This window comes from Paenarthrobacter sp. YIM B13468, from assembly GCF_042788025.1.
Lineage (GTDB): Bacteria > Actinomycetota > Actinomycetes > Actinomycetales > Micrococcaceae > Arthrobacter > Arthrobacter aromaticivorans.
Genome location: NZ_JBHZPI010000024.1, coordinates 1 through 99,315, shown reverse-complemented (window position 1 = coordinate 99,315; position 99,315 = coordinate 1). Strand labels below are relative to the sequence as shown.

Sequence of the window (99,315 nt, the reverse complement as noted above, 5' to 3'; positions counted from 1 at the left end):
ATCCGCCAATTCATCCCCAACGACTTCGCCTCCCTCGGAGCAGACGGCTTCGGCTTCTCCGACACCCGCCAAGCCGCCCGCCGCTACTTCAAAAACGACACCCACTCCATCGTCGCCAAAACCCTGCAGATGCTGGCGGCGAGGGGCGAAGTCGAGGAGGGTGCGCCGTCGTACGCTATTGACCGCTACAAGCTGCTCGACGTGAACGCGGGCACCACCGGCGGAGCAGGCGGAGACGCCTAGCAACCCACGGATAACAGGGCAGAAATACAGTTGGCGGCAGTGTTCGTGAAGAACACTGCCGCCAACTGTATTTGCGTGTTACCGGGAAACTCAGGTACCCAGATTCCTGCGGTCTACAACGAATCCGGTTGCCGCGTTCTCGCGGACTGCATTGATACCGGCCACGACGGCCTTCAAATTGGGAAATTGTGGCGACACTGCCACAACTGTGCCGTCATCGGCTGTGAGTCGAAACCTGAACGTATTCGTCCCGGCGTTGAGTATTTCGAAACTGCCCGCCATCTTCCCCTTTTCCTCCACGCATCATTGCATCAGAGCTGATTTCAACAATTCCCTACCGACAATAATGGCCGTCGGAACCTACCAACAGACCTACTGAGGAGTAGTTTGCAACCGATTTTGGTAGATGTCACGGAAAGCTGGGAGGAGGCTACAGACCGCGTGCATGCCCGCGCGTATCGTGAGGATATGACTGGATCCGGCGTGGCGCCCACCACGGGTGTCCTGCTTGCTGCGGGGGCTGGCACTCGCTTGGGCCGCGGGCCCAAAGCGCTGCTCCCCTACCGCGGCCGCACGCTGGTTGAGGTGCTCGCCGATACGCTGTTCGACGGCGGCTGCCGGGAGGTCGTGGTAGTGGTTGGGGCCGAGGCGGACCGCGTTCGAAGCACCACAGATCTACGGACGTACAAGGTGGTCGAGAACGAAAATTGGGCCAAGGGCATGGCCGGCTCTTTCCGCGCAGGAATCGAGGCGGCCTCACCGGGACACAGCATCATGGTGGCTCTGGTGGATCAGCCCGGGTTAACCCCGACGGCGGTCAGCAGGTTGCTGGGCAGCCACCGTCCGGGTCGGGTCACGGCGGCCGCATACCCTGACGAGTCAGGCCGCCTTAAGCGTCGGCACCCGGTGATTATCGACGTCGGGCTCCGATCCCAAGCGGCGAAAGCCGCGAATGGTGACACGGGGGCGCGATCGTTCCTCAAGGCGCATCCAGGTTTGGTGGACCTGGTGGATTGCAGTGACCTTTGCTCCGGCGAAGACCTGGATACGAAGGACCAGCTGCACCTTCTGGAGGACTGACAACCCCACGCGCCCGGATGTCACCCAAGTAAGTCGCATTTGTGCGCGTTTAGACGGCTCAAAACGCGCACAAATGCGACTCAGTTGGGTATCAGCGTGCGGTCACGGAGGGCCAGGTAAATTTTGTCGCGGGCGATGGGCAGTTCGCCGAAACGGATTCCGGTGGCGTTGCGGATGGCGTTGGCCAACGCGGGTGCCACGGGGTTGAACGGGCTCTCGCTCATGGACTTGGCGCCGAGGGGCCCGGTGCTGTCATTCGTTGTTGCGAAATAGACCTCGCTCCGCGGCACGTCCGCGAATGACGGAATGTGATACTGCCGGAGGATATCGGTGGTGACGTGTCCGGCGTCGTCCACTTTGACTTCCTCATAAAGCACCGCACCAAGCGCCTGTGCGATGCCGCCTTCGATCTGCCCCCGGCACTGCCGCGGGTTCACCACAACGCCGGCATCTGCTGCCTGCACGCTCTGCAGGATCCGCAGCTCACCCGTTCCCGTATTAACGGCAACCCGGAAACCATGGACATTGAATGCCACTGACCGCGGCGTTCCTCCCCAGTTGCCATCGGTGGCGAGGCGAACGCCTTGGAGACGAGCGGCGTCGAAAATTCCCTTGAGCGGAACCACACGATCACCGCACTCAACAGCTCCGTCCAGCAAGCGGCAATCCGTTAATGCAACTCCCGTGAGCGAAGCTGCAACGGTCTGGATCCTGGTTGCGAGCTCAAGGGCCGCACCGAGCGTGGCCTTGCCGGCCACCACGGTACCGGCCGAGCCGAACGCGCCCGTATCGTGCTCCACGAGGTCCGTATCTGACTGACGGACGGTAATTTTTGAGGCGGCCGTTGCCAGCGCGGTCGCAGCCAGTTGCGCATGAACGGTTGTGGTGCCGTTCCCGAACTCCGCAGTGCCGACGTCGACGGCGAACCTTCCGTCCGCTTCCAGACTCACCCTGGTGTGGGCGAAGTGGCCTCGCGGCGGGACGGTATCGATCATGGACAGGGCAGAACCTTCTCCGACTACCCAATCGGGTCCGAGGTCGTCCAGGCCAGCGGCCCGGTAACGCTCCTTGCCCCGGTCCAGGGCATCCCGGACCAAGGCCACGCACTGGTCCAAGCCATAGCTGCCGTAGTGAACGTCTTCCTCAGGTTCGGGTGTGGTAGACAACATGTGATCACCCGGACGGACCATGTTCTTGAGCCGGAACTCCAAGGGATCCATGCCGATACCGATGGCAAGTTCATCGATGGCAGACTCGATCGCGAAGATCATCTGGCTCAGCCCATACCCGCGGAAGGCTCCGGCGGGAACGGTGTTGGTGTAGACGGCCTGGGCGTCCACTTTCTTGTTGCGGCACTTATAGACAGCCAACGATTCCCCACAACCATGGAACATAACGCCGGGCGCATGGTTTCCGTAAGCGCCGGTGTTGGTGATGACATCCAGTTGAAGGGCGGTCAGGTATCCGTCCCGGCTGGCACCCGCCTTGAGATTAATGGTGAAGGGGTGGCGCGTCGTGGCGGACGTGAACTGTTCGGTCCGGGTGAACTCCACCTGGACCGGCCGCTTGAGTGTGAGGGCCGCCAAGGCGACCAGATCCTCGGTGAGGACCTCCTGTTTTCCTCCGAAACCACCCCCAACGCGGCCAGCCACCACGCGGACCGTCTCCTCCGGCAGATTGAACAACCTCGCCAATGTGCGCTTTACCAGGAAGGGAACCTGCGTGGAGGAACGGACAACCAGTCTGCCTTCCTCATCCAGCCACGCGATGGACGCGTGCGTTTCCATTGCAACGTGCTGAACCCTCTGGGTCTTGTACGTGTGCTCATGGATGAAGTCGGCTGCCGCGAAGCCGTCGGCCACGCTGCCCAGCTCGGCGTGGACCTCGGCCACCACATTTTCCAATGGCCGGGAAATCCGGGAGTAGGCCCCGTCCTTGTCGCCATGGATCGCCGGGGCACCCGGAAGAATTGCCTCCTGAGGCGTGAATACTGGCTCCAGAAGCTCGTACTCCACAGCAAGCGCCCGGGTTCCGGCCTCGGCAGCGCCAACGGACTCCGCCACGACCGCGGCAACGCGCTGGCCGATGAAGCGCACCACGTTGTCCAGCACGCGCGTGTCGTCGGGATCGTCCGTGAAGTGTTCGTGCTGGGCAGTGGAGAACAACTGCGCTGGTGCATCTTCGTGCGCAAATACGGCGACGACGCCAGGAACTGCCAGAGCCGCGGTCTTGTCAATGGACACGATCCGGGCATGTGGATGCGGCGAACGCAGGAGCTTGAGGTGCAGTAGTCCGGGAAGCTGCCCGGCCGGGACATCCAGGGTGTACCGGGCAGTTCCTGTAACCACGGCTTGGCCTGCGGGTGCGGGCACATTGTCCCCAAGCTGGCCGGGCGTGGCTTCCACAGCGGCAGGCGACTTGGCACCGGAAACGTCGGCTCCGGCGTCGTGCGCGTGCCCGCCATCATGACCGCAAACAGCGTCAGCGATGGAGCGGTAGCCGGTGCAACGGCACAGATTGCCCTTGAGGTTGCGGGGCAGGTTGGCACGTTGCTCGTCGTCAAAAGTGGCTGCCGTCATGACCATTCCAGCGGTGCAGAAACCGCATTGGAACCCCTGAGCTTCAAGGAACTGCTCCTGCACAGGGTGAAGGTTTTCTCCGCTGGAGAGGCCTTCGATCGTGGTGACCGCTTTGCCATCGGCGCGAACCGCCGGATAGATGCAGCTGTGGACGGGGGTGCCGTCGACGTGCACAGTGCACGCGCCGCAGTCACCGCCGTCGCAGCCCTTCTTAACGCCGAAGTTTCCCTGTTCCCGTAGGAAAGTGCGCAGGCATTGGCCGGGGCGGGGTGTGGCCTGAGAGGCAGCGCCGTTGATCTCAATTGCCATGGGGGGCCTCCTTCTGCGGGTTGTTGTTTGCGGGTTGCGTGGATGGTTGCGGTGAGGTGGCGTGCGGCGGCCAGAAATCGCCTGACACGACCATCGATTCGCCCAGTAGCTCGGCCCGGATTTCCTCCGCCAGCTTGAACGTCATATCGCGGCGCCATGCGGGAAGCCCATGGATGTCATCGTGGTACAGCGGCCAGGGAATGGAATCCCCGACGGCGTCTGCCAGCATCCCGGCGTCGGGAACCTGCCCGGCGGGGAACCGTAGTTGGACGGGCCTTTTGGTGGAGGCGGTGACGGTGATGACCAAGCCGCCCTCGGCGTCGAGGCGTCCGATGAGCAGCACGCCGGAGCGTCCCAGATTGCTCAACGACAAGCGCCTGAAAGCCACCCGTGCCGAGAGCGCCTCTGCGGGGAGGTGAATGCTGCGGAGCAATTCCCCGGGGGCCAGGACATTCTGCATATCCCCGGTAACGAAGTCGGACACAGGCAGGCTGCGGCTGCTGCCATCCGGGCTCTGGATGGATGCCATGGCATCGAGTCCGGCACACAACGAAATCATGGGGCCAGCGGGCAAGGACGTGCAGAGGTTGCCGCCCACCGTGGACATGTTCCAGATCTTGAAGGATGCCACGAAGGAGTCGCAGCAAGGACGAATCAATGCCAAGGCGGGCCACTCGTGGTTGGCTATTTCCGCGGACGCCGGTAATGCGTAGAGCTCTGCAACGGTGCAGGTTGCGGCTAGCTCAATGCCTTGATCGGTGACAGTAATGGCTGGCCAACCGGCCTGGCCCAAATCCAGGAGGCGCTTGAGCACGGTGCTTCCGTAGGAGAAGAGGACGGTTCCTCCGGCGAGCCAGGCATCGCCATCGCGCCATTGAGAGGGATCCGTGGTGGGAACCACGGCCTCGATGGTGTTCATGTCCATGGGTCCTCCTGAGTGAGGTGTTGAGGTGCTGGGTGAATCGGGCCCGTGCTGTCCTTCAGCGAGGGGAAGCCTGTGGCTGCGCGACTGGTGGTTTTGTGACCGGTGGCTTTGCGGATGGTGACTTTGTGGTCGCGAGCTCCGCGCTCGGCGATAATCTCTGCCGTGATGGAGACTGCGACTTCGGCTGGTGTCACTGCACCAAGGTCCAATCCGATCGGGGAATGCAGACGTCCGAGCGCTTCGGCAGGCGTGCCCGCTTCGAGCAGGGCCTCAACCCGTTGCCGGTGGCTACGACGCGAGCCCATTGCGCCGACGTAAGCCAGGTTTAGGCGAAGAGCTGTTTCAAGCAGGGGAATGTCGAACTTTGGATCGTGGGTCAGGACGCACACTACGGTCCGGGCATCGATCCGTCCGGCCGCTGCTTCGGCTTCCAGGTAGCGGTGCGGCCAGTCGGTGACCACTTGGTCCGCACCGGCGAAGCGGGTCTGCTGGGCAAACGCAGGGCGGGCATCACACAGGGTGACGTTGTAGCCAAGCAACTGTCCGGCGGGGAGCAACGCGGCACCGAAGTCGTTGGCCCCGAAAATGAGCATCCGCGCGGCTGGCAAGCGGCTTTCCACGAACAAGGTGATGGGCTGCGGTTCTTCCTCTTCACGGGGAGGAGCCGCCAACCTCTCGGCGGTCACCCAGCCATCGATGCAGCCCTCGGGTGCTGCCAGCCGGACCAAACCCGTGCGTCCGCCTTGGAGCAGTGGCTCAACCTGGGCCGCGGCAGCCATCAGGGTGGCGGGATGATCGTCCACCAACCGGGCCAGTTGCGTTGATTCCATGGCGCGGAACCGAACAGGATCATCAACGACCACCACTCCCCCGCCGCCACCGAGCCTGCGGATGAGCGCCAGTGCCGTGGGTTCGTTTGATACAGCGATATCGAAGAGGGCCATTTCGCCGGACTCGCTACCCAGTGGCTGGATATGGACTTCCAGCTCTCCTCCACAGGTGAGTCCGACGGCGAACGCGTCCTCGGCACTGTAGCCAAAAGACTCAAGGCGTGGGCCGCCGTCGCGCATTGCTTGCAGAGCTGCCTCAACGACGGCCCCTTCCACGCAACCGCCGGACAAGCTGCCCAGGATTTCGCCGTCTTCGGAGACCATCATGGAAGTCCCCATGGGTCGCGGCACTGAGCCGCCGGTCCCTACAATCGTGGCCACAGCGCATCGTTGGCCAGAGACCGCAGGCCGCCAGCTGCCCAGTGAAGGCATCAGATCCAGCATGGCAACACGTCCTTTTTCCAGGTGTCCCGGCCAGGTGGCCCGGCCGGAGCAGTGCGCGATCTTGCCCTCATAATCTCATTTCCAGAAGGTCTTGAGGGGTAGTCGCGGCTATTGAATAAGAGTTCACAGGAGTGGGGCAGGGCTTCATCTCCCTGCCCCACTCCGTAGCGGAGCAACAGCACCCGTTCCTGAATCAACAGGACCGCCGCCCGCCGTCGTGCCTGTTCCCAAAGGACCACGACGGTGGACGCCTATTCGCGCGGTGGGTGCGGATGGACCGCCGTTCGAAGTGCCGGATATGGGCCCGCCGGCGCGGGGTGGGGCACCGGGCTAGACGCCCATCAAGGCGTTGATCGGGCCACGGGCGAAGTAGATAATGAAGCCCGCGGTGACCACCCACATGAGCGGATGGACCTTCTTGGCCTTGCCCGACGCCGCGCTGATCACCGCGAAGGAGATGAAGCCGACTCCGATGCCGTTGGCAATGGAGTAGGTCAGCGGCATCGTCACAATGGTGAGGAACGCTGGCAACGCGATGGCGAACTTGGTGAACTTGATCTCGCGGATTTGCGCCATCATCATCGCGCCCACCACCACCAGTGCTGATGCAGCCACTTCCAGCGGGACAACCGAGGTGAGCGGCGTGAAGAACATTGAACCCAGGAACAGCAAGCCAGTGACAACGGAGGCCAGCCCCGTCCGGGCGCCCTCGCCGATTCCTGCTGCGGAGTCGATGTACACGGTGTTGGAAGAACCGGACGTTGCGCCACCTACCACTGCGCCCATGCCTTCAACGATGAAGGCTGACTTCAGCTTGGGGAACGTACCGTCCTTGTGTGCAACGCCAGCGCTCTTGGCCAGGCCCGTCATGGTGCCCATGGCGTCGAAGAAGTTGGTGAACACCAGGGTGAAGACCAACATGGTCGCAGCCAATCCGCCGATCCTGGCGAACGAACCAAAGAGATCGAACTGGCCCACCAGGCTGAGATCCGGAACGGACATCAACTGGCTGGACAGGATTGGCACGTTGAGGTGCCAACCGCCGGGGTTGTCGGCGGTGCCTGGACCGATGTGGAACACGGCCTCGGCTACAGCTGCGAGGACTGTTGTGGCGACGATGCCAATCAACAGGCCGCCTTGGATCTTGCGTGCCACGAGGATACCCATGACGAGCAATCCGATGATGAAGACGAGGGTTGGGATGGAGGTGATGGAACCATCCGTGCCGAGCTGGACCGGCGGGCCGCCCTTGGTGGGGCGGACAAAGCCGGAGTCGACGAAGCCGATAAAGGCGATGAACAGGCCGATGCCAACGGTGATGGCGGCCTTGAGTTCCTTGGGGACTGCCTTGAAGATCGCCGTCCGGGCACCGGTGGCGCCGAAGAGGACGATCAGGATGCCGTTGATGACCACCAGGCCCATGGCTTCTGGCCATGTGACTTCCTGGATGACAGCGACGGCGAGGAAGGAATTGATGCCCAGGCCGGCCGCGAGGCCGAAGGGAAGGTTGGCGACGAGTCCGAAGACGATGGTCATGACGCCAGCGGTCAGGCCAGTCACTGCACCTACCTGTGCTGCGGAGAGCCAGCCGCCCGCCACATCCACCGGGGCGTTGTCCGCCGAGAAGCCGCCCAGGATGAGCGGGTTGAGGATGACGATGTACGCCATGGTGAAGAACGTGACCAGGCCGCCGCGGAATTCCCGGGCGAGCGTGGAACCACGCTTGGTGATCTGGAAGAACTTATCCAGGAAGGAGTTCGACACCGGCGGCTTGCCGTTGCCGGTTGCCGTGTGCTTTGCGTTTGCCGCTGTGGGCTCTGCGCTCTTGCCTCCGTTGGGGAGGAGCGCAGCCTGCTTTTCAGCTGCGGTCTGCATTTCTGCGGGATCCAGGATTGTCATGTCAGCCACCGGGCCCTAGTAGTCGATCCTGGAATCAAGCGTGTTCCATGTGGTGAACGGCTGGAGGGCCGCCGGAGCCTGGGGGTCGCCCAGTTCCAGCTTGGCTACGGGCATCAGCGCGTCCCGGTTGTCGTTCTCGAAGTACTCGTAGAAGACCGCATCATCGAAGCCGACGGATGCGGCGTCGTGACGGTCTGCGGCATAGAACACGCGGTCAATGCGTGCCCAGAGTGCGGAGGCCAGGCACATGGGGCATGGCTCGCAACTGGTGTAGAGGGTTGCTCCGCTCAGATCGAAGGTCCCCAGTTCGCGGCAGGCGTTACGGATGGCCGTGACTTCTGCGTGTGCGGTGGGATCGTTCGTGGCGGTGACGCGGTTGACGCCTTGGAAGGCTTGTCCGTCCGCGGTAACAATGACGGCGCCGAAGGGGCCTCCACTGTTGAGGACATTGGCTGTTGCCAGCTCAATGGATGTGGCCAGGAATTGCTCGGCCGTGACGGTTGTACTCATGTTGCGACTTCCTTAGTGCTGAGGAAGCCAGGTGACCTGTTGGGGGCGCTACGGAGCGGAGCTCAGTTAGCTTGGTTACCAGGCTTCAGCATGTGCGATGAAGGTTAAGTTGCGCCTGGTAGATAGCTTCCCGAGGTCCGGGTGCCCGCCTTTGGCAGTTAGAGCGTAGCACCGCGTTTGTGAGCCGCGCCATAGTTTTTTGAAAATTTAATTTCGTCATACGATATTTTTTATTGGCAGCCGTATGTGACCGAGGGTCGCCCGCGAACGTTGACGGCCGACGTCGGGCATTTTAGGCTTTTCGGACCGGACGCACTTTATTGGCCTCCGGCTCCTGGATCAGCAGACAGGGCCTAACTGAGCTGGAACGCGTGCACGCCGACCAGACAAGGAACCTGTCATGACCCCTCTTTGGATCAAGAACCCGCTGGGTATCTTCACCGCAAACGACCTCGACGCCGGTAACGGCCTGGTGGTCTCCGACGGGAAAATCGTGGAGCTCGTGCCTACGGGCGGGCAGCCTTCGTTGCCGTGTTCCGTCTTTGATGCCTCCGACCACGTGGTTCTGCCTGGACTCATCAACACCCACCACCACTTCTACCAAACGCTGACACGCGCCTGGGGTCCGGTGGCCAACGCTCCGCTTTTCCCATGGCTGCAGAACCTGTACCCCGTGTGGGCGCGGTTGACGCCTCGCAGCCTTGAACTTGCGGTGCAGGTTGCACTGGCCGAGCTGCTGCTTTCCGGCTGCACCACCGCCGCCGACCACCACTATCTCTTCCCGGACGGCATGGAAGACGCCATCGATATCGAAGTAGCCGCGGTGCGCTCCATGGGCATGCGGGCAACCTTGACCCGCGGATCAATGACGTTGGGAGAGGACGACGGCGGGCTGCCGCCCCGGACCACGGTCCAGTCACCCGAGGTGATCCTTGCGGACAGCGAACGGCTGATTCGTGAGTACCACGAGGCCGGCGATGGGGCATCAGTGCAGATCGCATTGGCGCCTTGCTCCCCCTTCTCAGTGACCAAGGAGATCATGGCCGAGAGCGCAGCCCTCGCTGAACGCTACGACGTCCGGCTGCACACACACCTCGCAGAGACCATCGACGAGGAAGACTTCTGCCGCTCCATGTTTGGGCTGCGGACCGTGGATTACCTGGAGTCAGTTGGCTGGTTGGGATCCCGCACATGGCTTGGACATGGCATCCACTTCAACGACGACGAGATCGCCAGGCTGGGAGCCGCTGGCACCGCCGTCGCGCATTGCCCAACCTCCAACATGCGCCTCGCATCCGGGACAGCGCGAGTGCTGGAACTTGAAGCCGCGGGCGTTCCTGTGGGCCTGGGAGTGGACGGCTCGGCGTCGAACGATGCTTCGAACATGATCCTTGAGGCCCGTCAGGCGCTATATCTGCAACGACTTCGATACGGTGCATCCGTCCCCGTGGAGAGAGCACTCGGCTGGGCGACGCGTGGATCCGCCGCTGTTCTTGGCCGCTCGGACATCGGGCAGTTGGCTCCGGGCCTTCAGGCAGACCTTGCCCTGTTCAAGCTTGACTCGTTGAGGTTTTCCGGAAGCCACGACCCCGTCGCCGCCCTGCTGCTATGCGGGGCGGACCGGGCAGACCGGGTCATGGTGGGCGGTTCCTGGCGCGTGGTTGACGGAGCTATTCCCGGCTTGGACGTTGCCGGCCTCATCGCTGAGCACTCGGCTGCGGCGAGGAAGCTGGTGGCGGGGTAGGTTCTGGCTTCGTTGGTGTGGCGCCCGTTTCGATGCCGCGCTGCGTACTGTGCCGCGCGTTCGGCACAGTACGCAGCGATTGCACGAAACGGGCTTTTCCACATAGGACTTGTGACTCCTGTCTATCCAGCCGCACTCATTCGACGCTGAATGAATGAGAAAAACGCAGAAGCTCGAACTCCCCGAAGGCATTAACCTGTGGCGAACAGAAGAACTCCACGATGCCGGATTCAACGACCGGAATATCGCAGCCCTTGTGCGGAACGGAAACCTTGTCCGGCTTCGCCGTGGCTGCTACATCCGCGGCAGCACTTGGAAGGCACAGAAACCCTGGGCCCGGAGCCGTCAACTGATTGCCGCGCACGCGCACGGAACCCTCACGACAGCCGCCCGCGGTTTCGTTTATAGCCACACGTCCGCTGCCCGTTTACACGGTTTGTTTCTCTGGGCCGTGGATGATCGCGTGCACATCACAGCGGCCACTACTGCCTCGCGGACATCCCACGGGGCTGACGTTGTTCCGCACACGCGGGCATTGGGTCCGGAAGAGACCCAACCTGTGCAGGGCATGCTCTGCACCTCTTTGGAACGAACCGTGGTGGACTGCTGTCTCATGCTGAATTACAAGCAATGCCTCATATTGGTGGACCATGCCCTCAGACTGGGAGCCGACGCCCTCGCGTTACAGCAGATGTGCCACCGTTTGGACGGCCGAAATGGTGTCCGCAACCTTCGAAGTGCATTGGCGAATGCAAACCTAAAATCGGAATCGCCAGGAGAAACACTGACGCGTGAACTGATCCAACGGCTCGGAATCCTCATGCCTGAACTGCAAGTTGAGGTAGCCACCATCGAGGGCCGCCATCGCTTGGATTTCGCGTGGCGCAAGAAGAAGTTGGCACTGGAGTTCGACGGGAAGATCAAGTACTTCGACTACGCCCCCACCGACGAGGTTCTCTACCGGGAACGTCAGCGCGAGAAGGCACTAACTGAGCTCGGCTGGAGATTCATCCGCATCAAATGGCAGGACCTGTTCCGCGAGCACGACTTCAAGGTTCGACTCCTGCGCGCCCTTCAAGACTAGATCCGCACCAATTCGGGGGTTCTCTGCGCACTCGATGTTGCGCACGGCATCCTACGCAGCGAGTCGTCGAAACGGGTGAGGAAGGCGGGCGACACCTCCCCAGGTATCGCCCGCCTTGTTGGCTCTGTTGCGCAGAGTCCGCGCCCCGTGGACGCAGGGGCCTAGGGACGCTGGCGGCCGAAGACCGGGAGCGCTCGGAGCCAACGGGAGAATCCGCCGGCATTGCGGTCGCAGTCGGCCGGAATGTAGAAGTCCGGATCTGTTGCACCGAAGGGCAGGTACAGCTCCTGACCCGGTGCCGGGAATTCCACGACGTTGTTCGTATCCTTCGAGTCCATCTGTTCCTCCTCTTTCCAGTGCAAGCAAGTTTCCGTATTTCGGAAAATGATTTTTGCTATGTGAAAAGGATAAGCAACCCCCGAAGCAGGCGTCAAGACCCGCCCAGAAGGGAAGAACGGTTGCTCCGGTCACATTTGGCTGCTTCATAACGATCTCCGGAAACCCATATACACAAGCCGAAATCATGCGCTACTCTCGAATGAGTTCGTGGCGTACGTCACGTAACCTGAGAGCAGCAGGCAGGGTCGTAATGAGCTGGCATCAATGGATGCCGGCTCTTTTTTGTTGGGTCGGCTCCACCAGAAACGCGGTGGAAACACGCGCTTAATTTCATTGATGGAACGTAGGTTCCACCTCACAGAAGTTGGGATATGACCATGAGCAACAACATCGTCCTCGGCGAAAACCAGTACGGCAAAGCGGAAGTCCGCGTCGTCAAGGTCACTCGGGATACTGACCGCCACCACATCGAAGATTTGAATGTCACCTCGCAACTCCGCGGCGATTTCCAGGCTGCGCACCTCGAAGGCGACAACGGCCACGTGGTCGCCACCGATACCCAGAAGAACACTGTCTACGCTTTTGCCCGTGACGGCATCGGCTCACCGGAGTCCTTCCTGCTGCGTCTCGCCGATCACTTCACCGGCGAGTTCGAATGGGTAACCGGTGGCCGTTGGGAAGCCGAGGCCTACAGCTGGGATCGCATCCAGGCACACGGCGAGGGACACGATCACAGCTTCGTCCGCAACGGACAAGAGGTTCGTACCGCCGTCGTCGTCCGTGATGGCGCAACCACGCACATCATCTCCGGCCTCAAGGACCTGACCGTTCTGAAGACCACCCAGTCGGGCTTCGTCGGCTACCCGCGCGACAAGTACACCACCCTGCCCGAAACCACGGACCGCATCCTCGCAACGGATGTCTCGGCCCGCTGGCGCTACAACACCAACCTCGACGCCGCAGCCACCGACTTCAACAAGAGCTACGAGGACATCAAGGCCCTCCTTCTGGAGGGCTTCACCGAGAACTACTCGCACGCTCTGCAGCAGACCCTCTTCGACATGGGCAAGAAGGTCCTCGAAGCACACAGCGAGGTTGACGAGATCAAGTTCTCCATGCCCAACAAGCACCACTTCCTGGTTGACCTGAGCCCGTTCGGACTGGACAACCCCAACGAGGTCTTCTTCGCCGCGGACCGCCCGTACGGCCTCATCGAAGCAACCGTCCAGCGCGACAACACAACAGCCGCGCCTGTTGCATGGAGCGGCATCGCCGGCTTCTGCTAAGCACCGCCCCTAACACTGCACCACCCCTAACAACGCACCACCAGGAGTTTGTGTGCAGGTCCCCCAACGGCGCCCCGTCAAGGCCGGACCTGCACACAAACCCCAACCCCAAAAACCCCGGATTTTGTTAGCCAGACACAGTTAGCCAGACGAAGACGTCTGCCATGAACCCAGAAAGTCTGCCATGAACACGAAGAAGAAATCCCGCTCTGCGGATACCACCCCCTCCCAGGCGCATAAGCCGGAACGGCCCGAAGACAAGCGCCTCTCCATCGGAAGCACGTTCGCGTATGGCTTCCAGCACGTCCTCACCATGTACGGCGGAATCATTGCCCCGCCACTGATCATCGGCGCCGCCGCAGGCATGTCCTCGCAGGATATCGGCCTCCTCATCGCAGCCTGCCTGTTCGTTGGCGGCCTGGCCACCATCCTCCAGACGGTGGGCATCCCGTTCTTCGGCTCACAGCTACCGCTTGTTCAGGGCGTCTCCTTCGCCGGCGTCTCAACCATGGTTGCGATCGTCCAAGGCGGCGGGGGTATCCAAGCCGTATTCGGTTCGGTCATCGTGGCCTCGCTGATAGGCCTGGCCATCACCCCCCTGTTCTCCAAGATCATCAAGTTCTTCCCGCCAGTGGTCACGGGCACTGTCATCACCACCATTGGCCTGACGCTCATGCCGGTTGCAGCCAACTGGGCCATGGGTGGAAACGCCAAGGCCGCTAACTACGGCAGCATGGCAAACATCGGCCTCGCCGCAGCAACCATGGGTGTCGTCCTGCTTCTGAGCAAGGTGGGCAACGCCGCCATCTCCCGGCTCTCCATCCTGTTGGCCATGGTCATCGGCACTATCATCGCGTTCGTTGCTGGAATGGCAGACTTCTCAAAGGTTGGCCAGGGCGACATCGTCGCTTTCCCCACGCCCTTCGCTTTCGGTGCTCCGACCTTCGAAATCGCAGCAATCATTTCCATGCTCATCGTCATCCTGGTGACACTGACCGAGACCTCCGCAGACATCATTGCAGTGGGCGAGATCGTCGATACCAAGGTTGACTCCCGCCGCATCGGCGATGGCCTCCGCGCGGACATGCTCTCCAGCGCCATCTCACCGCTGTTCAACTCCTTCACGCAGAGCGCCTTCGCCCAGAACGTTGGGCTCGTGGCCATCACGGGCATCAAGAGCCGTTTCGTGGTGAGCGCTGGTGGGCTCATCCTGGTTGTCCTCGGTCTCCTGCCAGTCCTGGGCCGAGTGGTCGCAGCGGTTCCGACGCCCGTCCTGGGCGGTGCCGGCGTCGTGCTTTTCGGCACGGTGGCAGCCAGCGGTATCCGCACACTGGCCAAGGTTGAGTACAAGAACAACATGAACCTGATCATCGTGGCCGCCTCGATCGGTTTCGGCATGATCCCCATTGCCGCTCCGAAGTTCTACGACCAGTTCCCGTCCTGGTTCTCCACGATCTTCCACTCCGGCATCAGCTCCGCCGCAGTCATGGCGATCTTGCTGAATGTCCTGTTCAACCACTTCAAGGCAGGCAACACGGACAACCAGTCAGTGTTCGTCGCCGGGACGGACCGCATCGTCAGCGAGGAAGACATCAAATGCCTGAGCGAAGGCGACCGCTTCGAGAACGGCAAGCTGATCGACGCCGACGGCAAGGAAGTCCCGCTCAAGACCTCCAGCGCCTCGGAGCACTAGCTCCCGATCCCATTCAAGTTGGCAGATGACGGCAGCGTTTCCTTGGGGGACGCTGCCGTCATTTGTCGCCTCACGCAGAAGCCCTCCCCGCGCAGAATGTACGACGGCGGCGCTCACCACCGGTCGACACTCACCGTAGGATCAGCCCATGACTGAACAGCTCCCCTGTTTCCGTTCCCTCGCAATCCGCAAGATACCGGAGCCGGACTACGCGGATGTCTGCCTGGCCACCCTGCCTGAAGGTGCCGGCACGGATCCCAGGGAATGGGCGGAGCGCGTGTTCTCCATCGAGTCGATTCCGCGATGGGTTGCTTGGGCCATGGGCTTGAGGCAGGCGCTGGTGCCCTTGATCGGCATACCCAGAGCACCTAAGAACACCTTCACGGTGAGCGAACAGTCGGGCGAGGAAGCCCTGATCTTTGTCCGTGACAGGCACTTGGACTTCGCGGTGGCCGTTGGAATCGATGCGGTGACCCGGCTGATCAGGGTGACAACCGCCGTCGAGCTTAAAGGGTGGCGTGGCAAACTGTACTTCAGCGTAGTGCGCCCGGTTCACCCAATCGTGGTGGACTCGATGCTGAAGAAGGCAACCCGCTCAAAACCTGCGCCGAGATGACAAAAGATGGCAGTGTTCGCAGGGAACACTGCCATCAAATGCCAACTCGGCGCGAGGCGTGGAGAAGAAAGCCTAGTTCTGGTTGAGCTCCGCGGAGATCGCCAGAGCGGCCTCGCGCAGCATCGGCACAGCGCGGTCGGCAAAGCTCTGGTCCACACGGGTGATGGGCCCGGAAACGGAGATCGCAGTGGGGGTGGGCGCGTTGGGCACAGCCATCGCGAAGCAACGGACGCCGAGCTCCTGCTCTTCCTCATCAATGGAGTAGCCGCGTTCGCGGATCAGCTTCAGGTCCGCGAGCAGGGAGTCGATATCGCCGATGCTTTTGGCCGTGGGCGTGGGCATGCCGGTTCGGGCAACAATGCCACGGACCTGTTCGTCGTCGAGCTGCGCCAGGATCGCTTTGCCAACGCCGGTGTCATGGGTGTGGGCGCGCCGGCCGACTTCGGTGAACATCCGCATGGAGTGCATGGACGGAACCTGGGCCACGTAGATGACCATGTCCGAATCCAGGACCGCCATGTTGGAAGTTTCGCCGAGGCGTTCCACGAGGGTCTTCAGCTGCGGACGCGCTACGGCGCCGAGCTGCTTGCTGGCACCCTCGCCAAGCCGGATGAGCCGGGGGCCCAGAGCGTAGCGGCGGTTGGGCAGCTGGCGGATGTAGCCCAATGCCACAAGCGTGCGCAGCAGGCGGTGGATGGTGGGCAAGGGCAGGTCCGTGGACGACGACAGCTCGCTCAGAGTGACGTCGCCACCGGCATCCGTGATCAGTTCCAGCAGTTCAAAGACGCGCTCAACGGACTGCACGCCTCCGGAGGCTTTTTCAGCCATTCCCTTGTCTCCAATGACTCAGATTCCGACAACTCTTATCCGCATCGTGAAAAGAATTGCTTAGAACACCCAAGATACAGCACGCCAGCCGAGAGCGCGACGAGACGCAAGATGACCGAGCAGGGGGTTGTATTTCCACTTGGCAGATAATAATATCCATAATACGAAAACATTCAGTTTGGAACGGCGGCCCGGGAACGGGCCTAACAGGAGGAATTTCAATGGCGAATCCGAGCCCCGGTAACTCGATCACCCTGCGCGTCGCCGCACCGTCCAGCTTCACCGCTACGAGCGAACTGGCAGCAGCCGTCGGCGCAGCCGGTGCCGCAATCACCGCGCTGGACGTCACGGAATCCCACCACGAGACGATCGTCGTGGACGTCACCTGCAACACCACTGATGACGCCCACGCAGCACGCGTCAAAGATGCCCTGAATGCCCTCGACGGCGTCACCGTCCAGCACGTCTCGGACCGCACCTTCCTCATGCACCTCGGCGGCAAGCTCGAGGTGGTCCCCAAAGTAGCCCTGCGCAACCGTGACGATCTGTCACGCGCCTACACTCCCGGCGTCGCACGTGTTTGCCTGGCCATTGCAGAAGACCCGGCCGCCGCCCGCAACCTGACGGTCAAGCGCAACACCATCGCCGTCCTCACGGATGGTTCTGCGGTTCTGGGCCTGGGCAATATTGGCCCCGCCGCCGCCCTCCCCGTCATGGAAGGCAAAGCCGCTCTGTTCAAGCAGTTCGCCAACGTGGACGCCTGGCCGGTCTGCCTGGACACGCAGGACACCGAAGAAATCATCATGATCGCCAAGGCCATGGCCCCGGTCTACGGCGGCATCAACCTGGAAGACATCGCCGCACCGCGCTGCTTCGAGATCGAGAACCGCCTTCGCGAAGAACTGGACATCCCGGTGTTCCACGACGACCAGCACGGCACGGCGATCGTGACCCTGGCCGCGCTGGTCAACGCCCTGCGCGTGGTGGACAAGAAGCTGTCCGAGGTCAAGATCGTCGTCTCAGGGGTTGGCGCTGCCGGTTCCGCCATCATCCAGCTCCTCAAGGCCCAGGGCGCGCAGCACATCATCGCTGCTGGCCGCTCAGGCGCCATCCACTCCGGCGAGAAGTACGACGACGAGCACCGCAGCTGGATTGCCGCGAACACGAATGAAGAAGGCTTCTCCGGAACCCTGCACGACGCCCTCAAGGGAGCAGACGTCTTCATCGGAGTCAGCGCCCCGCACGTGATCGGCGAGGAGCAGGTTGCTTCCATGGCCGAGAATGCAATCGTGTTCGCCATGGCCAACCCGACGCCGGAAATCGACCCCGTCATCGCTTCCAAGCACGCGGCCGTTGTCGCCACGGGACGCAGCGACTTCCCGAACCAGATCAACAACGTGCTGGCCTTCCCCGGCTTCTTCCGCGGACTGCTGGATGCTGGAGCATCCGACATCACGCCGAACATGCTGGTGGCCGCCGCCGAGGCAATTGCCAACCGGGTGGCTGACGATGAGCTGAACGCGAGTTACATTATCCCCAGCGTCTTCGATCCCCATGTTGCCGCCGATGTAGCGACTGCCGTAGCCAACGCTGCGCACGCCAACGCCGCCAGCGCACTCTAGAACAAAGGAATCCGCTCACATGGCTATCACAGTCACCGATCCCCGGCCGATTGATCGCGCCGAGGAAATCCTCACCCCCAAGGCACTTGGTTTCATCGAGGAACTGCACAAGCGTTTCGCCGGCACCCGCAACGAGCTCCTTGAAGCGCGGAAGGTAAAGCGCCAGAAGGTTGCGGACACCAGCCGCTTGGACTTCCTCCCGGAGACCCAGGAAATCCGCGACGGCGACTGGAAGGTTGCCGAGGCACCGGCAGCTTTGCAGGACCGCCGCGTTGAGATGACCGGCCCGGCAACCCCGGCCAAGATGGCCATCAACGCGCTCAATTCCGGCGCCAAGGTCTGGCTCGCGGACCTCGAAGATGCCAGCACGCCCACCTGGCCCAACGTCATTGACGCGATCCTGAACCTCCGCGACGCAGCACAGGGCACCCTGAGCTACACCTCGCCGGAAGGCAAGGAGTACCGTCTCCGCACGGACGCTCCTTTGGCCGTTGTTGTTGCCCGTCCGCGCGGCTGGCACATGGAAGAGAACCACCTGCTGATCGACGGCGAACCTGCTGTGGGCGCGCTGGTGGACTTTGGTTTGCACTTCTTCCACATCGCCAAGCAGCTGCTCCTGAATGGCCACGGCCCTTACTATTACCTACCCAAGATGGAGAGCCACCTGGAGGCCCGCCTCTGGAACGATATCTTCGTCTTCGCCCAGGACTTCCTCGGCATCCCGCAGGGCAGCATCCGCGCCACCGTGCTCATCGAGACCATCCCGGCCGCGTTTGAAATGGACGAGATCCTTTACGAACTGCGTGACCACGCTTCGGGGCTGAACGCCGGACGCTGGGATTACCTGTTCAGCATCATCAAGTACTTCCGTGATGCCGGCGAAGAGTTCGTCCTCCCGGACCGCGCAACCGTTGCCATGACGGCTCCGTTCATGCGCGCCTACACCGAACTCCTGGTCAAGACCTGCCACAAGCGTGGCGCCTTCGCCATGGGCGGCATGGCCGCCGTCATCCCGAACCGGAAGCAGCCCGACGTCACCGCTGCGGCCTTCGACAAGGTCCGTGCCGACAAGACGCGCGAGGCAAACGATGGCTTCGACGGCTCCTGGGTTGCGCACCCGGACCTCGTTTCCACCTGCCGCGAAGTGTTCGATTCGGTCCTCGGTGACCCCGCCAACGGCGGAAAGCCCAACCAACTGGACAAGCAGCGCCCCGAGGTGAACGTCACGGCTGAGCAGCTGATCGACGTCGCCTCTGCTGGCGGCACCGTCACGGAAGCCGGGCTTCGGCTGAACCTCTACGTCGCCGTCGCATATACAGGTGTCTGGATCTCCGGCAGCGGTGCAGTTGCCATCCACAACCTCATGGAAGATGCCGCGACCGCGGAAATCTCCCGCTCGCAGGTGTGGCAGCAGATTCGCAACAAGTCGGTGCTCGCAGACACGGGCAACACCGTCACCCGCGAACTCGTCACACGAATCCTCGGCGAAGAAACCGAGCGCCTGCGCATCGAGTTCGGCGACGAGAACTTCACCAAGTACTACGAACCGGCTTCCAAGCTGATCGAGGACATCTGTCTTTCCGACGATTACACGGACTTCCTGACAACACCCGCCTACGAACTGGTGGGCTGAGATGGGCTCATTCTCTTCCTCAGATCTGGCTCATATCGAGTCCCAGCTCGCCGCCACGGATACGTTGCTTGACCGCAATTACCCCGGCGACGACGGCTCACGCCAGCCCATCCACACCGTCTACATCCCGGCCGACCGCTTCACACCGTCATTTGCGGCCGATTGGGGTACCCAGGCGCTCGCGACGGCGGAAGCTCACGGTGGCCTGGAAAAGCTCGGCCAGCTGTTGGGCCAGGAGCCTCATTTGGCTGCTGCTGTTGCGTCACGGGTCGCTGCGAAACTTTCCGCTGAGCCGATCGAAGACCTTCGTTTGGACTTCGAAGACGGCTACGGCGACCGCGGCGACGAGGCAGAAGACGCCGACGCCGTTGCTGCCGCCAACGCTGTTGCTGCTGCGGTTGCAGCGGGAACTGCCCCGCCGTTCATCGGCATACGCTTCAAGTGCTTCGAAGCAGCCACACGTGCCCGTGGCCTTCGCACCTTGGATCTGTTCGTGTCCACATTGGCTGCTGCAGGGGAACTCCCCGCCGGGCTGATCCTCACCCTGCCGAAAGTCACCACGGTGGCCCAGGTGCAGGCCATGGACTTCGCGGTCTCGCGCCTCGAGGAAGTCCACGGACTCCCCGCCGGCAGGCTCCGTTTCGAGGTGCAGGTGGAAACCCCGCAGCTCATTCTGGGCGCCGACGGAACCTCCCCTGTGGCGCAGCTCCCCCACGTTGTCCCGGGCCGCATCAGTGCCCTGCACTACGGGACGTACGACTACAGCGCTTCATTGGGAATCTCGGCCGAGTACCAGTCCATGGAGCACCCGGTTGCCGATTTCGCCAAGGAAGTCATGCAGCTGGCTGTCGCCGGAACGGGTATCCGCCTCTCTGACGGTTCCACCAACATCATTCCCGTAGGCGACGCAGTTGAAGACGCCTGGAAGCTCCACGGCCGGCTGGTCCGCCGCTCCCTGGAAAACGGCTACTACCAGGGCTGGGATCTCCACGCCGCCCAACTCCCCAGCCGTTTCTCGGCGTCGTACGCTTTCTACCGCGAAGGCCTGCCTGCCGCAGCGCTGCGCCTCCGGAACTATGTGGAGCGGACCGACGGCGGCGTCATGGATGAGCCCGCCACCGCTCGTGCACTCGCTGGTTTCGTTCTTCGGGGCGTCCAGTGCGGCGCAGTGGGGACCGACGAGGTCAAGGCGCTTGCCGGCGTCGAACTTTCACAGCTGACCGCGCTGGCGCACCCGCGGCTCGCACAACCGACTTCCCACTGATAGGAGCTTTTCGCATGGGTAAGTACTACTACCCCCAGGGCGGCCTGCCGCCGCAGACCCACCTCACCACGGAGCGGGCGATCGTCACCGAGGCCTACACCGTGATCCCCAAGGGCGTGATGACGGACATCGTCACGAGCAACCTGCCTGGATTCTCCAACACCCGCTCCTGGATTATTGCGCGACCGATCTCAGGCTTCGCCACCACATTCTCGCAGTTGATCGTGGAGATCGCCCCCGGCGGCGGGGCTCCCAAAGCCGAGTTCGAAGCAGGCGTTGAAGGCGTCATCTTTGTGACCAAGGGGCAGGTGAACCTGACGCTCGATGGCGAACTGCACCACCTTGAGGAGGGCGGCTACGCCTACCTCGCGGCCGGTTCCGAGTGGGGCCTGGAGAACGTCTCGGACGACATCGTCTCCTTCCACTGGATCCGCAAAGCCTACGAACGCCTGGAGGGTTTCGAAGCAAAGTCCTTCGTCACCAACGAGAAGGACGTGGAGCCCACCTCCATGCCTGACACGAACGACGTCTGGAAGACCACTCGCTTCACGGACTCCAGCGACCTTGCACACGACATGCAGGTCAACATCGTCACCTTCCAACCCGGCGGCGTGATTCCCTTCCCGGAGACCCACGTCATGGAGCACGGCCTGTACGTCCTCGAGGGCAAGGCCATGTACCTGCTCAACAACGACTGGGTGGAAGTGGAAGCCGGCGACTTCATGTGGCTCCGCGCGTTCTGCCCGCAAGCCTGCTACGCCGGTGGTCCGGGCGAGTTCCGCTACCTGCTGTACAAGGACATGAACCGCCAGGTGAAGCTCACCTAGTCTGCGCCCTGCGCCGAGATCGCCGGAAAGCTGCCAGTTCGTCTGGAGATTTCCGGCGATTTCGCGCGTTTCCGGCGAACTCAGGGACGGCGACGAGGACCTCCTCCGGTGTATGCCCGGCGGTACCCAAGTGCCGTCGTCGGGCCCCCCGCATGAAGTGTGCCGCCTCCGCAAGGCCGCCGCACAAACTTGATCGGAAATTGAGCCAAACAAACAGAGTCCTTGATGATGCCGCGCCACGCTGGAAGCAGACGGAGCCCTCATTCCATCAATCCATCAGGGTTTCGGCAACGAACAAACCAGCAAGAATCACAATGATGTGGGGGACCAATGGAACAGGCAGCAGCGCTAACAGAGGTGATCACCGTCAAGGGCATCATCCAGGACCAGCACCCCGTGGATTTCCACGCCCTGGGTGTCGCGGGATGCATCGACAGGCTTGCTGCACCGCTTCGACGCTCCGGCGTGACCGTCCACTGGAGCACACCCCACCACGGCATCGAAATCTCGTCCGCATCCGCCGCACTGCTGTACCACGTAGCCCAGGAGACTTTCAGCAACACCCTCAACTACGCCGACGCAAGTGAACTGACCATCCGCCTCAACGCCGTCTACCACGGAATCCAACTGACGATCATGGACAACGGCAAAGGTTTCGAAATCCACGCCGCCCCCAGCGGCCGCCGCCATGGCTTCGGCCTGCTGCTCATGTCCATTGCCGTCCACGACGCCGGAGGGACAGTTGAGATCGACTCCCAGCTTGGGCGGGGCACCACTGTGAGGGTCACACTGCCACTGGATTGAGTCCAATTTGGGACCTTTTTCAGGCCCCAAAACCATGGATCGGTGGCGTCCGCAGACGTATTCTGTAGCTACTTTTCAGCCTGACATCTCGACGGAATGGCACGAAATGGCGCGGAACAAGGGTCCACGGTTAGGTCTTGGCAAGGTCCTTTTGAGGATCTTCGGGTTTTTCTTCGTGAGCGCCCTCTGCGGGGTGCTGATCTGCGGCTTCATGGTGCCGGTGGTTCAGTTCACCAGCACAACCATGGGCGGTTCCATCGGCTTTTACGAAAGCCTGCCCAGCCAGTTGGATGTTAATTCGCCATCCCTTTCCAGCAACATAGTCACTGCCGATGGGCAGCACATCGCCACGTTTTATGCAGAAAACCGGGTGAAGGTTCCGCTGGACCAGATGTCCCCCTTCATTCGCCAGGCGATCATTGCCATCGAAGACAGTCGCTTTTACGAGCATCCGGGAGTTGATGCCCAGGGCATCATCCGCGCACTGACATCCAACGTGACCAAGGGAACCAGGCAAGGCGCGTCCACCCTGACGCAGCAATACGTCACGAACGTGCTGAACGAGTCCCGGCTCTCGCAGGGCCGGCCAGAGGACGTGGTGCTCAGCGGGGACAAGTCCTTGGGCGACAAGCTCCGTGAGATCAAGCTCGCCCTGGAGCTTGAAAAACGCTTCAGCAAAGACCAAATCCTTGAGGGGTACCTCAACATTGTGTTCTTCAACCGGAACGCGTATGGCATCGAAGCTGCTTCGCGATACTTCTTCAGCACGTCAGCGAAGGACCTCACTTTGCCACAGGCCGCTCTTCTGGCCGGCTTGGTGAATGGACCCAGCGTCTACGACCCCACAACAGCGCCGGAATCAGCATTCAATCGACGAAACCTGGTACTGGACAGGATGCTCGAACAGGGGAAGATCACGCAAGCAGACCATGACACGGCAGTAGCTTCACCAGTCGAGCTGAAAATTACCCCGTCCCTGCAAGGCTGCGCGGGCGCCTCCATTGCCATCTACTTCTGCGATTACGTGTCCCACCTGATCATGAACAATGAGGCCTACGGTGCAACCATGGAGGATCGCGAACGTCTCCTCTACCGGGGCGGGCTCACGATCACCACCACCTTGGACAGCCGGTTGCAGGCAGCGGCCCAAGTACAAGTGGATGCCTCCGCTGGCGCAAACCCGGACAAGTGGGGAGCTGCCATGACAACCGTGCAACCGGGCACAGGCAAGATCCTGTCCATGGCCCAGAACACGGTGTTCGTTCCCCAGGACGGGAAGTTTGATACCCAGCTGAACTTCAGCGTGGATGCGAAGGACGAAAACGGCCTTGACCTCAACGGTGCAGGCGGCTTCCAACCCGGTTCCACCATGAAGCCATTCATCTTCGCGGAGTGGCTGAACGAGGGCAAGTCGCCCACTGCCGTTGTGGATGCTTCCCGGCGTGTCTACCCTGTTGGCTTCCCCTGGCGGTCCAGCTGCGGCAAGGTGCTGGGTGGATACAGCACTGCGCAGAAGGCACAAAACCTCGGCGCAGATGATGACCTGCAGAACAACGACGAGGGCTACTACCGCCCAATGCCCATCAACTACGGCCTTTACAACTCCATTAACACCGCCACATTCGCTACTGCGGCCCAGTTGGATTTCTGCGGCATCCAAAAAATGGTAGACGCGGTCGGTTTGCATAGCGGACTGGACAACGCCCCCATCAACATGCACCAGATCGGCAACCTCTTGGGGTCCATCGGCGTCGCTCCCGTTGTACTGGCGAGCGCCTACGCAACATTCGCCAACGACGGCACCTATTGCAAACCAATCGCCATCACCGACATCAGCGACTCACAAGGCAGGAAGTACCCAGCACAAACCCCTCAATGCAAGGAGACTGTGAAACCGGCTGTGGCCCGGGGAGTCACAGCGGTCCTGCAGGACGTACTCAAGCTCGGATCCGGCGTCTACATCGAACCCAAAGTCCAGAACCAGGTCCCGGTGGCGGCAAAGACCGGCACCTCGAACAACAACGGCGCAACCTGGGTGGCCGGATTCACCACCCGGCTCGCCACAGCCTCATTCTTTGGGGACACGTCCGCCGGACAACAGCGGGCAGGACAAAACGTCACCATCAACGGCAAGTTCTACAAGTCTCTTGACGGCTACATGATTGCCGGGCCGCAATGGGCCAACTACATGATGCAGGCCACCGCCCTCTATCCGAGCGGTGCCTTCAACCCGCCGCCTCCCCCGCCTTCCCCTGGCCCGAGCACGTCACCGGCCGCACCACGCTGAGTGGGTCTGCGTTGCGGGGCCCGGTCTGCGCGCTAATCCCGGGTCTTGGGGCGCAAAGCGCGCCTAACGGGCAGAAAGACTTTGAAAGCCTGTCATTCCTCCCGCAGACTAGGCCTGTGAAGCCCTTCCTTTTGTTGGCCACCCGTGCTGAAGACGCAGCAGCGGATGACGAGTACCAGGCCTACCTCCGGTACTGCGGGCTCCAGGCTGAGGAATTGGTCCGCGTCAGATTGGAGGCGGAACCTTTGCCAGCCGTTGACTTGGCCGATTACTCCGGCGTGATCGTGGGCGGCAGTCCTTACACGTCCAGCGACCCTGTGGAGGAAAAGAGCCAGGCCCAGCTTCGCGTCGAAGCAGAACTCTCAGCACTCCTGGATCGCATCGTGGCCGAGGACTTCCCCTTCTTGGGTGCCTGCTACGGCGTTGGCACCTTGGGTGTTCATCAGGGAGCCATCATCGATCGTCGCTACGGCGAGCCGGTCGGTGCTACGGAGATCAAACTGACCGCAGACGGGGAGCGCGATCCCCTGCTCAAAGGCCTGCCTCACACTTTCGAAGCGTTCGTTGGGCATAAGGAAGCCTGCAGCCAACTGCCGGAAAACGCTGTGTTGCTCGCGAGTTCCGCAGCCTGCCCAGTGCACATGTTCCGCATCAAGAAGAATCTCTACGCCACACAGTTCCACCCGGAATTGGATGTGGATGGCCTCATCACCAGGATTAATATCTACAAGAACGCAGGCTATTTTCCGCCGGACGCTGCCGACGAGCTCATCGAAATCGCCAAGCATGCCTCGGTGACGGAGCCCATGCGGGTCCTGAGGAATTTCACGGAACTCTACGCTCGCTAGGGATCTTGCGGGGCCTGCTCGCGCCCGAAGAAAGGGGTTTCTGTCAGAGCCTCCCTCGCGCGCCGCTGGCTGGGTAGCGTTGAGAGGACTATTCACGAACATGCCCCACAACGTGATTCATCCATGAGGAGCAATCTTTGAAGCAGGACCCTTTGGCGGTCGAAACCCAGATGCACGCAACACCCAATAAAGGAAAGACCAAGCCAACCCCAGCGAAAACCCGGGCAGCGAGCAAGATCCCTTGGGGTGGCCTTTTGGTGCTTGCTGCCGCGGGCTTTACGGCTGTCACCACAGAGCTGCTTCCGTCGGGGCTGCTTCCCCAGATCAGCCGGGATCTTGGGGTGGAGGAATCGGCTGTGGGTTCCCTGACCGCAGCATATGCAGCAATCATCGTTTTCACGGCCCTTCCCTTGTCCCGGCTTCTGGGCGGGCGCGTCCCCCGGAAGACCCTGTTGATCGGGACCGTGCTTGCCTTCGCCCTTAGCAACGTCGTGCTGGCCTTGAGCCCAAATCTCGAAGTGGCCATCGTCGCAAGGCTTCTGGGCGGAATTGCCCATGGCATGTTGTGGTCGAGCATGGCGCCCTATGTGGCACGCATCGTGCCTGCACACTCGGTGGGTAAGTCCATGGCCGTCGTCTTCAGCGGGACCAGTATCGCGTTGGCTGTCGGGGCTCCGATTGGCACACTGATGGGCACGCTCATGACATGGCGGGTTTCTTTCGTGGTCCTGGCCGGGGTTGGCGTCCTATTGGCAGTTTTGGCGTTCTGGCTCCTGCCTGCTGCGCATGATCCGGGCACCCACAAGACGCCGTCGATCCGGGCAGCGCTCAAGCTACCGGGCGTGATCGCCGTGGCCACCGCTTGGCCACTCTTGCTGCTGGCACACTTCACACTCTTTACCTATGTTGCCCCTTTCCTGCTCGCCTCCGGATTGCCCGAGGCCCTCACTGGCATTTCCCTGTCTGTGGTGGGGATCTCAGGATTGGTCGGGATCTGGATTGCTGGCCTGACCGCCGATTCCCACCCCCGGCGTTCGGTGATTACCGCCGTCGGGCTTCTTTTCCTTGCCTTCGCGCTGCTGCCGGTTCTGGGCGGCACGTGGGTGGGGGTTTTCGCGCTGATGGTTGCCTGGGGCGTTTCCTTCGGAGCGATCGGCATCTACAACCAGGCCGCAATCCTTCGCGCCGGCGGGGAGCACAAGGATGCGGCCAACGGCCTCACGGTAGTGACCATCCAACTAGGGATCGCCGTCGGTGCCGGCTACGGTGCTTTGGCACTGACCACGGTTGGGGCTCAGTTGGTGCCGCTGGCCGCAGCGCTGCCAACGGCCATTGCCTTGGCGATCATCATCTTCAGCAGGCGCGGCGGATACCCGGCAGGCCCGCGCGAAAAATGACCGGGCGAAACAGGGCCGCGAAAATGACCAAGCGAGAAGCGCCGGTAACATCCCTGAAACATGCCAGTCACGTGATCTTCACGAACGTGGGGTTTCTGTAACTTACCTGCAACTTAGCTCTTCTGAGTCGGAAACATAGCTCACCGAATATTGATCGGGGGGTAGTGAGGGCCGTGCAACACGGGGCCCGTTTCGGACAGGCTTGATCAGAAGGGAACGCAGTGGAGATCTCTGCGCAACACGTCTGGCTGATGTTGTCATCGGCAATGGTGCTTTTCATGACTCCGGGCCTTGGCCTGTTCTACGGCGGCATGACCCGCGCCAAGGCAGCGCTCAACATGATCATGATGAGCTTTATCTCTGCGGGCATTGTTGGCGTGGTATGGGTCCTGTGGGGATACTCGATGACCACCGGCGACGGCTTCCTGGGCCTGTTCGGCAACCCCTTCGCCCACTTCGGCCTCCAGGACCTCATCGGTTCGCCCGATCTCCTCAAGGTAGTCTTCGCGGCTACCTTCGCCATCATCACTGTGGCGCTCATCAGCGGCGCCATCGCCGACCGCGCCAAGTTCAGCGCTTGGGCGCTCTTCGTCCCCATCTGGGTCACAGTGGTCTACTGCCCGCTGGCTTACATGATCTGGGGCGGTGGCTTGATGAGCGCAGGTGGAGCCGTCACGCAGATCTTCGGCCAGGTGATCGACTTTGCCGGGGGTGCCGTAGTTGAGGTCAGTTCAGGTACCGCCGCTTTCGTCCTCGCATTAATCGTGGGAAAGCGTCACGGATTCGCCAAGGACCCCAACCACCGCCCCCACAACGTTCCGTTCATCATGATCGGCGCAGCAATCCTCTGGTTCGGGTGGTTTGGCTTCAACGGCGGTGCTGCAACCACTGTTGAGCAGGCAGGCCTGATCTGGGTCAACACTCTGGTGGCTCCTGCCGCTGCGATGCTGAGCTGGTTGGTCACGGAGAAGATCCGCCACGGACACCCGACATCGTTGGGCGCAGCCTCCGGCGTTGTTGCCGGCCTGGTGGCCATCACGCCTTCCTGCGCCAACATCACCCCGCTCGCGGCCCTTGGCCTGGGACTCGTTGCCGGCGCCGCCTGTGCCGTGTTTGTGGACCTGAAGTACAAGTTCGGTTTCGACGACTCCCTTGACGTCGTGGGCGTGCACTTCGGCGCCGGTGTGATCGGCACGCTTTCCCTTGGCTTCGTTGCCTTCCCCACGGAAGGCGTGGCCGGTGGCCTCCTTTACGGCGGCGGCGCGCAGCAACTCGTGGCACAGACAGTAGCCGTGCTGCTCACCATCGCCATCTCGGGCCTGGGCACCCTTGTAATCGGCCGCGCTATTCACAAGACCATCGGATTCCGTGTGGCCCACGAACACGAAGTCACCGGAGTGGACCTCACCCAGCACGCAGAATCGGCCTACGAGTTTGGCCTCACAGCACATGGGCATTTCCGCCAGCAGCAGGCGCACTTGTCGTCGCTGATCAAGGGTGGACGAAAAGAGTCGGAGCAGGCAAAGGAAGACAGCTTCGCCTAGCGGATTCTACTGAGGCAACAGGCGGACGACGGCGGCACTTGAGTGCCGTCGTCGTCCGCTGCTTGGTGGGGCGAACCGTTGCTGGATGATCCAGCAGAAATTCAGCTCAGCCGAAGCCGTTCCAGAGCCGCTGCCACCACGTTTGTTTGATTGGTTCCTCCGGCTCCGGCTCAGGTGGAGACGCCGCAGCCCGACGCTCGCGCCATCGTTCCAGCTCGGAGTCAACATCCCGCAGCTTGGTGATCACAGGCGGGCCGCCCTGAAGCTGGCGACGGGCCTCGACGACTCGCTTGTTGAAGTCCTCCAGGATGTCGCGGACCTGCTTTTCCGTGTACTGCTGATCCAGCTTCGCGTCGAGTTCAGCGTCCTCGATCCGTAGGAGAATGGCTGGTGGGCCGATCCCGCTGAGTCGTTCACGCTGAATGAGGCCCTTGACCCACCAGTCCGGGTCATAGTGCTCGCCCAAGCCCGGGATCGGTTTGCCGGCGTACTTGAGGTTGTCGAACTTGCCCTGGTTCATGGCATCCCGGATCAAATATTCGACCCGCGCGGCATCGTCCACCTTCCGGCGTTTCTCCCGGTCTTCTGCGTCGGCCGCCTCTAGCTCTGCGTCTTCCTCGGCATTGCCGCCCCACGAGCGGACGGCCCGCAATTCCGCGCCCCGCTCGAGCTTCCGCCTGAAGGCGTTGTTCTCCGCGTTCACGTTTTCGCCACCTCCTCCCACGGCAGTCCTTTCCTGCCGGAAATCGTGGTTCCGGCTCCAGTATTCCGCACTTTGCGGGGCCACGGGGAGGGCTGACGGCTGCTCTCGAGCCAAAGATCCCCACAGGAAGGAGCCCTGTTGCTTCACGACCATTTTTGACAGCCAAGCGGCCCCGACACGCCGCAGGTATCGGCGTGTCGGGGCCAGTGTCACCTCAAAGCTGGTCATGAGGCAACGGAGGCCAACGCAGGCCAACGCAAGCCAGCTGGCAGACTAGTGAACGGCCATGCTCGGATCCAGTTGCTCGATGCCCTGCGGCGTGACCAGGACCACCCGGGCCGTGCAGATGTCGTAGAACAAGCCCGTGGCCTGCACTTGCCCAGTTGTTAAAGCGGGCCCGGTAACCGGGTGCTCTTCGAGTTTCTGGAGCTGGACAGCGACGTTCACCATGCTTAGCTGGTCCAGCCGGCTGTATCCTTCAGCTTCGGCAGCAAGGGCGACAGGATGACCGTCCAACAGCGAGCGGTAGCTCGGCCGGGCGTGCTCCAACCAGGCATCGAAGCCCCCACCCAAGGCCGCGGCCGCACCCTCGGCGTCGGCTATTACGGCCTTCATCGCGCCACAGTTGGAGTGGCCGCAGATCACGATCGAGTCCACGGACAAGCCCTTGACCGCGAATGCCAGTGCCGAGTCGATCGAGGCATCCCGGCCATCAGGGCACACTACGTTGCCAATATTGCGCAGCGTCAAAAGGTCGCCCGGGCCGCTGCTGGTGATCAGGTTCGGATTGACCCGGGAGTCGACGCAGGCCACAAACAATGTGTCTGGGTTCTGCCCCTCGGTCAAATCCTGCACCAGCGGACGAACCTTGTCTGCGTAGCGCCGATGGTATTTGTCGATGCCAAGGAGGATCGACCGCAGCGGAAGCTGCCCGCCGTCGTCGTGCGCTTCCTGGTGGGCACCATCCAGAGGCGACGACTGCCAGGAAGTCCTGGGCGGCAGCGGGAATTCGCGTGGATCCTGACGCTGGGGAGTGTTGTCCGCGGCGTCGGTGAAAGCGGTGGTTCCGTGTTCCTCCAACACCACCGAGGCGCCGCTGGAGCGGTGTTGCGTCTGCCAGGCGACCAGAGCCTCGCGGAAAGCGTGATCGAGGTAATCGGCGTTGAGTTCAACCACTGCGTCCTGTCCGTCGGGCACGGAGTGAAGCACGCGGTTCAGCCGAGGGAGGGCGAAGAAGCTGCAGGACCCCTCGATCATGAGGCGCCACGGCAGCCCCTCACCCGCGGGAGCATGGGCGTGGATCTGAGCACGGAGTACCCGCCACAACACGCAGAGGGCCGCGAGCGCGAGGCCGATAATGACGCCTTCGAGCAGGTTCAGTACAACAACGCATGCCAGCGTGACTACGTAGACCAGGAGGTCGCCGGTTCGGAGGCTGGTCTTGATGTCGGCGACCTTGATGAGCTTGGCGCCGATGACGAGCAACAGGCCTGCGAGCACGGACAACGGAATCAGCTGGATGAGACCGGCGAACAGTGCCGAGAACACCAGGACCCACACGCCGTGCAGGATGGCGGATGTACGGCTCGCGGCGCCTGCCTCAACGTTGGTGGCGCTGCGGACGATCACGCCCGTCACGGGGAGGCCGCCGAGCATTCCGGAGACCACGTTGGCGGAGCCTTGGCCGACGAGCTCCCGGTTGAGATTGGTCCGGGTGCCCGCGTGCATCTTGTCCACCGCGACCGCGGACAGCAGCGACTCGATGCTTGCGATCAGGGCTACCGTGATGACTGCCATGACTGCGGCACGCCAGTTGCCGTCGGGCAAGCTTGGCAGGGCAACGGCGTCGAACAGCGAACCGCTGAAGCTGATGCGCTCGACGCTGGGCGCAACTGCTGCAGACAAAGCGGTGACAGCGACGACCGCCGCCAGCGGGCCGGGAATCTTCCGCACTGCGGTGGGCAGGTATTTCCAGGCGAGGAGGATGGCCACGACTGCCAGGCCCAGAAGGGCGGAGTGCAGCTCGACATTGGTGATGGCCACCGGAAGTGCGGTCAGGTTTTCGACGGCGGACCCAGCCGCCTGGCCACCGAGAAGCACATGCAACTGCTGCAGGATGATCGTGATGCCGATGCCGGCCAGCATCGCTTTGACCACCACCGGCGAAACGGCGAGTGCCGCCCTGCCTACGCGGCTAATGCCCAGCAGTAACTGCACGACGCCGGCGCCCGCAGTAATAGCGCACGTCACCTGCCAACCGAACTCATCAACCAGACCGGCGACGACGACGGTCAGCCCGGCGGCGGGACCACTCACCTGAAGTGGGGAGCCGCCTAGGCTGCCGGCGACGATTCCTCCGATGGCGGCTGCGATGAGCCCGGCCATGACGGGTGCTCCGGAGGCTGCCGCGATGCCGAGGGAAAGGGGAAGCGCAACAAGGAAAACCACCAAGGACGCAGGGAGGTCGGCGCCCAGGTTGCTGAGGAAACTTCCGGCTTTGCGGGGGTTGCCGTGCGGGTTCTTGCCAGGCGGGTTCTTTCCGGGCGGGCTGTGGGAGTCGGTGGAGATGGAAGCGGAGTCGTTTGGTTGTGGCACTGAAATTCCTAAGGCTCGGGAACATTGACCCTTCCAGCGTAGGAATCTTGTCACATGAAATGACAAGACGATGTGATTCTTGTGACAAAACTTGTGAACAAGCGGCGTCATGTGGCGACCAATGGGAACTTTTCCGCGGGCGGAACTCGTTGGAAACCCAGCGCACTGCTCACCTCCGTCGCAGCTCGGCGCGATGCCAAGCATCGGCCCCTCCCGCCGTCGTTCTTGCTTCTCCTGCCATAACCTAAGGCTCCTTAGTTTAGGCTTGACTCCATGAGCGACCCCGAAGCCCATCCCGTACGCATCAGTTCCGAGTCCGTTCAACTTCAAGCCCTGGAACCCGTACTCGAAGAGATCCGGTCGGCCGTGGGTAACATCCCTGAACTGTTGGCTATTGCCGGGGAGATAGGACACACTGCCCCGAAACCTGGCGAGGGCAACACAGCCAAGCTCTGGGAACTCCTGGCGTCCGTAACGGCTGTGGACGTGGCCGCCGGACGCGTCCTTGAACCCCATCTGGATGCCCTCGCGATCCTGGCCCAGTCCGGTTCCGAAGCAATCGAGACAGGCACGTGGGGGGTCTTCGCGGCCGAAGGCCCCGGCATGAAACTCGAGGCCAAGACCGGCCCTGCCGGAAACTACGTACTCAACGGCGCCAAACCCTGGTGCTCGCTGGCCGCCCAACTGGACAATGCCATCATCACAGCCCACACGGAAGGCAACGGCAGGACGGCCTTCGCCGTCAGCCTGAAGGACCCTGGAGTATCGTGCGAAACCCCGAAGTGGACCAGCCGCGGCCTGCAGGAAATCCCCAGCGGCACCGTCCAGTTCGAGCATGTGAAGGCAGCACCGGTGGGCGACGAGGGCTGGTATTTCAAACGTCCCGGCTTCGCCTGGGGTGGCATGGGAGTGGCCTCGTGCTGGTTCGGCGGAGCCGTGGCAATGGCCCGTGACTTCAGGGCAGCCCTGGCCGCGGGCGTAGGAAACGGCCGGAACCCGGACCAGATCGCCCTCGCTTCCCTGGGCGAGGTGGACCGGATCCTCACCTCCGTCGGCGGATACCTGGCCGAAACAGCCGAACGGATCGACGCCGGCGGCCTGGCCGATTCAGGTGCGGACGGCTCCAGCGCCTGGAGCGAAGCCTTGCGCGTCCGCGGGACTGTTGCCGCCGCCGTCGAACGTGTCCTAACGGTTGTGAGCCAGAACCTCGGACCGGGCCCGCTGGCTTTCAACGAGGCGTACGGAAAACGAATAGCGGACCTGTCCTTATACATTCGCCAGCACCACGCCCTGCGCGACGACGCGCAGTTGGGCGCCTTGACTCTGGATGGGGACGCCGGATGGTGAGCTTCTCGCACGCAGACACGGGAACAACCGAGGCGGAATGGGCGGCCAGCGGCGTCGCTGCCTTGCCGGAATTGCCGCTCGACGCAAGCAGGCTCACAAGCATGGCCTTTGTGGTGCTCGCCGCGCATCCGGACGACGAAACACTCGGCGCCGGCGGCCTCCTTGCCAAGCTCCACCACAGCGGGGCAAGCGTGAAGCTCCTGCTCTGCACAGCCGGCGAAGCCTCGCACCCGGAGTCGCAAACCACGACGCCGGAACAGCTTGCCGCCGTCAGGCTCAATGAGTTCGACACGGCTGTGTCCGGGCTGGCTCCCAGCGCGGCGTGGCAATTCCTGGAGCTGGCGGACGGGCGGCTGGCCGCCCATGAAAATCGAATCGAAGACGCGGTTCGCGAAGCAACGTCAGGCCATCCGGCGGACAACGTGGTGATCGTGGCGCCCTACCGCTCGGACGGGCACACAGACCACGACACCCTGGGCTCGATCGCAGCCAGGGTTGCCGGCGCCGGAGGCCATGGCCTGCTGGAGTACCCCATTTGGTATTGGCTCTGGGCAGGACCCGGCGATGCCGCGTGGCAGTCATGGGTACGGGTCCCGTTAACCGCGGCGGAGCGGGAAGCCAAGAACAAGGCAATGGGCGCCCATGCCTCGCAAGTGGAACCGTTGTCCGAGCAGCCGGGTGATGAGACGCTGCTGTCCGGGACTTTCCTTGAGCACTTTTCCCGTCACTTCGAGACCTTCGCCTGGCACCCATTCACGGCGGGGAGCAACACAGCAGCAGACGCAGAGCGGATCTTCGACGAGGTTCACTCCCGTGAAGAGGATCCGTGGGACTACTCCTCCAGTTGGTACGAACGCCGCAAGCGGGCCCTGACGTTGGGGGCCTTGCCCAAGGAGTCGTATGATTCCGGCTTGGAACTGGGCTGTTCCATCGGCACCCTCAGCGAGGAACTCGCAAGGCGATGCCGGCAGTTCCTTGGAGTGGACGCCAGCAGCACGGCATTGCTCCAGGCAAGACAGCGGCTCTCCGGATACCCATCGGCCGAAGCCCGCCACCTCACTGTGCCGGATGAGTGGCCGGAAGGGACCTTCGACCTGGTGGTGTTGTCCGAGACGGGCTATTACCTTTCGCCGGAAGAACTGATCGAACTGCTGGACCGGATTCGAGCTTCCACCCGCCCCGGCGGCACCCTGCTTCTTTGCCATTGGCGGCATCCGATCTCGGGCTGGCAGTTGGACGCAGAGGCGGTGCACGCAATGGCCCGCAGCCATCTTGTGTGGCCCGCGCATGGGATCTACCGGGAAAGGGACTTCGTGCTGGAGATCCTTGTTGCCCCGAGTGAAACGCTGTGACCGCCGCGGAGCGGCAAAAAATCCGGAGCGTCGCGGTGGTCATGCCGGCCCACAACGAGGAAAGGCACATCGGCTCAGCATTGGCGGCGTTGCAGACCGCGGCGGATGCCCTTCAGCGCGAGCACGCCGGAATCGGGGTTTCAATCGCTGTGGTCCTGGACGCCTGCACGGACCGATCCTCCAGCATCACGGCTGCGTACACTTTGGCTGATCTCCGTTTCCTCCCGGTGGAGGTCGGATTTCGCAGCACGGGCGCCAGCCGCGACGCCGGCATCCGTGCAGCCTTGGAACGCCTGCCCTTCGCCGCAGGCGCAGGCGCAGGTACGTGGTTGGCCACCACCGACGCCGACTCCACCGTCCCGGGGCACTGGCTGGTGCGACAGGTGGAACTTGCCAACGCCGGTGCCGACGCCATCTTGGGATCCGTGGAGCCGGACTCCCGGGACATGGACGAGGCAGTCCTGGAACGCTGGCGGGAACTGCACCCCTCCCGGGAGGACCATCCCCATATTTACGGGGCAAACCTTGGCGTCCGTGCTTCTGCGTATCTGGCCGCGGGCGGCTTTCCGAGGCTAAGGTCCCACGAGGACCGGGTCCTGGTTGAACGCCTTCGGCGGCTCGGGCTGGCGGTCATCGCCACGGACACCACCAAGGTGATAACCTCCGGGCGACTGCAGGCCCGGGCACCCGAAGGATTCGCGGCCTATCTCCGTGCCCTTAGCTCCGGCCTTTCGTCCGTGGCGCGCTAAGCCGCCAAGGCCTTCTCCACCGCAGCGATCGCAGCAGCCGTGATCGATTCGCGATCGCCGGAGCCGTCCACCATCAACAGGATTCCGCGTTGGCTGTACGCAGTCACCACAGGTTGCGTTTCATCCCGGTACAGCTCCAGCCGGCGCTGAATCACAAGTTCAGTATCGTCGCTGCGGCCCTGTTCCTGAGCCCGTTGAAGCATGCGGGCAACGAGCTCGGCATCTTCCACTGTCAGCACGAGAACCACTTCAAGTGCCTGTTGTTTTGCGGCCAGAATCTCATCAAGGGCGCCAATTTGGATGACATTGCGCGGGTAGCCGTCCAGGAGGAACCCGTTCCCTGTATCGGCGTCTTCCAGGCGTTGGCGGAGCATAGCCGTGGTGACATGGTCAGGAACAAACTCACCCCGGTCCATGTACTCGCCGGCCTCTGCGCCGAGTTCCGTCTTGTCCCGAACATGTGCACGGAAGAGGTCTCCCGTAGAGATCGCGGGGATCGAGAAATGCCGGGCGATCACTTCCGCTTGCGTGCCTTTGCCGGAACCTGGAGGGCCCATGATAATCAATCGCGCCATGACACAAGTCCGTTTCAAGAGGCGGCCGGGACTTAAACGATACGCCGACGACGGCGCGACACTCCCGCCGTCGCCGGTTTTTCTGCCGGCCGCTAATGGCATCAGGCGTTCGCAGTCCATCGCGATTCCCCCGCACGATCTGCTCCCCACGCTTCTCCTTAGTCGCCAGGGACGGTTTTTGGGATCATTCCGCGGTCACCTCTTGCGGCCCGCAACGCCCGGAGGTAGGTTTTTGAAACGTACCAAAGAAAGCGCTTTCCGGAACCTTAGGTGGAATCGAACATGACTCAGCACGCCCCGATCACGTGGCTCGACGGCGAACCGCCCGCCAGACTTAGCGGCGGCACGACGTGGGGGATGCCCTTTCCACGGGGTACCGTACGGGGCGCGGAAGAGTTGTCCGTCCTCGATGCCAGCGGCGAGGCCATCAACGCCCAAACCTGGCCGCTCGCTACCTGGCCCGACGGCTCCCTCAAGTGGGCGGGCCTAGCGGTCGGCGCCACGGATCAGCCATCGGCGGCATACAGCGTCACCACCAACAAAGGCACCGCGCACCCACCGTCAGAGCACGACGGCGGCCCGGCAGCCGCCGTCGAACGCTCACCTGAGGTGACGGTCACCGAAACGGAAGAGTCTGTAACGGTCTCTACCGGCACCTTGGAGATGGTGCTCCCCCGATCAGGCCCCACGCTGTTCAGTACGTTGACCCGCTTCAGTCCGCTGACCCGCGACGGTTCGGTGGTAGCGAAGGATGGCAGACTCGTGAGTCTTCTCCAGACCGGGCTAAGTGAGGGAGCCGGCAGCACAACCCGCCAAGGTTTCACCGGCCACGTCATGTCCGTAACGGTGGAGCAGCACGGCCCTGTTCGGGCGGTCGTGCGGTTGGAGGGCCGTCACCGGGCGGACCTGGGCGAAAGGGAATGGCTTCCGTTCACCATCCGTTTCTACCTTTACGCCGGCGCGCGGAGCATCCGGATGATGCATTCCTTAATTTGGGATGGCGAGGCGGATACGGACTTCCTGGCCGGGCTGGGCGTCCAGTTCAACGTTCCATTGGAGAGCGAATTGCACGATCGCCACGTCCGGATCGCCGGCGCGGACGGAGGCTTTGTCGTGGAAGCGGTCCGCGGGTTGACGGGCCTGCGGCGGGATCCGGGCGAGGCTGTGCGCCAAGCCCAGATTGCCGGGGAACCCACTCCCCCGTCCACCGAATGGAGCCCGCTGGTTTCCGAGCGATTGCACCTCATCCCGTCGTGGAACGACTACACCCTCACGCAGCTGAGCGCAGACGGTTTTGAGCTGCGGAAACGTACCGCTCCGGGCCACGGCTGGGTGGGCATTTGCGGCGGAACCCGGTCCTCAGGCTTCTGCTTGCTGAGTGACCTCCGGGGCGGATTCGGGGTTGGCGTGCGAGATTTCTGGCAGTCGCACCCGGGCCAACTGGACATCCGCGGCGCCGCAACTGCAGAAGCCACAATGACGGCGTGGCTCTTCTCCCCCGAAGCGCAGCCCATGGACCTCCGCTTCTACCATGACGGCTTGGGGCAGGACACCTTTGAGGAACAACTCGAGGGCCTGGAGATCACGTACGAGGATTACGAGCCCGGCTTCGGCAATCCCACCGGCATCGGACGTACCCATGAGCTGACCCTGTTCGCCTATGACGCCACACCCTCCACGGAAAGCCTCGCGGCCGATGCCCTCTCGGCGTCCACTCCCGCGCTTCTGCAGCCATCGCCCGAGTACCTGCACGCCGCCGGAGTCTTCGGTGACTGGTCACCCGTGGACCGCAGTACCCCGGCCCGCGCAGAGCTGGAAGACAAGCTGGATTTCCTGTTCGACTTCTACCACGGCCAAACCGAGCAACGCCGCTGGTACGGGTTCTGGAACTACGGAGACGTCATGCACACCTACGACTCCGACCGGCATGTCTGGCGGTACGACGTCGGCGGTTACGCCTGGGACAACTCGGAACTCTCGCCGGACCTCTGGCTTTGGTACATGTACCTCCGCTCGGGCCGCGCCGACGTCTTCCGCTTCGCCGAGGCCATGACCCGCCATACCGGCGAAGTGGATGTGTACCACCTCGGCCCATGGCGCGGTCTGGGCTCGCGGCACAACGTGCAGCACTGGGGATGCAGCGCCAAGCAACTGCGCATCAGCACCCCGGCCTACCGTCGCTTCTACTACTACCTGACCGCCGATGAACGAACCGGCGACCTCCTCACCGAACTCGTGGACAGCGACCAGAACTTCCTCGGGTTGGACCCCGTCCGCAAAGTCAGGCCCGACGCCGATACCTACCGCCCGGACCGCGGCGCCTTGGGCGTAGGGCTCGGTACGGACTGGGGCTCGCTCGCAGCCACCTGGCTCACCGACTGGGAACGCACCGGAAACCCCCGCTCACGCGACCGGCTCTTGGGCACTATGGCCGATATCGGCGCCCTGAAATACGGCTTCCTCACGGGCGAGGCGCTCTACGACCTGGACAAGGGAAGGTTCGACGCCGGCAGGGAAGCCATCAGCGTCTCGCACCTGAGTGCCGTGTTCGGTTTGGTCGAAATCTGCAGCGAACTCATCAGCTTGGTGCCCGATGAATCCTTTGAGAACGCGTGGCTGCAGTATTGCCGGCTGTTCCTGGCTTCGCCTGAGGAGCAGGCAGCGGAAGTGGGACAGCCCTTGGCAGGCATCTACCTGACGCAGGCACACAGCCGACTCACGGCCTACGCGGCAGCCCGGCTGGAGTCCCCGGACCTGGCGGAGCTAGCTTGGGCCAGCTTTGCCGAGGGCGGGGAGAACCTGAACCATGCCGAGGCCTTCACGTTGAAAAAGATCCTCCCGCCCTACGTCCTTAAACCAGTGGACGAGGCCCCCACTGTTTCCACCAACGACACCGCCCAGTTCGGACTGGCCCTCATCCAAAACCTCGCTCTCATCGGAGGCGCGCTACCCGGTGAGGAGGTCCCGGCGTCGTAAGTCCTGTTGGGTCCTGACCTTCTTTGCCGCCGAAAGCAGCAGAATGTAACCCAAAGGGGTTGAATCCTCTCTCCCAGCCGCCCAAAGAGGGTCAGGAAGCCACGGCCGCCCAAGGAGGGCTGCCTGGAGGGCCCGGCGAGGGGGGCCCGGCGTCGTAATTCCTGTTGGGTCCTGACCTTCTTCGCCGCCGCGGCTAGCGGAAAGTAACCCAAAGGGGTTGAATCCTCTCTCCCAGCCGCCCAAAGAGGGTCAGGAAGCCGCGGCCGCCCAAGGAGGGCTGCCTGGAGGGCCCGGCGAGGGGGCCCGGCGTCGTAAGTCCTGTTGGCTCCTGACCTTCTTTGCCGCCGAAAGCAGCAGAATGTAACCCAAAGGGGCTGAATTCTCTCCCCCAGCCGCCCAAAGAGGGTCAGGAAGCCACGGCCGCCCAAGGAGGGCTGCCTCGAGGGCCCGGTGAGGAGGTCCCGGCGTCGTAAGTCCTGTTGGGTCCTGACCTTCTTTGCCGCCGAAAGCAGCAGAATGTAACCCAAAGGGGCTGAATTCTCTCCCCCAGCCGCCCAAAGAGGGTCAGGAAGCGACGACAACAACAAGCTATCGGGAACCTCTGGTGACCACGCTCAAAGCTCGATACTGTAAGTATGCTGACAAATACGGTAGCGAGTCAGAGGAGGACATCGTGACCACGAAAGTCGACAAAACCATCATGGTCAACGTTCCGGTGAGTATGGCCTACAGACAGTGGACGCAGTTCGAGGAGTTCCCCCGTTTCATGGGTGGGGTGGAACGCGTGACGCGCCTGAGCGATGATCGCCTGGAATGGGTAGCCGAAATCGCTGGCGTCCATCGCCGCTGGGAAGCGAAGATCGTTCAGCAGGACATGGATCGGGCTGTGGCATGGGCCGCTGTGGAAGGTGCCAAGAATGCCGGCTGGGTGGACTTCAAGGAAGCCGGGCCAAGCCAGACCTCCTTGCATCTGTCCCTGGAATACGAACCGCACGGCGTCCTTGAATTCCTCGGCGACAAATTGCATGTGGTTGAAAGGCAGGCGGAGTCAGACTTGAAGAAGTTCAAGGAATACATCGAGCACAAGGCGCCCGAACGGGATGCTGCCATGGGCACGACGGCGACAACGAGCACCACGGCGACCACGACCACAAGCGGTACACCATCCGCGGCTGGCACTGATAAGCCCGGCGACGTCCCGATCGTAGACCCCATTACGCACCCTTTCGATCAGACCAATGGCCTGGCAGATCTGGACGGCGATTCCGACGAGACCGCGGACAGCGATACGCACAGTGCCGAGGAACGGAAGGACGATAAGGGCTTCGGCCCGGGCTACATCCCACCAATGGGAGGACTGCCCGGCCAGCGGTAGTAGCCACCCACACGAAACAAACAGCCAGTGCCGCCCGGATCACCACGATCCGGGCGGCACTCCTGTTAAGGCGACGCTCCTCTGAATTCGCGCCGCTACTTCTGGCCGGAATAGACGACGGCGGGCAACGCCGGAGTCTGCATACCCTCGCCGATGTAGAAGCTCGGGTGCGGCGGCTGGTTGTACGCCACGTTTTCCCGGGCAACGGCAGTGCGGTACACGGTGTCGTGCATCAACGTCCGCAAGCGGACCTCAGTTGGAGCCGTGGTGGTGTAGATGCGCAGTTCGGTGCTGTCCGTGGACGGCCAGGCGATCTCTTCACGCCAGTCTCCCAGGATGTCCGCCTGGATGGACGGGTTTCCCTTCGTGGTGTTGTTGCTGCGGGCGCCGTCAGCCGTCAGCAGTCGGTCGCTCTGCTCGGTTTCCCAATTCCATTTAGAGATGGTGGGAACGCCACGGGATACCGTTGCGTCGTAGTCGTGGTCCACAATCTCCCTGAGGAGATCGCCATCCCACCAAGCCAGGAAGTTCGCGGCAGGAATCTTCTCCGCGATCAGCTCTCCCTTGGCGGACATCAACTGGCCCACGGGTGAATCCCATGCAGCGGTGCCGCCGATCGCCCAGCCCTCGGCACCGGCATAGCGGGGATCGATATCTCCAGCCGCACCCCGTCCAGTGTCCTTGATGGCCGGGATGCTCCAGAGGACTTCACCCGTGGCAGCGTCACGGAAGGTGGCACCCCGGTTTCCGCTCTGGCTCATGCTCTCGTGGACTGCGAATGTCTCCAGTCCGGGGCGCGAGGGATCAAGGTCGCCGGTATGGATCGCATCGCCGTGACCCAGTTTGGTGTTGTAGAGCGGCTGACCGTTGTCATCGATGGTCATGGAGCCAAAGACGAACTCATCCTTGCCATCCTGGTCCACGTCAGCCACGGAGAGGTTGTGGTTGCCCTGCCCCTTGTACTCGTCACCGGCCAGGTTGGAATCGAAGGTCCACCGTTTCACAAGCTTCCCAGCCACAAGGTCGTACGTCACCAGGACAGTGCGGGTGTAGTAGCCGCGGCTAAACATCATGGAGGGGTGTTCGCCGTCGAGATACGCCACGCCAGCAAGGAACCGGTCCACGCGGTTGCCGTAGTTGTCGCCCCAGCTGGAAACAGTGCCGCGCTCAGGCTCGTAAGCGACCGTATCCATGGTGGTTCCCGTCTCACCCCTGAAGACCGTCAGGAATTCCGGACCGGACAGAACATATCCAGCGCTGTTGCGGAAGTCGGCGTCGGCGTTTCCGATCACGGTGCCGGCCGCGTCGCGGGTGCCGTCTGCTGTTTTGAACGAGACCTCGGCCTTGCCGTCGCCATCGAAATCGTAGGCCAGCACCTGTGTGTAGTGGGCGCCGGCGCGGATGTTGCGTCCGAGGTCGATGCGCCACAGCTTGGTGCCGTCCAGCTTGTAGGCGTCGACGTAAACGTTGCCTGTGTAGCCGGACTGCGAGTTGTCCTTGGCGTTGGACGGCGCCCACGTCTGGATGACCTCATACTTGCCGTCGCCGTCGAGATCGGCCACCGTTGCATCGTTGGCCGAGTACGTGTAGGCCTTGCCGTCCGGAGTCACGCCGTCGGCGGGCTTATCGAGCTTGATGGCCAGGTAGTTCTGCGCCAGCGGCGTGACCGCTTCAGTCAACTTGTCCTGACGTTGGCCATTTCCTACCGTCTTGATGACGTAGCGGGACGCCGCCGTTCCGTCCGGATCCACAAACATGGTGGCGTTCCGGATGGGCTCCTCGGTGATATTAACGCCGTCACGCAGCACCTGGAAACCGATGCTGTCCGCGTCCAGGCCGAGCATGCGCCAGCTCACGGTTACGCCTTGGTCGGTCAAGACCGCAACAGGTGCGCGGTCCAGGTTTTCGACCTGCCGCTTAAGCGTCTGGGTGGCCTTTTCGGCAGGCACGACGCCGGGGAGGCCGGCTTGCGTCGACACGTCGGCTTGGGCAGGGGTTGCTTGGGCGGGAGCTGCTTGCGCCAACGGGACTCCGGTCAAGGCGATAGCTGCCGCGACCAGGGAAGCCGAGGCCGCCAGTGGGACCGCCCGACGGGCACTGGCACTGCGAAAGGAACACTTCATGGGGTAAACCAAGGACATCTCCTTTGATGTTGGGCGACAGTGGATCTGCCGCCCTAGATTTTGGAACGTTTCACTCACTGACAAAGCGCCTGTCTTCCTAATTGAAGTGGGGTGAGAAAACGCTTTCCGCCTAAAGGTTTACCAGTGAAAAAACAGATCAGTCAAGAGTTTGACAGAACTTGAATTGTCCAGGACTCCGCTGGTTCCTGACCTTCTTTGCCGCCCACAGGCACCGAATCCAACGGATTGGAGTTGTTTTTGAGGCCGTCGAGCTTCGAAGATGGTCAAGGCCATACGCCCTTCATATGCATCACGATGTGGGAGGCACTGCGGGTACCCCGAAACAGCGGCACTCCCACAGCAGCAAGGAGTAGCGTTCCAATGGAGTGGTCCACCCTCGAAAGGAACATCATGACTACCTGGCTCATCACTGGCTGCTCCACCGGACTCGGCCGCGCGCTGGCCCAAGCCGTGCTAGCGCGGGGCGATAAGGCCGTCGTCACCGCGCGCGACGTCTCCAAACTGCAGGATCTAACCACTGAATTTCCGACGACGGCCCTTGCCTTGGCCCTGGATGTCACCGAACAGTCGCAGGTAGACGCCGCCGTGCAACAGGCCGAGGACCGGTTTGGCGCGGTGGACGTCCTGGTCAACAATGCCGGTTACGGTTACCGCGCAGCCATTGAAGAAGGCGACGACGGCGACGTCCGGGCGCTGTTCGACACCAACGTTTTTGGTCCGGTCGCCATGATCAAGGCCGTCCTGCCAGGCATGCGCTCCCGCCGATCCGGTGCGATCGTGAATATTTCCTCCATCGGCGCCCGGATCTGCCCGCCCGGTTCCGGGTATTACTCAGCGTCGAAGGCTGCGCTGGAGGGCCTGTCCGGCTCGTTGCAGAAGGAACTGAAGCCTTTGGGGATCTCCGTGACAGTGGTAGAGCCCGGTGCGTTCCGTACCGACTTTGCCGGGCGTTCGCTCACCCAGTCGGCGCAGGCAATTGAGGACTACGCCGAGACGGCCGGCAAGCGCCGCAAGGAAAATGACACCATGCACGGCACTCAGCCCGGCGACCCGGGCAAAGCAGCAGAGGTGATCATCGCCGCCGTCGAAGCAGCCGAGACGCCCGCCTTCCTGCTGCTGGGTGCAGATGCCGCCTACGCTTACGGTGCGGTGGAGGAAGCCCAGCGGGCCGAGGTGGATCATTGGCGCGAGCAGAGCGTCAGCACGGGTTACACGGAGTAACGTCCAACGTGTAATCGGTCACACTTGGCCGGATTAGCTTGTCAATCGCGGTGGGCAGCATGAACCATGAATGAGGGAATTCGTTCCCATACAAGCTGAATCAGCAATCCTCACCGACGAGGATGCGGCCCCTGCGAAGAAGCTTGGGGCTGTTAACGGCCTGAGTGAAAGTACTGACAATGACGACACATACTGACTCCATCACGCTGAAAATCTGGGACAAGTCGGCAATCGACCACACCATCGACGCCGCCATCCGGGATCTTTCCCCCCGCGCCGCTGCAGAAAACTGCGGCATCGCAGTAACGCTCAGCGGACCGAAAACCTTCACCGTTAGCCTGAGCCGCTAAGCAGCTCAAACTCAACGCAAGAGGACGACGCCGGGACCTCCCGGCGTCGTCCTCTTGCGTTTTCTGCGTCGTGACGCCGTCAGGGAACTCCTGATCAAACCTTGAGACTTCCTTGATGCTTTGCGCGCAGGTTTCTTGCGTTTGCGTTGGAACTCTAAGTGAAACACCACTTCAAGGTTCGAACGGAGGGATCCCAGCATGCAAAGGGGCGTCAATTCAGAGACAACTGCTCCACCACGAGGATCCCACCGCGCCCCCGGTGGTGTGGTCACGGTTCTGGTCCCGGCACACAACGAATCCGCTGGCATTACCGAAACGCTTATCTCGCTGAACATCCAGACCAAACGTCCGGATCGTGTGATCGTGGTGGCCGATAACTGCACTGACGATACTGAACAACTCGCTTTGGCCCAGGGCGTCGAAGTCTTCCGCACAGTTGGCAACAAGGATAAGAAGGCCGGTGCCCTGAACTTCGCCCTGGGGCGGCTTCTTCCCGGAGCGGATCCCGAAGACCTGGTTCTGGTGCAGGACGCCGATTCGCAGCTGGCCCCGGACTTCATCGAAAATGCCACCAGCAACCTCCTCAAGGACGAACTGCTGGGCGCCGTGGGCGGAGTGTTCAGCGGTGGACCCGGAGGCGGATTCGTAGGTCACCTGCAGCGAAATGAGTACGCCCGCTACGCGCGGGATGTTAAGCGCCTCCATGGCAGATGCCTGGTAGTCACCGGGACTGCCGCGCTATTCCGCATTAAAACCCTTGGGGACGTCGTCGCAGCACGATTGAACGGTACGCTTCCTCCCGGAAACGGCGAGGGCGGCGTCTACGATACCTCGGTGCTGACCGAAGACAACGAATTGTCCTTCGCACTCCTCACCCTCGGATACCGCATAGCTTCTCCATCAAACTGCACGCTGGTCACCGAAGTCATGCCCACGTGGCGGGAACTATGGTCCCAGCGGCTCCGCTGGAAGCGCGGAGCCGTGGAGAACTGCGTGCAGTACGGGTGGACCAAAGTAACCAGGGCCTACTGGGGACGTCAGTTCCTCTCCATGCTCGGCGTCCTGGTGACCCTGGCCTATCTCGGATCCATCGTTTTTGCCCTGACCACTGGAATGGGGCTGAATCTCCACCCATTCTGGCTCGCCGTCACCTGCATCTTCGTCCTGGAACGCATAGTAACCCTGCGTTTCCGGGGCTGGAGGTACATGTTGCTTGCCGCAACCATGTACGAAACCGTCATCGACGTTTTCCTCCAGGCAGTCCATGCCAAGGCCTACCTGGACGCCGCATTCAACAGAAAGAAAGTTTGGTAAACGACTCATGTACAACAACCCAGCAGGATCCGTAGGCGCAGCAATCGTAGGAGGGGCCGGCTCCGGCACTCTTGCCATGACCGGCGCCGGGGACCTCTTCTGGTTCGCACTGGCCGCTTTCGCGATGTTGGCCCTTGGCCTGGCCATCAAGAGGATCGTCCCGGTCCGCGCGCAGGCTAACTAGCGCTTAAGAGAAACCAGCACGCCCAGCAAACCCGCAGTTGTGTCGGATCACGCCCCCAGCGCGACACAACCGCGGGTTTGTTGTCTTAACCCACCGTTCCCTTAACTTACGAGTGCCGTGTTGGCGGAATACTTGGATACCGACGTGTACCCGGCCTTCGTTCCTGTAACCCGCACCCGCATGGTGTCGCCTTGGTCGGCGCCCACTAGAACGTAGGTCTTGGCTGTTGCCCCGGTGATCGCCACACCGGAGCGGTACCACTGGTACGTCAGAGTGGTGCCCGAGGTCCACGTCCCTGGGTTGACCGTCAGCGTGGAACCAACAGTGAGAGTGCCCGTGATCGTGGGAGTAGGTGCAAGCAGCGTACCGGCCACCACGGCAGCTGTGGGCGCCGATTCCTTGGTGGTAGTTGCGTAGCCGGCTTTGGTGCCTGTAACCCTGACGGTCAGCGTGGCACCCTGATCCGCGGCTGCAAGGACCCGCGTGGCGGCCGTTGCGCCAGCGATTGCCGTGCCGTTCTTGAACCACTGATAAGTCAATGCAATTCCGGTGGTCCACGCGCCTGGATTGGCAGTCAGTGTTGATCCAACTGCCGCCGTTCCGGTGATAGTGGGTGTTGGGGCCGTCAACGGGATGCCCGGGACAAATGAGAAATCACGGATGGTGACGGATTCAGGTGCCACATGGGCAGCATCACCGCCACCACCTCCGGTAACCCAGAGGTTGAAGTGGATCTGTTCCTTGGCCGGAAGTGGAACTGTTGAGCCCTGCAGGACCGTCCGCTTCAGTAACGTTCCTCCATAGCCTTCGCCGGCAAACGTCTCGAAGGTGAGCTTGCCCGGTTCCCAGACCATCCGGTGTGTGAGGATCGGGGCGTTGGTGACACCGAACGTGACAGTGTTGTTGCCCTGCCCAGGAGGCAGTGTGGCGTCAAACCAATAGCCATGGCCTTGGGTGACAGGCCAGTTCTGGCCATAGGCAGCTCCGCCTCCCCAAGCGGACGCCTCACAGAGGTCGATCTCCGTGTAACCAGGTTCGGCCGCCGGGTCATAGGTGAAGAGGCAACCCCAGACTACTTCCTTCTGTAGCGCGCTCACGTCCTTTTCCACAGTGGTGCTGTACGTTCCGTAGCCGAATCCCTCACGCGTGGACTGGAACTCTGCACCCTTGGGAGCCGAGCCGGTTGGGTTGGTGATGGACAGTTTGACGTACCCGTTGGCGTCCGGGTTGCTCACGTTGTTGGCGTCCCAGCTCGCGTTGTACATCGGGGCCCCACCCCAGAAGCGCTTCTGCCAGTTGAAACCCTTCCAGGCGAAGCTGCCCACAGGGCCAGGATCCTCGGCCATGGGAGTTGTATCGGCCGCCTGTGATGAGCCTGCTCCAGTGAGCATTGAGAAACCCACCGCCAACACGACGGCCAAACCTGCTGCTTTAATTCGCCCATGCGGAATGAGCCCTCTTGACCATGCCATAGCCGTGCCTCCATTGATGCGCCCAGACTCGTCGCCGGCAAAAACCGACGACCGCAAAGACGTTCCACCCCCACGAGGAACGTGCAGTTCCTCGATTATCAAGTAGACGTGGGTCCTTAGGAAGGGAATTGAAGAACCAAAATGGGCGATATGCCATCAATTGGATAACGGTGGCCTGCCCGGGAGTAATCTTGGCTTTGTCCGTTCATTTCGCGTTCAAATTATGACGTGGGGAGGTCACATCACGATTCGCAGCGCTGGAATCCTGCTTTACCGGCAAGGTTCCACTGGAGAGTTGGAACTTTGGATTGCCCACATGGGTGGACCTTTTTGGGCGCATAAGGACGAGCACGCATGGTCAATTCCCAAGGGTGAATTCCTTGAGGACGAAGACCCACTGATTGCTGCCCGCCGCGAATTCACCGAGGAAATCGGGACTCCACCGCCATCTGGCGCCTACGAGCTCCTGGGGGTTTTCAAACAGCCCTCCGGCAAACTCATCACTGCCTTCGTTGCAGAAGCGGATTCCTTCCAGCCCGATGAGATTGTCAGCAACACCTTTCCCATGGAATGGCCCAAGGGTTCGGGCGCCATCAAAGAATTTCCGGAGATAGACGATGCCCGTTGGTTTGAAGAAGCCACAGCCCGGACCAAGCTCGTCAAAGGACAACTGCCCATTGTGGACGCTTTGGTCCGGCACCTAAGCGGGAAAGACCTTTAGAACCTCCGGCCGGGTGGGAATTAGGCGCCCTTTTTGGTAACGAACTGCCGAATCCAGTCAATGGTCTCCGGGTGGTCCAGGTGCAGGCCATGTCCCGCGCCGGGAACCTTTACAAGCACCGAACGGCGGATGTGCTCACGGAGCAGGACGGCGTTGGGTAACGGCGTAAGGGCATCCTCGGTGCCATGAATTATCAGAGTTGGGGCATTGATATCGCCGAGCCGGCTCCATGCATCGTGCTCACGACTGGCCTTGAAATGCCGCGCCTTGGCCCAAGCGGAAGCGTGGGAAGTGAAGAACGTGTGCGTGGCCTCTGGATTGTTGTGAGCCCAGTCCTCATCAAAGAAGAGCGGTACCAAGCGGTTCCTATCCCCGCTGACGAGGGCCTGCATGGCAACCTTGTCGGCCTCCGTACCCTCACCTGGCCACTTGCCTCCACTAGTGGCGGCCAAGACCAGCGTCCGTACTTTCTCCGGGTAGTCAATGGCCAACCACTGCGCCACACGTCCGCCCATGGAGTGGCCGTACACGTGTGCTAAATCAACGCCCGCCGCCTTGAGAACCTCGGCAGCATCCCCCGCCATCAGCCTGGTAGTGTAACGCGCGGCGTCACCCTTGCTGCTGCGGCCAATGCCCCGGTGATCGAAGCGGATGACGCGGTAGGAGCGGGACAGAAGCTTCGCCGTCGGGCCCCAACCGTCCATGGCGGTCGCTTGGCCGGCAATCAACAGCATTGGTTCGCCGTCGCCTTCGGACGTCCAGGCGAGTTCAGCGCCATCAGAAGCCACGGCAAAGTTCACCGTGCCACTGTATCGTCGGGGGCGGCGTTAGCGCTGTGGCGTACGGCATAAGGAGCTGCCGTTCGAAGCGTAGAGGCATTAGCGTTGAATAATGACCCCTGAGTACAGGTACGACGTCGAGGTGCTGCATCTCCTGGTTTCGCCGGCGCACGCCTATTTTGGCCGTGCGCGGGAAGGCGCCGCGGACGTTCCAACCACCGATGCGGAACAGGCAGAACTTGTGGCCGGCAAGGGCATCGTGGGTGACAGGTTCTTCGGCAAAGCCGCGCACGTGGATGCGGCGGTGACCTTGTTCGCGGTGGAGGCGCTCGAGTCGATTGCCTCGGAACTGGATGCGGAGCCGTTCGATCCCTTGCTAACGCGGCGAAATGTTGTGCTCCGTGGGGCCGAGTTGGCTCCCTTGCTGGGGCATGAGTTCACTCTGGAGTCCGGCGGGGGTTCCGTGTGCCTGAAGGCAGGGAGGCCCGCCCACCCGTGCGCCTGGATGGACCAGATGCTGGCACCCGGTGCCCACAGAGCAATGCGCGGCAGGGGCGGGGTGCGTTGCCAGGTGATCTCCGGAGGATTGCTGAACCGGGGGCCGGCTGTATTGGTGAGTGCCGTGCCGCTGGACCCTTCCCGGGCGGGCGAGGCAACGGTGCTGCGGCCCTCGCGGCTACCCTAAGCGTGACTTCCCGACCCTCTTTGGAAGGCAGGAAGCCCAAATACAACCCCGTCAGGTTGAAAAACGCCCGCCGGCACGCCAAACAAGGTCAGGAAGCAACAGCCCAAAACCGAAGGCTCACACCTCTTCAGCCGCCGGCGCCGCAAACTGCGCCTCGTAGAGCCGTGAGTACGCCCCGCCCGTAGCAAGCAGCTCAGCGTGTGTCCCCTGTTCCACGATCTGCCCGGATTCCATGACCAGGATGAGATCGGCGTCGCGGATTGTGGAGAGCCGGTGTGCGATGACGAAGCTGGTGCGGTCCGAGCGCAGCGCATTCATCGCTTTCTGCACCAGAACCTCGGTACGGGTATCCACCGAGCTGGTAGCTTCATCGAGGATCAGCACAGACGGGCGGGACAAGAAGGCGCGGGCGATGGTGAGCAGCTGCTTCTCACCGGCAGAGACGTTGCCGCCTTCGTCGTCTAGCACGGTGTCGTAGCCCTCGGGAAGGGAGCGGACGAACCGGTCCACGTAGGTGGCCTGGGCAGCTTCAAGGATCTCGGGTTCGGAAGCGGTGGGCCGACCATAGGCGATGTTGTCGCGGATGGTCCCGCCGAACAGCCACGTATCCTGCAGGACCATGCCCATCCGCGAGCGCAGTTCCTGCCGTGACATGGTCGCGATGTCCACGCCGTCGAGGGTTATGCGCCCTGCGTCCAGCTCGTAGAAGCGCATCATGAGGTTCACCAGGGTGGTCTTGCCGGCACCTGTTGGCCCAACGATTGCAATGCTTTGACCGGGCTCGGCCACCAGGCTGAGGTCCGTAATAAGTGGTTTGTCGGGCAGGTACCGGAAGGACACATTCTCGAACACGAGCCGCCCACGTGCTGCGCCCCTGGCCTCGCTGGAAACAGGTTCCGGGGATTCTTCTTCCTCATCCAGGAGGTCGAACACGCGTTCGGCCGAGGCAACGCCGGATTGGAGCATGTTGGCCATGGATCCCAGTTGCGCCAAGGGCATGGTGAATTGCCGTGAGTATTGGATGAAGGCCTGCACGTCACCCAATTGCATCGCTCCAGACGCCACTTGCAGACCGCCCACCACAGCGATGCCCACGTACACCAGGTTTCCGATGAACGTCATGGCCGGCATGATCAGCCCGCTCACGAACTGTGCCCCGAAGCTTGCCTGGTACAGCTCACTGTTCTTGGCGCGGAACTTCGCTTGGACTTCGTTTTGCCGGCCGAAGACCTTCACGAGTGCGTGACCGGTGTACGTTTCCTCAATCTGCCCGTTGAGCTCCCCGGTGTTTTTCCATTGCGCGACGAACAGTTTCTGCGAGCGCTTGGCAATCACCAGGGTGGTTCCCAAGGTGAGCGGTATGGTGACCAACGCGATGATGGCCAGCAGGGGCGAGAGCAGGAACATCATCACGAGCACGCCCAGCACGGTCAGCAGCGAGGACACCACCTGGCTAATGGATTGCTGCAGGCTTTGGGAGATATTGTCGACGTCGTTCGTCACCCGGCTGAGCAGCTCACCACGCTGGATGGAATCGAAATACCGCAAGGGAAGCCGATGGATTTTCGCTTCGATCCGCTCGCGGAGGCGATACACGGTCCGCTGGACGACGCCGTTGAGCACGTACGCCTGCATCCAACCGAACGCTGAGGCCAGGACATACAGCGCCAGCACCCAGAGCAGCACGGAGGAAAGGGCACCGAAGTCGATGCCGACGCCGGGTGTCAGGTTCATGGCGCTCAGCATGTCGGCTTTGTTGTTCTCGCCGGCGGCGCGCAGGCCAGCAACCACTTGGGCTTTGGAAACCCCTGCGGGCAGTTGTTTGGACACGACGCCGGCAAAGATGAGGTTGGTTCCTTCGCCGAGCAGCCTGGGCCCGATGACGGACAAGGTCACACTGAACACCGCGAAAACCAGAACCAGCGTCAGCCAGAACCGCTCAGGCCGCAACGTGCCCAGGAGCCGCCGGGCCGAGGCACCGAAGTTGGAGGCCTTCTCCGCCGGAATGCTCATTCCAGCGAAAGGACCACCACGTCCGGGCCCCATCGGTGGGCGCTGCGGCCCGCGTTGACCAGCTGTCATGGCGCTCATGCCGCCTCCTCCGCCGCTAGCTGGGAGGACACGATTTCCCTGTACGTTTCGGAAATCTCCAACAGCTCGTCATGCGTTCCCTGCCCAACGATCCTGCCGTCGTCGAGCACTAATATCTGGTCCGCGTCCGCGATGCTGGAGACGCGCTGGGCGATGATCACCAGCGTGGCACCGTTGGTGTGGTGTTTCAGGGCTTGCCGCAGGCGGGCGTCGGTAGCGGTGTCCAGCGACGAGAATGAATCGTCGAAAATGTAGAGCTCCGGCTGTTTCACCAGTGCCCGCGCAATGGCCAGGCGTTGCCGTTGCCCACCGGAAACGTTGGTGCCGCCCTGGGAGATGGGTGCATCCAATCCACCTTCCATCTCTTCAACAAAGTCCCGCGCCTGGGCCACTGAGAGGGCCTGCCACAGTTCGTCGTCGCTGGCGTCGGGTTTGCCGTATTGAAGGTTGCTGCGAACAGTGCCGGAGAACAGATATGGCCGTTGCGGCACCAGGCCGATGTGGCCCCACAACAGGTCCGGATGCAGGTCGCGGATGTCCACGCCGTCCATCCGGACCGCTCCCGCAGTGGCGTCGAACAGTCGCGGCATGAGGTTGACCAAGGTGGTCTTCCCGGCACCCGTGCTGCCAATGATTGCCGTGGTCTGGCCGGCCAGGGCGGTGAAGGTGACGCCGCTGAGCACCGGCTGCTCGGCACCCGGGTAGGCGAATTCGACGTCGCGCATTTCGAGTTCGCCACGGCGAATGCCACCGGTAACGGGATTCGACGGCGGCTGGACACTTGAGGCGGTCTCCAGCACCTCCCCGATCCTGTCGGCAGAAACGGACGCGCGCGGGATCATCACGGCCATGAACGTGGCCATCATGACGGACATGAGGATCTGCATGAGGTAGCTGAGGAAGGCGATCAGCGTGCCCACCTGCATGGAACCGTCCTCGATCCGGAAGGAGCCGAACCAGATCACCGCCACACTGGAAATGTTCATCACCAACATGACCACCGGGAACATGAGCGCCATTAAACGGCCGGCCCGCAGCGCTACGTCAGTGACGTCGTCGTTCGCCCTGCCGAACCGGGAAGTCTCCATGTCCTCACGCACGAATGCCCGGACCACGCGGATGCCGGTGAGTTGCTCCCGCAGGACACGGTTGACGGCGTCGATCCGGACCTGCATTTTGCGGAACAGCGGCACCATCCGGGTCACGATCAACCCGACGGCCACCAGCAATACCGGAACGCAGACCGCGATCAGCCAGGACAGTTGGGCGTCCTGCCGCACTGCCATGATGACGCCGCCGATGCTCAGCATGGGCGCCGCAACCATGAGCGTGCAGGACATGAGGACCAGTTGCTGCACCTGCTGGACGTCGTTGGTGGACCGTGTGATCAAGGACGGCGCCCCGAATTTGGTGACTTCCTGCTCGGAGAACTCGCCCACCCTGGCAAAGATGGCATCCCGCAGGTCGCGACCCATTCCCATGGCTGCCTTCGCACCGAAATATACGGCCACCACAGCACAGGCGATCTGCAACAGCGTGATCAGCAACATGAGGCCACCCATGCGCAGGATGTAATCTGTATCGCCCGTGGCAACGCCGTTATCGATGATGTCCGCGTTTAGCGTAGGGAGGTACAGCGACGCTATGGACTGCGCCAATTGAAAAACGACGACGGCAACGAGCAACCGCTGGTGCGGCTTCAGGAACCGAACGAGAACCTTCCAAAGCATGGGGACTCCGAACCAAGGTAGTGAACCGAAGGCCAGTTTACGTCTGGTTGCTGTGGGCAACTAGAGGTCATACGACTGCTTTCCTACCCAGTCCCAGCAGGGCTGACTGGGTCCCGGTTCCACTCTTGGGCAGGTACGTGAAAAAGCGAAGCGCAGGGAACTGGGGGACGCCCAAAACCATGGGAGCGAAACTGAGGCGGCCCACAGCTGGGTGGTCGTATACGACATCCACATGGTACGAATCGCTTACCACTTGGCGTTGCCACAACTCCTTGAAAGCCTCCGATACCTCGCAAAGGTGCCGTGCCATGGCATCGAAGCGGTGATCGTCTGGGAACTTGGCTGATTGCGCACGGAACTGCGCCACCATGGAGCGGGCCATCATCTCCTTGTGCACGTGGGGCCGGGCGAGCTCGGGATCCGTGAAGAAGCGTTGGAGGCAGCTTTCACCCACGCGGGTATCAAAGGTTTCCGCGGCCGTGGAATTCATGGCCACGACGCTCCAGAAAGGGTCAGCGACATAGCTGGGATTCGCCATGGCATCCACCAGTTGCTGCAGCAGAGCGAGCTGGGCATCGCCTACGCCGAAGGTGTGACCGGTGGCCTGTCCCAAGGCCGGACCGCCGGCCGCGCTGTCCATGTTGCCGGAGAGGCCCGAACGACGCCCGGACGCGAGCCGCCGGACATACGTCCGATCCTCAGGGCTAAGCCGCAGTGCGTTCGAAATAGCATCGAGGATTTCCTCCGAGGCGCCAATGGCCCGCCCTTGCTCCAGCCACGTGTACCAGGAGACGCCAACATTGGCCAGGACGGCCACCTCTTCGCGCCTGAGTCCGGGAGTCCGGCGTCGTGGGCTGACTGGTAACCCGACATCCTGGGGACGGGTCTGCTCGCGGCGGGTGCGGAAGAACTCGCCAAGGCGGGCGTGGTTGGAGCGGGCTTGATAGGAAAGAGGCTGGTCGGTAGGCAATGGGGTCTCCAGTAAAAGACGAGCGTCCGGCCGAACCTCGCGGTGACGCGGGGTCGGCCGGACGAACCGGTGAGCAGGATCCAAGCGGATGTTTCCTTGTTACTGCAGGAGCCGATTACTGCAGGACCCGCTCCCGTTCGGAGCGCACGTCCAACTGTGCGTATTCCTCGGCTGCCAGGCGTGTAGCATCCTCGGGGCTCATGCGCGGCTGGAGGTTGAACAGGGAAGCAATCTTCTGGAGGCGTTCCTCCACGGAACCTGACACAACGTGGAAGGGGATGCCCAACTCGTCCATGGTGCGCTGCAGGATCTCATCCGACATGTTCCGGAATTGATCGTTGACCGGGCGGTGTCCATCAGCAGAGAGCGGAAGCTCGTTCTTCAGGTGCACGAACACATCGAAGGAGTTCTTGACGTGCCTCTTGAAGCTGTTGCCCAGGCTGGTCATCACCTCTTCGAAGAATGCGAGTTCCGGAGTCTTCTCCACGCTCTCCCCCGCCGCCAGGTGCGCTGAGGCACTGGGGTTCAGTCCCAAGGAAACCCGGACGGACCCGTAGATCCATTCTTGCAGCGAGGAACCGTCCGAGATGAATCCATCGGAGAGCTTGTCCTCGTACACGGCACGCTCCACATGACGGGTCACGATCATCTGGATGAGCTCCGCCGCAGTGCATTCCTCGAGGGTCTTGCCAGGTGCGGCCTCAGGCAGGATTTCGCGCATGGTCCTTGCCTTGGTGCGGGGCAACCCCGTGTAGTGGGACAAGGCCATCGACGTAAACGTCTTGCCCGAGGAATAGGTACCCGAAATGCCGATGCGCACAGGGAGCTCCTAGTCGTTGACGAGCTGGAGAGTACCCGCGGCGCTGAGCTTGCCGGCGAACTCGATTGCAGCGTCGCTCAGGTCCGCTTCTGCAACCTGGCGGGTGCCATCGACGTCGCCGTTGAGGACGGTGGGAGCGAAGCGGACGTGGGTTGCGTCCTCGATGCCCACAAAGTTAAGCCAGTCGGCGAAGAAGGTGCTGCTGAAGTCGGAGCCGAAAGCGGCCGGAACACCCGGGGCGTAGACACCGCTGGTGTGGATCGCGAGGGCCTGCTTGCCTTCCATGAGGCCGCGATAACCCTGCTCCGGGTCAAAGCCGAAGCTCCAACCGGGCTGGGTGATGATGTCGATCCACTGCTTCAGCACGTAGGGGACACCCGAGTTCCACATGGGGATGTTGAAGACGTAGGCATCGGCTGCAGCGAACTGGTCGAACACAGCGCGGGCGGATTCCCAAGCAGCAACCTGCTCAGGAGTCTGGTCCTGGCCGGTGAAAACGGCCATCTTTGCAGCGGCCGCGATCCGACCGAAAACAGGCAACGCACCGTCGTCGAACAAGTTCAGGGTCTCCAGTTCAAAGCTCTCCGGACCGGCAGCCTGGACGGAATCGATGAAGTGCCGGGCCAACCGCAGGGAGTCGCTGTTGGCGTATCGCGGGGAGGCGTTGATGTGGAGGATGGTAGGCATTGGCTTCCTTTCGAGGCTTTGCTTCGGGGACGCTTTGTGCCCCGTATTCGATCCTCACGGACATCGCATCAGAGCGTAAGAACGCACTTTTTTGTGCCTAGGGCACCTCAAAGTGCCCTCCCCGGGAAGGCTTCCAAATGTTGGTGGAGTCCCTAGGATTCTTCCTGTGGAAGAATCCGGAAGCCCCATAGCGGGCCACAGCAGCGGCACGTCCCAGGCCGTGTACACCGACATCGACGGCACCGTCACCGCTTACAACACCATCTTCGAGTTCCTCCGCTTCGATGCCGGCAACTCCCGCAAAGCCGAAGCGGAGGAGTTCCTTGAGGGCCTGCGGGCCGCAGCCAGGAACGGCGTACCAAGATCCGTGACGAACGCCCGGTACTTCAGCTGGTGGCGGGGCCGCCGCGTGGGCGACGTCCAGGAACTCGGCGAGCGCTGGGCCGATGTCCAGGCCGGGTCACCCGACGACTGGTCCTTCCTCGAACCGGTTGCTTCTCTCTTGGACGATCACGCTGCGGCGGGCCGGCGACTCGTGGCGGTCACGGCGTCGTTCGAACCTGCTTTGCTACATGTTCGACTGCGGTGGCCGAACCTAGAGCTGCTGTGTACACGTCCACTCCTTGCCGGAGATAGCTACACAGGGGAAATTGAGGGAGCCCTGGTGGGCGAAGCCAAAGCCCAGGCGGTCCTGACCCATGCCGCTGAACATGGCGTGGACCTCAGCGCGAGCTTCGCGTATGGCGACCATAGCTCGGATCTGCAGTTCATGGCTTTGGCTGGCCAGTCGCTGCTGGTCACCACGATGCCTCAGCCTGCCGTGGTTGCCGGTTAGGTTTCAGCGTTTACGTCACTGTCATTGCCCCCAAGTATGCTGAGGACAACAGTCCATTTGATGGGGAAAGTATTGGGGATATGACTCTCACGGCTGAACAGAAACGCCAGACGGCCCGGAAGCACTACAACGCTTCCCTGGACCTTTGCCCGGCCCGGCAACTGTTGGAGGCCATCAGCAGCAAGTGGGTCACGCTGGTGATGCTGGCTCTGGAAGACGGGCAGCAACGCCATAGCGATCTCCGCAAGCGCATACCCGGAGCGAGCCAGAAAATGCTGACCTCCACGCTGCGCTCACTGGAACGTGACGGCCTGGTGTTGCGGCATGTGACTGTTTCCGTACCCGTGCGGACGGACTACGAACTGACTCCACGCGGCCGTTCCCTGCTGCGGATCATCTTCGAGATGAAGGAATGGGCCGAGGAACACATGGATGACGTCGCGGCCTCCCGCATGGAGCACGACCGCCACCGGCTCACTTTCAACTAATACTGTGCATTTGTTTTGCCTGCATCATGCGGGCGGAACCACGGCGAGTTTCGCGGGCTGGCGTTTCGCTGACGTCCAGGTCACCAAATTCAGCTACAGGGGCAGGAACTTTCCGTCTATTGCTGCCGCTGCCGAGTCACTCGCCGAACGGATAGGCACGTCACCGTCTCCGCAGCTCGCTCTTTACGGGCACAGCATGGGTGCTGTTCTTGCTTTCGAGATTGCGCTGCTGCTTCAGGACACCGGACGCCTTGCGCATGTTTTCCTCGCCGCCGCGCGACCGCCGTCGGGAAGGCACGACGTCGGTGCTGTCGCGGCGGCCGCTGTCAGCGGGCAAGCCCTGTCCGAGCGGGCCCAGGAGGTCTTGTTGGAGGACCTGGAATTGTTGGCGCAGTACCCTGGCCGGCCTGCAAACATGCAGCTCACGGTACCGGCCACGGTTCTCTTCAGCTCGGACGATCCCGTTGTTCCCGCGTCAGAGTCCCGCCGCTGGGTGGAGTGGTGTGCACAGGAGCCCAGGCTCCTTGATGTTACCGTCGGCGGCCACCTGTTCCACCTCAGCAACCCTGACGTAAAGGAAATCGTGCGAAGGACGCTGTCCCTCAAGGCCAGTGTGTGAAAGTCAGCCCTGCCGTTGCCATGGAAAAAAGCCTGGCGACACCCAAACGTGGGTGTCGCCAGGCCTTTTACGGAGCGTGGATCCGCTTTTCAGGCGCCCGCGCTGACGAGTTCCCTGTCCATCGCGATCTTGCCCGTGGTGAAAATGGCGGTGATCTCAGCAACCCGCCTGCCAAGGTGCTGGGCGGTGGCAATGTCTGCGGGGTGGACGCCTTCCACGCCGACGTCCGAGAAGGTTTGGGCCGCGGCGCCGTTGAAGTAACCGAAGCGGTTGAGATCGTTTTCGCTGCCCTTGGTGCTCTTCCATCCCGGAAGCAGGCCCAGGTTGATCCAGTTCATGCCGTGCTGGGCTGCGAAAGTGGAGAAATAGTCCAGCGTGGAGTTCTTGTCACCGGCCTTGCAAGCGGCATTGGTAAAGCCTGCCCCCAGCTTGTTGTGCCACTTCTGCACGGCCCATCGGCCTGCGGTCTTCTCGGCGAACGCATGAAAGGCCGATGGCGCCGTGCCCATATAGGTAGGGGCGCCGAAAATGATGGCGTCTGCCTGATCGATGAAATCCCAGGATTCCTGGGTCAGCTCATCCACGCGCAGGAGAGCCGTTGTGGCTCCGGTGGCGGCGGCAGCGGAAACCACTGCGTCCGCCAGGACCTTGGTGTGGCCCGAGCCTGAATAATAAACAACTGCAATCGCCGGATTGGCCATGGTGTCCTTACTTTGTGGTCTCTGCGTCTACTTGTAATGGTGTGACTAGATGGCGGGCTGCAGGGCCAGCTTTTCCGTGACCATGCTGGCTGCGGCGCGGGCGCTGCCTGCCTCGGTGAGCTCGAATTCGTCCACGCGAACACCGAATTTGTTGCTAAGGATCACGGCGGCTTCAACAAGCGACAGTGAATCGATGTCAAGGTCGGCGAACGAGTCGTCCGGTCCCATGTGGCCGAGCTCGTCCATGGTGGACCCAATCGCCCCAACGACGTCCATAGCTGTAATTTCCATTTGCTTCCCCCTTTTACAAGTGGCCCGGGTTAGCCGGCGCCACGGTGGTCCTGCACGGCACCCCCGGCCTGCAGGAATCGGTGTCCGGCCCTAGTGCGGGTCGACAACCGAGATCGATGGCCATGTCATGGCAATGGCTCCCCAGGTGGTCCCTCCGCCAAAGGCAGTCAGGACCACCTTGTCGCCAGGACTCCTGTGGCCTTTGGTTCCAGCGTCGGTCATGGCCAACGGGATGGATGCGGCTGAGGTATTGCCCACCCTGTCCAAGTGGACCTCCGCCTTGGATGCCGGAATGCCGGTCACCGAAGCAACGGTGTTCAGGATCCGGAGGTTCGCTTGGTGGGCAATCAAGGAGTCCACATCGCCGGCAGCCCAACCAGCACTTGCGAGCACTGTTTCCACAGAATCGGACATCGCTGCGACTGCCTGCGTGAACACCTCCTTGCCCTGCATCTCAAAAAATGAACCGGGACCTTCCGGCACGTGGATAAGCGTTTCGCCTTCGCCATCGGAGTGCAGCGTTGAGGCCTTGATGGCTCCGGGTTCCTCTGCTGTTCCAGCAGACAGGTAGGCTGCGCCCGCTCCGTCCCCGAAGATCACCGAGGTGGTCCGGTCCGTCGGATCGAGCAGGCGGGTAAAGGTGTCCGCGCCGATTACGAGTGCCGAGTCCACGGATCCCGAACGGATAGCCCAGGTGGCCGTGGTCAGGGCATAGACAAATCCGGAGCAGACCGCGGAAACGTCGAATGCAGCGATGCCCTTCAAACCCAGATTCGCCGCCACCTTGGGTGCGGTGGCCGGGCAGACCTTGTCCGGCGTCGAGGTGGCCACAATCAAGAGCCCGGCCGAATCGACGCCGGCACTGGCCAGGGCGCGCCGGCCCGCCATGGTGGCCAGGACGCTGGTGCTTTCCGTTTCGTCGGAGTGGCGGCGTTCGGCGATGCCTGTCCTGCGCCTGATCCATTCGTCCGAGGTGTCCATGACAGCAGACAGGTGCTCGTTGGTGACCACTTTCCTAGGTAGTGCTCCGCCCAGTCCCCGGACAACGGCGGATGCCGCACTCATTTCTTATCCCCCACGGAAGCACTTGCTGCCGCAACATGGGACGGCAATCGGTGGGCAACGCTGCAAACTACTTCGCCGCCGTCGAACGTTCCTACGACATCAGCGAGGCGCCACCATCCGCCGTCCTTTTGGATCGACCGGCTCTTCTGCAGCTCCACTGCAAGGCCAGTCTCCTGCCCGCCCCCATTCTTCGGGCAGGAGCCGTTGAGTGTGATGCGGGTTTTGCGCATCCACAAGGTGTTGCTGTCCGCGCGGTTCATGGAATCGAGCCGGTACAGGAGAACCTGCCCCAGCTGCAGCGAGGCAACAAAGTACTCGACGGCGGATAGTGCCTGCGGGTAGGCGGCCTCCAGCCCGCGGCGGTCATCGAGGCCTCGGGATAGTGGGGTCTGCTGGTGGAACGAGAGCTGCGCGCGGGCCGTTCCTTCACCGGGATCCAGAACGACGTCCAGCAGCGAAACCTGCCGTTCTGCCCACAGGCCACCGTAGAGACGGGTGCTGGCGTCACCCACCAGAGCTTCCTCGGACGGCGATTGCACTGACGCGAGCCCGAGCTCGGCGTGCTCATGGGCCACTTCCAGTACCGCGGTCATGGACGCAACAGAGCAGCGAAGGACCGAAGCGTGTCCCAGGTCCTGCAGCGTCGCCCGGCATTCGAGATCGCCCAGGGTGCCTTCCACAGGCTCGCTGCCACCCGAGATGGTCACCGACGCCAGATAGGCGGCAGGCAGCAGTTCGGGAGAATACCGGCTGGCCAACAAAGCCTCTGCCATCCTGGCAGTCAAAACAAGGACATCCGTGGTGCCAAGGTGTGGGGTTTGCTCCGAGTTCCCCTTGATGGACCACGTACCTTCAACGCCAAGAGCGGCGCGGGCAGTGAGCGTGGATTCGGAGACAGTATGGTTCACGCGGAGGTCCCGGAGATTCGGGTTGGTGGTCTTGTAGCCGTGGCTGAAGAACCGACCCCGACCGTCGCCCAGAAGTTCGTCGATGGACGGGTAATTCTCGATGCTGGGGCGTAGGGCAAGTGGCATGGATGTTCCTAGGATCGTCATCGGCGGTGATCCAAGAATCCATCGTCCAGCCGGCGGCAACCAGTGTCCGTGGATGGTGGTGGTGGGAACACCAGTCTGCGGATGACCCGGCCCGCAGCGGCCACTAGGCTGGAACCGTTCCACCTCAGAACCGCTATGAAGGGACCGAAGTTTTGGCTTACATCACTGTAGGAAACGAAAACAGCACCGAGATCGAGCTCTACTACGAGGACCATGGCACGGGGCAGGCGGTGGTCCTCATCCACGGCTACCCGCTGGATGGTTCATCGTGGGAGAAGCAGACAGCAGCCTTGCTCGACGCCGGCTACCGCGTCATTACCTATGACCGCCGCGGCTTTGGCAAGTCCAGCAAGCCCACGGTCGGCTACGACTACGACACCTTTGCCGCTGATCTGAAGGTCCTCCTGGAAACCCTGGACCTGAACGATGCCGTGCTGGTTGGCTTCTCCATGGGCACCGGCGAGGTTGCACGCTACATCAGCACGTACGGTTCCGCCCGGGTGGCGAAAGCCGTCTTCCTTGGTTCCTTGGAGCCGTTCATGCTGAAGACCGATGACAACCCGGACGGCGTTCCGCAGGATGTCTTCGATGGGCTGTATGAGGCTGCCAAGGCAGACCGCTACGCCTTCTTTACCGACTTCTTCAAGAACTTCTACAACAGCGACACCTTCCTTGGAACAGAACGCCTCAGCCAGGAATCCGTGGACGCCAGCTGGAACCTCGCAAGCCAGGCGGGCGCCTTCGCGTCCGTGGCTGCACAGCCCACCTGGCTGACGGACTTCCGCGCGGACATCCCCAAGATCGATGTTCCGGCTTTGATCGTTCACGGCACCGCGGACAACATCCTCCCCATCGACGTCACAGGGCGGCGCTTCAAGAAGGCACTGCCCAGCGCCGACTACCAGGAGATCGAGGGCGCTCCCCACGGTCTGTTGTGGACGCACGGTGCTGAGGTCAACGAAGCGTTACTGGCCTTCCTCAGGAAGTAGCACCTCTTACTTTTTGAGGCGGAGCTTCCGGGCTTTCTTGCCGCTACGCAGATACTCCTGCTGCGCGGCGTCGGCCTTGGCGCGTTCAGCGGCATGGAGCAATCCATACGTGAAGGCGCTGTTACCAGCACCGGACGCAGACCCCAGTTTCAAAAGCTCGGCACGGGCCATGGCGCTGTCCTGATGCTCACCCAAAATGGTCTGGACATCATGGGCAGCGTCCGCGAGCTTCGCGGCGCGCTTCCCGTGGACACTTTCAGCGGTGGCCGCGGCAAAGCGCAGCTTCTTGGCGGTCTTGCGGACATCGTGAAAAGCCGAGTCACGCGAAGGCCCGACGGCGGCACCCACCGCTGCGTCGTGGCGTTTGGCGAGTCGCTTGGCCGCTTTGTTAACGAGCTTGGCTGTGGTCTTGCGTGCGGGCCCGGTTCCCTGCGGCGCGATGGCGGGAGAGTCCAGGAAGGCTTCGAGCCCATCCAGAAGCCGGAAATAGCGCGGGCTGTTGAGCCGGGTCCTGATTGCTGCCATGGCCGTGTCCGTCCGAATCTTCATCCGCTCATCCAGCTCGGCGTGAAAAGGACCCAAAACCAGCTTCATTGGCAGCTCCTCCACATCCTTTCGGAGCCGCTCATGAAGGACCTCTACATCCCGGTAGCGGCCAAGGGTCTTGGCCAACGATTTCAGTTCAAGCTCAAGTTCCTGAACCGGGGAACCCTTGAAAAGTTTGCGGTAGCTGTGGAGCACGGAACGGATCCGCTGGGTCAGGGAGCGCATCTGGTGGACGGCATCATCCCGGTTCATTCGTACATGGGCATCCTGTAGGAGCAGCTTGGCCACCTGGGCGTCGAGGTAATTCATTACGGGTACAACGGCCGGCCCCTTGCGGCTGGGGATCTCGCGGCCGGTCCCCTTTGCGCGCGGCCATGAATCCCCCAAGGCTGTGGCCAGTTTGGAAGTGCGCTCGCTCGGGCTCGCTCCTGCATCAGTGAGCCGGGCTTCGGCGGCGTCCAGAATGTGCTCGGCGTCGTCCGCCAGCCGGCTGCCGTTGAGCTCCACTTCCCATTCGCGCCATTGCTGTTCGCTGGGATTCCCGAGGGACACGCGTGCCCGCACTTGGTCGTCCACAAACTCGGCCACGCGTTCGCCGTCGTCCTGGTAGAGGGGGTGGGTGGTGCGCTCGGTGTTGAGTGTGGCGACTGCCACCACTGTGTGTCCGCGCGTGTAGGCAAGCACCCGATCCATCAATTCCACCGGGACTGTATCCGCCTGGCCCAGGGGCGCGTGGATTTCGGTGCGACGTCCCGGACTGTGGGGAAGCTTGAGGTGCCAGCCGGCGTCGGGACCTCCTGACCGCCGCCGCAGCGTGATTCCGCGGGCCGCAAGCGCGAGGTCATTGGTGTCGAAATAGACCGCTTCGAGGCTATGGGTGGCCGGCTCTCCCACGCGGGCCACGCCGTCGATCTTCTCAAGCGTGGGAAGCGGCGTGGAAGGATCGACGTCGAACTTCCGCTCGGCCTCGACGTTGCTGGAGGTTGCCATCACTTCTCCTCACAGGAGCTTGTTCTTCGTGGCACCCGTGGAGGCCGGCCCGTTCGCTGGCCGACCTCCACCGGTAGAAAGGCTTAGGCCGGGAAGCCGCTAAACCAATGCTCCTCCGCCCTCGTCCACATCGCCACCGGATACGGTGCCACGCCAAGCTCCGGTTTCATGCCCTTGCGCCTCGATGAACTTCTTGAATTTGTCCAGATCGGCGCCAACCCGCAAGCTGTCCGCTCCGACCGCCGAGCCGGCTTTTTCAGCGAGGGTGTCAGGCTCCCATTCGATCTCCACATTGACGCGGGTCCGCCCCGCGTCCAGCGGTTCAAACGTCACCGTTCCCGCATTGCGCGGGCCGTCCACGCTCGCCCAGCTGACCAGGGAATCGGGCACCTGCTCAATGATCTGGGCATTGTATTCGCGCTTTACGCCACCCACATTTGTCGAGAAGTGGAGAGCTGTATCATCGACCTGCTCTACGGACTCCACTCCGTTCATGAACTCCGGAAAGGTCTCGAACTGCGTCCACTGGTTGTAGGCGACGGAGACGGGTACATCTACTTCGATTGCTTTATTGACGGTAGCCATAAGGTGTTGCTCCTTCAATGTTCTCTTCTTGGACTGGACACTTTTCTTGAACCGGACACTTTTGGGTCGGGTAGGTATTGCCGGCGGCGCGCCAGCCGGCTGGCTGCATAACCGGTGGCGCGCCTGTCTTGTGGGCGCGCCGTGGTTACGGCCTAACCTGCGTCGAAATTCTCTTCGTCATCGTCCTTGGGCGACTCTTCCCGGGGCAGATCATTGCCGCTGCCGTCGGCAAGGGAGTCTGCTGGCTGGTCCAGATTCTGCTCAGCCTGGGACTGCTCGTCAATGCCGCCAAAGCGGCCTGCCCCCGGTTCGCCTGCGCTGTCCGAGTCCTCGGGATCCAGGTGGCTGAGATTTGGTGCGCCGGTTGCATATGTTTCGCCGTCGGGGCTGTCCTCGCTCAGGCCGGCTTCGCTGAGGTCCTCTTCCACACGGGGCTGCGCCTGTGATCCGCCCGCTTCCTGCTCTGCGGTAGGGGTACCGTACCCTCCGACTTCCTCTTCAGGTGTTGCGTTCTGCTTGTCCATGTGACCTGCCCTTTCCATGCGGTGGAACGTGTTAATGGAACACTTCGAACCTATAAGGACGGTTGGCGACGTGTCCATGCTTTGAAGAAATTAGTCAGCAAACTTAGCAATTTCGTGCTGGAGGCGCTATCGTGGCAGCCCCGATTCGTAGGGCACGAAGTCCGGACGCAACACCACCTCACTCGCACCCATCACCGCGATGTCCTCCCACAACACCAGGAACGATCCCCTGTGCCACCAACGCAACAACTGCGCCACCGGCCAAGGCTGCGTCATCCCTTGCCGTTCAAACCCAAGGAAAGACGACGCCGTCCGCGGACTCACAATGATGCCCACCAAGCGGGCCTGGCTCAGGAGTTGGGTCGGTGCCGAGTCCAAGGCGAAGCGGAAATCTGAAACCTCGCCCAGCCGGTCACCATTGCTATCCACCACCTCACGGCCGAGCATGTCAGCCAGGATCATGGCTACCTCCGGGAATCCGGCCAATGACGTGGTTCCGAAGCCAGCGTTCCACCCACGAAGCATCAAGGGAGTCCGAACGCACCCCCACAGTAATAACGGTGTCCACACTGGCTACGACGTCCCACGGGATACGGATCAACCTGTCCGACGGCGGCCTGCCGCCGAAGATCCGCGTGCCAAGTACCGGACCTGTCAGCAAGGCCGTAATGGTCGGTGGCGCAGCACCTGCCGGGATCGGCTCATCAGGCACGGGACCACTCAACTCAAGGTCGTCCACCGTGGTGACGGGTACGCCGTCGACGTCCAACACCTGCCGGTCCAGCAAGTGCAGCTGGGCATCGAGGACCAACCCTGCCGGACGCGGGGCAGGCTTGACTTCATGTGGCTGGATCGTCCTCCGCTTGGCGGCACTCATGCGCCTGCTCCTGTTGCGATCATGAGCGGGATTGCAGCCAGGGACGCGGCCAGGATGATCACCAAATACACCAGCCCCGCAATATTCACTGCCCTGTTGTTGACGTGCTCGCCCATGTATTGGGGATCATTTGACACGATCAGAATGGGCAAATAGGTCAGCGGCAGCGCGATCGCGGAGAACACCACCGAGTACTCCGTCACCAGGATGGGGTCCACGCCAGTGACGAGGACAGCAGCACCCGCCAGCAGGACCACGATCATGGACATGTGGAACCTGGCAGCCTGGGCCGGGCGCCGGAACTTCCCCCATGACCATCCAAAGAACTGCGCCAACGTGTAACCGCTTGAAAGGGTGGTTTCCAGCGCCGCGCCGAACGTGGCCGCCACAACGCCCAGAATCAGCACGGCCAAGGCCAGTTGGCCTCCGGCCTGGGCAACGGGCAAAGCAACCTGCGAGAGCGTGGTGACGCTGATCCCGGCAGGCAAAAGAACGACGGCGGCGCACGCGGCGATCGCCACGGAAAGGAACCCGCCCAGCGGGAAGCCGAGAAGGACGTTTATCCGGGCCTGAAGAAGATCCTTGACCTTCCACCGCTCCTCCACAGCTCCGGAGGAGAAGAAGAACACCTCGTACGGCGTCATGGCAGCCCCGAACAGAGCAATGGCAAAGTACCAGTACACGCCCGCGCCCTCCTCCTTCGGCACCGAGGGCGTGAACGCCTGGCTGGCCAGGACACCCCAATCGGGCTTAAGGAGAAAGAGTGCCACCGCAAAGACCACCAAGGAGAGTCCCAGGAGCCCGGTAACGTTCTCCATGATCTTGAACTTCACACGCCAAATCACCAGCCAAACGGCCAGCAACGCAACAGGGACCCAGAGCAGGTAAGCCACACCGCTGGCCAACTGCAAAGCCAAGGCGATGCCCCCGATCTCAGCGGTGACCGTCATCAGGTTGATCAGGAAGGAAGCGCCAAGGTTGGCCAGCCCGGCGCGTGGACCCATGCGCTCGCGGATAACCTCGAAAGTCGCCCGCCCCGATACGGCCGCCACCCGTCCTGACATGTTGGCAAAGAGGCAGATTCCGACGACGCCCACCACCACCACCCAAGCCAGGGATAGCCCGAAGCGGGAACCCACCACGGCGTTGGTCACCAAATCCCCGATGTCAACGAAGCCCCCGATAGCCGTCAGGATGCCAAGCGCAACACCGAGGAGCCGCTTCACTGGATGCCGGCCTTGGTCATGAGGGCTTTGAGCTGGTCCGTTGCGCTACGCAACTCGCCCAGGACCTCCGGCAGGCCGTCCGCGCCGGAACCGGATTGCCCTTGCTCTTGTCGTTCTGCCTTGCCGGGCGCGTTAGCGGGCGCGGTCAACGCATCACGGGCATGCAGCAACGCACGCGAGATAGTGGCGAAGGTGGCCAGCATGTCATCACGAAGCGACTTCTCCTTCTCGGTGGGGGCGGTGAAACCCTCAACCTCATCGGTGGCCGACTCCACCTCGCCCAACATGTCGTCGGCGGCAGTGGACCCGGCAGCCGCCGTCGTGCTGTCTTTTATCCGGAGGTCCACAGCAAGGGTGGCCGCCTGGACGGCCGCAAACACATTTTTTGCTGGCTTCTCAAGCGTCTCGGCGGAAGGACGCGGGGAGCATGCGGCCAAGGCTCCGGCGAGTACCGCCAGAGCCAGGAATATCGCCGCGAGGCGTCCGCCTTGCCGAGTCATGATGGCTGCGGAACCTCGCAGCCTGCCTGTGGATCCATCCCTGTGTAATTAAGCGGTCCGGCGACGATATTCAAAGCGATCGTCGCGAACTGCGAACACTGGGCGGGCGGGGCGTTGTAATAGCCGCGTTGGCCCGCTGCTATTGCCCCAATGACGAGCCATACAACTACGATCAGCCCGATAATTGAACCGACTCGCATTTCTTCCCCCATCCATAAACGGGAAAACCCAGCTTTTGCTTCTTACTGGGAGGCCAAAGGGCGCGGTCGGGGCCGGGATACCTTCCCTGGCCCCCGACCGCAAAACCCCATGTCAATCCGACGGATTAGTTTCGGTAGTTAAACCGCGATCATCCGCAGTCCGCTCATCCTTCTCTTCTGCCGGTCCAGGTGGATTCGCGGACTCATTACCTCCGGCATCGGCGGCATCTTCCGAACCTGTTCCGGATGCGTCGCCAACAGGTACTTGATCATCGGAGGTGGACGCACCAAGATCCCGTGGGATCGGATGACCGGGCGTCGTTATCCCATCGTGCACCTGACTGAAGCCGGCAACTTCGCTTGGATCAGTTGTCATACGCGCGACCGGCCCCGGCCAAGAACCCAGCCAATGAGGGCCAGGACCAGCAGGATAATTCCTACCCAAAGCAAGAAACTCAAGGCCTGGTTAAAACCGCCAACAAGCAGCAGCACGATCGCAATGACGCCAGCAATCACCAATAGTGTGTTCATCTAAGCTACGCATCCCTTCAAAAAAATTTGTCCAGTTAGGAAGGCGTCCGCTGGGACTCCAATTGGAGCTCCACCCCAAAGCAACGGGCACCGAACGGAGAAATGTTCTCCTTATTCCGTACTTACCCCAAATGACAACAGTTCAAACAGAACCACTGCCCTCCGAAGCACGTGCACAGCATCATGATAGGCGCGCATTGTGTTTCGGCGAAGTAGTTCAACAGGAAACTTAGTATGTCTTGGCGGAAAAGCACTGCTGAAGCGTGATCTATGCCTCAATCAGGGACAAGGCCGGCCTCCCCTCCGTTGAAAGAGAGACGACGGGAGGCCCATGCTCATTGTTCTGACAGGAATAGACGGTTCAGGAAAGACGACGGCGGCCCGCGCCTTGGTGGATTCGGCTCGCGCCGAGGGGCACGATGCGCTGCTGCTTAGTAACCATGCTGCACGCCGACGGATGTCGCTCTTTTCTGAGCGGTTTGGGTGGAGCTTGCCGCCTCGGGGTGCCGATTTTGTAGAGACGTGCATCCGCGTGGTCAACGTGCTTGTTTCGCATGCGCGAGCCCTGCGGTTCGACGGCTTGGTGGTCATGGACAGGCATCTCTACTGCCAACTTGCCCTGCGCCGCGCGGTTGGATTGGGCCGGGGCAGGCTGCTTCCGTGGTTGCTGGAAAAGCTCCCTGCTCCGGACCTCGTGGTCCACTTAGATGCCGATCCGCAGCATGCATACCAACGGGTTATGGCGCGCGGCACCGATCACGAAGAGGTGGCAGACCTGGAAGCGTTCCGGACTGCCTACTGCTCGCTGCCAGAGTTCAATGACTTCATGGTCGTTGACGCCAACGGAACGCCCGAGGACACGCTCGCCCAGCTGAACATGGTGATCGACCGAAAGGAACCCGTGCGGGTTTGAACCCAACTGGGTCGCAGATGACGTGACGAGCAGAGCAACGGGATAATTTGAGTTATCCCTCCCCTTCAGATGCAACTTGAGGGGAGGGACACTTCCGTTCCCTCCCCTCAAGCATGACGCTATTTTGCTTTGCGGCTAATTTGATGCTGCGGCCGCGTCCCTGCCTTTCAGGGCAAATACGGCGACCAGTCCGACAATCAGCGCGGCAAAGATGACGTAGTACGCCGGTGAGAGGGGGCTGCCGGTGGATCCGATCAGCCAGGTGGAGATGAATGGGGCGGTTCCTCCGAAGCCGGCCACAGCGATGTTGTAGCTGACGCCAAGTCCTGTGTATCGGACGTCTATGGGGAAAAGCCGGGTGGTGGTCGTGACCGCGGTTCCTCCAATGAGCGAGACAATAGCGGCAAACAGGACCTGTCCAAGTATCACGGAGCCCAGCGTCCCGACCGCGATGAGCTGGAACAGGGGTACGACGCAGACGATCATGAGTGCGGCAAAGGCGATGAGCAACTTCCTGCTGCCGACCTTGTCGGCAAGAATCGCGGCGAACGGAATCAAGATCATCAGGACCACCAGCTGCAAGGAGTTCCCAAGCAGGGCGTCCGTCAGGCGTACCTGGGTTGTGGTCTTGATATAGGTCGGCAGGTAAGTAGAGAACATATAGATGCTTACCGAGTAGCCGATGGTAACTCCGATGGCGATGAGCCCTTCGGAGCGGTAGTTCCTGAACACCGAACCAAGTGGCGTCTTGTGGGGTTTCGGTTCTGACTGGGCTTTCCTGAATTCCGGAGTATCTTCCAGTTTTGCCCGCAGGATAAGCCCCAGCACACCGATGATGCCGCCGAGGATGAAAGGAATCCTCCAAACCCAGTCACGGAGGGCCGCCTCCGAAGACAACAGGCCGCAGAGTGCTGCAGTCAGCGAGCCCACCAGGGTTCCTGCGGACGCGCTGACTTGAACCCAGCTGCCGTAAAGGTAACGACGGTTGCGCGGCGCATATTCGACTGTGTAGACGGAGGATCCGCTCCACTCCCCGCCGGCCGAGAAGGCCTGGACAAAACGAAACAGGACGAGCAAAGCGGGCGCTGCCAGGCCAATTGACGCATAGCTGGGTGTTAGGCCAATGGCGACGGTGGCTGCGCCCATGAGTGCAACAGTGGCCAGGAGGACGTTCTTTCGCCCGTGCTTGTCTCCAAAATGGCCGAAGAAAACGGCGCCGAGGGGGCGGATAAAGAACGAGGCCGCGAAGACGGCAAAGGTCGACAGGAGGCCCGCCGTTGGGTCCTGGTTTGGGAAGAAGTTCGCTGCGATGATTACGGCGAACAGTCCGTAGACAGCGAAGTCATACCATTCCACCATGTTGCCAATGGCACCGGCGAGCACAGCCCGTCGCCTGATGGAGTTGGTAACCGTTTCGCTCATCACGGGAGTTGGTTTCGTTGTTTCATTCATTTTATTTTCCTACCTTTCTGGGCAGCCAGGGTTAGGACAAGAGGTCCTCGTCGTAGGGGAAGCTTGTAAGCATTTCGTAGCCGTTTTCCGTGACAAGTACGGTGTCTTCTATCTCGACGCCGCCTACTTCCGGCTGGTCAGGTGTGCAGGCGGCAGGCTCAATGTTGATGACCATTCCGGGCATCAACACGTCCTGCACTCCGGGAGCGATGACCGGAGCCCCGTGAAGGCCGTAGCCGAGCTGGTGGCCGGAGGCCCAGGGCATGGTGTAGTTGCCGTATCCTTCCTGGATGAGGACATCGCGTGCAATCTTGTCGATGGAGGCACAGGTGACTCCGGGCCGGATGGCGTGGATGGCTTCCTGCTGGGCGAGCCAGGCGGCCCGGTAAAGCCGCTTCTGGGCTCGGGAAGCTTTTCCGCGAACAGTTCCGCGTGCGAAATCTCCTGTGTAACCGCGGTAGACGCACCCAAGATCCACGATGACCATATCCCCGTCGTTGATCCGTCGTTCGGTTGCGAGGCGTTCGAAGATGGCGGCGTTTGGTCCGGACGCCACGTTGGTAATGAATGGCGTCATTTCCGATCCCGCGAGGCGCATTTCGTACTCCGCCGCGGCAGCAACATCAATTTCACGTGGCGCGTCCGGCCGACGAATTGTCTCCAAGGCGACCCTCATTCCGTCCTGGGTGATGGCCAGCGCCTGCCTTATGAGGGCGATTTCTTCGGGCTCCTTGATTTTGGTTGCATCGGTCCACAGCGCCGATGCGTCGACGAACTCGGCCTTGGGGAGTCGGTTTTGGAGTTCTCGGTCCAGGTCATGGGTGAGGAAGTCGAAGCCAATCCTGCCCTTCGTCAGGCCGTGCAGGGTGAGAATGTCTTCGACGGTTCCCGCCCATGTGCTCCGGCTTCCAAGCTGTACTACCTCGTCAGCCCTTGAGCGTGATATTGCCCGGGCGCGTTCGCCGCTGAGTGCTGTTCCGAGGATTACCGGGCCTTTGTTGATGAGTAGAGCCAGGTACTCGATCTCGATAAAGGGGCGGTACCCCTTCGCATAGAACCCGGTTATCCACCGCACGGCGTCGTGCTTAATGAACAGGATTGCATCCAGCCCCCTCTCGTCCATAAGGGTTCGCATGCGCCGGACTTTGGTTTCCTGTAAGCCATCACCGCCGTAAAAGAGGGGTGACTCCACGGATGTCTCAACTGTTTTCATGTTCATGGCAAGTTCCTAAGGGTCTGCAGATCGGATCCGGTGGGCACGCTTCCAGCAACCGGCAGCACGGCGTACGTCCAATCACCGATCCTTGTGGCGGGAACCGTTCGCATTTCACCGATAAGACCGCCATGCGGGGCGCGGATTTCGTGAAGTTGCTCGCCAAAGGGATCCACAATCTCGCCCAGGATCTCTCCCGCTTCTACGGTCTGCCCCAGGGCCACACGGTGCAGAAGGAACCCGCCGGTTGGTGCCTGGAGGAATTCCCCTGTCTTCGCTGCGCGGACGATGGTGTGATTCTCCGTGTAAGGGACTGTCCATTTTTCCGATTCGGGAACCATGCCAAGCCGCTGGGCAACACCGGCAAGCGTCATTCTGGCCTGTTCCGCCAGGTCCTCCCGCATGCGCCCTTCGGACCCGATTTCGACCAGAATGGACGGGACTCCGCTCTCGGCAGCGACCAATCGCAGGACGTTCTTGAACGGCACGGCCGCATACAAGGTTTCAATACCGGTTGATTGAGCCAGCTTGAAGGACTTCTCACCGAATTCCCCCGGGCTGTCATCGAAACCGACAAACGGCATGAGGCCAAGAGTCATTCCGCCGCTGTGCATGTCAAGCAGGTAGTCCGCTCCGGCCACGATGTGCGTGACCAGCGCATCGGCAACGCGTTCAGTCAGGAAGCCATCAGGGTTACCAGGAAAACACCGGTTTAGGTCCAAGTGGTCTACCGGGCTGTGCCGGGAGAAGCTTTCAAATGCCGCGGGGTTGGCCTGGGTGGTGGCGACAATAGCCCCGGAAAGCGTGGATGGATCAACATCGGACAGAAACCGTCGAAGTCCTTCGCAGCAGTCGTACTCGTCTCCGTGCACCCCGGCAATCAGAGCCAGTCTCGGGCCTGGCTTGGCACCGTTAATCACTACCAGTGGGATGCCCAAGGGCGTCCCATCCGGCCTGGTGCCCAGCTTGAGCCAGCCAGTCTTTTTCTCTCCTGCCTCCACTTCAAGCCCACCTACGGTCAAGTTCCGGTTTTCAGTCATCTGACAATGCCTCCTCGCGCAGTCCTGACAACACGCTTATTTGTACGTTCAATTACGGTACATGTATTCTTGAGGAGTTGTCTAGAGGTCTAAAAGGTTCTGTTTTGCCAAGGAAGAACGCGAAGGAGGGGCCATGAAAAACCCCTGCGCCGGGGTGGCTGAAGTCATTGGTATTGGCTATGGTTGTATTTGTACGTACAACCGAGCGAAGGCTGCAGTGTGACATCACCGATCGAAACCCTCGACGCCGAATCACTCCTTGCCGACATCCGCGATGCCGGGCCGCTGCCAGGAGAAAAGCGACATGAATGGCTTAGCAGGGCTTTGCGTGAAGCCATCAAGATGAACGTTCTGCCTGAGACCGCCATGCTGCCCACTGAAGCCCAGCTAGTGAAACAGTTCGGGCTAAGCCGCCAAACCGTACGTAAGGCCTTGGAGGAACTCGCCAGGGAACGACTAATCGTACGAATCGCCGGCAAAGGTACGTTCCTGGCACCGTCAGGGGAGACTGGACGGCAGTTCAGCTCGGCGAGGGACTTGCTCTCATCGGTTCATGATTCGCGCTACGAACTCGTCATTCCCCTTCACAAGCGCATCGAACTGGCCGCGGCAGGCAGGCTCCGTCTGCCAACCGACGACGTTGCCTGCGCATCCTTCCGGCGCCTTAGCGATCAGGGCGCCTTTTGCTACACCTCGGTGTTCATGCCCCCTCACATCGGCGAACTGCTCCAGGATGTAAGCGAACTAAAGGAACCCGGATTCGCTTCGTACAGAACTGTGGCCGAAATCCTGGATGAGCGCATCCCTGGAGGCATTGCGAGCGCAGAGCAGAGCATCACCGCATCGGGCTTGTCGCCAGAGGCAGCCATGAACCTTCAACGCGAAGAAGGAGAAACTTCGCTGCGCATCGACCTCGCGTATTACGACGATCAGCACGCCATGGTGGAACTACAGTCCAGCTATTTCCTCCCGGAATCCTACTCGTACAGGTCCCACTGGCAGCGGCTCTCATAGGAGCTTGACCTACTTCACCGTTGAAACTCCCCAAAGCCCCGGATAGGGTTGCCGGACCGTCCAACCACATCATCGTCTGGGAAAAATCTGGGAGAACCATGACACATGTGAGACGCCAATTGGCTGCGGTCACCGCAGCCCTGGCCCTAAGCGTGACAAGCGGAGCAGTAGCCAGTCCGGCCTTCGCCGATCCTCGCGAAACCGAGAAAAACCCCACAGCCACCGGATACGGCGGTGCAGTAAGCACGGTGGATCCGGAAGCTTCGGCGGCCGCCATCGAGGTCCTCCGCAAGGGTGGGAACGCAGCCGACGCCGCTGTCGCTGCGGCCGCCACCCTCGGCGTCACCGAGCCATACAGCGCCGGTATTGGAGGCGGCGGCTACTTCGTTTTCTATGACGCCAAGACCAAGCAAGTCAGCACCATTGATGGCCGCGAAACCGCGCCGGCAACCATGCCAAACGATGCATTCATCGATCCCGCCACCGGCAAGCCGTACCTCTTCACTACCAAGAGGCCCGAACTGCCAACCAGCGGCGTCTCCGTAGGCGTCCCCGGCACTCCCGCCACCTGGGAACGAGCACTTGAGCGATGGGGCACCCTGAACCTGGGCGAGGCACTCAAACCCGCCATCAAGGTAGCCAACCGCGGCTTCGTGGTGGACGATACGTTCCGAAACCAGACGTTGGACAACAAGTTCCGCTTCAACACCTTCACGTCCACGCAGGACCTGTTCCTCCCCGGTGGTGACGCTCCCGCCGTCGGGAGTATCTTCAAGAACCCCCAACTGGCGGAGACCTACCGCTTGCTGGCGAAGGAAGGCACCAGTGCCTTCTACACAGGGCCACTCGCAGAAGAGATGGTGTCTGCAGTAAAGAAGCCCCCGACGTCGGGTGACACTGATCTTCCCGTGCCACCTGGGTTCATGACCACTGACGATCTAGCCGCCCACAAGGCAGTCGACCAAGATCCGACTCACGTGAAGTACCGCGGCTATGACGTCTACGGCATGGCGCCATCCAGCAGCGGCGGCACCACCGTTGGCGAATCGCTGAACATCCTTGAAAACTTCGAGCTCAAGGACATGCAGCCCGTAGACGCGCTGCACCATTATTTCGAGGCCAGCTCCTTGGCGTTCGCCGACCGCGGCGCTTACGTGGGCGATCCGGCGTTCGTTGACGTACCCACTGATGTCCTCACAGACCCGATTTTCGGTAAGGAACGCGCCTGCAAGATCGATCCGACCGCGGCAGCTCCCAAGCCGGTCGCCCCGGGAGACATAACAACGTACGACGGCGTGTGCCCGGCCCAGGCGGCACCGCTCGCCGACGAGACAGATACTGAGAACATTTCGACCACCAACCTGACGGTCGCCGACAAATGGGGCAACGTGGTGGAGTACACGCTGACCATTGAGCAGACAGGCGGTTCCGGAATCGTCGTCCCAGGCCGCGGATTCCTGCTGAACAATGAGCTCACCGACTTCAGCGCCGTGTACAACGCCACTGACCCCAACAGGATCCAGCCAGGCAAGCGTCCGCGTTCTTCGATGTCGCCGACCATCATCCTTCAGGACGGCGACCCCTTCCTGGCGCTCGGCTCCCCCGGCGGATCCACCATCATCACCACGGTGTTGCAGACCATCCTGAACCGCGTGGATTTGGGGATGGACATCTCCGAGGCCATTGCTGCCCCGCGTGCTGCTCCGCGAAACGGACTCACAGTGAGTTCCGAGCCGGCATTCATTGATGCTTACGGTTCCGCGTTGGAGTCGTTAGGGCATGATCTGGATCCTGCCGGCGATGCATTCACCTCGGCGGCCGAAATTGGTGCCGCCACGGCAATTGAGTTTGGCGAAGATGGAAAGCTCACCGCCGCAGCCGAGCCGAAGCGTCGTGGAGGAGGATCCGCGATGGTACTGAAACCAACCGACGGGCCGTGACTGATGTCCTAGCCTGGAAACAGGCCTCGGACTGTTGCCTGCAGCTTGTCCAAGGCCGGGTTCGCTTGGGTGCTGGCAGCTTGGGTGCCGGCGACTCTGGTGCTGGCAGCGAATTTCATGAGTCCGCGACATGCGAGTCCGGCGTCAGTCAGCTCACCGCTCAGCAGAAATTCAATCAGTTCGTCGCTTGGAAGTAGGCGCACAAAGCCCGCCTCGGACGCGTCCCACGAAGGGTCGCCGCCGGGGCGGGCTTCTGCTGCGATGACGATGTGCTTTCTCCTGGACGAGTTGGCGGACCACCACTCGGATCCTGCGTAGTACACGGCCGACGATGCATAGCCTGTTTCCTCGGCCAGCTCGCGTTGGGCTGCCTCCACCGGCGATTCGTCATCGTTCAGGTAGCCCCCGGGCAGCTCCAGCAATGTCTTCCCGGGCCCGACGCGGAACTGTTCAAACAGCACCACATCGGTTCCGCCCTCGGTGAAGGCGAGGACCGCGGCGGAGTCCGGTCCCGCAATGATGTCCCATGTTGAAACCGTGCCATCCGCTTCCAGGTACGTGTCCTGGTTGATGGTGACAAAACCCTTATACGCACGCGTAGACCAGAGCTTCCGCCACAATTCGTTCGAATCGTTCACTCTTGGCGGTTGGTCTTGAGTTCCCGGCAGAATCTCCACACCATCACCAACGAAGCTACTGCAATGATGATTCCGGAAATAAGGGACCAAACAGACTCGCTGCCGCTTGAGAGGAAAATGTAGACAGCATAGGAGGCCATGGTTAGGGCGAGAAGAAGCCATGTCATCGGTTTTACATTCACAGTGAGTTCCTTGATCTGTTGGTAGAACTGAATCCGTCGAAGCTGGCTTCGATTCTCATGAGTGCCCTCCCGTGGAGTTGCCGCGTTCGGGTTGTCCGGGCCATAACGGGGAACGTGAAACGGCCTGCCAGAGCCACTCCCCCAGATTTGTCTGGCGCTGGCTGGTTACTTCCGCCCGCCCGGACGCGGGAAGTGAAGTGCTTTCTTCCACCTGACCGGCGTAGGCCAGCACAGGCAGAGTGGTGTCTGCGAGCGCTATGGGAACGATGGCGTCCACTGGCGCCATGGATGACGACGGCGGGTGGTCGCCGATGCTGGCCCGGCCCAGATTTTCGTGGAAGATCATTCCCTGCGACTGCAAGGCGACGTTGTCGCCCTGTTCCAACGAGTGATCCTCAGCTTCGCTGGGCGTCACGATCAACAACTGACCATCCGTATAGGTGTAGCCCGCTATGGTCACCTGGTTCACAGGGAGCACGGCGAGAAGCGTCCCGATCGCAAGAGAGCCCAGAAGCGTAGTAAGGGCACGCCGCCACAATGGGCTGCCGTTTTCCGCGGCCACCCGGAAGAACTGGATGATGCTCCTGCTCGCCATCACCGCGAGCAGGCAGAGGAGGGCAACGACCGCGATGTGCCCTGCATAGCCGAGCGCCAGGAAGATGGGCACGATGCGTTGGAAGCCCACGAGCATAAAGCCGACGCCGGCAACGGAGCTCGCCAGTCCGAACCATGGAAGCAAACCGCTGCCGCGAAAAGTGGATCGGGCGCCGAGAAGCCGGGAGCCAACCACGTCAGCCAGTGCCTTGACGGATTTCTGGCGAAGGTGCGGAATGTCCACGGCCGACATCAAGGCAACGTAGCCGTCCAGCTTGATGAACGGGCAAAGATTCAAAATGGCGACAGCCCAACAAATGACTCCGTAGAGAAGGGCCGCGTCTTTAATTGAGGATGCCGGAAGAAAGGTCTGGACCGCCAGCGCAATGCTCCCCAGGCCCAGATGCACCAAGGGCCCGGCCAAAGCAATCACTACCCGCTGCTTTCGGGAGTTCAACCGCCACCCATCGGTTACGTCGCAGAAAAAGGCGGGAGAGAGGTAGAACAGCATGATGCCAATACGCCGAGGCGCGCCACCAAAGTAGGTGAGGGCCATTCCGTGGCCGAGTTCATGCAGCAACGTGGAGGCAAACATCGCACCGGCCACGGCGAGATATACCTCAAGTGCTAGCGGCGTCGCCATGACCCGCCAAATGCTTGAGCCAGCAGCCAAGGCCCCCAGTATGCCGCCTAGGAAAAGCAAGGCAAGGGGCACCACAGCTATCGGCCTCGCCATGGCGGCAACCGCAGGACGGAATAGCAGCAGGAGTGGCGCCGGGTTGAACAAGGTGAACTGCACCGTCAGCGGTGCCCGGAACTGAACACGTCGGTCCGTCCTCACCTGCCTCCTCGATCCTTGCGCCCTCAATTCGTGCGCACCGTCGTCGAAAATACCTGTGTGGGCCAGCTGGCGAACGATCCCCATGACGTCGGCAGCCGTCCACGGCAACCCCAGGAGTCGGGCGATCTGGGCCGGGTCCCTCTCGCCATCAACTGCCCTGAGCACAGCAGCTACATCTGCTGAGATTCGGGCCTTGGGCACATTGTTCAGGGCAATAATCCACGGCCCTCCGTCGTGCAAGGGCTCATCAACAGATGCCGATGGGATCAACTGAACTGGCCACTGGGCAACGGCCGGAACCTTGCGCGATCCGGACATAGCGAGCTTTCTCATATCAGTGGGTGCGGTGTTAAGGACAAGCCAGCAGGACCGTGCGGCATGAGGACCCCTTTGGTTTCGTCCATGGTTAAGGGAACCGCTCCCGGACAGATTGCTTTACCGGCTATCCAACCAAGCTCCCGAATTGCCGCCGGGAGGCGGTGAGTAAGGCTGACCCAGTGGGATTGGATGTCGCGCCGGGCCAGATACTTCACCAAGTCCTTCACTTCCGGTGTGGGTTTGAACGCCGGAAATCGGGCTGGCTTGAACGATCGGAGCCAGGAAGACAGTTCAGCCAAGGCTTGCTCGGTGGTCCAGAAGTCCGCACGGGATTCGTCGTCTGTTACCTCTGGAGATGCAGCCGCAGACGGCGTCCGAGACAGGAAGAGTTCGCGAATTTGCAGGCCTTCCTGGAGTGCTCCCCTCAGGGCGACGATGGGGCCGGCTGCCGCTTTGAGTCCAACAGCGCCAAACTGCCCATTCCCGGCATGGCCGGTGATGATGCAGACCGCTACGTGCAGGGGGCTGTCATCCTGCGGGATGAAGGCGAGGGTGAAGTCAACGCCCGCAGCGCGGGCAGAGTCCACGAGCAAGAACAAAGCCAGTGTCCCCTGCGAGTCACGTACGTCTGCGGGCATCTCCTCGGCCACAAACTCGTTAAGCGGAGCCCTTCGACGCCATGCAGAAAGGAAGGCATCGCGCTCAATGACTTCTCCGATGCCGGACACTTGTGCAAAGCGTTCTGACGGACCCGAAGCGGCACCGTTCGGCGAAGGATCAAAGAACCCGCTCCATGGATCCCTGTCCGCAGATCCACCGGCCGTGTAGTCCACCGTTGGCGCCGGTACGTATGATTCCTGGCCAGTCAGCAAGTTGGTGGCCCGGTACCAGGGGAACTCAAAAGCGAGGGCAGAGGCACGTCCCAACCCTGCGCTGACAAAGTCGATCCGCCCTTCCGTTCCATCCCTCGGAGCAACAAGGTGTTCGACGTCGGCTGCGGCGGGCATTAACGCGAAACGTTCTACGGCCTCCCCTGCGCCCCGCGTTATGGAGGCCCGCTTCTTCACGTCAAAAGCGCCGACGGCGGCTGCAAAGCCCTCCCCACGTGTCCGGCCGTTTGCAAGCGACGCTACGGTTCTCCAGAGCCCCACGTCGTTGGGTAAGTAGACGGTCGCCGAGGACACGAGTCCCAGCGACGGATCGAGGGTAAGTACGGGATCGACGCTCATCTGCCGCACACCCACAACTCGATGTCATTTAAGCCGGGTACCTGGGTTGCCATTCGAACCGGACGACGCTCCAGGATGGTGAGGCCCGCCGCCAGTACCTCTTCCTCGATGAGCGCGTTACTGACAAAAGCGATATCGCTCGAATACGCGGACGAGCGGTACGTACCCCCTTCATTGAAGCCAACGTGAATCATGGTTACGTGCCGGGCACCGTTGACCGGATCACGGCTTTCCACGGTGATGAGGAATGCGTCGTCGCCCATCGCTGAAACTGTGGTGCCGCCGTCGTGTCCTTCTGATGGCTGGTGACTGTCGGCGTTGAGTACCGTCAACAGGAAGCGGCCGTCGGGCGCCAAGGCGTTGCGGACGCGGCTGAACAACTCCCGCCTGCCCAGAGGGTCCAGCAGCGTAATGGAACTGGCACCGAGAACGACGCAACCGAAGCCGCCGTCGACCTCAAACCGGGACATGTCCGCCTCGACCAATACCGTTGGCACTCCGCGGGGATTAAAGGCCTTGGTTGCGATCCTTTCAGCGAGAATTGCGAGCATTTCCGGGGAAGAATCGACGGCGATCAGCGGTCTTCCGAGAGCAAGGAGCGGGCGGGTGATCCGCCCAGATCCTGCAGCTAGCTCGAGGATGGGGCCGTTGGTTTGGCGGGCCGCGGCCAGGATCTCCGGAAGTTCGGTCAGGTCCTCGGCGGTGATCTGGTCGTAAAGACGGGCCCCTGAAACGCTGTACAAATCCTCGGGAGGATCCAGGTGGCCAAGGACGCGCAGGATGGCATCGGCAGACTTGTCAGGTGGGGTATTCATCAGCTCGTGTTCTCCGGGAGTTGGTAGGTGTCCGCGATACACGCGGGCGGCAGCGAAGGGTCGCGCCACCCGCGTGCACAACCTAGGTGGCGGCGATTCCGACGACGATGCCGGCGATGATGATGACGTCGCCAACGCGGATATACCAGGGCGTATCATCCGGGGTGTCGAGGTTCTCCAGCTCTTCAATGCTCAGCTGAAGGTTCGAGGTTGTGATCATTGCTGTCTCCTTCCTTCTGTTGTGGACCGTCCTGTTGTTGGACGGTTCGGCTTCCGGGACGGATCAGGTGATGCTGACGGCGATAACGCCGATGGCAACTCCCTGGGACACTCCGATGAACCAGTTGTTGAAGTCCGGGGTATCCAGCGATTCGATTTCCTGGATGGAGATGTTGAGCTGTTTCTGCATTTGCGTTCGCCTCCCTTCATTGCGGGGTTGTATGGATTGTGTTCATCAGGTGATGGTGACGGCGATCCCGATCAACGCGAGGCCAACGGTGACCCCGTGGATGCGTTCGCTCCAGTCGTCAGGGACATCGAGGCTTTCCAGTTCCTGGACATTGAGATCCAAAGTTCTGGGTGCAGGCATGCTGCTCATGTGCTCACCCCCTTTCCCTTACCGCTGGTAGCTCGCCCACTGGGCCTGGCAAGTTCTTGTTGGTCCAGTGATGCCTCGGAGAGGACATGCTGGACCTGCATGGCATCAAGGCCCCGCAGCATCGGCAAGCCACCGCCCCAGTTCCGGAGGGCAGCGTCAGTAGTTTTCACCAATGCCTCCTGGCTGATGATGTCCATGCCAGCGATGCCCCACCGCCGCATCAATTCACTGATGCCCTTGGCCGGGTTGGGGTCCAGCGAAGGATCCGCTTCTACTACTACGGACCAGAGCTTCAGAAGCCGGCCACCGTCACCCCAGGCTGCGCTTCCGTTGGCCACCTCCGCCCAGATGGGGCCGATGACGGAGGCAGTGGCGGTCATCTTTCGAACTCCCGTGACATGGGCAAGTTCGTTGGCGACGTACCAGTGCTTCGCTCCGTACGGGTCACGGCCCACCAGCGCCCAACCGGTATGCGTCTCCATACTGAGGTGGGCAGCCGTGAGCCTCAGTTCGGGCACATCCTCACGCATCAGCCGATTCCCGAGCCGGACAATCCGCGCCAAAAGTGAGTGAGCGTCGTCGTCGAAAATGCTGGAGCTGCTGCCAATCAAAGTCCCTGCCACCCGGAGGAATGCCTCGAGCAGTCCTTCGAAGAGCAGGTGTGTGGGCAGGGTGGCGAGATTGCCGGCGTCGAGTACTGCCACGTCACCAGACAGGTGACGTGAGGCGATCAAACGACGCCCGACGACGGTGTCCAGACACGCTACAGCGCTGACTTCTGCGCCGGTCCCCACGGTTGACGGCATGAGGACGGTGCGGGGACGCTCATTTGGATATGAAACCGGAGGCAGGACGATCAGGCCCGATCGCTTGGCATGGCGTTCGACGAAGATCGTGAGGCTTGGGTCTGCGGTGAACAGCGCCGCGAGTTTCACGGCATCCATCACGGAACCGCCGCCAAGTCCCACAACGGTCTGAATTCCATGGTGGCGAATGAACCTACCTACATGCCGCAGTGTCTCTATGGTGACGGGGGCCGCGTTCAAATCCAGCGTCGGCGCTCCACTCAGGTCGCCGGCCAAGAGGGCATCTCTTTGTCCCGCAAGCGCTTGGTCCACCACCAGCCCGGTCCGGCCCCGGGTGAGTCCGCCAACGTACTTGGGTGCGATTCCTTCCCCCAGAACGACGCAACGCGTCCTCCAGGCACGGTCCGCGATCATGCGAAGACTCCGTCGCGCTCAGCTTTTGTTAGCCCGGCTTGAATGGCTGTGTGGAGTTCTTCGAAGTTCTCCGTGGTGAAGATCAGCGCAGGAAGGAGCTGGATCCGTCCAGGCCCAGGCTGCACAATGGCGCCTGCTTGATGAATTCGCCTGACGACGGCCATGACCTGGTTCGGTGATAGGGGCAGCCCCTTGTGCGACTGGAGCTTGATGCCCCGCATGCAGCCCCGGCCTGAGGATCCGCCCACCACTGGATTGCTTCGGAGTCTGGAAATGAGCTCGTCCAGGGCTGCTGACACCCGCTGAGTCAGAACGTGGTGATCCAGCCTTTTCATCTCGGAAATCGTGCTGAGAATCGCAGCGCAGGCAACTGGAGTTCCGGCTTGGGTTTCGCCGTGGACAAACACGGCCTCGTTCATATCGAAGAGCTGGGATACGCGTTGGCCGATCAACAGCGCGGCGCATGCGCTTGTGCCGTTGGTCAGTCCCTTGGACGTGACAACGACGTCCGGAGCGTGCCGCCATTCATCGGAAGCGAACCACCCTCCAACCCTGCCGAACCCGGTGGCGACTTCGTCAGCAACAACAAGGAACCCATGATCCTCCCTGTGCCTGAGGACTGCGGCCACGAAAGCGTCCGGCACAACTTCCGCGCCTGAACCAAGGACGGGCTCAATGACGATCGCCGCGACGCGGTGTCCCTCCCGTGTCAGGAGTCGGGCCAGCTCCGCGCCGTCGTCGTCGAACCGGATATGCCGGACGTTCCGCCTGTCCACTCCATACACCGCTTGGCCGAGGTCGTCGCCGCTGAGTGCCTGACTGCCATAGGTGAGCCCGTGGTAGCTGCCACTCAGCCCGATGATGAGTTTGCGTTCGGGTTGCTTGTCCAGGACAAAGTAGTGGCGGGCCAGCTTCATGACGGCGTCGTTGGCAGCGCTACCTGACGTGGAGAAGAGAACTCGCTGGAACTTGTGGGTGGGCAGTTCAAGGAGTGCTTTGGATGCCTCGAGGGCTCTGCTGTGCGCCGTCCGGAAGAGCGGGAGGTAGGACGCTGTTTCCAGTTCCTTGGTTATGGCCCCGGCAATCTGTGCATTGCCGTAGCCGAGGTTCGCGTTCCACAGGCCGCTCTTCGCGCAGAGACGTCGTTGCCCGTCCTCGAAAGTTACATGGACCCCTTGGGCGCTGACCGCTGTGTAACTTGTTGCTTCGAAACCGTTCTGACTGACGAGTGGGACCCAGAGCGGGAGCTGTGTCTTGGGCGTTGAGGATACGCTCATCGGGTTGCGCCGATGAGGTCGATGCCCAGCTGTTCGAACTGGTTCAAGACCGCCGACACGGCACCGGCTGCCACGGATTCGGAGACGTTGAGGGCTGGCCCTATGACTGCAGCGGCTGCGTGGGCGTCCCGGAAGTTCGAGACGGCCTCGATGATAGTGGCCGCGTCAATCCCGATTCTGAAAATACGGCCGGACGTGGTGTCCAAAAGACTGTGCTCACCACCGTGCCGAATGATGAACGGTGCACCTGGCGATGGCAGCTCGCCATCTGCGGAGGCTCCGTAAAGGCTTAGGCCGAAGCCAACAAGCTGAGTGCTGGCACGGTCCTCCCGGGGTATGAACTTCCAGGCATCCAATGCTGCAAGGTAGCGCGGAATCCATGGCCTGGTTGCCAGCGAGTCGCGAACGCTCCGGGGGTCGCGTATCGAAGCAACCACAGCCTCGGGCTGAAGCGCGAGCGATTTTCTTTGGAGATCGTGAAAGGGATCGCCGATTCGGCCGATCTTAGCGCCGTACGGACCGCTGAGGACTGTTCCGTCGGCCGCAATGTGCAGCCTCGCAAGATGTTGGGAGCTTTGTCCGGCCAACAATCCGCGTTCTGCCAAGACTGCATTGACCTCGATGAGCTGCCGAATAAAGTGGCCCGAACGGCGGGCTTCGTCGGCGTCGTCGAAGAATGCCAGCCAGTCATCATCGGAGGTGATGCGGACAAGCGTGACCCCCACAAGATTCACGAAGGGAATGGCTACGTAGTCCTGAATCTCCAGGCTGAGCGTGCCGTCCACCAGGAGCTCTTCCCCGGAAACATCGAAAGTCCCGGACACCGGAACAAGTCGTTCATCGTCCGCATCACCGTTCAGGACAAGAACAACGCATTCCTCACCGGCCAGCTCCTTCGCGTACGGCACATGCTCGGAATTCTCAACAAAAATTGTGCATCCGGGAATTCGCCCGGGGATCCCCGTGATCCACTGATCTACCGCCGCGGCAGTGGTCTGTTGTTCGTTCAGCGTCAATTACCCAACCCCCAATAGTTGTGCACGTTCCTGTGGGCGGCCCCCGATGCTTGCTCGAGGGCTCGTCCTTGAGAAGGACACTATGGGCGCGCTGAACTGACCTGCCGCGAAAAACTGGAACTAGGTGGCGAAAGGGCCAAAATTAGGTGGTGTTAGGGACCACCTAGGTGCTGGTTCAAGGGGGTCTAGGTGGTAGCTGGGCTGTACGCCGTCTGGACGCTACTTCACTGTCACGGTCAGCCCATAGGCCGCTTTGACCCAGCCCAGGAACTCGGCATCGAGATCTCGCGGTGAGCCCAGCAAGAACTCGTGATGCCATCGGGAAGCAGAGACCTGCTCCGACCGATGCAAACGATCCGTTTCCAGGGCATGGTCCAGAACCACGTTGACCAGAAGACCGCCCTTACGCGGATGGATACCAAGAAATGCGCGGCCGTTCACGACGTGGAACGACGTCTGCTTTTCCTCAACCTCAAACGGCCCCACCAACGTCAAGGCTTCCACCAAGGCTGCAAGAACTTCAGAAGAACCGGTATCGCCATCAATGCGTTCACGAGCTGTCCGAGCCATGGAGAAAGCCTACGCGCAACCGAACACATGACGCATGGGACGTTATGCCAGGCGCGCCACACTTCGGCGGGAAGCCCGGGGTGCCGAGCCGTCGGAGAGGGTGGCGTGAGTCTATCCTTCGCGCTCTAGAAGTGCGGGTCCCTAGTTAGTGCCCGAACATCTCCAGGCAACCGCCGTCCATGATGCTCCCACCGGTCTCCACTGTGACGGGGCCCGTGAGCGGAACATACCCGTACAGACAGCCTCCGCTTGGTACTGTGACCCCGAACCTGACGCCGTTGCCGCCGTCGTCCGTCTGTACTTCGTTGAGGCTTAGGGCTGTGAACGCGGTCTCGACGTCGTCCGCGTTTGCGGGCCTCGTGAGCGCATCCAGCGCTTTGCGCGCGGGACCGACGTGCGCGTCAAGCTGTGCGAGCATTTCCGGGGTCAATTTCCTGCGTTGACGGTAGGTTTCGTTCCCTGCCATGGCCGCTTCGCCGTCGTACTGCGCACAATTACTGTCCGTCCGTGGTTCTGTGCCTGCGCTCGGGCAAGCGGCGGTTGGCTTCTGAGAGGGGCTGGTTGACGTTGACGCCACCGTCCCCGGCACTGCGCACCCGACCGTGGCGGAAAGCACGACGGCGGTGATCGTAAGTCCCGCTGGCACCGGCCATGATCTTGTTTTCCCCATCCAAGGGACCTTACGGGAAGAGTTGTGCGCCGGGTAGTTAATTTGTCCAACGATTTGAATATGTTACTTTGGACTCCTCGTCGTCGAACGATTTTGGGGGAAATCAATGACAGCGAAGTCCAGCAAAAAGGCGAACTACTGGATGGCGGTGCCCGCCGCGTATGGCGGAACGCTGGCGGTTGTGGTGATCACCGAATGGCCCTGGCCGCTCATCGCCGGTGCCGCCTTTGTCCTGCTACTCATTCTGCAGCGATTCCATGGGCGCGCAGAGCACAAGGCCCAGGCTGAACCCGGAACGGATAGCGCCACACTGGGACTGCTGAGCTCTACCTTCGGCGCGGCTGCCATCCTCATCCACGGATCCGATATCGCGGTCCGGGCGGGGCCCCTTTTGGGACTGATCACTTTTGTTACCTTGTACTTCTGGCTTGCCAGGCGGGGCAGGATTCATCAGCATGCTTCCGGCAACCCCGAACTGAGGTAGGGGCAATCCACGTGAAGCGCCGGCTCGTGGCTCGGCAGTCATGATCCACTGAGTCACCTCCAGTACCCAGCGACTTGTTAGCCCGACATGAATCCGGTGCTCGCTCCTGTCAGAAATTGATCGTCGCTGCCACTAACCAGTGACAGCCCCAATTTCTTACGCGGGGACGGTGCGTTTGTGGCGGCTGTCGGCGCGGACTGAAGGCAGGGCGCATAGTCATGGCCTGTCTCTGCAGGTGACCACGGACCCCAGTGCGCGATGTCAAGACAATACTGGTTTCGGTATAGTTTTGACCGCACCAGTCACCCCAAGAGATGGCAAAACAATACCCCTCGCGGTAGAATTTTGACATGAGGACAACCTACCGAGACGTACTGCGCGGGATCGCCTACGACAACCATGGCTATGTCACCACCGCGGATGCAGTGGGCGCTGGCGTGCCCGCCGTAGAATTGCCAAAGCTCACAGCCCGGGGCGGCCTCGAGCACGTCGGATACGGTCTCTACCGAATGACTGACATCCCGCCGACCGACGATGATCAGTTCGCCGAAGCGACCTTGCGCGCAGGAGACGACGCCTACCTTCGCGGAGAATCCGTCCTCGCCCTACTCGGCCTGGGGGACGTGAATCCTACGAAGATCTCCGTGGGAACTGGCCGTCGTGTCCGCCGCGCAATGCCCGCATATGTGAAGGTCACCCAGGGGCAGGCCGGCACGAATGTTACACGCTACCGCGGGATCCGCGCCCAACAGCTCAGCGAAGCCCTCATCGAATGCCTTGGCCGGGTCCCCAACACGCGACTGCGAGACGCAGCAGTCAAGGCTCGCGGTGAGGGACTGCTGACTACGGCGGAGTGGAACCGTGTGCGCAAGGAGCTCGCCGCATGAGTTATGACAACCCTCCGCGTAACCTCGCCGCCCTTAACCAAAGAATGAAGAATTTAGAGGTAGACGAAGCCCCCGCCCTTCGCCGGCGGACGACGATGGCTCTGGTCGTGATCGGACAAATGCTTCCCGAGGGTGCGGTGAAAGGGGGTAGCGCGATGGCGCTGCGATACGGCTCCAGCACAAGGTTCACCCGCGATCTTGATGCCGCCCGTTCAGGAGGCCTAGCGACATTCCGCGCCGACTTCGAAGAGCGTCTTCGGAAAGGGTGGAGTGGCTTTACTGGACGTTTGGTCGAACGAACGGCCCCGAAACCCAAGGGAATTCCCGCCCCATACGTGATGAAGCCATTCGATGTGAAGATCGACTACGAGGGGAAGCCGTGGTGCACAGTGCCCTTCGAACTCGGTCACAACGAGATCGGTGATGCTGACGCTCCCGAGTTCGCCCTGGCACCCAGCATCAGCGCAATGTTCACCTCCGTGGGTCTCCCCGCTCCAGCCCCGGTGGCACTAATGCCCGCAGACCACCAGATCGCTCAAAAAATACACGCATCCACTGTGTCCGGCAGCGACCGCGCCCGCGACCTCGTAGACCTGCAACTCCTAGGCGCCCGCGAGCAGCTTGACCTTGCGTTGGTCCGGGCCACTTGTGTGCGTCTGTTTGACTACCGAAGGGCTCATGCCTGGCCTCCATCAGTTGTCGAGGGCGCGGACTGGGCAACCCTCTACGCGGAGGCCGCCGAGGGCCTTGACGACGTAGTACCTGATGTCGCTCCCGCCATCGAGTGGCTGAGCAAGTTCATCGCCCGGATTGATCAGGCCTCGCCAAACGATCCGTCGTCACTCTCTGAGACGGACGCATTTGGTGCGGCCGTGGGGGCGGATTTGGAGGCGGGCGGGCACGCCTAACCAATCCACCGGGCAGCCTGAACTGCAGCTCAGCCACGGGTCAGCCATCGGCCAAGGACAAGGACAGTGGGCTTAATAAAACATGTCTAAGGCTTGTTTAGACTGATTTTAAGCAGGTCATCTGGCCAAGCAATCTGTGTCGTTGTGCGTGCACATGTGGGACGCACATACCCGATGAGTGGACAGCTTAGGAGCTCGCTGCTGTCTCAGTGCAAACGCTCCCAGTTAGGGGCGCCCGTCTCTCGTCTGGGGCCGGCGTCAACCCCGGCCTCTCTAGATAACTCCGGCTGCAGAGGCATCTCGGGAGTTGATTTCGCCCCCAAATCCAACGCCGGAACCTCCGTCACCACACTCCTGTTCCGCGCCGACTCCTCGACGGCGGCCAGCACCCGCTGGATCTGCAGCCCGTCGTCGAACGATGGCGACGGCGCCTCACCTACGCGGATGGCACACAGGAAATCGCGGATCTGGTGCGTGAACGTGTGTTCCCAGCCGATGATGTGACCCTGTGGCCACCACACTTCAAGGTAAGGGTGCTCCGGCTCATTCACGAGTATCCGCCGGAACCCCTGTTCCCGCACCGGGAGGCTGGCGTCCAGGAAGTTCAGCTCATTCAGGCTCTCAAGGTCAAACGTCAGGGAGCCGAGTGAGCCGTAGATTTCGAGCTTGAGCGAGTTCTTCTGGCCCGTGGCAACCCGCGACGCTTCCACCGACGCGCTGATGTTCCCTGTCATTCCAAGCGTGGCCCAGGCGGCGTCGTCGACTGTCACTTTCTCAAGACCGCTGGGACCGGGACGCTCGGCAACAAAAGTCCTCAGCGTTCCGGTCACCTCAGTGACGGTTTGCCCGGTGAGATGCTGGACCTGGTCGATGGCGTGTGAGGCAATATCGCCCAACGCTCCGGAGCCCGCGGTTTCCTTCCGCAGCCGCCAACTCATGGGGGCTTCGACGTCGGAAAGCCAGTCCTGGAGGTAGGCGGCACGCACGTGCCGGACGGTTCCGAGACGACCTTCGGCAATCAACTGCCGGGCCAGTGCGAGCGCCGGAACGCGACGGTAGTTGAACCCGATCATGGACCGCACTCCGCGAGCCCGAGCCGAGGCGGCCGCGGATGCCATCAACTCAGCCTCACCCAAAGTGTTAGCGAGCGGCTTCTCCACGAGCACATGTTTTCCTGCTTCCAAAGCTGCGATGGCGATTTCCGCGTGCATCCAGCCCGGGGCGCAAATGTCCACCACATCGATGTCGTCTCGCTCAATCACGGATCGCCAGTCGGCAGCGGATTCGGCCCAGCCGTACTTGGCTGCCGCTTCTGCCACGGCTTCATCGTCCCGGCCCACGAGCACTTTCTGCTCGAAGGCCGGGACGTCGAAGAAGCTGGCCACATTCCGCCACGCATTCGAATGGGCCTTCCCCATAAAGGCATAACCGATCGCGGCAACACCCAAAGGACGGCCAGAGGGAAGAGTGGAAGTGGTCATGCGTGCTCCTTGAAGTGAATGCGGAAGAAGGGCTTAAGCCTCGAACCAGCCCCGGGCAGGGTTGGAGACCTCGGGCGTCTCACGGAAGACACCCGGCTGGGCAACCCAACCGACGCCGTTGGCTATGACCTTCTGGATCTGCGGCTGGTGGTACACCGGGTACTCCTGATCGCCGGGGCTGAAGTAGAAGATCCGGCCCTTACCGCGGGAGAACGTCACGCCTGAGCGGAACACCTCGCCACCTTCAAACGAGCTGATGAAGATCAGGTCATCGGGTTCCGGAATATCGAACAGTTCGCCGTACATTTCCTGCTTGGGAATGACGATGGGGCTCTCGATGCCAGCTGCGATCGGGTGGGAAGGCTTGACCGTCCACACGAGCTCACGTTCGCCCTCGTTGCGCCACTTCAGGGAGCAGGTGGTCCCCAACAAGCGAATGAAGATCTTGGCGAAGTGCCCGGAGTGCAGCACCACCAAGCCCATGCCTCCCAGCACGTGGCGCTGCACGCGCTCCACCACTTCATCAGAGACTTCCTCATGCGCAATGTGCCCCCACCACAGCAAAACGTCAGTCTGTGCAAGGACTTCCTCGGAGAGCCCATGCTCGGGATCGGCCAAAGTTGCCGTGGTGATTTCGGAGTCCGGGTAGAAGCCGCGGAGTCCGGCGGCAATGGCGCCGTGGATCCCCTCCGGGTACATGTCGCCGATCGTCGCGGGCTCGTTGCGGGCCTCGTGGACGGCCTCATTCCAGACAACAATCTTGAGTTTTGAATCAGACATTTCAGAGCACCACTTCACGTTGTTCGAGGGCGGACTTGTAGCAAGCATCAAGGACCAGTGCACGGCTGAGGGCGAGGGACCCGTCGTGGCTTCCCCACACGGTCTCACCGCCGCGTATAGCAGCGACAAAGTCGTCGACGACGGCCTGGTGGGCTCGCCCGGGTTCGGCCACCACTTCGAAGTCGGCGTTTTCGCCGTCCTTCTCCGTGAAGACGTGGACGTCAGCCACAGGGTTCTCGGAGGCGCCGACAGAGCGCAAGTCCGCTCCGCCGTCGGTGCCGTAAACGGTGAAGTCCATGAGGTCCCGCTCGTCGCGGTACGTGGCCCATCCCGCTTCCAGGATCAGGGTTCCACCCCCTTCCAGCCGGATGAACGCTGATGCGAAGTCTTCCACTTCAAATTTATGGCTGGAGTTCGAGGCTGTGTAGCGTGCGTTGCCGCCGAGGCCGCGCGGGCCGAGTTCGGAATGCGTCGACGCCGAGACGGCCAGGACCTTGGGTTCGCCCAGGAGGTGCAGCGAGTAGTCCAGGACGTGCACGCCGATATCTGCCAGCGGACCACCACCGGCGAGTTCAGGATTAGTGAACCAACTACCCAGCATCGGAATGCCCTGGCGGCGGAGCCACGACGCCTTGGCGTAGTACGGACGGCCCAGCGTGCCGGCGTCGATCACTTCCTTGAGCGCCTGGATGTCGCCGCGACGGCGGTGGTTGAACGCGACGTCCAGGACGCGGCCCGCCTTGCGGGCGGCGTCCACCATTTGTTGACCTTCGACGGCGTTGCGCGCCAAAGGCTTTTCGCTCAGCACATGCAGTCCTCGTTCAAGCGAGGCAATCGCGATCGGCGCATGGAGGAAGGTGGGCACGGCGACGCTGACGGCGTCGAGATCTTGGAGCTCGATCATGTCCTCCCAGCGGGCGAACGCGTGCGGGATGCTGTACTCCTCTTTCATCTGGGCGAGGAGTTCCGCTTCCATCCCGGCGACGGCGATAATTTCGACGCCGGGAATCTTGCTGTACGCCTTGAGGTGCTGCTGGCCGGCCCAACCGATGCCCACAACTCCCACCTTGAGGGTCGCGGACGGGTCCTGCTGTTGAATGCTCACTTTGTTCCTGTTCTTTATGGGGTTCTTTGGCGGTTTGGGGTTAGCCTTTGACCGCGCCCGCGGTCATCCCGGACACGATGCGCTTTTGGCACAACAGCACGAGAATCACCAGCGGGACGGTGATGATCACCGACGCGGCGCTGATGGTGCCCAGTGGTTGGTCGAACTCGCTGGTGCCGCTGAAGAAGGCAATCGCGACCGGCACTGGACGGGCTTCCGGCGACGTGGTCAGCGTGACGGCCAGGAGGAACTCGTTCCAGACCGAGATGAACACCAGGATCGCCGTCGTGGCGAGGCCTGGGACCGCCAGCGGCAGGATAACCTTGCGGAAGGCGACAAACGGAGTAGCGCCATCCATGTACGCGGATTCCTCGAGCTCACGCGGGATCTCCTTGAAGAACGACGTCAGCGTGTAAATCGCCAGCGGCAGCGCGAACGTCAGCTTTGGGATGATGAGGCCCAGCAATGTGTCGTACAGGCCGATTTCGCGCCAGATGGAGAACATCGGGGCCGCGATGGCGATGGCCGGGAACGTGGTGACCGAGAGGATGAGCGTCAGGATCATCGCCTTGCGGCGCATCTTGAGCCGCGCCAGCGCGTAGGCGGCGAAGGACGCGAACACCAGCGCCACTGTTGTAGTTACGACGGCGATAATCACCGAATTGCGCAGGGCCAGGAGGAATTCGGGGTTCTGGAAGACCACCAGATAGTTCTCGAGGGTCGGCTGGCTTGGGAAGAGCTCACCTTTGGACAGGCTGGCGCCCGCTTTCAGGGAGGTGTTGACCAGCCAGTAGAAAGGGATGAGCGAGAAGGCCATGACGGCCGCCACGAACACCCACACCAAGGGGTGCAGTTTCGCTTCGCCCCTGAGCCCACGCTTCGGCGCCTTGGTCCCGGTGGTGAGTGCCGCCGTCGGGCGTTCTGCAGTCAGCGTGCTCATTGGTCCTCCTTGGCGACGTCGCGGATGTTGCCGCCGGCGAAGCGGACGTAGATGACCGAGACCACCATGACGGTGAGGAAGGTCAGGATGGACAGCGCCGAGCCTTCGCCTACCAGCCGGTTTTCGCGGAGTTGCGTGTAGGCGAGCATGGACATGGATTCGGTGCCGTTGGCGCCGCGGGTGAGCACGAACGGGAGGTCGAAGACGCGGAGGGCGTCCATGGTGCGGAAGATCGCCGCGAGGACGATCGCCGGACGCAGGAGCGGCAGGGTGATGTTGATGAACGTCTGCCATTTGCTGGCACCGTCGAGTTCGGCGGCCTCGTACGTTTCGGCGGAGATGACCTGCAGACCGGCGAGGATAATGAGCGCCGCGAACGGTGTTGTCTTCCAGACGTCGGCCATTACGATCACGGCCATGGCGTAGCCGTGCTCGCCGAGCCAAACGACGTCGCCGCCCGGCAGCCCCAGCGCGGAGAGGACGTTGGTGACCAGGCCCATGTTGGGCTGGAACATCGTCTGCCAGGTGATGGCGCTGACCACGGTGATGATCGCGTACGGCAGCAGAACGACCGTTCGGAGCACCGCGCGGCCCTTGAACGCGAGGTTGAGCAGGAGCGCCATGGCCGTGCCGAGGATGAGTTCCAGGCTGACCGAGAGGCCCGCGAAAAGGAATGTCTGGCCGAAGGCGGCCCACCACTCTTGGCTTGCCAGGGCGTTGATGTAGTTTTCCAGTCCGACAAAACGGGACAGGCCGGCGGTGCGGACGCTGTACTGGTTCAGCGAGAGCCAGATCGCGTAGCCGATGGGGACCGCCGCCACGAGGGCCATGAGGATCAGCGACGGCGCGGTCATGCGGAAGGAGAGCCGCCGCTCGGCCCGGTCCCGGCCGCTGACGCGGCTTGGCGAGATCGCTCTGAGTGCCATGACTAGAAGCTCCCCTTAGCTGCCGTGATTTCGTCGGCCATGCTCTTCACTGCGTCCTCGGTGGAGGCGGTGCCGGAGAGGACGGCGTAGACGTTCTTGTAGATCGCCTGTGAGATCTGCGGGTAGACCGGGGAGATCGGGCGCGGCTTGGCGCCCTTCACGGAGGCGAGCAGTTCCGTGGCGAACGGCATCTTCTGCAGTACCGCCGCGTCAGAGTAGGCAGCTTCGTTCACGGGTGCCTGCGAGTAGTCCATGGCCACGTGCTTCTGCCAGTCCGGAGTGGTGGCGAAGTCGATGAACGCGACAGCCCCAGCCTGGTTGGTGGAGTGCGCGGAGATGGCCAGGTTCCAGCCGCCGAGCACGCCCGAGGCCTTGCCGCCTTCCCATGCCGGCAGCGGCGCGACGCCGAAGCTCCCAGCCAGCGGGGTGGCGTTGAGCAGACGGTACACGTGCGGCCAGTTGCGCTGGTAGCCGAAGTCGCCGGACTCGTAGGCGAGTCGGGCGGGGTCTTCGTTGTAGGTCAGGACGGCGCGATCGGCCGAGCCGTCTTTCAGGCCCTTGCTCATGAAGTCCAGGACTTCGCGGGTTTCCTTGGAGTCGATTTTTACGTCGCCTTGGTCGTCGAGGACTTCGCCCCCTGCGCTGTAGAGCATTTCGAGGAAGTTCACCGTGAGCCCCTCGTACTGCTTGCCCTGGTAGACGAATCCATTGCCGGGAGCTTTGGCTGCTTCGGCGTAGAGCTGCTGCCAGGTCTCGGGCTTGGCTACCTTGTCCTTCTGGTAGTAGATCAGCCCGGCGTTGGTGAAGAACGGTGAGGCCCAGTACTTGTCTTGGTACTTGGTGGTTTCCACAGTGGAGGGAATGAGCCGGTCCTTGTTGGCCTCCACTAGCTTGGTCTGGTCCAGCAGCCAGCCTTGGGAGGCGAACTCGGAGGTCCAGATGACGTCCGTGAGGAAGAGGTCGCACTCGGTGGACTTGCCTTCGAGCCGCTGCACGATCTGCGTGCGGGCTTCATCCGTGGTGGCGCCGATCTCCGTGTACTTGACCGTTACCTTGCCGTTCGCCTTGGTGAACGCTTCCGCCGTGCCCTTGTAGATACCGCTCGCGTCCTTGACGCCGCAGATGTTGACGGCGCCGCTGGCATTAGCGCCCGCCGACGGATCGGCAGCTGCCGCTTGCTCCGCACCTTGGGGCGCTGCTCCCCCGCCGCACGCGCTGAGGAGGAGGGCTGTTGCTATGGCGGTCGCGGCGACGGCTTTGCGGGGTTTGTTCTGGAGCGGGAGAGCAGGTCGGTTCAAGTCCACAAGTGGCTCCTTTGGTGACTGTGGGGATGGGTGGTTCAGGGTGCGCTTTGGCTGTTGCGCGTCCTGAGCCTGGCTTCATTGCCGGGTGCTTTGGTTGATTTGTGGAATCGATTCCAAAAGTGCTCTTGAAAAACGGCCTTGCGGCCGTGGAATCGATTCCAAAATAGTGTGACAGGGACCACGCCAGGCTGTCAACCCTCTTTATTTAGTGGAGTCCCGTATGACCAGTTCGTGCGGGAGGAAGGTTCTTCCCTTGCGATGAGAGCCCTCGACGGTCATCCGCTCCAGGAGCTCGGCGAAAGCCACGCGTCCCATCTCGTAGGCCGGCTGGCGGACCGTGGTCAGCTCCGGGACGCACATTTCCGCTTGGACCGAGTCATCGAAACCTGCCACCGCAATGTCGTCCGGCACCTTTAGGCCAGCATCGGTGAGCTCACGGACGCAGCCGGCGGCGACCACGTCCGTTCCGCAAAAGATCGCGTCCGGGAGGTCTTTTGTTTCCAGGAGCTTCTTCGCGAGATCACGGCCCGAGTGAAAACCGAAGTTGCCTTCGCCGAACAGGATGTGGTTCGGCTCCAAACCCGCTTCCGTGAGGGCCTGGCGGAAGCCTTCCTCCCGCAGTCGGCCTGAGCGGGCACCCCTGTGGGCCAGCATTGCGAGCTTCTTGGCGCCCATGTCGATCAGGTGCTTGGTGATGTCGTAGGCGGCATGACGGTCATCGATGGACACCCCGAACGCAGCTTCGGCATCGACAATTTCACAGACTTGGATGACACTGAGTTGCTCTGCGACGGTGTTGACGTCGTCATCCGGCATGGTTGGCGAGAAGATGACTAAACCGTCCACGGAGCCGTTGCGCAGCATGTCAACGAGTTGCTGTTCGCGATCCAAGTCTCCGTCGGTGGCCGCGATGAGGCTGACGTAGCCATTGTCCGCGGCCGCGTCCCCGACACCTCGGAAAACTTCGCTGATCACCAGCGAATCAAGATTCTTGGCTAGGGCCAGGACCCGCATGGTGCGGTCTCTTCGGAGATCCCTTGCCGAGGCGAGAGGGCGGTAGCTGAGCTGGCTAATGGCCGCGTTGACCTTTTCCTTGGCTGCCTCACTGACCGCCGGGCTCCCGTTCAAGACGCGCGAGACCGTCCCTACGGACACACCAGCAGTCCTGGCGACGTCCTGAACTGTCGCTCGAGCCATTCAATTGTCCTCCCACGAGCAGTGACGATCATCCTTGCCGCCACATCACCGTCATGCCTTATCGGCGTTCCTCAGCTTAGCTGGCACATAGAGGGAGACGAGCAGCGTCACGTCCGTCGCAGCTCCTAGCCGAACACCTAAGTCAACCGCCGTCACCATCACCGAACGGTCGTAGAGGTACCCGCACTCACTGATGCGGCAGGCGCCGCCCCACGTACGCAGCAACAAGAATCGACATGACCTCCCAGAGTCTCGCTAAAGCCGTGAATTCAACGTTGAGAAATCGTAACGACGCACTTTGACTGAACGTGGCAAACCCTTGACTCGGAGGCGCGTCGGTTGACCATGAAACCTAACGTATAGGACGCGCCAAAGGATCCTTAACCGGGACGTAAGTGCTTGAGGTGGCTGCCGCCGCCAAAGGCTCCTTCCGAAGCAACTTCAATCCCCATTGATAACCATCTCAGGCGTGGTGTGGGACCACATAGACCTGGTCTGTAGGGCGCGAATCTCCCAAGCGTCCTCGCCTTTGCTGTCAGCGACTCCGCTAGGCTGGGCGGGCGCCGCCAGGGAGGTATAGACCTGCACTAGTGATCTGGCGAATTAGGAACTGCACGATCCCCAAAATGATGATCGGGCTGTGCGCTGCTATTCGATGCGGACGTCTGCGGGAGCATCTCCGAAATCAAAACCGCCGGCGGCCCGTGCGCCCGCGGGGCACAAGGTTCCGTAAGCTCTCCTCATGGAGTACTTCGTTCACGGCTGCATAAGGCAGGGTCAATGCACTTTTCCGGCGTAGACGTTCCCTTAGAGTTGCTGGACGCTCATGAAGCCGGACGGTTGGTCCTTTTTGTCGGGGCGGGAGTATCCATGGGGGCACCCACAAATCTTCCCAACTTCACAAGGCTTCTCACTGACGTCGCCGACGACTTCGGAGTCGACATATCAAGCGCGGCAGGGTCAGAAGATGTCATCTTTGGCCAACTCGACGATGATCCCCAGCAGGACGTTCATACAATGGTCCAGCGACACATTTTGCGCGCTAAGGAAGGCAATGAGCTCCATGCAGCCCTCGGCAGGCTTGCAGCAGCAGGACCAGCACCGAAAATCGTAACCACCAACTACGACCGATTCCTGTCAATTGCAGTTGAAAAGGCGGGAACCGTGCTCGATGAGTTCCGCGCGCCAGCGTTGCCCATGGGCGACGACTTCGACGGCATCGTCTATCTACATGGCTCAGTGGATCAAAATCCGCTGAGACTGGTACTTACTGACAAAGATTTTGGCCGCGGATATCTGAGCGATGCTTGGGCGGCAAGGTTTCTGGAAAGAATGTTTCACCAGTACGTCGTGTGCTTCATCGGCTACAGCCACAGAGACCTAGTACTTTCCTACTTGGCAAGAGGTCTTCGGCCAGGCTCCAAGCGCTATGCCTTTACTTCCGAAGCTGTGTCAGACCATGCCCGCTGGACCAGCTTAGGCATCCTCCCGGTTTCCTATACGGACACAGACAACTCACACAGGCAACTGCTATCAGCAGTTCAAGACTGGGGAGAATGGGCAGCTTCCGGTCTCTTACTTAAGCACGAACGTGTCCGGGAAATGGCGGCCAACCAGCCAACCGGGATCCCAGACGAAGATGACTTGCTTGAAAAGGCCTTGGATGACGACGCCCTTGCACGAGCGTTCTGCGCGACGGCCACAGGCCGTGACTGGCTGGACTGGATTGTGAGCAAGAACGCGTTCCGACGACTCACAGATGCTTCGCAAACAGCATACTCAGCGAGCCAATCAGCATTGGCCAACTGGTTCGCTAAGAACTTCATAGTCTCGGACGCAGACTCCCTATATGCACTTTCCCTACTGAATAACCTTTCACAGCCACCAAGCCACACGCTCTGGTCGGCCATCTGCGCAGAGATAACTGACGTACCTGAACGCCGTGACTGGTCAACGCCATGGATATTCTGGCTTGTAGATACCCCAACCACTAATCCCGGCAACAAACTTGAGGGCTTGGCAATGCTGCTCGCCGAGGCCAAAAGCCTGTCAACCTCCGATGTTCTGTTCGTCCTAGAAGAACTGCTCAAGCCCCGACCACGGACGACACCACGCAGGCTGGGCGACGGTACCGAATATGTCGTCGAATTGAGCTATTCATGGATCGACTCAATCAAGGATAGGCTTTTAGAACGCGCGTCCGAAGCTTCTAGCGCAACTGAGCTTCTGCGAATACTTGAAAGCACTCTCCGCGGCCTCTTCCTCAGAAATCGCTCAGTGTCCGGCTCTGACTATGACACGTGGACTTTCGGGAGACGTTCGATAGAAGACTCCCCACAGAACGGCATCGACGAAACTGCAGATTTAGTCATTGATTTGGCTAGAGAGTGCACCTCGTTCCTGATCGCCACGCAAGACCGTGGACTCGAGAGCAGCCTCAACCGGTGGGCTGCTAGCGGAGTTCCTCTGCTTAGACGCCTTGCCATATTTGGATGGCGCCATCGGCTCGACGTAACCGAGACCAAGAAAATCCAATGGTTGCTTGATCAAAGAGACCAACGACTCCTTTTCGATCCGTTACTCCGCTTCGAATCGCTAAGGCTTATTCGGGACGCCCTCTCCCAAGCGAGTCAATCCACAAGATCGAGACTCGTCAGGGCTGTGCTCAAGGGTTCCCAACCCGAGCGACACCACCGTGACTACGAAGTCTATGATCTGCTGGTTTGGTTGGTGAGACTCGACCCAAGTCTAGCTAAGGCAGCAGATACCCTTGCCGCCATGAAGGAAGCTTATCCGGATCTCGCAGAATCTCCTTATGTAGAACTCGATGAGAATGACGGGGGGTATAAGTGGGTAAAGGTTGAGCAGGAGCACCCATGGTCCGAGGAGCATCTACACGAACTAATAAACTCTGACGCCACCGCAGCTGCAAATGAAATACTCGGTTACCTGGCTAACACCTCGTACATAGATCGTTATGTCTCAGGAGTCACCCAACAGGTAGCTGCGGTGGTTTCCAGGTGGCCCAATGATGGTTTCCGGCTCTGGGATCATGCCCTTCCGCAACGGATGTTCATAGCTAGCATCATGCAGGGGTGGGCCGGGAGCGCCGCGGACGTCGTCCTCGCCGAACGCATCATTAGCACAGTTTCATCTCTCGATCTAAAAGAATTCGGGAGGGATGTTGCTTCACTTCTGAGTCCACGAGCAGGCAATCAAACAGCAGGACCACCATGGCCGGCCCTTCCCCAGGCCAGGGCGCTAGCCATCAGCACTTGGTCGAGACTTGGCCTCTCACCAAGCACAAAGGCCGATCCATTCAGCACGGCTCTGAATAGCGCCGACGGACTTTTGGCCGATTTCTGGATAGAAACAATCCGCCACGACTGGCGACTCCACAAAGATGACTGGAACGGAATAGAAGAAGAAAGCCGCGAGGCGCTGGAGGCCATGTGTGCTTTTGATGTCGTACAGAAATCGAGCGCATGGGCAGTCTTGGTGCGTCACCTGAGGTTTCTCCACACCGCGGATCCTAGGTGGACCATCGCACGCATGCTGCCGCTATTCAGATGGGATTCATCACCCGTGGCAGCATCTGCGTGGACAGTTCTGATCCAGACGACCAGCATGGATCAAGCTCTTTTGGACGACGGTCTCAAGCCAGAGCTCCTAGCAACCGTTCAATGGTTGGAGGACTTACCCGAAGCCACACGGCTGCGCTTGGCCACGCTATGCGCCTCAATCACAATCCACAGCCTGTGGTCAGCCCACACGAAACTCGACTGGATCCTGGACCTAACCCGCGCATCAACACCGGAATACTGCGCAAGGCTGATCCGGTCAATACGACAGCAGCTTACAGAAGCAAAGCAGGAAGTGATATCAAAAAGCTGGAACGACTGGATGAAACCCTACTTTGCGGCACGGGCCGAAGGTCGTCCGAGAACTGTCGATCAAGAGGAAGCATCCGCTCTCGCCGAATGGGTTGAAGTGCTGCAAGCCCCACAAAGTATCGACAAGGCCGTTGAATACGTTGGAATGATGCCGGCCGGTCTTGGTCGCCCTCCACGCCTACGCAAAATACAGGAGAATCGCGTGAAAGCTTCTCCCCGTGCCTATGCGCGGCTACTGGCTCATTTGCTAACTAACACCCAAGGCCCTTATTACCTGGAGAGGTATCTAGAGAATCTGTCGGTGCCGGTCGAAAAGTGAGCCATTGTGACGGTTGAAAACTGAGCCACTCGTTCCAAACGATTGGGTGGGTGA

93 protein-coding genes are annotated in these 99,315 nt (G+C 61.5%); 38 read left to right on the top strand and 55 right to left on the bottom strand.

Annotation, left to right across the window (positions count from 1 at the left end):
• Positions 1-243 (top strand): hypothetical protein (locus ACFX4T_RS20640; protein ID WP_377653792.1); only part of this gene is annotated, 243 nt, incomplete at its 5' end.
• Between the two features lie 90 nt (positions 244-333).
• Here the strand turns inward: ACFX4T_RS20640 and ACFX4T_RS20635 are convergent.
• The gene (locus ACFX4T_RS20635) at positions 334-525 is read right to left on the bottom strand and encodes a YegP family protein (RefSeq protein ID WP_216926474.1); all 192 of its coding nucleotides are present in this window, start codon (positions 523-525) and stop codon (positions 334-336) included.
• 159 nt (positions 526-684) lie between these two features.
• Between ACFX4T_RS20635 and nboR the strand changes: the two genes are divergently transcribed.
• The gene (gene nboR / locus ACFX4T_RS20630; RefSeq protein WP_377653800.1) at positions 685-1,323 is read left to right on the top strand and encodes a nicotine blue oxidoreductase; all 639 of its coding nucleotides are present in this window, start codon (positions 685-687) and stop codon (positions 1,321-1,323) included.
• Between the two features lie 80 nt (positions 1,324-1,403).
• Here nboR and ACFX4T_RS20625 read toward each other — a convergent pair whose 3' ends face one another.
• The 5 genes from ACFX4T_RS20625 to ACFX4T_RS20605 form a co-directional block, all read right to left on the bottom strand.
• Positions 1,404-4,211, bottom strand: coding sequence for a molybdopterin-dependent oxidoreductase (locus tag ACFX4T_RS20625; RefSeq protein ID WP_377653790.1), 2,808 nt, complete (start codon positions 4,209-4,211; stop codon positions 1,404-1,406).
• On the bottom strand, positions 4,201-5,136 hold the full coding sequence (locus tag ACFX4T_RS20620; RefSeq protein ID WP_377653788.1) for an FAD binding domain-containing protein: 936 nt from the start codon (positions 5,134-5,136) through the stop codon (positions 4,201-4,203). The genes ACFX4T_RS20625 and ACFX4T_RS20620 overlap by 11 nt, the downstream gene beginning before the upstream one ends.
• Positions 5,127-6,410, bottom strand: coding sequence for an XdhC family protein (locus ACFX4T_RS20615; protein WP_377653786.1), 1,284 nt, complete (start codon positions 6,408-6,410; stop codon positions 5,127-5,129). The genes ACFX4T_RS20620 and ACFX4T_RS20615 overlap by 10 nt, the downstream gene beginning before the upstream one ends.
• Before the next feature lie 330 nt (positions 6,411-6,740).
• Positions 6,741-8,318, bottom strand: coding sequence for an NCS2 family permease (locus tag ACFX4T_RS20610; protein ID WP_377653784.1), 1,578 nt, complete (start codon positions 8,316-8,318; stop codon positions 6,741-6,743).
• Between the two features lie 6 nt (positions 8,319-8,324).
• The gene (locus ACFX4T_RS20605) at positions 8,325-8,819 is read right to left on the bottom strand and encodes a nucleoside deaminase (protein WP_377653782.1); all 495 of its coding nucleotides are present in this window, start codon (positions 8,817-8,819) and stop codon (positions 8,325-8,327) included.
• 400 nt (positions 8,820-9,219) lie between these two features.
• On the opposite strand from ACFX4T_RS20605, the gene ACFX4T_RS20600 reads away from it, so the two are divergent.
• Together ACFX4T_RS20600 and ACFX4T_RS20595 are read left to right on the top strand one after the other, a co-directional pair.
• Complete coding sequence (locus ACFX4T_RS20600; RefSeq protein ID WP_377653780.1) at positions 9,220-10,563, top strand: 8-oxoguanine deaminase; 1,344 nt, start codon at positions 9,220-9,222, stop codon at positions 10,561-10,563.
• Positions 10,564-10,717: 154 nt separating this feature from the next.
• Positions 10,718-11,647, top strand: a complete 930-nt coding sequence (locus ACFX4T_RS20595; protein ID WP_377653778.1) for a hypothetical protein — start codon at positions 10,718-10,720, stop codon at positions 11,645-11,647.
• Between the two features lie 161 nt (positions 11,648-11,808).
• On the opposite strand, the gene ACFX4T_RS20590 is transcribed toward ACFX4T_RS20595, so the two are convergent.
• Positions 11,809-11,985 carry a hypothetical protein gene (locus ACFX4T_RS20590; protein WP_216926482.1) on the bottom strand — a complete coding sequence of 59 codons (177 nt, stop codon included), beginning with the start codon at positions 11,983-11,985 and terminating at the stop codon, positions 11,809-11,811.
• Positions 11,986-12,357: 372 nt separating this feature from the next.
• Between ACFX4T_RS20590 and pucL the strand changes: the two genes are divergently transcribed.
• The 3 genes from pucL (at position 12,358) to ACFX4T_RS20575 (ending at position 15,581) form a co-directional block, all read left to right on the top strand.
• Positions 12,358-13,272, top strand: coding sequence for a factor-independent urate hydroxylase (gene pucL, locus ACFX4T_RS20585; RefSeq protein ID WP_223946876.1), 915 nt, complete (start codon positions 12,358-12,360; stop codon positions 13,270-13,272).
• Between the two features lie 184 nt (positions 13,273-13,456).
• Complete coding sequence (locus ACFX4T_RS20580) at positions 13,457-14,965, top strand: nucleobase:cation symporter-2 family protein (RefSeq protein ID WP_377653776.1); 1,509 nt, start codon at positions 13,457-13,459, stop codon at positions 14,963-14,965.
• 148 nt (positions 14,966-15,113) lie between these two features.
• Positions 15,114-15,581 carry a DUF2867 domain-containing protein gene (locus ACFX4T_RS20575; RefSeq protein WP_216926485.1) on the top strand — a complete coding sequence of 156 codons (468 nt, stop codon included), beginning with the start codon at positions 15,114-15,116 and terminating at the stop codon, positions 15,579-15,581.
• 72 nt (positions 15,582-15,653) lie between these two features.
• Here ACFX4T_RS20575 and ACFX4T_RS20570 read toward each other — a convergent pair whose 3' ends face one another.
• A complete protein-coding gene (locus ACFX4T_RS20570) occupies positions 15,654-16,409 on the bottom strand; it encodes an IclR family transcriptional regulator (RefSeq protein WP_216926486.1) in 756 nt (251 codons plus the stop codon).
• A gap of 221 nt (positions 16,410-16,630) precedes the next feature.
• On the opposite strand from ACFX4T_RS20570, the gene ACFX4T_RS20565 reads away from it, so the two are divergent.
• The 9 genes from ACFX4T_RS20565 (at position 16,631) to ACFX4T_RS20525 (ending at position 28,635) form a co-directional block, all read left to right on the top strand.
• Positions 16,631-18,031 (top strand): NAD-dependent malic enzyme, encoded by a 1,401-nt coding sequence (locus ACFX4T_RS20565; RefSeq protein ID WP_216926487.1) that lies wholly within the window; start codon positions 16,631-16,633, stop codon positions 18,029-18,031.
• A 19-nt stretch (positions 18,032-18,050) separates the two neighbouring features.
• Positions 18,051-19,664, top strand: a complete 1,614-nt coding sequence (aceB, locus tag ACFX4T_RS20560) for a malate synthase A (RefSeq protein WP_377653773.1) — start codon at positions 18,051-18,053, stop codon at positions 19,662-19,664.
• A gap of 1 nt (position 19,665) precedes the next feature.
• Entirely contained in the window at positions 19,666-20,928 is a 1,263-nt protein-coding gene (locus tag ACFX4T_RS20555) for a DUF6986 family protein (RefSeq protein WP_377653771.1), read from the top strand.
• A gap of 14 nt (positions 20,929-20,942) precedes the next feature.
• Entirely contained in the window at positions 20,943-21,755 is an 813-nt protein-coding gene (locus ACFX4T_RS20550) for a bifunctional allantoicase/(S)-ureidoglycine aminohydrolase (RefSeq protein WP_223946881.1), read from the top strand.
• Positions 21,756-22,085: 330 nt separating this feature from the next.
• A complete protein-coding gene (locus ACFX4T_RS20545; RefSeq protein ID WP_216926491.1) occupies positions 22,086-22,559 on the top strand; it encodes a sensor histidine kinase in 474 nt (157 codons plus the stop codon).
• 106 nt (positions 22,560-22,665) lie between these two features.
• On the top strand, positions 22,666-24,846 hold the full coding sequence (locus ACFX4T_RS20540) for a transglycosylase domain-containing protein (protein ID WP_216926492.1): 2,181 nt from the start codon (positions 22,666-22,668) through the stop codon (positions 24,844-24,846).
• 116 nt (positions 24,847-24,962) lie between these two features.
• Entirely contained in the window at positions 24,963-25,694 is a 732-nt protein-coding gene (locus ACFX4T_RS20535) for a glutamine amidotransferase (protein WP_377653768.1), read from the top strand.
• Positions 25,695-25,864: 170 nt separating this feature from the next.
• Positions 25,865-27,091 carry an MFS transporter gene (locus ACFX4T_RS20530; protein WP_377653798.1) on the top strand — a complete coding sequence of 409 codons (1,227 nt, stop codon included), beginning with the start codon at positions 25,865-25,867 and terminating at the stop codon, positions 27,089-27,091.
• A 221-nt stretch (positions 27,092-27,312) separates the two neighbouring features.
• Positions 27,313-28,635: an ammonium transporter gene (locus tag ACFX4T_RS20525; RefSeq protein WP_377653767.1), complete on the top strand. Its 1,323-nt coding sequence runs from the start codon at positions 27,313-27,315 to the stop codon at positions 28,633-28,635.
• 106 nt (positions 28,636-28,741) lie between these two features.
• Here ACFX4T_RS20525 and ACFX4T_RS20520 read toward each other — a convergent pair whose 3' ends face one another.
• Together ACFX4T_RS20520 and ACFX4T_RS20515 are read right to left on the bottom strand one after the other, a co-directional pair.
• Positions 28,742-29,338 (bottom strand): DUF1992 domain-containing protein, encoded by a 597-nt coding sequence (locus ACFX4T_RS20520; RefSeq protein ID WP_377653796.1) that lies wholly within the window; start codon positions 29,336-29,338, stop codon positions 28,742-28,744.
• A gap of 273 nt (positions 29,339-29,611) precedes the next feature.
• A complete protein-coding gene (locus tag ACFX4T_RS20515; protein ID WP_377653765.1) occupies positions 29,612-31,933 on the bottom strand; it encodes a SulP family inorganic anion transporter in 2,322 nt (773 codons plus the stop codon).
• Between the two features lie 273 nt (positions 31,934-32,206).
• On the opposite strand from ACFX4T_RS20515, the gene ACFX4T_RS20510 reads away from it, so the two are divergent.
• The 3 genes from ACFX4T_RS20510 to ACFX4T_RS20500 are packed head-to-tail and all read left to right on the top strand — an operon-like array spanning position 32,207 to position 35,381.
• Positions 32,207-33,280 (top strand): acyl-CoA dehydrogenase family protein, encoded by a 1,074-nt coding sequence (locus ACFX4T_RS20510; RefSeq protein WP_216926497.1) that lies wholly within the window; start codon positions 32,207-32,209, stop codon positions 33,278-33,280.
• A complete protein-coding gene (locus ACFX4T_RS20505) occupies positions 33,274-34,632 on the top strand; it encodes a PIG-L family deacetylase (RefSeq protein ID WP_377653763.1) in 1,359 nt (452 codons plus the stop codon). Before ACFX4T_RS20510 ends, ACFX4T_RS20505 begins: the two co-directional genes overlap by 7 nt.
• Before the next feature lie 41 nt (positions 34,633-34,673).
• The gene (locus ACFX4T_RS20500; RefSeq protein WP_223949345.1) at positions 34,674-35,381 is read left to right on the top strand and encodes a glycosyltransferase family 2 protein; all 708 of its coding nucleotides are present in this window, start codon (positions 34,674-34,676) and stop codon (positions 35,379-35,381) included.
• Here the strand turns inward: ACFX4T_RS20500 and ACFX4T_RS20495 are convergent.
• The gene (locus ACFX4T_RS20495; RefSeq protein WP_223946890.1) at positions 35,378-35,956 is read right to left on the bottom strand and encodes an adenylate kinase; all 579 of its coding nucleotides are present in this window, start codon (positions 35,954-35,956) and stop codon (positions 35,378-35,380) included. The genes ACFX4T_RS20500 and ACFX4T_RS20495 overlap by 4 nt on opposite strands.
• 282 nt (positions 35,957-36,238) lie before the next feature.
• Here ACFX4T_RS20495 and ACFX4T_RS20490 point away from each other — a divergent pair, with 282 nt between their 5' ends.
• Positions 36,239-38,932 (top strand): Tat pathway signal sequence domain protein, encoded by a 2,694-nt coding sequence (locus tag ACFX4T_RS20490; protein ID WP_377653761.1) that lies wholly within the window; start codon positions 36,239-36,241, stop codon positions 38,930-38,932.
• Between the two features lie 673 nt (positions 38,933-39,605).
• The gene (locus tag ACFX4T_RS20485; protein WP_377653759.1) at positions 39,606-40,307 is read left to right on the top strand and encodes an SRPBCC family protein; all 702 of its coding nucleotides are present in this window, start codon (positions 39,606-39,608) and stop codon (positions 40,305-40,307) included.
• Between the two features lie 95 nt (positions 40,308-40,402).
• On the opposite strand, the gene ACFX4T_RS20480 is transcribed toward ACFX4T_RS20485, so the two are convergent.
• Positions 40,403-42,430 (bottom strand): rhamnogalacturonan lyase, encoded by a 2,028-nt coding sequence (locus ACFX4T_RS20480; protein ID WP_377653757.1) that lies wholly within the window; start codon positions 42,428-42,430, stop codon positions 40,403-40,405.
• Between the two features lie 411 nt (positions 42,431-42,841).
• Here ACFX4T_RS20480 and ACFX4T_RS20475 point away from each other — a divergent pair, with 411 nt between their 5' ends.
• From ACFX4T_RS20475 to ACFX4T_RS20460, 4 genes are all read left to right on the top strand, one after another.
• On the top strand, positions 42,842-43,672 hold the full coding sequence (locus ACFX4T_RS20475; RefSeq protein WP_377653755.1) for an oxidoreductase: 831 nt from the start codon (positions 42,842-42,844) through the stop codon (positions 43,670-43,672).
• 179 nt (positions 43,673-43,851) lie between these two features.
• Entirely contained in the window at positions 43,852-44,022 is a 171-nt protein-coding gene (locus ACFX4T_RS20470) for a hypothetical protein (RefSeq protein ID WP_216926503.1), read from the top strand.
• 198 nt (positions 44,023-44,220) lie between these two features.
• Positions 44,221-45,336 carry a glycosyltransferase gene (locus ACFX4T_RS20465; RefSeq protein WP_377653753.1) on the top strand — a complete coding sequence of 372 codons (1,116 nt, stop codon included), beginning with the start codon at positions 44,221-44,223 and terminating at the stop codon, positions 45,334-45,336.
• Between the two features lie 7 nt (positions 45,337-45,343).
• Entirely contained in the window at positions 45,344-45,520 is a 177-nt protein-coding gene (locus ACFX4T_RS20460) for a hypothetical protein (RefSeq protein WP_377653751.1), read from the top strand.
• A 101-nt stretch (positions 45,521-45,621) separates the two neighbouring features.
• On the opposite strand, the gene ACFX4T_RS20455 is transcribed toward ACFX4T_RS20460, so the two are convergent.
• Complete coding sequence (locus tag ACFX4T_RS20455) at positions 45,622-46,992, bottom strand: hypothetical protein (RefSeq protein WP_377653749.1); 1,371 nt, start codon at positions 46,990-46,992, stop codon at positions 45,622-45,624.
• A gap of 241 nt (positions 46,993-47,233) precedes the next feature.
• Between ACFX4T_RS20455 and ACFX4T_RS20450 the strand changes: the two genes are divergently transcribed.
• Entirely contained in the window at positions 47,234-47,713 is a 480-nt protein-coding gene (locus ACFX4T_RS20450) for an NUDIX domain-containing protein (RefSeq protein WP_377653794.1), read from the top strand.
• A 20-nt stretch (positions 47,714-47,733) separates the two neighbouring features.
• Here the strand turns inward: ACFX4T_RS20450 and ACFX4T_RS20445 are convergent, their stop codons facing one another.
• A complete protein-coding gene (locus ACFX4T_RS20445; RefSeq protein ID WP_377653747.1) occupies positions 47,734-48,513 on the bottom strand; it encodes an alpha/beta fold hydrolase in 780 nt (259 codons plus the stop codon).
• Between the two features lie 91 nt (positions 48,514-48,604).
• Between ACFX4T_RS20445 and ACFX4T_RS20440 the strand changes: the two genes are divergently transcribed.
• Positions 48,605-49,177, top strand: a complete 573-nt coding sequence (locus ACFX4T_RS20440) for an MOSC domain-containing protein (protein WP_377653745.1) — start codon at positions 48,605-48,607, stop codon at positions 49,175-49,177.
• Between the two features lie 117 nt (positions 49,178-49,294).
• On the opposite strand, the gene ACFX4T_RS20435 is transcribed toward ACFX4T_RS20440, so the two are convergent.
• The 5 genes from ACFX4T_RS20435 to ACFX4T_RS20415 all read right to left on the bottom strand — a co-directional run bounded on the left by ACFX4T_RS20435 (position 49,295) and on the right by ACFX4T_RS20415 (position 55,475).
• Positions 49,295-51,268 (bottom strand): ABC transporter ATP-binding protein, encoded by a 1,974-nt coding sequence (locus ACFX4T_RS20435; RefSeq protein ID WP_377653743.1) that lies wholly within the window; start codon positions 51,266-51,268, stop codon positions 49,295-49,297.
• The gene (locus ACFX4T_RS20430) at positions 51,265-52,998 is read right to left on the bottom strand and encodes an ABC transporter ATP-binding protein (RefSeq protein WP_216926508.1); all 1,734 of its coding nucleotides are present in this window, start codon (positions 52,996-52,998) and stop codon (positions 51,265-51,267) included. The genes ACFX4T_RS20435 and ACFX4T_RS20430 overlap by 4 nt, the downstream gene beginning before the upstream one ends.
• A 67-nt stretch (positions 52,999-53,065) precedes the next feature.
• Positions 53,066-53,968, bottom strand: coding sequence for a helix-turn-helix transcriptional regulator (locus tag ACFX4T_RS20425; protein WP_377653740.1), 903 nt, complete (start codon positions 53,966-53,968; stop codon positions 53,066-53,068).
• 115 nt (positions 53,969-54,083) lie between these two features.
• A complete protein-coding gene (locus tag ACFX4T_RS20420) occupies positions 54,084-54,788 on the bottom strand; it encodes an AAA family ATPase (protein ID WP_377653738.1) in 705 nt (234 codons plus the stop codon).
• A 9-nt stretch (positions 54,789-54,797) separates the two neighbouring features.
• Positions 54,798-55,475 carry an FMN-dependent NADH-azoreductase gene (locus tag ACFX4T_RS20415; RefSeq protein WP_216926511.1) on the bottom strand — a complete coding sequence of 226 codons (678 nt, stop codon included), beginning with the start codon at positions 55,473-55,475 and terminating at the stop codon, positions 54,798-54,800.
• Between the two features lie 166 nt (positions 55,476-55,641).
• Between ACFX4T_RS20415 and ACFX4T_RS20410 the strand changes: the two genes are divergently transcribed.
• From ACFX4T_RS20410 to ACFX4T_RS20400, 3 genes are all read left to right on the top strand, one after another.
• A complete protein-coding gene (locus ACFX4T_RS20410; protein WP_377653736.1) occupies positions 55,642-56,310 on the top strand; it encodes an HAD family hydrolase in 669 nt (222 codons plus the stop codon).
• An 80-nt stretch (positions 56,311-56,390) separates the two neighbouring features.
• On the top strand, positions 56,391-56,798 hold the full coding sequence (locus ACFX4T_RS20405; protein WP_216926513.1) for a helix-turn-helix domain-containing protein: 408 nt from the start codon (positions 56,391-56,393) through the stop codon (positions 56,796-56,798).
• Between the two features lie 4 nt (positions 56,799-56,802).
• Positions 56,803-57,417: a thioesterase II family protein gene (locus tag ACFX4T_RS20400; RefSeq protein WP_377653734.1), complete on the top strand. Its 615-nt coding sequence runs from the start codon at positions 56,803-56,805 to the stop codon at positions 57,415-57,417.
• An 89-nt stretch (positions 57,418-57,506) separates the two neighbouring features.
• On the opposite strand, the gene ACFX4T_RS20395 is transcribed toward ACFX4T_RS20400, so the two are convergent.
• From ACFX4T_RS20395 to ACFX4T_RS20380, 4 genes are all read right to left on the bottom strand, one after another.
• Positions 57,507-58,118 carry a flavodoxin family protein gene (locus ACFX4T_RS20395; RefSeq protein WP_216926515.1) on the bottom strand — a complete coding sequence of 204 codons (612 nt, stop codon included), beginning with the start codon at positions 58,116-58,118 and terminating at the stop codon, positions 57,507-57,509.
• Positions 58,119-58,163: 45 nt separating this feature from the next.
• Positions 58,164-58,409, bottom strand: coding sequence for an acyl carrier protein (locus ACFX4T_RS20390; RefSeq protein ID WP_223946904.1), 246 nt, complete (start codon positions 58,407-58,409; stop codon positions 58,164-58,166).
• Positions 58,410-58,499: 90 nt separating this feature from the next.
• A complete protein-coding gene (locus ACFX4T_RS20385; protein ID WP_377653731.1) occupies positions 58,500-59,474 on the bottom strand; it encodes a beta-ketoacyl-ACP synthase III in 975 nt (324 codons plus the stop codon).
• Positions 59,471-60,508, bottom strand: coding sequence for an AvrD family protein (locus ACFX4T_RS20380; RefSeq protein ID WP_377653729.1), 1,038 nt, complete (start codon positions 60,506-60,508; stop codon positions 59,471-59,473). Before ACFX4T_RS20380 ends, ACFX4T_RS20385 begins: the two co-directional genes overlap by 4 nt.
• Positions 60,509-60,681: 173 nt before the next feature.
• Between ACFX4T_RS20380 and ACFX4T_RS20375 the strand changes: the two genes are divergently transcribed.
• Positions 60,682-61,518 (top strand): alpha/beta fold hydrolase, encoded by an 837-nt coding sequence (locus ACFX4T_RS20375; RefSeq protein ID WP_377653727.1) that lies wholly within the window; start codon positions 60,682-60,684, stop codon positions 61,516-61,518.
• 6 nt (positions 61,519-61,524) lie between these two features.
• Here ACFX4T_RS20375 and ACFX4T_RS20370 read toward each other — a convergent pair whose 3' ends face one another.
• From ACFX4T_RS20370 to ACFX4T_RS20335, 8 genes are all read right to left on the bottom strand, one after another.
• Positions 61,525-63,054, bottom strand: coding sequence for a CHAD domain-containing protein (locus ACFX4T_RS20370; protein ID WP_377653725.1), 1,530 nt, complete (start codon positions 63,052-63,054; stop codon positions 61,525-61,527).
• 99 nt (positions 63,055-63,153) lie between these two features.
• The gene (locus ACFX4T_RS20365) at positions 63,154-63,639 is read right to left on the bottom strand and encodes an SRPBCC family protein (RefSeq protein WP_377653723.1); all 486 of its coding nucleotides are present in this window, start codon (positions 63,637-63,639) and stop codon (positions 63,154-63,156) included.
• 152 nt (positions 63,640-63,791) lie between these two features.
• Positions 63,792-64,163: a hypothetical protein gene (locus ACFX4T_RS20360; RefSeq protein ID WP_377653721.1), complete on the bottom strand. Its 372-nt coding sequence runs from the start codon at positions 64,161-64,163 to the stop codon at positions 63,792-63,794.
• Positions 64,164-64,289: 126 nt separating this feature from the next.
• Positions 64,290-64,625: a PRC-barrel domain-containing protein gene (locus tag ACFX4T_RS20355; protein ID WP_216926523.1), complete on the bottom strand. Its 336-nt coding sequence runs from the start codon at positions 64,623-64,625 to the stop codon at positions 64,290-64,292.
• Positions 64,612-65,040: a hypothetical protein gene (locus ACFX4T_RS20350; RefSeq protein ID WP_377653719.1), complete on the bottom strand. Its 429-nt coding sequence runs from the start codon at positions 65,038-65,040 to the stop codon at positions 64,612-64,614. Before ACFX4T_RS20350 ends, ACFX4T_RS20355 begins: the two co-directional genes overlap by 14 nt.
• Entirely contained in the window at positions 65,037-66,266 is a 1,230-nt protein-coding gene (locus ACFX4T_RS20345) for an Nramp family divalent metal transporter (RefSeq protein WP_216926525.1), read from the bottom strand. The genes ACFX4T_RS20350 and ACFX4T_RS20345 overlap by 4 nt, the downstream gene beginning before the upstream one ends.
• Positions 66,263-66,766, bottom strand: coding sequence for a hypothetical protein (locus ACFX4T_RS20340; protein ID WP_377653717.1), 504 nt, complete (start codon positions 66,764-66,766; stop codon positions 66,263-66,265). Before ACFX4T_RS20340 ends, ACFX4T_RS20345 begins: the two co-directional genes overlap by 4 nt.
• A 572-nt stretch (positions 66,767-67,338) precedes the next feature.
• Positions 67,339-67,497 (bottom strand): hypothetical protein, encoded by a 159-nt coding sequence (locus tag ACFX4T_RS20335; RefSeq protein WP_216926527.1) that lies wholly within the window; start codon positions 67,495-67,497, stop codon positions 67,339-67,341.
• A gap of 331 nt (positions 67,498-67,828) precedes the next feature.
• On the opposite strand from ACFX4T_RS20335, the gene ACFX4T_RS20330 reads away from it, so the two are divergent.
• Positions 67,829-68,410 (top strand): AAA family ATPase, encoded by a 582-nt coding sequence (locus ACFX4T_RS20330; protein WP_216926528.1) that lies wholly within the window; start codon positions 67,829-67,831, stop codon positions 68,408-68,410.
• Positions 68,411-68,545: 135 nt separating this feature from the next.
• Here ACFX4T_RS20330 and ACFX4T_RS20325 read toward each other — a convergent pair whose 3' ends face one another.
• The 3 genes from ACFX4T_RS20325 to ACFX4T_RS20315 are packed head-to-tail and all read right to left on the bottom strand — an operon-like array spanning position 68,546 to position 72,115.
• A complete protein-coding gene (locus ACFX4T_RS20325) occupies positions 68,546-69,862 on the bottom strand; it encodes an MFS transporter (protein ID WP_216926529.1) in 1,317 nt (438 codons plus the stop codon).
• 31 nt (positions 69,863-69,893) lie between these two features.
• Entirely contained in the window at positions 69,894-71,081 is a 1,188-nt protein-coding gene (locus tag ACFX4T_RS20320; RefSeq protein ID WP_216926530.1) for a Xaa-Pro peptidase family protein, read from the bottom strand.
• Entirely contained in the window at positions 71,078-72,115 is a 1,038-nt protein-coding gene (locus ACFX4T_RS20315; protein ID WP_216926531.1) for a succinylglutamate desuccinylase/aspartoacylase family protein, read from the bottom strand. Before ACFX4T_RS20315 ends, ACFX4T_RS20320 begins: the two co-directional genes overlap by 4 nt.
• 219 nt (positions 72,116-72,334) lie before the next feature.
• Between ACFX4T_RS20315 and ACFX4T_RS20310 the strand changes: the two genes are divergently transcribed.
• Positions 72,335-73,129: a GntR family transcriptional regulator gene (locus ACFX4T_RS20310; RefSeq protein ID WP_216926532.1), complete on the top strand. Its 795-nt coding sequence runs from the start codon at positions 72,335-72,337 to the stop codon at positions 73,127-73,129.
• Positions 73,130-73,227: 98 nt separating this feature from the next.
• A complete protein-coding gene (ggt, locus tag ACFX4T_RS20305) occupies positions 73,228-75,069 on the top strand; it encodes a gamma-glutamyltransferase (RefSeq protein WP_377653713.1) in 1,842 nt (613 codons plus the stop codon).
• 8 nt (positions 75,070-75,077) lie between these two features.
• On the opposite strand, the gene ACFX4T_RS20300 is transcribed toward ggt, so the two are convergent.
• The 14 genes from ACFX4T_RS20300 to ACFX4T_RS20235 form a co-directional block, all read right to left on the bottom strand.
• Complete coding sequence (locus ACFX4T_RS20300) at positions 75,078-75,707, bottom strand: NUDIX hydrolase (protein ID WP_377653711.1); 630 nt, start codon at positions 75,705-75,707, stop codon at positions 75,078-75,080.
• Entirely contained in the window at positions 75,704-75,889 is a 186-nt protein-coding gene (locus ACFX4T_RS20295; RefSeq protein WP_216926535.1) for a hypothetical protein, read from the bottom strand. Before ACFX4T_RS20295 ends, ACFX4T_RS20300 begins: the two co-directional genes overlap by 4 nt.
• Positions 75,890-75,944: 55 nt before the next feature.
• Entirely contained in the window at positions 75,945-77,642 is a 1,698-nt protein-coding gene (mpaP, locus tag ACFX4T_RS20290) for a daptide biosynthesis intramembrane metalloprotease (RefSeq protein ID WP_377653709.1), read from the bottom strand.
• 11 nt (positions 77,643-77,653) lie between these two features.
• Complete coding sequence (locus ACFX4T_RS20285; RefSeq protein ID WP_377653707.1) at positions 77,654-78,871, bottom strand: YcaO-like family protein; 1,218 nt, start codon at positions 78,869-78,871, stop codon at positions 77,654-77,656.
• Positions 78,868-79,686 (bottom strand): daptide-type RiPP biosynthesis methyltransferase, encoded by an 819-nt coding sequence (gene mpaM / locus ACFX4T_RS20280; RefSeq protein ID WP_377653705.1) that lies wholly within the window; start codon positions 79,684-79,686, stop codon positions 78,868-78,870. The genes ACFX4T_RS20285 and mpaM overlap by 4 nt, the downstream gene beginning before the upstream one ends.
• 82 nt (positions 79,687-79,768) lie before the next feature.
• Positions 79,769-79,906 (bottom strand): daptide-type RiPP, encoded by a 138-nt coding sequence (locus tag ACFX4T_RS20275; protein WP_377653703.1) that lies wholly within the window; start codon positions 79,904-79,906, stop codon positions 79,769-79,771.
• A 63-nt stretch (positions 79,907-79,969) separates the two neighbouring features.
• Complete coding sequence (locus tag ACFX4T_RS20270; RefSeq protein ID WP_256449754.1) at positions 79,970-80,095, bottom strand: daptide-type RiPP; 126 nt, start codon at positions 80,093-80,095, stop codon at positions 79,970-79,972.
• 45 nt (positions 80,096-80,140) lie between these two features.
• A complete protein-coding gene (locus ACFX4T_RS20265) occupies positions 80,141-80,284 on the bottom strand; it encodes a daptide-type RiPP (RefSeq protein WP_377653701.1) in 144 nt (47 codons plus the stop codon).
• The gene (gene mpaC / locus ACFX4T_RS20260; protein ID WP_377653699.1) at positions 80,281-81,504 is read right to left on the bottom strand and encodes a daptide-type RiPP biosynthesis dehydogenase; all 1,224 of its coding nucleotides are present in this window, start codon (positions 81,502-81,504) and stop codon (positions 80,281-80,283) included. The genes ACFX4T_RS20265 and mpaC overlap by 4 nt, the downstream gene beginning before the upstream one ends.
• Complete coding sequence (gene mpaD, locus ACFX4T_RS20255; RefSeq protein ID WP_377653697.1) at positions 81,501-82,781, bottom strand: daptide-type RiPP biosynthesis aminotransferase; 1,281 nt, start codon at positions 82,779-82,781, stop codon at positions 81,501-81,503. Before mpaD ends, mpaC begins: the two co-directional genes overlap by 4 nt.
• Positions 82,778-83,797: a daptide biosynthesis RiPP recognition protein gene (mpaB, locus tag ACFX4T_RS20250; protein ID WP_377653695.1), complete on the bottom strand. Its 1,020-nt coding sequence runs from the start codon at positions 83,795-83,797 to the stop codon at positions 82,778-82,780. Before mpaB ends, mpaD begins: the two co-directional genes overlap by 4 nt.
• Before the next feature lie 219 nt (positions 83,798-84,016).
• Positions 84,017-84,367 (bottom strand): DUF5655 domain-containing protein, encoded by a 351-nt coding sequence (locus tag ACFX4T_RS20245; protein WP_216926543.1) that lies wholly within the window; start codon positions 84,365-84,367, stop codon positions 84,017-84,019.
• A gap of 145 nt (positions 84,368-84,512) precedes the next feature.
• Positions 84,513-84,833, bottom strand: coding sequence for a hypothetical protein (locus tag ACFX4T_RS20240; protein ID WP_216926544.1), 321 nt, complete (start codon positions 84,831-84,833; stop codon positions 84,513-84,515).
• Positions 84,834-84,861: 28 nt separating this feature from the next.
• On the bottom strand, positions 84,862-85,041 hold the full coding sequence (locus ACFX4T_RS20235; protein ID WP_216926545.1) for a hypothetical protein: 180 nt from the start codon (positions 85,039-85,041) through the stop codon (positions 84,862-84,864).
• 102 nt (positions 85,042-85,143) lie between these two features.
• Between ACFX4T_RS20235 and ACFX4T_RS20230 the strand changes: the two genes are divergently transcribed.
• The 3 genes from ACFX4T_RS20230 to ACFX4T_RS20220 all read left to right on the top strand — a co-directional run bounded on the left by ACFX4T_RS20230 (position 85,144) and on the right by ACFX4T_RS20220 (position 87,316).
• Complete coding sequence (locus tag ACFX4T_RS20230) at positions 85,144-85,521, top strand: hypothetical protein (RefSeq protein ID WP_377653692.1); 378 nt, start codon at positions 85,144-85,146, stop codon at positions 85,519-85,521.
• Positions 85,522-85,871: 350 nt separating this feature from the next.
• Positions 85,872-86,408, top strand: coding sequence for a hypothetical protein (locus ACFX4T_RS20225; protein ID WP_216926547.1), 537 nt, complete (start codon positions 85,872-85,874; stop codon positions 86,406-86,408).
• Positions 86,405-87,316, top strand: a complete 912-nt coding sequence (locus ACFX4T_RS20220; RefSeq protein WP_216926548.1) for a nucleotidyl transferase AbiEii/AbiGii toxin family protein — start codon at positions 86,405-86,407, stop codon at positions 87,314-87,316. The genes ACFX4T_RS20225 and ACFX4T_RS20220 overlap by 4 nt, the downstream gene beginning before the upstream one ends.
• A gap of 206 nt (positions 87,317-87,522) precedes the next feature.
• Here ACFX4T_RS20220 and ACFX4T_RS20215 read toward each other — a convergent pair whose 3' ends face one another.
• The 7 genes from ACFX4T_RS20215 to ACFX4T_RS20185 all read right to left on the bottom strand — a co-directional run bounded on the left by ACFX4T_RS20215 (position 87,523) and on the right by ACFX4T_RS20185 (position 95,049).
• On the bottom strand, positions 87,523-88,797 hold the full coding sequence (locus tag ACFX4T_RS20215; protein ID WP_216926549.1) for a Gfo/Idh/MocA family protein: 1,275 nt from the start codon (positions 88,795-88,797) through the stop codon (positions 87,523-87,525).
• A gap of 33 nt (positions 88,798-88,830) precedes the next feature.
• A complete protein-coding gene (locus tag ACFX4T_RS20210) occupies positions 88,831-89,577 on the bottom strand; it encodes a ThuA domain-containing protein (RefSeq protein ID WP_377653689.1) in 747 nt (248 codons plus the stop codon).
• Position 89,578: 1 nt separating this feature from the next.
• Positions 89,579-90,682, bottom strand: coding sequence for a Gfo/Idh/MocA family protein (locus ACFX4T_RS20205; protein WP_377653687.1), 1,104 nt, complete (start codon positions 90,680-90,682; stop codon positions 89,579-89,581).
• A gap of 40 nt (positions 90,683-90,722) precedes the next feature.
• A complete protein-coding gene (locus ACFX4T_RS20200) occupies positions 90,723-91,622 on the bottom strand; it encodes a carbohydrate ABC transporter permease (protein ID WP_377653685.1) in 900 nt (299 codons plus the stop codon).
• Positions 91,619-92,548, bottom strand: a complete 930-nt coding sequence (locus tag ACFX4T_RS20195; protein ID WP_377653683.1) for a carbohydrate ABC transporter permease — start codon at positions 92,546-92,548, stop codon at positions 91,619-91,621. The genes ACFX4T_RS20200 and ACFX4T_RS20195 overlap by 4 nt, the downstream gene beginning before the upstream one ends.
• Before the next feature lie 2 nt (positions 92,549-92,550).
• Complete coding sequence (locus ACFX4T_RS20190; RefSeq protein ID WP_377653681.1) at positions 92,551-93,852, bottom strand: ABC transporter substrate-binding protein; 1,302 nt, start codon at positions 93,850-93,852, stop codon at positions 92,551-92,553.
• A gap of 201 nt (positions 93,853-94,053) precedes the next feature.
• Positions 94,054-95,049, bottom strand: a complete 996-nt coding sequence (locus ACFX4T_RS20185) for a LacI family DNA-binding transcriptional regulator (protein WP_377653679.1) — start codon at positions 95,047-95,049, stop codon at positions 94,054-94,056.
• A gap of 780 nt (positions 95,050-95,829) precedes the next feature.
• On the opposite strand from ACFX4T_RS20185, the gene ACFX4T_RS20180 reads away from it, so the two are divergent.
• Positions 95,830-99,261: an SIR2 family protein gene (locus ACFX4T_RS20180; RefSeq protein ID WP_377653677.1), complete on the top strand. Its 3,432-nt coding sequence runs from the start codon at positions 95,830-95,832 to the stop codon at positions 99,259-99,261.
• Positions 99,262-99,315 lie beyond the last annotated feature (54 nt).

What these genes read in the sequence shown, in the direction of transcription:
- ACFX4T_RS20315 (WP_216926531.1), bottom strand. Translation starts at nt 72,115, where the DNA reads ATGACTGAAAACCGGAACTTGACCGTAGGTGGGCTTGAAGTGGAGGCA.
- ACFX4T_RS20490 (WP_377653761.1), top strand. Translation starts at nt 36,239, where the DNA reads ATGACTCAGCACGCCCCGATCACGTGGCTCGACGGCGAACCGCCCGCC.
- ACFX4T_RS20430 (WP_216926508.1), bottom strand. Translation starts at nt 52,998, where the DNA reads ATGCTTTGGAAGGTTCTCGTTCGGTTCCTGAAGCCGCACCAGCGGTTG.
- ACFX4T_RS20550 (WP_223946881.1), top strand. Translation starts at nt 20,943, where the DNA reads ATGGGTAAGTACTACTACCCCCAGGGCGGCCTGCCGCCGCAGACCCAC.
- ACFX4T_RS20495 (WP_223946890.1), bottom strand. Translation starts at nt 35,956, where the DNA reads ATGGCGCGATTGATTATCATGGGCCCTCCAGGTTCCGGCAAAGGCACG.
- ACFX4T_RS20580 (WP_377653776.1), top strand. Translation starts at nt 13,457, where the DNA reads ATGAACACGAAGAAGAAATCCCGCTCTGCGGATACCACCCCCTCCCAG.
- aceB (WP_377653773.1), top strand. Translation starts at nt 18,051, where the DNA reads ATGGCTATCACAGTCACCGATCCCCGGCCGATTGATCGCGCCGAGGAA.
- ACFX4T_RS20385 (WP_377653731.1), bottom strand. Translation starts at nt 59,474, where the DNA reads ATGAGTGCGGCATCCGCCGTTGTCCGGGGACTGGGCGGAGCACTACCT.
- mpaD (WP_377653697.1), bottom strand. Translation starts at nt 82,781, where the DNA reads ATGAGCGTATCCTCAACGCCCAAGACACAGCTCCCGCTCTGGGTCCCA.
- ACFX4T_RS20200 (WP_377653685.1), bottom strand. Translation starts at nt 91,622, where the DNA reads ATGAGCACGCTGACTGCAGAACGCCCGACGGCGGCACTCACCACCGGG.
- ACFX4T_RS20360 (WP_377653721.1), bottom strand. Translation starts at nt 64,163, where the DNA reads ATGGACAAGCAGAACGCAACACCTGAAGAGGAAGTCGGAGGGTACGGT.
- ACFX4T_RS20605 (WP_377653782.1), bottom strand. Translation starts at nt 8,819, where the DNA reads ATGAGTACAACCGTCACGGCCGAGCAATTCCTGGCCACATCCATTGAG.
- ACFX4T_RS20340 (WP_377653717.1), bottom strand. Translation starts at nt 66,766, where the DNA reads ATGACTCGGCAAGGCGGACGCCTCGCGGCGATATTCCTGGCTCTGGCG.
- ACFX4T_RS20565 (WP_216926487.1), top strand. Translation starts at nt 16,631, where the DNA reads ATGGCGAATCCGAGCCCCGGTAACTCGATCACCCTGCGCGTCGCCGCA.
- ACFX4T_RS20460 (WP_377653751.1), top strand. Translation starts at nt 45,344, where the DNA reads ATGTACAACAACCCAGCAGGATCCGTAGGCGCAGCAATCGTAGGAGGG.
- ACFX4T_RS20240 (WP_216926544.1), bottom strand. Translation starts at nt 84,833, where the DNA reads ATGGCAGGGAACGAAACCTACCGTCAACGCAGGAAATTGACCCCGGAA.
- ACFX4T_RS20185 (WP_377653679.1), bottom strand. Translation starts at nt 95,049, where the DNA reads ATGGCTCGAGCGACAGTTCAGGACGTCGCCAGGACTGCTGGTGTGTCC.
- ACFX4T_RS20350 (WP_377653719.1), bottom strand. Translation starts at nt 65,040, where the DNA reads ATGAGTGCCGCCAAGCGGAGGACGATCCAGCCACATGAAGTCAAGCCT.
- ACFX4T_RS20510 (WP_216926497.1), top strand. Translation starts at nt 32,207, where the DNA reads ATGAGCGACCCCGAAGCCCATCCCGTACGCATCAGTTCCGAGTCCGTT.
- ACFX4T_RS20545 (WP_216926491.1), top strand. Translation starts at nt 22,086, where the DNA reads ATGGAACAGGCAGCAGCGCTAACAGAGGTGATCACCGTCAAGGGCATC.
- ACFX4T_RS20570 (WP_216926486.1), bottom strand. Translation starts at nt 16,409, where the DNA reads ATGGCTGAAAAAGCCTCCGGAGGCGTGCAGTCCGTTGAGCGCGTCTTT.
- ACFX4T_RS20230 (WP_377653692.1), top strand. Translation starts at nt 85,144, where the DNA reads ATGACAGCGAAGTCCAGCAAAAAGGCGAACTACTGGATGGCGGTGCCC.
- ACFX4T_RS20325 (WP_216926529.1), bottom strand. Translation starts at nt 69,862, where the DNA reads ATGAATGAAACAACGAAACCAACTCCCGTGATGAGCGAAACGGTTACC.
- ACFX4T_RS20320 (WP_216926530.1), bottom strand. Translation starts at nt 71,081, where the DNA reads ATGAACATGAAAACAGTTGAGACATCCGTGGAGTCACCCCTCTTTTAC.
- ACFX4T_RS20245 (WP_216926543.1), bottom strand. Translation starts at nt 84,367, where the DNA reads ATGGCTCGGACAGCTCGTGAACGCATTGATGGCGATACCGGTTCTTCT.
- ACFX4T_RS20210 (WP_377653689.1), bottom strand. Translation starts at nt 89,577, where the DNA reads ATGTCTGATTCAAAACTCAAGATTGTTGTCTGGAATGAGGCCGTCCAC.
- ACFX4T_RS20530 (WP_377653798.1), top strand. Translation starts at nt 25,865, where the DNA reads ATGCACGCAACACCCAATAAAGGAAAGACCAAGCCAACCCCAGCGAAA.
- mpaP (WP_377653709.1), bottom strand. Translation starts at nt 77,642, where the DNA reads ATGTCCGGATCGCGCAAGGTTCCGGCCGTTGCCCAGTGGCCAGTTCAG.
- ACFX4T_RS20395 (WP_216926515.1), bottom strand. Translation starts at nt 58,118, where the DNA reads ATGGCCAATCCGGCGATTGCAGTTGTTTATTATTCAGGCTCGGGCCAC.
- ACFX4T_RS20440 (WP_377653745.1), top strand. Translation starts at nt 48,605, where the DNA reads ATGACCCCTGAGTACAGGTACGACGTCGAGGTGCTGCATCTCCTGGTT.
- ACFX4T_RS20225 (WP_216926547.1), top strand. Translation starts at nt 85,872, where the DNA reads ATGAGGACAACCTACCGAGACGTACTGCGCGGGATCGCCTACGACAAC.
- mpaC (WP_377653699.1), bottom strand. Translation starts at nt 81,504, where the DNA reads ATGATCGCGGACCGTGCCTGGAGGACGCGTTGCGTCGTTCTGGGGGAA.
- ACFX4T_RS20625 (WP_377653790.1), bottom strand. Translation starts at nt 4,211, where the DNA reads ATGGCAATTGAGATCAACGGCGCTGCCTCTCAGGCCACACCCCGCCCC.
- ggt (WP_377653713.1), top strand. Translation starts at nt 73,228, where the DNA reads ATGACACATGTGAGACGCCAATTGGCTGCGGTCACCGCAGCCCTGGCC.
- ACFX4T_RS20635 (WP_216926474.1), bottom strand. Translation starts at nt 525, where the DNA reads ATGGCGGGCAGTTTCGAAATACTCAACGCCGGGACGAATACGTTCAGG.
- ACFX4T_RS20615 (WP_377653786.1), bottom strand. Translation starts at nt 6,410, where the DNA reads ATGCTGGATCTGATGCCTTCACTGGGCAGCTGGCGGCCTGCGGTCTCT.
- ACFX4T_RS20180 (WP_377653677.1), top strand. Translation starts at nt 95,830, where the DNA reads ATGCACTTTTCCGGCGTAGACGTTCCCTTAGAGTTGCTGGACGCTCAT.
- ACFX4T_RS20590 (WP_216926482.1), bottom strand. Translation starts at nt 11,985, where the DNA reads ATGGACTCGAAGGATACGAACAACGTCGTGGAATTCCCGGCACCGGGT.
- mpaM (WP_377653705.1), bottom strand. Translation starts at nt 79,686, where the DNA reads ATGAATACCCCACCTGACAAGTCTGCCGATGCCATCCTGCGCGTCCTT.
- ACFX4T_RS20330 (WP_216926528.1), top strand. Translation starts at nt 67,829, where the DNA reads ATGCTCATTGTTCTGACAGGAATAGACGGTTCAGGAAAGACGACGGCG.
- ACFX4T_RS20405 (WP_216926513.1), top strand. Translation starts at nt 56,391, where the DNA reads ATGACTCTCACGGCTGAACAGAAACGCCAGACGGCCCGGAAGCACTAC.
- ACFX4T_RS20480 (WP_377653757.1), bottom strand. Translation starts at nt 42,430, where the DNA reads ATGAAGTGTTCCTTTCGCAGTGCCAGTGCCCGTCGGGCGGTCCCACTG.
- ACFX4T_RS20355 (WP_216926523.1), bottom strand. Translation starts at nt 64,625, where the DNA reads ATGATCCTGGCTGACATGCTCGGCCGTGAGGTGGTGGATAGCAATGGT.
- ACFX4T_RS20215 (WP_216926549.1), bottom strand. Translation starts at nt 88,797, where the DNA reads ATGACCACTTCCACTCTTCCCTCTGGCCGTCCTTTGGGTGTTGCCGCG.
- ACFX4T_RS20335 (WP_216926527.1), bottom strand. Translation starts at nt 67,497, where the DNA reads ATGAACACACTATTGGTGATTGCTGGCGTCATTGCGATCGTGCTGCTG.
- ACFX4T_RS20455 (WP_377653749.1), bottom strand. Translation starts at nt 46,992, where the DNA reads ATGGCATGGTCAAGAGGGCTCATTCCGCATGGGCGAATTAAAGCAGCA.
- ACFX4T_RS20365 (WP_377653723.1), bottom strand. Translation starts at nt 63,639, where the DNA reads ATGGCTACCGTCAATAAAGCAATCGAAGTAGATGTACCCGTCTCCGTC.
- ACFX4T_RS20470 (WP_216926503.1), top strand. Translation starts at nt 43,852, where the DNA reads ATGACGACACATACTGACTCCATCACGCTGAAAATCTGGGACAAGTCG.
- ACFX4T_RS20620 (WP_377653788.1), bottom strand. Translation starts at nt 5,136, where the DNA reads ATGGACATGAACACCATCGAGGCCGTGGTTCCCACCACGGATCCCTCT.
- pucL (WP_223946876.1), top strand. Translation starts at nt 12,358, where the DNA reads ATGACCATGAGCAACAACATCGTCCTCGGCGAAAACCAGTACGGCAAA.
- ACFX4T_RS20195 (WP_377653683.1), bottom strand. Translation starts at nt 92,548, where the DNA reads ATGGCACTCAGAGCGATCTCGCCAAGCCGCGTCAGCGGCCGGGACCGG.
- ACFX4T_RS20270 (WP_256449754.1), bottom strand. Translation starts at nt 80,095, where the DNA reads ATGCAGAAACAGCTCAACATCTCCATCCAGGAAATCGAATCGCTGGAT.
- ACFX4T_RS20265 (WP_377653701.1), bottom strand. Translation starts at nt 80,284, where the DNA reads ATGAGCAGCATGCCTGCACCCAGAACTTTGGATCTCAATGTCCAGGAA.
- ACFX4T_RS20370 (WP_377653725.1), bottom strand. Translation starts at nt 63,054, where the DNA reads ATGGCAACCTCCAGCAACGTCGAGGCCGAGCGGAAGTTCGACGTCGAT.
- ACFX4T_RS20390 (WP_223946904.1), bottom strand. Translation starts at nt 58,409, where the DNA reads ATGGAAATTACAGCTATGGACGTCGTTGGGGCGATTGGGTCCACCATG.
- ACFX4T_RS20555 (WP_377653771.1), top strand. Translation starts at nt 19,666, where the DNA reads ATGGGCTCATTCTCTTCCTCAGATCTGGCTCATATCGAGTCCCAGCTC.
- ACFX4T_RS20475 (WP_377653755.1), top strand. Translation starts at nt 42,842, where the DNA reads ATGACTACCTGGCTCATCACTGGCTGCTCCACCGGACTCGGCCGCGCG.
- ACFX4T_RS20600 (WP_377653780.1), top strand. Translation starts at nt 9,220, where the DNA reads ATGACCCCTCTTTGGATCAAGAACCCGCTGGGTATCTTCACCGCAAAC.
- ACFX4T_RS20380 (WP_377653729.1), bottom strand. Translation starts at nt 60,508, where the DNA reads ATGCCACTTGCCCTACGCCCCAGCATCGAGAATTACCCGTCCATCGAC.
- ACFX4T_RS20275 (WP_377653703.1), bottom strand. Translation starts at nt 79,906, where the DNA reads ATGATCACAACCTCGAACCTTCAGCTGAGCATTGAAGAGCTGGAGAAC.
- ACFX4T_RS20540 (WP_216926492.1), top strand. Translation starts at nt 22,666, where the DNA reads ATGGCGCGGAACAAGGGTCCACGGTTAGGTCTTGGCAAGGTCCTTTTG.
- ACFX4T_RS20435 (WP_377653743.1), bottom strand. Translation starts at nt 51,268, where the DNA reads ATGAGCGCCATGACAGCTGGTCAACGCGGGCCGCAGCGCCCACCGATG.
- ACFX4T_RS20285 (WP_377653707.1), bottom strand. Translation starts at nt 78,871, where the DNA reads ATGAGCGTCGATCCCGTACTTACCCTCGATCCGTCGCTGGGACTCGTG.
- ACFX4T_RS20500 (WP_223949345.1), top strand. Translation starts at nt 34,674, where the DNA reads ATGCCGGCCCACAACGAGGAAAGGCACATCGGCTCAGCATTGGCGGCG.
- ACFX4T_RS20415 (WP_216926511.1), bottom strand. Translation starts at nt 55,475, where the DNA reads ATGCCTACCATCCTCCACATCAACGCCTCCCCGCGATACGCCAACAGC.
- ACFX4T_RS20575 (WP_216926485.1), top strand. Translation starts at nt 15,114, where the DNA reads ATGACTGAACAGCTCCCCTGTTTCCGTTCCCTCGCAATCCGCAAGATA.
- ACFX4T_RS20220 (WP_216926548.1), top strand. Translation starts at nt 86,405, where the DNA reads ATGAGTTATGACAACCCTCCGCGTAACCTCGCCGCCCTTAACCAAAGA.
- ACFX4T_RS20505 (WP_377653763.1), top strand. Translation starts at nt 33,274, where the DNA reads ATGGTGAGCTTCTCGCACGCAGACACGGGAACAACCGAGGCGGAATGG.
- ACFX4T_RS20465 (WP_377653753.1), top strand. Translation starts at nt 44,221, where the DNA reads ATGCAAAGGGGCGTCAATTCAGAGACAACTGCTCCACCACGAGGATCC.
- ACFX4T_RS20595 (WP_377653778.1), top strand. Translation starts at nt 10,718, where the DNA reads ATGAGAAAAACGCAGAAGCTCGAACTCCCCGAAGGCATTAACCTGTGG.